The sequence below is a fragment of the Pseudomonas sp. GW821-FHT07B01 genome (assembly GCF_059419065.1).
The window spans coordinates 56,203-168,067 of sequence record NZ_JBWKRA010000004.1 but is presented as its reverse complement, the minus strand read 5'-3'; the positions used below and the strand labels follow the sequence as shown (position 1 = coordinate 168,067).

108 protein-coding genes (2 of these 108 running past the window's edge) are annotated in these 111,865 nt (G+C 61.0%); 62 read left to right on the top strand and 46 right to left on the bottom strand.

Features of this window, described 5'->3' with window-relative positions:
* The 5 genes from AC07S6_RS06565 to gcvH all read left to right on the top strand — a co-directional run.
* A protein-coding gene (locus AC07S6_RS06565; RefSeq protein ID WP_259284794.1) for a 2-octaprenyl-3-methyl-6-methoxy-1,4-benzoquinol hydroxylase crosses the window boundary here: on the top strand, positions 1-231 show its end. The gene continues 987 nt to the left of window position 1, outside the view; only the last 231 of its 1,218 coding nucleotides appear in the window; its start codon lies off the left edge, out of view; its stop codon occupies positions 229-231.
* Between the two features lie 162 nt (positions 232-393).
* Entirely contained in the window at positions 394-1,398 is a 1,005-nt protein-coding gene (locus AC07S6_RS06560) for an extracellular solute-binding protein (RefSeq protein ID WP_014720404.1), read from the top strand.
* A 150-nt stretch (positions 1,399-1,548) separates the two neighbouring features.
* Positions 1,549-3,165, top strand: a complete 1,617-nt coding sequence (locus AC07S6_RS06555; protein ID WP_020301817.1) for an ABC transporter permease — start codon at positions 1,549-1,551, stop codon at positions 3,163-3,165.
* 156 nt (positions 3,166-3,321) lie between these two features.
* Positions 3,322-4,404, top strand: coding sequence for a glycine cleavage system aminomethyltransferase GcvT (gene gcvT, locus AC07S6_RS06550; RefSeq protein ID WP_003195295.1), 1,083 nt, complete (start codon positions 3,322-3,324; stop codon positions 4,402-4,404).
* A gap of 52 nt (positions 4,405-4,456) precedes the next feature.
* Positions 4,457-4,840: a glycine cleavage system protein GcvH gene (gene gcvH / locus AC07S6_RS06545; RefSeq protein WP_020301818.1), complete on the top strand. Its 384-nt coding sequence runs from the start codon at positions 4,457-4,459 to the stop codon at positions 4,838-4,840.
* 130 nt (positions 4,841-4,970) lie between these two features.
* Here gcvH and AC07S6_RS06540 read toward each other — a convergent pair whose 3' ends face one another.
* From AC07S6_RS06540 to AC07S6_RS06515, 6 genes are all read right to left on the bottom strand, one after another.
* A complete protein-coding gene (locus tag AC07S6_RS06540; RefSeq protein ID WP_014720401.1) occupies positions 4,971-6,113 on the bottom strand; it encodes a DegT/DnrJ/EryC1/StrS family aminotransferase in 1,143 nt (380 codons plus the stop codon).
* Between the two features lie 164 nt (positions 6,114-6,277).
* Positions 6,278-6,592, bottom strand: coding sequence for a DUF2388 domain-containing protein (locus AC07S6_RS06535; RefSeq protein WP_003176799.1), 315 nt, complete (start codon positions 6,590-6,592; stop codon positions 6,278-6,280).
* A 68-nt stretch (positions 6,593-6,660) separates the two neighbouring features.
* The gene (locus AC07S6_RS06530; protein WP_014720400.1) at positions 6,661-7,107 is read right to left on the bottom strand and encodes an NfeD family protein; all 447 of its coding nucleotides are present in this window, start codon (positions 7,105-7,107) and stop codon (positions 6,661-6,663) included.
* 10 nt (positions 7,108-7,117) lie between these two features.
* A complete protein-coding gene (locus AC07S6_RS06525) occupies positions 7,118-8,038 on the bottom strand; it encodes an SPFH domain-containing protein (RefSeq protein ID WP_003195285.1) in 921 nt (306 codons plus the stop codon).
* Between the two features lie 76 nt (positions 8,039-8,114).
* On the bottom strand, positions 8,115-9,809 hold the full coding sequence (locus AC07S6_RS06520; RefSeq protein ID WP_495111948.1) for a GspE/PulE family protein: 1,695 nt from the start codon (positions 9,807-9,809) through the stop codon (positions 8,115-8,117).
* A 79-nt stretch (positions 9,810-9,888) separates the two neighbouring features.
* Positions 9,889-10,227 (bottom strand): ACT-like domain-containing protein, encoded by a 339-nt coding sequence (locus AC07S6_RS06515; RefSeq protein WP_014720398.1) that lies wholly within the window; start codon positions 10,225-10,227, stop codon positions 9,889-9,891.
* A gap of 127 nt (positions 10,228-10,354) precedes the next feature.
* Here AC07S6_RS06515 and AC07S6_RS06510 point away from each other — a divergent pair, with 127 nt between their 5' ends.
* The gene (locus AC07S6_RS06510; RefSeq protein ID WP_003195279.1) at positions 10,355-10,825 is read left to right on the top strand and encodes an Lrp/AsnC family transcriptional regulator; all 471 of its coding nucleotides are present in this window, start codon (positions 10,355-10,357) and stop codon (positions 10,823-10,825) included.
* A 73-nt stretch (positions 10,826-10,898) separates the two neighbouring features.
* On the opposite strand, the gene AC07S6_RS06505 is transcribed toward AC07S6_RS06510, so the two are convergent.
* A complete protein-coding gene (locus AC07S6_RS06505) occupies positions 10,899-12,266 on the bottom strand; it encodes a CYTH domain-containing protein (RefSeq protein WP_020301821.1) in 1,368 nt (455 codons plus the stop codon).
* Between the two features lie 158 nt (positions 12,267-12,424).
* Between AC07S6_RS06505 and argE the strand changes: the two genes are divergently transcribed.
* A complete protein-coding gene (gene argE / locus AC07S6_RS06500; RefSeq protein WP_089041502.1) occupies positions 12,425-13,573 on the top strand; it encodes an acetylornithine deacetylase in 1,149 nt (382 codons plus the stop codon).
* A 133-nt stretch (positions 13,574-13,706) separates the two neighbouring features.
* On the top strand, positions 13,707-15,005 hold the full coding sequence (gene argA / locus AC07S6_RS06495; RefSeq protein WP_003195273.1) for an amino-acid N-acetyltransferase: 1,299 nt from the start codon (positions 13,707-13,709) through the stop codon (positions 15,003-15,005).
* Positions 15,006-15,118: 113 nt separating this feature from the next.
* Here argA and tauA read toward each other — a convergent pair whose 3' ends face one another.
* Entirely contained in the window at positions 15,119-16,105 is a 987-nt protein-coding gene (gene tauA, locus AC07S6_RS06490) for a taurine ABC transporter substrate-binding protein (protein ID WP_495111947.1), read from the bottom strand.
* A 370-nt stretch (positions 16,106-16,475) separates the two neighbouring features.
* Between tauA and AC07S6_RS06485 the strand changes: the two genes are divergently transcribed.
* The 8 genes from AC07S6_RS06485 to AC07S6_RS06450 all read left to right on the top strand — a co-directional run bounded on the left by AC07S6_RS06485 (position 16,476) and on the right by AC07S6_RS06450 (position 23,718).
* Entirely contained in the window at positions 16,476-17,819 is a 1,344-nt protein-coding gene (locus AC07S6_RS06485; RefSeq protein ID WP_034128998.1) for an OprD family porin, read from the top strand.
* 274 nt (positions 17,820-18,093) lie between these two features.
* On the top strand, positions 18,094-18,732 hold the full coding sequence (locus AC07S6_RS06480) for a peroxiredoxin (protein WP_098950086.1): 639 nt from the start codon (positions 18,094-18,096) through the stop codon (positions 18,730-18,732).
* A 318-nt stretch (positions 18,733-19,050) separates the two neighbouring features.
* Positions 19,051-19,644, top strand: a complete 594-nt coding sequence (gene ssuE, locus AC07S6_RS06475) for an NADPH-dependent FMN reductase (protein WP_014720392.1) — start codon at positions 19,051-19,053, stop codon at positions 19,642-19,644.
* Positions 19,645-19,741: 97 nt separating this feature from the next.
* The gene (locus AC07S6_RS06470; RefSeq protein ID WP_060766859.1) at positions 19,742-20,710 is read left to right on the top strand and encodes a sulfonate ABC transporter substrate-binding protein; all 969 of its coding nucleotides are present in this window, start codon (positions 19,742-19,744) and stop codon (positions 20,708-20,710) included.
* 26 nt (positions 20,711-20,736) lie between these two features.
* Complete coding sequence (ssuD, locus tag AC07S6_RS06465; RefSeq protein WP_003195260.1) at positions 20,737-21,885, top strand: FMNH2-dependent alkanesulfonate monooxygenase; 1,149 nt, start codon at positions 20,737-20,739, stop codon at positions 21,883-21,885.
* 9 nt (positions 21,886-21,894) lie between these two features.
* Positions 21,895-22,680, top strand: a complete 786-nt coding sequence (gene ssuC / locus AC07S6_RS06460) for an aliphatic sulfonate ABC transporter permease SsuC (RefSeq protein ID WP_003195258.1) — start codon at positions 21,895-21,897, stop codon at positions 22,678-22,680.
* Positions 22,677-23,483 carry an aliphatic sulfonates ABC transporter ATP-binding protein gene (gene ssuB / locus AC07S6_RS06455; protein WP_032902254.1) on the top strand — a complete coding sequence of 269 codons (807 nt, stop codon included), beginning with the start codon at positions 22,677-22,679 and terminating at the stop codon, positions 23,481-23,483. The genes ssuC and ssuB overlap by 4 nt, the downstream gene beginning before the upstream one ends.
* Positions 23,484-23,502: 19 nt before the next feature.
* Positions 23,503-23,718 (top strand): TOBE domain-containing protein, encoded by a 216-nt coding sequence (locus AC07S6_RS06450; protein WP_003176783.1) that lies wholly within the window; start codon positions 23,503-23,505, stop codon positions 23,716-23,718.
* A gap of 122 nt (positions 23,719-23,840) precedes the next feature.
* Here AC07S6_RS06450 and AC07S6_RS06445 read toward each other — a convergent pair whose 3' ends face one another.
* Both AC07S6_RS06445 and AC07S6_RS06440 read right to left on the bottom strand, forming a co-directional pair.
* Entirely contained in the window at positions 23,841-24,470 is a 630-nt protein-coding gene (locus tag AC07S6_RS06445) for a TetR/AcrR family transcriptional regulator (protein WP_490613502.1), read from the bottom strand.
* 245 nt (positions 24,471-24,715) lie between these two features.
* A complete protein-coding gene (locus AC07S6_RS06440) occupies positions 24,716-26,092 on the bottom strand; it encodes a glutamine synthetase family protein (protein ID WP_003195252.1) in 1,377 nt (458 codons plus the stop codon).
* A gap of 597 nt (positions 26,093-26,689) precedes the next feature.
* Between AC07S6_RS06440 and AC07S6_RS06435 the strand changes: the two genes are divergently transcribed.
* From AC07S6_RS06435 to AC07S6_RS06405, 7 genes are all read left to right on the top strand, one after another.
* The gene (locus AC07S6_RS06435; RefSeq protein ID WP_003195249.1) at positions 26,690-28,048 is read left to right on the top strand and encodes a glutamine synthetase family protein; all 1,359 of its coding nucleotides are present in this window, start codon (positions 26,690-26,692) and stop codon (positions 28,046-28,048) included.
* Positions 28,049-28,105: 57 nt separating this feature from the next.
* On the top strand, positions 28,106-29,470 hold the full coding sequence (locus AC07S6_RS06430) for an aspartate aminotransferase family protein (RefSeq protein ID WP_014720386.1): 1,365 nt from the start codon (positions 28,106-28,108) through the stop codon (positions 29,468-29,470).
* Positions 29,471-29,653: 183 nt separating this feature from the next.
* On the top strand, positions 29,654-30,748 hold the full coding sequence (locus AC07S6_RS06425; RefSeq protein ID WP_019817783.1) for a polyamine ABC transporter substrate-binding protein: 1,095 nt from the start codon (positions 29,654-29,656) through the stop codon (positions 30,746-30,748).
* 212 nt (positions 30,749-30,960) lie between these two features.
* On the top strand, positions 30,961-32,055 hold the full coding sequence (locus AC07S6_RS06420; RefSeq protein WP_014720384.1) for a polyamine ABC transporter substrate-binding protein: 1,095 nt from the start codon (positions 30,961-30,963) through the stop codon (positions 32,053-32,055).
* 66 nt (positions 32,056-32,121) lie between these two features.
* A complete protein-coding gene (locus AC07S6_RS06415; RefSeq protein ID WP_003195240.1) occupies positions 32,122-33,264 on the top strand; it encodes an ABC transporter ATP-binding protein in 1,143 nt (380 codons plus the stop codon).
* The gene (locus tag AC07S6_RS06410; RefSeq protein WP_057976417.1) at positions 33,261-34,181 is read left to right on the top strand and encodes an ABC transporter permease subunit; all 921 of its coding nucleotides are present in this window, start codon (positions 33,261-33,263) and stop codon (positions 34,179-34,181) included. Before AC07S6_RS06415 ends, AC07S6_RS06410 begins: the two co-directional genes overlap by 4 nt.
* Positions 34,178-35,062 carry an ABC transporter permease subunit gene (locus tag AC07S6_RS06405; protein ID WP_003195236.1) on the top strand — a complete coding sequence of 295 codons (885 nt, stop codon included), beginning with the start codon at positions 34,178-34,180 and terminating at the stop codon, positions 35,060-35,062. The genes AC07S6_RS06410 and AC07S6_RS06405 overlap by 4 nt, the downstream gene beginning before the upstream one ends.
* A 129-nt stretch (positions 35,063-35,191) precedes the next feature.
* On the opposite strand, the gene AC07S6_RS06400 is transcribed toward AC07S6_RS06405, so the two are convergent.
* Positions 35,192-35,833 carry an HD domain-containing protein gene (locus tag AC07S6_RS06400; RefSeq protein WP_236452484.1) on the bottom strand — a complete coding sequence of 214 codons (642 nt, stop codon included), beginning with the start codon at positions 35,831-35,833 and terminating at the stop codon, positions 35,192-35,194.
* Between the two features lie 248 nt (positions 35,834-36,081).
* Here AC07S6_RS06400 and AC07S6_RS06395 point away from each other — a divergent pair, with 248 nt between their 5' ends.
* Complete coding sequence (locus AC07S6_RS06395) at positions 36,082-37,047, top strand: GlxA family transcriptional regulator (protein ID WP_073451841.1); 966 nt, start codon at positions 36,082-36,084, stop codon at positions 37,045-37,047.
* A 119-nt stretch (positions 37,048-37,166) separates the two neighbouring features.
* Here the strand turns inward: AC07S6_RS06395 and AC07S6_RS06390 are convergent, their stop codons facing one another.
* A complete protein-coding gene (locus AC07S6_RS06390; protein WP_197882815.1) occupies positions 37,167-39,521 on the bottom strand; it encodes a penicillin acylase family protein in 2,355 nt (784 codons plus the stop codon).
* A 26-nt stretch (positions 39,522-39,547) separates the two neighbouring features.
* Positions 39,548-40,123, bottom strand: a complete 576-nt coding sequence (locus AC07S6_RS06385) for a DUF6436 domain-containing protein (RefSeq protein ID WP_495111946.1) — start codon at positions 40,121-40,123, stop codon at positions 39,548-39,550.
* 98 nt (positions 40,124-40,221) lie between these two features.
* Here AC07S6_RS06385 and bipL point away from each other — a divergent pair, with 98 nt between their 5' ends.
* Positions 40,222-41,163, top strand: coding sequence for a phospholipase BipL (gene bipL, locus AC07S6_RS06380; RefSeq protein ID WP_495111945.1), 942 nt, complete (start codon positions 40,222-40,224; stop codon positions 41,161-41,163).
* Between the two features lie 86 nt (positions 41,164-41,249).
* Here the strand turns inward: bipL and AC07S6_RS06375 are convergent, their stop codons facing one another.
* Positions 41,250-42,002, bottom strand: a complete 753-nt coding sequence (locus tag AC07S6_RS06375) for a DUF2059 domain-containing protein (protein ID WP_003195224.1) — start codon at positions 42,000-42,002, stop codon at positions 41,250-41,252.
* Between the two features lie 131 nt (positions 42,003-42,133).
* On the opposite strand from AC07S6_RS06375, the gene AC07S6_RS06370 reads away from it, so the two are divergent.
* Together AC07S6_RS06370 and AC07S6_RS06365 are read left to right on the top strand one after the other, a co-directional pair.
* Entirely contained in the window at positions 42,134-42,766 is a 633-nt protein-coding gene (locus AC07S6_RS06370; protein ID WP_003195222.1) for a 2OG-Fe(II) oxygenase, read from the top strand.
* A gap of 2 nt (positions 42,767-42,768) precedes the next feature.
* Positions 42,769-43,251 (top strand): 2-thiouracil desulfurase family protein, encoded by a 483-nt coding sequence (locus tag AC07S6_RS06365; protein ID WP_127880382.1) that lies wholly within the window; start codon positions 42,769-42,771, stop codon positions 43,249-43,251.
* Positions 43,252-43,299: 48 nt separating this feature from the next.
* Here AC07S6_RS06365 and AC07S6_RS06360 read toward each other — a convergent pair whose 3' ends face one another.
* Complete coding sequence (locus tag AC07S6_RS06360; RefSeq protein ID WP_495111944.1) at positions 43,300-43,773, bottom strand: transporter substrate-binding domain-containing protein; 474 nt, start codon at positions 43,771-43,773, stop codon at positions 43,300-43,302.
* Between the two features lie 134 nt (positions 43,774-43,907).
* Here AC07S6_RS06360 and AC07S6_RS06355 point away from each other — a divergent pair, with 134 nt between their 5' ends.
* Positions 43,908-44,348 (top strand): DUF4399 domain-containing protein, encoded by a 441-nt coding sequence (locus AC07S6_RS06355; protein WP_034128985.1) that lies wholly within the window; start codon positions 43,908-43,910, stop codon positions 44,346-44,348.
* A gap of 67 nt (positions 44,349-44,415) precedes the next feature.
* On the opposite strand, the gene serA is transcribed toward AC07S6_RS06355, so the two are convergent.
* Positions 44,416-45,645: a phosphoglycerate dehydrogenase gene (gene serA / locus AC07S6_RS06350; protein WP_003195214.1), complete on the bottom strand. Its 1,230-nt coding sequence runs from the start codon at positions 45,643-45,645 to the stop codon at positions 44,416-44,418.
* 205 nt (positions 45,646-45,850) lie between these two features.
* Between serA and AC07S6_RS06345 the strand changes: the two genes are divergently transcribed.
* The 4 genes from AC07S6_RS06345 (at position 45,851) to AC07S6_RS06330 (ending at position 50,134) form a co-directional block, all read left to right on the top strand.
* On the top strand, positions 45,851-47,245 hold the full coding sequence (locus AC07S6_RS06345) for an FAD-binding oxidoreductase (protein ID WP_005792341.1): 1,395 nt from the start codon (positions 45,851-45,853) through the stop codon (positions 47,243-47,245).
* A gap of 22 nt (positions 47,246-47,267) precedes the next feature.
* Positions 47,268-47,933 (top strand): fumarylacetoacetate hydrolase family protein, encoded by a 666-nt coding sequence (locus tag AC07S6_RS06340; protein ID WP_034128983.1) that lies wholly within the window; start codon positions 47,268-47,270, stop codon positions 47,931-47,933.
* A gap of 247 nt (positions 47,934-48,180) precedes the next feature.
* A complete protein-coding gene (locus tag AC07S6_RS06335; protein ID WP_034128982.1) occupies positions 48,181-49,104 on the top strand; it encodes an SdiA-regulated domain-containing protein in 924 nt (307 codons plus the stop codon).
* Positions 49,105-49,225: 121 nt separating this feature from the next.
* Entirely contained in the window at positions 49,226-50,134 is a 909-nt protein-coding gene (locus tag AC07S6_RS06330) for an SdiA-regulated domain-containing protein (RefSeq protein ID WP_495111943.1), read from the top strand.
* Here AC07S6_RS06330 and AC07S6_RS06325 read toward each other — a convergent pair whose 3' ends face one another.
* Together AC07S6_RS06325 and rpiA are read right to left on the bottom strand one after the other, a co-directional pair.
* On the bottom strand, positions 50,135-52,081 hold the full coding sequence (locus tag AC07S6_RS06325; protein ID WP_495111942.1) for an autotransporter domain-containing protein: 1,947 nt from the start codon (positions 52,079-52,081) through the stop codon (positions 50,135-50,137).
* Positions 52,082-52,414: 333 nt separating this feature from the next.
* A complete protein-coding gene (gene rpiA / locus AC07S6_RS06320; protein ID WP_003195201.1) occupies positions 52,415-53,086 on the bottom strand; it encodes a ribose-5-phosphate isomerase RpiA in 672 nt (223 codons plus the stop codon).
* A gap of 138 nt (positions 53,087-53,224) precedes the next feature.
* On the opposite strand from rpiA, the gene ilvA reads away from it, so the two are divergent.
* Together ilvA and AC07S6_RS06310 are read left to right on the top strand one after the other, a co-directional pair.
* Positions 53,225-54,739, top strand: coding sequence for a threonine ammonia-lyase, biosynthetic (gene ilvA, locus AC07S6_RS06315; protein ID WP_020301835.1), 1,515 nt, complete (start codon positions 53,225-53,227; stop codon positions 54,737-54,739).
* A 40-nt stretch (positions 54,740-54,779) separates the two neighbouring features.
* A complete protein-coding gene (locus AC07S6_RS06310) occupies positions 54,780-55,193 on the top strand; it encodes a DUF2269 family protein (protein WP_014720366.1) in 414 nt (137 codons plus the stop codon).
* A gap of 141 nt (positions 55,194-55,334) precedes the next feature.
* Here the strand turns inward: AC07S6_RS06310 and AC07S6_RS06305 are convergent, their stop codons facing one another.
* The gene (locus AC07S6_RS06305; RefSeq protein ID WP_054917040.1) at positions 55,335-55,991 is read right to left on the bottom strand and encodes a histidinol-phosphatase; all 657 of its coding nucleotides are present in this window, start codon (positions 55,989-55,991) and stop codon (positions 55,335-55,337) included.
* 143 nt (positions 55,992-56,134) lie between these two features.
* Between AC07S6_RS06305 and AC07S6_RS06300 the strand changes: the two genes are divergently transcribed.
* A complete protein-coding gene (locus AC07S6_RS06300; protein WP_003176750.1) occupies positions 56,135-56,614 on the top strand; it encodes an RNA pyrophosphohydrolase in 480 nt (159 codons plus the stop codon).
* 22 nt (positions 56,615-56,636) lie between these two features.
* On the top strand, positions 56,637-58,916 hold the full coding sequence (gene ptsP, locus AC07S6_RS06295; RefSeq protein WP_014720364.1) for a phosphoenolpyruvate--protein phosphotransferase: 2,280 nt from the start codon (positions 56,637-56,639) through the stop codon (positions 58,914-58,916).
* A 230-nt stretch (positions 58,917-59,146) separates the two neighbouring features.
* On the opposite strand, the gene AC07S6_RS06290 is transcribed toward ptsP, so the two are convergent.
* Positions 59,147-59,893 (bottom strand): NRDE family protein, encoded by a 747-nt coding sequence (locus AC07S6_RS06290; protein WP_495111941.1) that lies wholly within the window; start codon positions 59,891-59,893, stop codon positions 59,147-59,149.
* Between the two features lie 216 nt (positions 59,894-60,109).
* On the opposite strand from AC07S6_RS06290, the gene lgt reads away from it, so the two are divergent.
* Together lgt and AC07S6_RS06280 are read left to right on the top strand one after the other, a co-directional pair.
* The gene (gene lgt / locus AC07S6_RS06285) at positions 60,110-60,922 is read left to right on the top strand and encodes a prolipoprotein diacylglyceryl transferase (protein ID WP_495111940.1); all 813 of its coding nucleotides are present in this window, start codon (positions 60,110-60,112) and stop codon (positions 60,920-60,922) included.
* A 51-nt stretch (positions 60,923-60,973) separates the two neighbouring features.
* Positions 60,974-61,807 (top strand): thymidylate synthase, encoded by an 834-nt coding sequence (locus tag AC07S6_RS06280; protein WP_014720362.1) that lies wholly within the window; start codon positions 60,974-60,976, stop codon positions 61,805-61,807.
* 131 nt (positions 61,808-61,938) lie between these two features.
* Here the strand turns inward: AC07S6_RS06280 and cadR are convergent, their stop codons facing one another.
* Positions 61,939-62,379: a Cd(II)/Pb(II)-responsive transcriptional regulator gene (gene cadR, locus AC07S6_RS06275; RefSeq protein ID WP_003195185.1), complete on the bottom strand. Its 441-nt coding sequence runs from the start codon at positions 62,377-62,379 to the stop codon at positions 61,939-61,941.
* Positions 62,380-62,464: 85 nt separating this feature from the next.
* Here cadR and AC07S6_RS06270 point away from each other — a divergent pair, with 85 nt between their 5' ends.
* From AC07S6_RS06270 to AC07S6_RS06240, 7 genes are all read left to right on the top strand, one after another.
* The gene (locus tag AC07S6_RS06270; RefSeq protein WP_495111939.1) at positions 62,465-64,771 is read left to right on the top strand and encodes a heavy metal translocating P-type ATPase; all 2,307 of its coding nucleotides are present in this window, start codon (positions 62,465-62,467) and stop codon (positions 64,769-64,771) included.
* A 16-nt stretch (positions 64,772-64,787) separates the two neighbouring features.
* Positions 64,788-65,651 (top strand): LysR family transcriptional regulator, encoded by an 864-nt coding sequence (locus AC07S6_RS06265; protein ID WP_038451885.1) that lies wholly within the window; start codon positions 64,788-64,790, stop codon positions 65,649-65,651.
* A 212-nt stretch (positions 65,652-65,863) separates the two neighbouring features.
* On the top strand, positions 65,864-66,928 hold the full coding sequence (locus tag AC07S6_RS06260) for a putative 2-aminoethylphosphonate ABC transporter ATP-binding protein (protein WP_495111938.1): 1,065 nt from the start codon (positions 65,864-65,866) through the stop codon (positions 66,926-66,928).
* Position 66,929: 1 nt separating this feature from the next.
* Entirely contained in the window at positions 66,930-68,642 is a 1,713-nt protein-coding gene (locus AC07S6_RS06255) for a putative 2-aminoethylphosphonate ABC transporter permease subunit (protein WP_054917034.1), read from the top strand.
* 22 nt (positions 68,643-68,664) lie between these two features.
* Positions 68,665-69,687: a putative 2-aminoethylphosphonate ABC transporter substrate-binding protein gene (locus tag AC07S6_RS06250; protein ID WP_495111937.1), complete on the top strand. Its 1,023-nt coding sequence runs from the start codon at positions 68,665-68,667 to the stop codon at positions 69,685-69,687.
* Between the two features lie 126 nt (positions 69,688-69,813).
* Positions 69,814-70,950 carry a TIGR03364 family FAD-dependent oxidoreductase gene (locus AC07S6_RS06245; protein ID WP_495111936.1) on the top strand — a complete coding sequence of 379 codons (1,137 nt, stop codon included), beginning with the start codon at positions 69,814-69,816 and terminating at the stop codon, positions 70,948-70,950.
* Positions 70,947-71,504 carry a phosphonate degradation HD-domain oxygenase gene (locus AC07S6_RS06240; protein ID WP_038451874.1) on the top strand — a complete coding sequence of 186 codons (558 nt, stop codon included), beginning with the start codon at positions 70,947-70,949 and terminating at the stop codon, positions 71,502-71,504. The genes AC07S6_RS06245 and AC07S6_RS06240 overlap by 4 nt, the downstream gene beginning before the upstream one ends.
* Here AC07S6_RS06240 and AC07S6_RS06235 read toward each other — a convergent pair.
* Positions 71,501-72,868, bottom strand: coding sequence for a DUF3482 domain-containing protein (locus tag AC07S6_RS06235; RefSeq protein ID WP_073451818.1), 1,368 nt, complete (start codon positions 72,866-72,868; stop codon positions 71,501-71,503). The genes AC07S6_RS06240 and AC07S6_RS06235 overlap by 4 nt on opposite strands.
* Positions 72,861-74,240, bottom strand: a complete 1,380-nt coding sequence (locus AC07S6_RS06230; RefSeq protein ID WP_495111935.1) for a DUF2868 domain-containing protein — start codon at positions 74,238-74,240, stop codon at positions 72,861-72,863. Before AC07S6_RS06230 ends, AC07S6_RS06235 begins: the two co-directional genes overlap by 8 nt.
* A 69-nt stretch (positions 74,241-74,309) precedes the next feature.
* Between AC07S6_RS06230 and AC07S6_RS06225 the strand changes: the two genes are divergently transcribed.
* Positions 74,310-74,822, top strand: coding sequence for a dihydrofolate reductase (locus tag AC07S6_RS06225; RefSeq protein WP_019817767.1), 513 nt, complete (start codon positions 74,310-74,312; stop codon positions 74,820-74,822).
* Between the two features lie 85 nt (positions 74,823-74,907).
* Here the strand turns inward: AC07S6_RS06225 and AC07S6_RS06220 are convergent, their stop codons facing one another.
* A complete protein-coding gene (locus AC07S6_RS06220) occupies positions 74,908-76,299 on the bottom strand; it encodes an L-cystine transporter (protein WP_014720352.1) in 1,392 nt (463 codons plus the stop codon).
* A 242-nt stretch (positions 76,300-76,541) separates the two neighbouring features.
* Here AC07S6_RS06220 and AC07S6_RS06215 point away from each other — a divergent pair, with 242 nt between their 5' ends.
* Positions 76,542-77,603, top strand: coding sequence for an HAD family hydrolase (locus AC07S6_RS06215; RefSeq protein WP_495111934.1), 1,062 nt, complete (start codon positions 76,542-76,544; stop codon positions 77,601-77,603).
* A gap of 191 nt (positions 77,604-77,794) precedes the next feature.
* On the opposite strand, the gene ilvD is transcribed toward AC07S6_RS06215, so the two are convergent.
* Positions 77,795-79,636 (bottom strand): dihydroxy-acid dehydratase, encoded by a 1,842-nt coding sequence (gene ilvD / locus AC07S6_RS06210; RefSeq protein WP_003195159.1) that lies wholly within the window; start codon positions 79,634-79,636, stop codon positions 77,795-77,797.
* 386 nt (positions 79,637-80,022) lie between these two features.
* On the opposite strand from ilvD, the gene AC07S6_RS06205 reads away from it, so the two are divergent.
* Positions 80,023-80,481, top strand: coding sequence for an REP-associated tyrosine transposase (locus AC07S6_RS06205; RefSeq protein WP_495111933.1), 459 nt, complete (start codon positions 80,023-80,025; stop codon positions 80,479-80,481).
* Positions 80,482-80,610: 129 nt separating this feature from the next.
* Here AC07S6_RS06205 and AC07S6_RS06200 read toward each other — a convergent pair whose 3' ends face one another.
* Entirely contained in the window at positions 80,611-81,807 is a 1,197-nt protein-coding gene (locus tag AC07S6_RS06200) for a class I SAM-dependent rRNA methyltransferase (RefSeq protein WP_003195152.1), read from the bottom strand.
* Positions 81,808-82,084: 277 nt separating this feature from the next.
* On the opposite strand from AC07S6_RS06200, the gene AC07S6_RS06195 reads away from it, so the two are divergent.
* Positions 82,085-82,897, top strand: a complete 813-nt coding sequence (locus AC07S6_RS06195) for an HDOD domain-containing protein (RefSeq protein WP_172832678.1) — start codon at positions 82,085-82,087, stop codon at positions 82,895-82,897.
* 21 nt (positions 82,898-82,918) lie between these two features.
* On the top strand, positions 82,919-83,731 hold the full coding sequence (gene mutM / locus AC07S6_RS06190) for a bifunctional DNA-formamidopyrimidine glycosylase/DNA-(apurinic or apyrimidinic site) lyase (RefSeq protein WP_014720348.1): 813 nt from the start codon (positions 82,919-82,921) through the stop codon (positions 83,729-83,731).
* A gap of 123 nt (positions 83,732-83,854) precedes the next feature.
* Here the strand turns inward: mutM and AC07S6_RS06185 are convergent, their stop codons facing one another.
* The 5 genes from AC07S6_RS06185 to AC07S6_RS06165 form a co-directional block, all read right to left on the bottom strand.
* Positions 83,855-84,106, bottom strand: coding sequence for a YfhL family 4Fe-4S dicluster ferredoxin (locus AC07S6_RS06185; RefSeq protein ID WP_003195146.1), 252 nt, complete (start codon positions 84,104-84,106; stop codon positions 83,855-83,857).
* Between the two features lie 162 nt (positions 84,107-84,268).
* Positions 84,269-84,748 (bottom strand): pantetheine-phosphate adenylyltransferase, encoded by a 480-nt coding sequence (gene coaD / locus AC07S6_RS06180; RefSeq protein WP_003195136.1) that lies wholly within the window; start codon positions 84,746-84,748, stop codon positions 84,269-84,271.
* Positions 84,749-84,851: 103 nt separating this feature from the next.
* Entirely contained in the window at positions 84,852-86,447 is a 1,596-nt protein-coding gene (locus AC07S6_RS06175) for a GMC family oxidoreductase (protein ID WP_495111932.1), read from the bottom strand.
* Between the two features lie 53 nt (positions 86,448-86,500).
* The gene (locus AC07S6_RS06170) at positions 86,501-87,046 is read right to left on the bottom strand and encodes a hypothetical protein (RefSeq protein WP_020301931.1); all 546 of its coding nucleotides are present in this window, start codon (positions 87,044-87,046) and stop codon (positions 86,501-86,503) included.
* A gap of 29 nt (positions 87,047-87,075) precedes the next feature.
* Complete coding sequence (locus tag AC07S6_RS06165) at positions 87,076-88,503, bottom strand: coniferyl aldehyde dehydrogenase (protein ID WP_495111931.1); 1,428 nt, start codon at positions 88,501-88,503, stop codon at positions 87,076-87,078.
* Positions 88,504-88,648: 145 nt separating this feature from the next.
* Between AC07S6_RS06165 and AC07S6_RS06160 the strand changes: the two genes are divergently transcribed.
* On the top strand, positions 88,649-89,320 hold the full coding sequence (locus tag AC07S6_RS06160) for a TetR/AcrR family transcriptional regulator (RefSeq protein ID WP_005792294.1): 672 nt from the start codon (positions 88,649-88,651) through the stop codon (positions 89,318-89,320).
* A gap of 33 nt (positions 89,321-89,353) precedes the next feature.
* Positions 89,354-90,208: a sulfurtransferase gene (locus tag AC07S6_RS06155; protein WP_197881951.1), complete on the top strand. Its 855-nt coding sequence runs from the start codon at positions 89,354-89,356 to the stop codon at positions 90,206-90,208.
* A gap of 116 nt (positions 90,209-90,324) precedes the next feature.
* Here AC07S6_RS06155 and AC07S6_RS06150 read toward each other — a convergent pair whose 3' ends face one another.
* The 4 genes from AC07S6_RS06150 to AC07S6_RS06135 all read right to left on the bottom strand — a co-directional run bounded on the left by AC07S6_RS06150 (position 90,325) and on the right by AC07S6_RS06135 (position 94,939).
* Positions 90,325-91,323 carry a hydrolase gene (locus tag AC07S6_RS06150; RefSeq protein WP_495111930.1) on the bottom strand — a complete coding sequence of 333 codons (999 nt, stop codon included), beginning with the start codon at positions 91,321-91,323 and terminating at the stop codon, positions 90,325-90,327.
* A 160-nt stretch (positions 91,324-91,483) separates the two neighbouring features.
* The gene (gene rsmD / locus AC07S6_RS06145; RefSeq protein WP_034128953.1) at positions 91,484-92,101 is read right to left on the bottom strand and encodes a 16S rRNA (guanine(966)-N(2))-methyltransferase RsmD; all 618 of its coding nucleotides are present in this window, start codon (positions 92,099-92,101) and stop codon (positions 91,484-91,486) included.
* Complete coding sequence (locus AC07S6_RS06140) at positions 92,101-93,591, bottom strand: M16 family metallopeptidase (protein ID WP_057976460.1); 1,491 nt, start codon at positions 93,589-93,591, stop codon at positions 92,101-92,103. The genes rsmD and AC07S6_RS06140 overlap by 1 nt, the downstream gene beginning before the upstream one ends.
* Positions 93,584-94,939: a M16 family metallopeptidase gene (locus tag AC07S6_RS06135; RefSeq protein WP_003195117.1), complete on the bottom strand. Its 1,356-nt coding sequence runs from the start codon at positions 94,937-94,939 to the stop codon at positions 93,584-93,586. The genes AC07S6_RS06140 and AC07S6_RS06135 overlap by 8 nt, the downstream gene beginning before the upstream one ends.
* 232 nt (positions 94,940-95,171) lie before the next feature.
* Between AC07S6_RS06135 and ftsY the strand changes: the two genes are divergently transcribed.
* The 4 genes from ftsY to rpoH all read left to right on the top strand — a co-directional run bounded on the left by ftsY (position 95,172) and on the right by rpoH (position 99,244).
* Positions 95,172-96,572, top strand: coding sequence for a signal recognition particle-docking protein FtsY (ftsY, locus tag AC07S6_RS06130; RefSeq protein ID WP_495111929.1), 1,401 nt, complete (start codon positions 95,172-95,174; stop codon positions 96,570-96,572).
* Positions 96,569-97,240 carry a cell division ATP-binding protein FtsE gene (gene ftsE / locus AC07S6_RS06125; protein ID WP_003195112.1) on the top strand — a complete coding sequence of 224 codons (672 nt, stop codon included), beginning with the start codon at positions 96,569-96,571 and terminating at the stop codon, positions 97,238-97,240. The genes ftsY and ftsE overlap by 4 nt, the downstream gene beginning before the upstream one ends.
* Complete coding sequence (gene ftsX, locus AC07S6_RS06120) at positions 97,237-98,259, top strand: permease-like cell division protein FtsX (RefSeq protein ID WP_003195111.1); 1,023 nt, start codon at positions 97,237-97,239, stop codon at positions 98,257-98,259. The genes ftsE and ftsX overlap by 4 nt, the downstream gene beginning before the upstream one ends.
* A 130-nt stretch (positions 98,260-98,389) precedes the next feature.
* A complete protein-coding gene (rpoH, locus tag AC07S6_RS06115) occupies positions 98,390-99,244 on the top strand; it encodes an RNA polymerase sigma factor RpoH (protein ID WP_003176698.1) in 855 nt (284 codons plus the stop codon).
* Positions 99,245-99,432: 188 nt separating this feature from the next.
* Here rpoH and mtgA read toward each other — a convergent pair whose 3' ends face one another.
* Positions 99,433-100,155, bottom strand: a complete 723-nt coding sequence (gene mtgA, locus AC07S6_RS06110) for a monofunctional biosynthetic peptidoglycan transglycosylase (protein WP_495111928.1) — start codon at positions 100,153-100,155, stop codon at positions 99,433-99,435.
* Positions 100,156-100,229: 74 nt separating this feature from the next.
* On the opposite strand from mtgA, the gene AC07S6_RS06105 reads away from it, so the two are divergent.
* From AC07S6_RS06105 to trmB, 4 genes are all read left to right on the top strand, one after another.
* Positions 100,230-100,604, top strand: coding sequence for a DUF423 domain-containing protein (locus AC07S6_RS06105; RefSeq protein ID WP_495111927.1), 375 nt, complete (start codon positions 100,230-100,232; stop codon positions 100,602-100,604).
* A gap of 79 nt (positions 100,605-100,683) precedes the next feature.
* A complete protein-coding gene (gene thiS / locus AC07S6_RS06100) occupies positions 100,684-100,884 on the top strand; it encodes a sulfur carrier protein ThiS (RefSeq protein WP_052200005.1) in 201 nt (66 codons plus the stop codon).
* A gap of 54 nt (positions 100,885-100,938) precedes the next feature.
* On the top strand, positions 100,939-101,733 hold the full coding sequence (locus tag AC07S6_RS06095; RefSeq protein ID WP_014720334.1) for a thiazole synthase: 795 nt from the start codon (positions 100,939-100,941) through the stop codon (positions 101,731-101,733).
* 9 nt (positions 101,734-101,742) lie between these two features.
* Positions 101,743-102,468 (top strand): tRNA (guanosine(46)-N7)-methyltransferase TrmB, encoded by a 726-nt coding sequence (gene trmB / locus AC07S6_RS06090; RefSeq protein ID WP_003195101.1) that lies wholly within the window; start codon positions 101,743-101,745, stop codon positions 102,466-102,468.
* A 138-nt stretch (positions 102,469-102,606) separates the two neighbouring features.
* On the opposite strand, the gene AC07S6_RS06085 is transcribed toward trmB, so the two are convergent.
* The 9 genes from AC07S6_RS06085 to AC07S6_RS06045 all read right to left on the bottom strand — a co-directional run bounded on the left by AC07S6_RS06085 (position 102,607) and on the right by AC07S6_RS06045 (position 109,312).
* Positions 102,607-102,930: a DUF3392 domain-containing protein gene (locus AC07S6_RS06085; protein WP_003195099.1), complete on the bottom strand. Its 324-nt coding sequence runs from the start codon at positions 102,928-102,930 to the stop codon at positions 102,607-102,609.
* Positions 102,931-102,949: 19 nt separating this feature from the next.
* Positions 102,950-104,152: a radical SAM family heme chaperone HemW gene (gene hemW, locus AC07S6_RS06080; RefSeq protein ID WP_495111926.1), complete on the bottom strand. Its 1,203-nt coding sequence runs from the start codon at positions 104,150-104,152 to the stop codon at positions 102,950-102,952.
* A complete protein-coding gene (gene rdgB, locus AC07S6_RS06075; protein WP_072445592.1) occupies positions 104,149-104,745 on the bottom strand; it encodes an RdgB/HAM1 family non-canonical purine NTP pyrophosphatase in 597 nt (198 codons plus the stop codon). Before rdgB ends, hemW begins: the two co-directional genes overlap by 4 nt.
* A complete protein-coding gene (locus tag AC07S6_RS06070; protein WP_057014172.1) occupies positions 104,742-105,176 on the bottom strand; it encodes a DUF4426 domain-containing protein in 435 nt (144 codons plus the stop codon). The genes rdgB and AC07S6_RS06070 overlap by 4 nt, the downstream gene beginning before the upstream one ends.
* A 21-nt stretch (positions 105,177-105,197) precedes the next feature.
* A complete protein-coding gene (gene metW / locus AC07S6_RS06065) occupies positions 105,198-105,818 on the bottom strand; it encodes a methionine biosynthesis protein MetW (RefSeq protein WP_003195091.1) in 621 nt (206 codons plus the stop codon).
* Positions 105,815-106,966 carry a homoserine O-succinyltransferase MetX gene (gene metX, locus AC07S6_RS06060; RefSeq protein ID WP_034128945.1) on the bottom strand — a complete coding sequence of 384 codons (1,152 nt, stop codon included), beginning with the start codon at positions 106,964-106,966 and terminating at the stop codon, positions 105,815-105,817. Before metX ends, metW begins: the two co-directional genes overlap by 4 nt.
* Positions 106,967-107,159: 193 nt before the next feature.
* Positions 107,160-107,747, bottom strand: coding sequence for a YggT family protein (locus AC07S6_RS06055; protein ID WP_003195087.1), 588 nt, complete (start codon positions 107,745-107,747; stop codon positions 107,160-107,162).
* A 25-nt stretch (positions 107,748-107,772) separates the two neighbouring features.
* Positions 107,773-108,591 (bottom strand): pyrroline-5-carboxylate reductase, encoded by an 819-nt coding sequence (gene proC / locus AC07S6_RS06050; RefSeq protein ID WP_495111925.1) that lies wholly within the window; start codon positions 108,589-108,591, stop codon positions 107,773-107,775.
* A gap of 34 nt (positions 108,592-108,625) precedes the next feature.
* Positions 108,626-109,312 (bottom strand): YggS family pyridoxal phosphate-dependent enzyme, encoded by a 687-nt coding sequence (locus AC07S6_RS06045; protein WP_490613520.1) that lies wholly within the window; start codon positions 109,310-109,312, stop codon positions 108,626-108,628.
* A gap of 57 nt (positions 109,313-109,369) precedes the next feature.
* On the opposite strand from AC07S6_RS06045, the gene AC07S6_RS06040 reads away from it, so the two are divergent.
* A complete protein-coding gene (locus tag AC07S6_RS06040) occupies positions 109,370-110,404 on the top strand; it encodes a type IV pilus twitching motility protein PilT (protein ID WP_495111924.1) in 1,035 nt (344 codons plus the stop codon).
* Between the two features lie 148 nt (positions 110,405-110,552).
* Here AC07S6_RS06040 and AC07S6_RS06035 read toward each other — a convergent pair whose 3' ends face one another.
* A complete protein-coding gene (locus AC07S6_RS06035) occupies positions 110,553-111,191 on the bottom strand; it encodes a C40 family peptidase (RefSeq protein WP_060763954.1) in 639 nt (212 codons plus the stop codon).
* Between the two features lie 249 nt (positions 111,192-111,440).
* On the opposite strand from AC07S6_RS06035, the gene AC07S6_RS06030 reads away from it, so the two are divergent.
* Positions 111,441-111,865, top strand: partial view of an NINE protein gene (locus AC07S6_RS06030; protein ID WP_054897575.1) — the 5' portion only. The gene runs 4 nt beyond the window's last position; 425 of the gene's 429 nt are visible here — the first part of the coding sequence; its start codon is at positions 111,441-111,443; its stop codon lies off the right edge, out of view.

The following is a 111,865-nucleotide window of genomic DNA, read 5'->3' as shown; positions in this document are numbered from 1 at the left end:
GCCGATGTGAAAGTGCTGAGCCGTTACGAGCGGCGCCGCATGCCCCATAACCTGGCGCTGATGGCGGCGATGGAAGGCTTTGAGCGCTTGTTCCAGGCCGATCAACTGCCGCTGCGCTGGTTGCGCAACGCGGGTTTGAAAATCGTCGACCAGATGCCCGAAGCCAAAGCCGTGTTTGTGCGCCAGGCACTGGGATTGACTGGCGATCTTCCCGAACTCGCCAAACCCTGAACTGACAATACAACCCTCTGTGGGAGCCGGGCTTGCCCGCGATGAGGCCGTCAGCTCCGGCGCATATTCTGGCTGTGCAACATCTGGTAACGCCTCCACCAAGCGTTACCAAATGTGAGTCCTTATCATTTGCCCTCCATTTGCAAATGAGAGACCGCACCCATGTTGGCACCCAAGCGCCTCCTGACTGCCCTGGCACTCACCCTGATCGGCAGCACCACCGTGCAGGCGGCCGACGAAGTCGTGGTCTACTCCTCGCGTATCGACGAACTGATCAAGCCCGTCTTCGACGCCTACACCAAAAAGACCGGCGTACAGGTCAAGTTCATTACCGACAAAGAAGCCCCGTTGATGCAGCGCATCAAGGCCGAGGGCGAGAACGCCACCGCCGACCTGCTGCTCACCGTTGACGCCGGCAACCTCTGGCAGGCCGAGCAGATGGGCATCCTGCAACCGTTCACCTCTCCTGTGATCGACAAAAATATTCCTCTGCAATATCGCTCATCGGCCCACGCCTGGACCGGTTTGAGCCTGCGTGCGCGAACGATCGCCTATTCCACCGACCGGGTAAAACCGGGCGACCTGACCACCTACGAAGCCCTGGCCGACAAGCAGTGGGAAGGCCGCCTGTGCCTGCGCACGGCGAAAAAAGTCTATAACCAGTCGCTGACCGCCACGTTGATCGAGACCCATGGCGCGGCCAAGACCGAAGAAATCATCAAGGGTTGGGTGAATAACCTCTCCACCGACGTGTTCTCCGATGACATCGCCGTGCTGGAGGCGATCAACGCCGGGCAGTGCGACGTGGGTATCGTCAACACCTATTACTACGGTCGCCTGCACAAGCAGAAGCCAGACCTGGCAGTGAAGTTGTTCTGGCCGAACCAGGGCGACCGCGGCGTGCATGTGAACCTCTCTGGCATCGGCCTGACCCAGCACGCACCGCACCCGGAAGCGGCCAAGGCGCTGGTGGAGTGGATGACCACGCCTGAGGCGCAGAAGATCTTCGCCGACGTCAACCAGGAATTCCCGGCCAACCCGGCGGTACCGCCATCGGCGGAAGTGGCGACCTGGGGCAAGTTCGTGGCCGATACCTTGCCGGTGGAAGTGGCTGGCAAGCGCCAGGCCGAAGCGATTCGCCTGATGGATCGCGCTGGCTGGAACTGAAGCTGCGCCGCTCGACTGTGGGAGCTGGCTTGCCCGCGATTGCATCACTTCGGTATCACTGATACACCGAGGTGCTTGTATCGCAGGCAAGCCAGCTCCCACATTGGTTAGTGGCCGCTTCAACATCTTTATTTTTCTGAGAGCTTTTCCTTGGCCCACCCCGCCCAACGTCGCTGGTATCTGCCGGTTTTCAGCGTCGCCGCCCTGGTGCTGTTGCCGCTGAGCGTGCTGCTGCTGTCCTGGCAAAGCATCGACCCGCAGATCTGGTCGCACCTCTGGGACACTCAGATGCCCCGCTTGCTGGGCAACACCTTGACCCTGGTGCTCGGTGTCGGCCTGGGCGTGACGCTGCTCGGCGTCAGCCTGGCCTGGCTGACCAGCCTGTGCGAGTTCCCCGGGCGGCGCTGGCTCGATTGGGCACTGATGTTGCCCTTTGCAATCCCTGCCTATGTGTTGGCCTTTGTGTTCGTGGGCCTGCTGGATTTCGCCGGTCCGGTGCAAACCCTGCTGCGCGAGTGGTTCGGCACCGGGCTGCGTTTGCCGCGGGTACGCTCTACCAGCGGCGTGGTCATTGTGTTGGTGCTGGTGTTCTACCCCTATGTCTACCTGCTGGCGCGCAGCGCGTTCCTGGCCCAGGGCAAAGGCTTGATGGAAGCGGCGCGGGTGCTGGGGCAATCGCCATGGCAAGCGTTCTGGCGCGTGGCATTGCCAATGGCGCGGCCAGCGATTGGTGCCGGTGTGGCCTTGGCGCTGATGGAGACGCTCGCGGATTTTGGTGCGGTCTCGGTGTTCAATTTCGACACCTTTACCACCGCAATCTATAAAACCTGGTACGGCTTTTTCAGCCTGTCCAGTGCCGCGCAACTGGCCAGCCTGCTGCTGCTGGTAGTGATGCTGGTGCTGTATGGCGAGCGACGTGCGCGCGGGGCCAGCCGACCGAGCAATGAGCGCCCACGGGGCAAGGCGTTGTACCACCTGCGCGGGTTCAAAGCCGTGGCGGCCAGCGCGTGGTGCAGCTTGGTCTTCGCCTGTGCGTTCGTGATTCCGATGCTGCAACTGGTGGCGTGGTTCTGGCAGCGTGGCCGCTTCGACCTGGATGAACGTTACACCGGGCTGATCGTGCATACCCTTTACCTGGGCGGTATCGCAGCGCTGATCACGGTCAGCGTGGCGCTGATACTGGCCTTTGCCAACCGTCTGGCGCCCACTCGCGCGATTCGCTCCGGTATCAGCCTGGCCAATGTCGGCTATGCCTTGCCAGGCTCGGTGCTGGCGGTGTCGATCATGCTGGCGTTCAGTTACCTGGACCGCGAGTTGGTGGTGCCGCTCTCCGGATGGCTGGGCGGGGCGGGCAAGCCTTTGCTGCTGGGCAGCCTTTCGGCACTGGTGCTGGCGTACCTGGTGCGGTTCCTGGCGGTGGCCTACGGGCCGCTGGAAAACAGCCTGGCGCGAATCCGTCCGTCACTGCCCGAAGCGGCACGCAGCCTTGGCGTGAGCGGCCCACGACTGTTTTGCAAAGTGTATCTGCCGTTATTGCTGCCGGGCACGTTGAGCGCAGCGCTGCTGGTGTTTGTGGATGTGCTCAAGGAAATGCCCGCCACCTTGCTGATGCGCCCGTTTGGTTGGGACACCCTGGCGGTCCGCATCTTTGAAATGACCAGTGAAGGCGAATGGGCGCGGGCGTCTTTGCCGGCGCTGACCCTTGTGCTGGTTGGCTTGTTGCCGGTCATCGGGCTGATTCGTCGCTCGGCTCGGCAAATCGGTTAGGTGCCAGTCCTACGGCTTGAGGCTACAATGCGCGGCATTCGGTGCGCTCCGTCTTTCGGATCGACCTGCTGTATGTGGCTGCGGGCCTTGTAGTACAAGGTGTTCGGCGCACGTGGCAGCTCTGCGCGCCTTCGCCAAGCCCGGAAGGAGAAACCCATGGGACAGCGTACGCCTCTGTATGACCTGCATCTCGCCCTCGGCGCGAAAATGGTCGATTTTGGCGGTTGGGATATGCCTTTGCATTACGGCTCGCAAGTTGAAGAACACCACCAGGTGCGGCGCGACTGCGGGGTCTTCGATGTATCTCATATGACCGTAATCGATGTCACCGGCCCCCAGGCCAAGGAATGGCTCCAGTACCTGCTGGCCAATGATGTCGACCGACTGCACGGCTGTGGCCGTGCGTTATACAGCGCCATGCTCAACGAGCAGGGCGGGGTGGTGGACGACATGATCGTCTACCGCACCGAAACCGGTTACCGCCTGGTGGTCAACGCCGCCACGCGCGATCAGGACATGGCCTGGATGCAGGCGCAACTGGGCAGCTACTCAGTGCAACTGCATGAGCGCTCCGAGTTGGCCATGCTCGCCATCCAAGGCCCCCACGCCCGGCAGAAAATCGCCGAACTGGTGACCCAGTCCCGTGGCATCCTGATCCATCAGCTCAAACCGTTCGAAGGCCGGGCCGACGGCGACTGGTATATCGCCCGCACCGGCTATACCGGCGAAGACGGCCTCGAAATCGTGCTGCCGGCCGATCAGGCACCGGGCTTTTTCAACGACCTGGTGGGCGCGGGCATTTCCCCCATCGGCCTCGGTGCGCGCGATACCTTGCGCCTGGAGGCCGGCATGAACCTGTATGGCCAGGATATTCACCAGGCCGTCTCACCCCTGGCGGCCAACATGGCCTGGAGCATCGCCTGGGAACCTGTCGAGCGTAACTTCATTGGCCGCGCTGCGCTGGAAGCAGAAAAAGCAGCCGGCGTGCAGTTCAAACTGGTCGGGCTCGTCCTTGAAGAGCGTGGTGTGCTGCGTGCTCACCAAGTGGTTCGTATCGCCAATGTTGGCGAAGGAGAGATCACCAGTGGTAGTTTCTCGCCTACGCTAAGCAAATCCATTGCGCTGGCGCGTGTGCCGACGGCGACTGCCGACCGGGCCGAAGTGGAAATCCGCGGCAAGTGGTATCCGGTTCGAGTGGTCAAGCCGACCTTCGTGCGTCATGGCAAAACCCTGATCTAACCAATTCCGGCAGGCCAATGGCCGCTGACATTTCATCTTGAGGACACAGACTATGAGCAATATCCCTGCCGACCTGCGTTTTGCCGAAAGTCACGAATGGGCTCGTCTGGAAGCTGACGGCACCGTGACCGTCGGGATCTCCGACCATGCACAGGAAGCTTTGGGTGATGTGGTGTTTGTTGAACTGACCGAAGTGGGCAAGGTGTTTGCCGCTCAAGACCAGGCGGGCGTGGTGGAGTCGGTCAAGGCCGCTTCGGATATCTACTCGCCGATTGCGGGCGAAGTGCTTGCCGTCAACGAAGAATTGGGTGGCAGTCCTGAGCTGTTGAACTCTGACCCGTACGGCGCCTGGATCTTCAAGCTCAAGCCAAGCGACAAGGCCGAGCTGGACAAACTGCTGGATGCCGCCGGCTACAAAGCCGCCATCGGCGAATAAACACAACAGCTGCAACAGCACACCTCAATGTGGGAGCTGGCTTGCCTGCGATTGGATCACCCGGGTATCACCGATACACCGAGGTGCCAGCATCGCAGGCAAGCCAGCTCCCACAGTTGATTTGTTGTGATCAGTCTTTTTTCAGTACGGCTTTAACCGCCGCTACAGCCCGCTCCACATCCGCCTCTGTCATCGCCGTGAACATCGGCAACGACACGATCAAACGCCCAACACGTTCGGCCACCGGGAACATGCCTTCCTTGAAACCCTGTGCCCGATAGAGGCTCAGCAGGTGGATCGGCGGGTAGTGATAGCCGATACCCACGCCGTGGGCCTGCATCTGCTCCATGAACGTCGCACGGGCTGGCAGGCCATCCTGGCGCTCCGGCAATACCAGTTGGAACAGGTGCCAGTTGCTGTTTTCGAAGTCGGCCGGCGGCAGTTGCGCGCCGTATTGGGCTTCGAAATTGCTGCCGAAGCATTTGAAGTAGTGCCGTGCCAGGTTCTGACGATGGGCGGTGATTTTCTCGATGTGCGCAAATTGCCCCAGGCCGATGGCAGCGGCAATGTCGGTCATGTTGAACTTGCCACCCAGCACATCCACATCCAGGCCATCGAAGCCGCTGCGGGTGACGCCTTGCAGGCGGTACTTCTCTGCCAGACGGGCCTCCTCGGCATTGTTCAACACCAGGCAGCCGCCTTCGGACGACGTAATGTTCTTGTTCGCCTGGAAGCTGAAGGACACGAAGTCGCCAGTTGCGCCGATGCGTTCTCCATCCCAGCTGGACCCCAGGGCCTGGGCAGCATCTTCGACAATGCGCAGGTTGTACTTGTTGGCCAGCGCGTAGAGCATCGGCATATCCAGGGGCAAGCCGGCCAGGTAGACCGGGATGATCGCCTTGGTGCGCGGAGTAATGGCGGCTTCCACCTGGGCCAGGTCGATATTGCGCGTCACCGGGTCGATGTCGGCAAAGACCGGAGTGGCACCGACTTCGAGAATCACGTTGGCCGTGGCAACCCAGGAGATTGGCGTGGTGATGACTTCATCCCCAGGCCCGATCCCGGCGATGCGCAAGGCGATCTCCATGGTGCAGGTGCCCGAGTTGAAGGTGCGCACCGGACGTCCGCCAAAATAGTCTGACAACTGTGCTTCGAACGCCTGCACCTTTGGCCCGCTGGTGATCCAGCCGGAACGCAGAACATCGCCGACCGCCGCGATGGTGGCTTCATCAATGGTCGGTTTGGAAAACGGCAGGAAGGGCTGTTGGCTCATGACGAAGAAGGCATCCGTTTCAGGTAGGCAATGAAAAATAGACGTGTCAGTAGGGCATGGTTGCACGCTGAGACTGAATATAGCCTGTCATCCATGAACGATTCGTCATGCAGCAGGCAAAAAAATGCCGCTTGAGAAAGCGGCATTTTTTATGAGGGCAGTTGTTACTCGGTTACAGCATTCTTCGCCAGGATGGCGTTAGCCAGTTCCATGTCGGTGGCTTGGAGGCCAGGGTTGTCGGCGCGGACCTTCTGCATGGCCGCTTCCAGGTACGGGCCGCGAATGCCGCCGTCGCTGGCGACGAAGCTGCCTGCGTCGTCCTGGGCGGCGACCACCAGCTTGTGGTCCTTGAACGTCAGGTAAGTCGAGCCAGTGGTGGCGCCCGACGAGATGACATTACGCCAGAAGCTATCGGCCATGGCTGAGCCGACAGGTAGGGAAAGCACAGCGAGGGTTGCGACAGCATATTTGAGACGCATGATGGGTGACTCCGGTGGGTTATCTGTACGTTTTGATTGTAGTTAACCCGATCCAGTTCCATCACTGACTAAACAGTTTCAACCTTCAAAATCACCCCATCCTGGCCAACCACGCGGACTTGAGCGCCCACGGGGGCGTCGGCACCGGTGACCATCCACACGCCATCGCCGACTTTGACCTTGCCGCGGCCATCCACAATGGCTTGATGCACCACGAAAGTGCGCCCGACCAACTCTGAACCGCGCTCGTTCAACCCCGGTTGATCGCTGGCCTTGGCACTGCTGCGTTGGCGTTTCCACCAGTACACGGCGGTCAGTATCGACAACACCGCAAACAGCAGCAGTTGCCATTCCAGCCCCAGCGGCGGGAACAGGAACTTGATCACGCCCACGGCTGCGGCGGCGATGCCCATCCAGAGCAGGTAGCCTCCGGCACCGAACACCTCGAGAATCAACAGCACGGTGCCCAGGGCTAACCAGTCCCAAAACGACAAATGCAGCAAAAAGTCCCACATGGTGTTGGCCTCAGCCTTTCTGGTTGCCGAAGGTTGCCTTGACGATTTCGCCGATACCGCCCACGGCGCCAATCACCTGGCTGGCTTCCAGCGGCATCAGGATGACCTTGCTGTTGTTGGCCGAGGCGAGTTTGCCCAGGGCGTCGATGTATTTTTGCGCGACGAAGTAGTTCACCGCCTGCACATTGCCCGACGCAATAGCTTCGGACACCACTTGTGTCGCCCGCGCTTCGGCTTCGGCCTGGCGCTCGCGGGCCTCGGACTCCAGGAACGCTGCCTGGCGGCTGCCTTCGGCTTCAAGGATTTGCGCCTGCTTTTTGCCTTCCGCTGTCAGGATCGCCGACGCCCGCAGGCCTTCGGCTTCGAGGATCTGTGCGCGCTTGATCCGTTCGGCTTTCATTTGGCCGGACATGGCGGCCATCAGGTCGGCAGGCGGGCTGATATCCTTGATCTCGATACGGGTGATCTTGATGCCCCATGGCGCAGTGGCTTCATCCACGGTGCGCAGGAGTTTTTCGTTGATGCCGTCGCGCTGGCTCAGCATGGCGTCCAGTTCCATGGAGCCGAGTACGGTACGGATATTGGTCTGCAGCAGGTTGCGGATAGCATGTTCGAGGTTGTTGACCTCATAGGCGGCCTGGGCGGTGTTGACCACCTGGAAGAAGCACACGGCATCGATCTGCACGGTGGCATTGTCGGCGGTGATGACTTCTTGAGGCGGGATATCCAGCACGCTTTCCATCACGTTGATCTTGCGACCGATGCGGTCCATGACCGGGATGATGATATTCAGGCCGGGCTTGAGGGTGTTGGTGTAGCGGCCGAAACGCTCGACAGTCCATTGGTAGCCCTGGGGCACCACTTTGAACCCCATGAACAGAATGGCGATGGCCAAGCCCACGAAAAGAAGCAGTACGGTTCCGATCTGCATAGCGATTCCCTATCTGAAGGTGTCAGTGAATGACATTAGGCCGATTGTAACGGTCTGGTCACGGATAAGGACGGTTTCATGGCCCAACAAACAAAGGATTTGTTTCTGAATCCCCTGGCGTGACCCGCAACACCTCCGTCATCGTGGTCAGCCCGGCCTTCACTTTCTCGATGCCGGCCATGCGCAGGCTGCTCATGCCCTGCGCCAGTGCCCCACGGCGCAGGGTTTGTACGTCCGCGCCTGGAGTGACCAGCGCCTGGAGTGCCGGGTCCATGAGCATGATTTCATACAGTCCGGCCCGGCCTCGATAACCGCTGTCACGGCAGTGTGCACAGCCGACAGCTTCGTAGCCGCCATCGTCCTCCAGGCCCGCGGGGTGCTTGCAGTGGCTGCACAGAAGCCGCACCAGGCGCTGCGCCATCACACCTATGAGCGTGGCTTTGATCAAATAGTGAGCAACGCCCAGTTCCTGCAGGCGGCTGATGGCGCTGGGTGCATCGTTGGTGTGCAAGGTCGAGAAAACCAGGTGCCCGGTCAGCGCGGCCTGGATAGCCATCTCTGCGGTTTCCTGGTCGCGGATTTCGCCGATCATGATGATGTCCGGGTCCTGGCGCAGCAGGGCGCGGATGCCGCTGGCGAACGTGAGGTCGATGTTGTGCTGGACCTGCATCTGGTTGAAGGCCGGCTCGACCATTTCAATCGGGTCTTCCACCGTGCACAGGTTGACCTCGCGGGTCGCCAGTTGCCTGAGGGTGGTGTAGAGGGTGCTGGTCTTGCCTGAGCCGGTCGGGCCTGTGACGAGGATGATGCCGTGGGTGCGTCGCGTCATGGCGTGCCAGCGTTGCTGGTCGGCGCTGGACAAACCCAACTGGTCGAAATCCTTGAGCAGCACCTGTGGGTCGAAAATTCGCATCACCAGTTTTTCGCCGAATGCCGTGGGCAGGGTCGAAAGCCGCAATTCCACTTCGACACCCGCAGGGTTCCGGGTCTTGACGCGGCCATCCTGGGGTTTGCGTTTTTCGGCCACGTTCATTCGCCCCAGGCTTTTCAGGCGGCTGACCACGGCCATGGTGACCTGCGGGGGAAATTGATAGACGTCATGCAGCAGCCCATCAATGCGAAAGCGCACCCGACCCTGGTCGCGGCAGGGCTCGATATGGATGTCGCTGGCTCGTTGGCCAAAGGCGTATTGCAGCAGCCAGTCGACGATGTTGACGATATGCGCGTCGTTGGCGTCCGGCTCCTTGTCGCTGGCGCCGAGGCTGAGCAAGTCGACATTGCCAGGCGCCGTCATTTTTTGATCCGCACCGCTGACGGACTTGGCTAAACGATAAAACTCGTTGATACCGCGCTGGATATCGCTGGGGTTGGCAACCACGCGCTTGATCGTGCGTCTGAGCACCTGGGACAGTCCGGCTTCCCAGGTGGTGACATGGGGTTGGGCACTGGCGATCGTCACGCTGTGGGTATCGACGGCGACTGCAAGAATGCCGTGGCGCTGGGCAAAGGCGTGGGACATCAACGGCACCACGGCTGCCACATCAATCTTCAACGGGTCGATGCGCAGGTAAGGTTGGCCTACCTGCCGGGCCAGCCATTGGGTCAAGGCCTCCAGGCAAGGGCCCTGGGCTGCGATGCATTCCAAGGGATGCTGGCTGCCGGACGCTGGCGCCACCTTTTGCGCCGCCTGCGCCGTGATCAGCCCTTGCTCGACCAACGCCGGCAATAATTGCTGCAGTTCCAAGGGGTGATCGTGAGTGGCGCCGGGCATGCAGGTTTTCCTGGGGCGTGGGGGTAATCCCAGGCTAGCCAGCCGCTGAAGATCCTGCTGGCGCTTGTATTGCCGGTTTTTACTGCGCCATCGCCGCCAGCGCTTGAGGCCGCTCGGAATCAGCGGACCACAGTTCCAGGGTGCAGACGCTGATCAGGTTTCGAATCTTTTCACCGATCACCTGGGCGCGGTGCCAGCTCAGGCCGGTCATCACGATATCGATGCTCAGCAGGTCGGCTTCCCGGTTCATGCTGACCTGGGTGGGCGTGAGCAATTGCAGCGCGAAGTAGTTCAGCACCCGGCACAGCACGTCCGGTTCAGCCTCGGCGACGATGCGATAGTGCGCCTGGCAGTGGCTGCTATTGGCGGCCCACGCATCGACGCGGGTGGCGGGGTAGGCGGTTTCGACGGCATGCATGCTGACTCTCCAGTTTAGACTGGAGAAATTTTTACATTCGCCTGGGGAGATTTCTTATCTAAAATAAGCCTGTTTGGCGATAAATCGACCAGAACAATTCAAAATAAGCCTATTCATAGGTACTTTTATGCACAGTGAGTTGGACGCCTACGACCGCCGCATCCTGGCCTTGCTGCAAGAGGATGCCTCGCTCTCCAGTGCACAGATTGCCGAGCAGGTCGGCCTGTCGCAGTCGCCATGCTGGCGGCGTATTCAGCGGCTCAAGGAGGAGGGCGTGATCCGCGGCCAGGTCACCCTGCTGGACCGCAAGAAAATCGGGCTCAACACGCAGATTTTCGCCGAGGTCAAACTCAACGCCCACGGTCGCTCCAATTTCACCGAGTTCACCGAGGCGATTCGCGGGTTTCCGGAAGTGTTGGAGTGCTATGTGCTGATGGGGGCGGTGGATTTTCTGCTGCGTATCGTCACCTCGGATATCGAGGCGTACGAGCGGTTTTTCTTCGAGAAGTTGTCGATGGTGCCGGGGATTCAGGAGGTCAACTCGATTGTGGCGCTGTCGGAGATCAAGTCCACCACCAGCCTGCCAGTCTTGCGCTGACAGGGAGGGCCTCATCGCGGGCAAGCCCGCTCCCACAGCAAATGTGGGAGCGGGCTTGCCCGCGATAGCGATATTACAGGCGCAGAAGGGTCTTCCAGGCACGATTCTGATAAACCGCAATCGCCTGGTGCATACGCGCATCCAGCGATTCATCGGTAATCGGCTGGTTGGCCAGGTGCGCCAGCTTGTTCAGCTCGCCGTACAAGCGGTCCAGCTCAGGAATGTCCACCACATGGCGCGCATGGTGCAGCCAGGCCTGGATGCGTTCGATACGCGGCAGTTGCTCGGCCAGGTCTTCCGGCTGTTGCTGGTAGCGCTGCAGTTGCAGGGCGACGGCGTCGTCGGCCAACAGGCGTGGCAGCCAGTTGGTGATTTGCGCAGCGCCCTGGCGGTTGCCGCGCACGTTACGCTCGGCCGTCCAGGTACGGGCCAGCAGCCAGCGCGAGAGATTGAGTGAGAACAGGCCCCAGCGCACGTCTTGCAGCTCTTCGATGAACTGTTCCGGCGCGGCTTTGCGAATGTCTTCATCGTCGTCACCGGCCTGGACCAGCGGGCGCCAGTCTTCCAGCAACGCATCCAGGGCGCTGCGCAGTTCGCTGGTGGATTGGCGCGGCGCGGCCTGACCGAGGCTGCCGATCAGGGCGCGCAACTCGCCGAGGTTCTCGACCCAGTCCTGCAGCAGGCGCCAGTGGCCATTGAAGCGGTATTGCTCAGCCAGGCGCTGGCTGCTGCCCAGCAGGTGCCACAGGATCGCGGCGAAGGCGTCGTCCAATGGCATTTCGGCGTGGATCTGTGGCGCCGGCAGGCTCAGGGAGTAGCTGCTGGCGTCATACAGGCGATAGCCGCGTTCGGCCTTGCTGATGTCGCACGGCATCAGGGCCAGGGTTGCGGCCAGCTCGGCGGCCAGTTCCAGCAGGGCCGCCGGTTCGCCTTCGCGCAGTTCCAGTTCCAGCTCGCAGATTTCTTCTTTCTGCTTGCCGACCACCACATGGCCCAGGTCCAGGGCGGCTTCGATCACCACCTTGGCCTTGCCACGGCCCCAGGCGATCTCGGCGCGTTCACGCACGAAGTCGGTGGTGAAGATCGGCTTGAGGGTCTTTTTGTCCAGCTCGGCCAGTTGCTCGGGCCAGCACTCGCCATCGAGTTTCTTCACGTCGAGCTTGGCTTTGGGCAGGTCCCAGTTGTATTCGTTGCGTTCCGACAAGCCGGCGACGCTTTGGCCGCGGGTCTTGAGGGTCTGGATGATGTCGTCACCGTCCTTGCGCAGGCGCAGGGCAACCTTGGCCTGGGCCAGGTCACGCTCGGGGGTGTCGAAGTACTGGTTCATCAACTCACGGCGTTCCCAGCCACTTTTGTTGCGTTTTTTCAGTAACGGGTGCTCACGCAGCGCGGCGAGTGTTTCGCGGCTGACGCGTAGCTTGATTTCGGTTTCTTTCTGCATGGCCGGAAAATCCAGGATCGGGAGCGCAGCCGGGGAAAAGTGTGGCTGCCAAGGTCGTGCAGTGTACAGGACTGAGCCCGGCAACGTGCCGCAACGGTTTATTGTGTTGCGCAGATGCCTCTATAGTGAGGTTCATCCGGGAAGTTGGGAGACCGCGCATGCCGTTACCGTCCATGAAAGAGCAGTTCGCCGCCTTGATCGCCGCGCCGTCGGTGAGCTGCACCCAGGCGTCTCTCGACCAGAGCAATCGCCCGGTGATCGACCTGCTCGCCGCTTGGCTGGGCGACCTGGGCTTTGCCATCGATATCCAACCAGTCAGCCCCGGCAAGTTCAACCTGTTGGCCAGTTTCGGCAGCGGCCCCGGTGGCTTGGTGTTGGCGGGGCATAGCGATACCGTGCCGTATGACGCGGCGCTGTGGAACACCGACCCGCTCAAGCTGACGGAAGTCGATGGTCGCTGGGTAGGGCTGGGCAGTTGTGACATGAAGGGGTTCTTCGCACTGGTTATCGACGCGGTGTTGCCGCTACTGGACCAACCCTTCAAGCAACCGCTGTTGATCCTGGCCACCTGTGATGAGGAAAGCTCTATGTCCGGTGCCCGTGCGCTGGCCGAGGCGGGGCGCCCATTAGGTCGTGCAGCTGTGATCGGCGAGCCGACCGGGCTCAAGCCGATCCGCCTGCACAAGGGCGTGATGATGGAACGCATCGAGATCCTCGGGCGCAGTGGCCACTCGTCGGACCCCAGCCTGGGCCATAGCGCCCTGGAAGCCATGCATGACGCCATCGGCGAACTGCGCGGCCTGCGCCTGGCCTGGCAGCGCGAGTACCGCAACGCGCAATTCAGCGTGCCGCAGCCGACGATGAACTTCGGCTGCATTCACGGCGGCGACAACCCCAACCGCATCTGCGGCCAGTGCTCCCTGGAGTTCGACCTGCGACCCCTGCCGGGCATGGACCCCGAGGTGCTGCGCGCCGCGATCCGCCAGAAGCTCGAACCCCTGGCCGAGCGGCATAAGGTCAAGATCGACTACGCGCCGTTGTTCCCCGAAGTGCCACCCTTTGAGCAGCCCGAAGACGCCGAGTTGGTGCGGGTGGCGGAGCGTTTGACCGGTCATCGTGCCGAAGCAGTAGCGTTCGGCACCGAAGCGCCTTATCTTCAGCGCCTTGGTTGCGAAACCCTGGTGCTCGGCCCTGGCGACATTGCCTGCGCCCACCAGCCTGGCGAGTACCTTGAAATGTCACGCTTGACGCCTACAGTGCGTCTATTGCGGGAACTGATCGAACACTACTGCCTGAAACCTGCATAAATTAACCCCTGCCCATTCGTACATAAGGAGAGTGAGCGTGTCGCCAAGCCTGTTCCGACGATAACCATCAGCCGCTGTGCGCTTTCACGATCGATCCTTTATTTGGCTGCTTTTTATTACAGGCCCAGGTGTTATGCCCGAATACGTCAACTGGCTTCGTCACGCTTCGCCCTACATCAACGCCCACCGCGACTGCACCTTTGTGGTCATGCTGCCCGGCGATGGTGTGGACCACCCCAACTTCGGCAATATCGTCCACGACCTGGTGCTGCTTCATAGCCTGGGTGTGCGCTTGGTGCTGGTGCATGGCTCGCGCCCGCAAATCGAAACCCGCCTTGAAGCACGCGGCCTTACCCCGGCTTACCACGAAGGCTTGCGCATCACCGATGCCGCGACGCTGGAGTGTGTGATCGACGCGGTGGGCCATCTGCGTATTGCCATCGAGGCGCGCTTGTCCATGGACATGGCGTCCTCGCCGATGCAGGGCTCGCGCCTGCGTGTGGCCAGCGGCAACCTGGTCACCGCACGGCCAATCGGCGTGCTTGAAGGCGTGGACTACCACCACACCGGCGAAGTGCGCCGGGTCGACCGCAAGGGCATCAACCGCCTGTTGGATGAGCGCTCTATCGTGCTGCTGTCGCCGTTGGGGTATTCGCCCACCGGCGAGATCTTCAACCTGGCCTGCGAAGACGTCGCCACCCGCGCCGCCATCGACCTGGGCGCCGACAAGTTGCTGCTGTTTGGCGCCGATCCCGGTCTGATCGATGAGAACGGCCGCCTGGTGCGTGAATTGCGCCCACAGCAAGTACCCGCGCACCTGCAGCGCCTGGGCAGCAACTATCAAGCCGAACTGCTCGATGCCGCTGCCGAAGCCTGCCGGGGTGGAGTAGGGCGCAGCCATATCGTCAGCTACGCCGAAGATGGCGCCTTGCTCACCGAGCTGTTTACCCGCGACGGCGGCGGTACGCTGGTGGCCCAGGAGCAATTCGAACTGGTGCGCGAAGCGGCGATCGAAGACGTCGGCGGTTTGCTGGACCTGATCAGCCCGCTGGAAGAGCAGGGCATTCTGGTGCGCCGTTCGCGGGAAGTGCTGGAGCGTGAGATCGAACAGTTCAGCGTGGTCGAGCGCGAAGGCATGATCATCGCCTGCGCGGCGCTCTATCAGATCGCGGATTCGGATGCGGGGGAGTTGGCGTGCCTGGCAGTGAACCCGGAGTACCGCCACGGCGCGCGAGGCGATGTATTGCTCGAACGCATCCAGACCCGGGCACGCGCCCAGGGCTTGAAAACCCTCTTTGTACTCACCACCCGTACGGCCCACTGGTTCCGCGAACGCGGCTTTGTACCCAGCAGCGTGGACCGCCTGCCGTCGGCGCGGGCGTCGCTGTACAACTATCAGCGCAACTCCAAGATCTTTGAAAAGGCCCTGTAAAAGAGTACGGCTCTGTGTGGGAGCTGGCTTGCCTGCGATAGCGGCGCCTCGGTTTAACTGCAGGACCGAGTTGCTGGCATCGCAGGCAAGCCAGCTCCCACCAAAGACTGTATTTATTGTGTGACGAATTTGTCGGTCACATAGGCCGAATAATCCGGCAGCACCGTCTCCACCTTCCCCTGTTCCTTCAGGAACTTCGCCGTTTCCTCAATCGCCTTCGCCGTGCCGCCCTTGAGCAGCGCAGCGGTTTGCTGTGCCTGCGCATCCGGAAACGTCGTACCGGCCAACAGTTCCGGAATGTCGTCGGCATTTGAACCTGTCAATTTGGCGATTTTCTGCACTGGCTCGGAATCCACCGTCCAGCTGTCTTTGTGGGCGGCATAGTCGGCAAAGGCATCTAGGGTAACTTTGGCGAACTTGGCCACTACGTCAGGATGTTTTTGCGCAAAATCCTTGCGCGCCACCCACACCTCAAACGTCGGTGCGCCCCATTGGCCCACCTGCGCCGCGTCTGTCAGGGTTTTTCCGGTCTTGCGGATTTCGCCCAGGGCCGGTGACCACACAAAAGCTCCATCAATATCGCCACGCTTCCAGGCGGCGGCGATTTCGGCCGGTTGCAGGTTCACCACTTTGACTTGTTTGGTGTCCAGCCCCCAGTGTTTCAGCGCGCCGAGCAGGCTGTAATGGGAGGTGGAGACGAAGGGCGTGGCGATGGTTTTGCCGATCAGGTCCTGGGGTTTATCGATGCCACTGCCGTTGCGCACCACCAGGGCTTCAGAAGCGTTGATCTGTGCCGATACGATAAACGCCACAATTGGCAGGTTGCGCGAGGCCGCCGCCGCGAGCGGGCTGGAGCCGAGGTTGCCGATTTGTACATCACCCGAAGCGATGGCCGTGACCACCTCTGGCCCGCTGTTGAAGCGGCGCCAGGCGATTTTTTCGCCGATGGCTTTTTCGTACAGGCCGTCGGCCTGGGGAACCTTGCTGGGATCGATGCCGGTCTGGTAGCCCACCGTCAGGTCGGCGGCGTTGACACCAAAAGAAAGTAATAGCGATACAAAAACTGTAACAAATTGACGGGAGGATGTGCGTTTGGCCATGATGGCGTCGCCTTTTTGATCGTGAGTGACGTATGCAACCGTACGGCAACACTAATCGATCTAAAAAAGCACCAGTAAATACCCTTTAGGAATTAGCTTATGAAGCGGCGCGTCTATCCTGACCGACCAGCTTCACGGAAAGTCTTATTCCTGGATCGTATGAAAAAGAATGAAATAATTCTTTTTGGGTGTATGAAAAACTCATTACCCTGCAGGGACCAAATCAACTGCGATTAGACGAAGGTAGTAGACACACAAGGTTACGATTGACTTGGTGGTCACTATCTGGCGCTAATCGCGCATCTGTGGATCGAGGGCGTCAGACCCGAGACCAAAGAAATACAAAAATTAGAAATGAGAGGAGCGGTACATGAAGAAGTCCACCTTGGCTGTGGCTGTAACGTTGGGCGCAATCGCCCAGCAAGCAGGCGCTGCCGGTTTCATCGAAGACAGCAAGGCCACACTGGGCCTGCGTAACTTCTACATCAACACCGATAACCGCGAAGGCACGGCCAACCCGAGCCGCAACGAAGAATGGGGCCAAGGCTTCGATCTGCGTTTCATCTCCGGTTACACCCAAGGCACCGTCGGCTTCGGTCTGGACGCTATCGGCCTGCTGGGTGTTCGCCTGGATTCCGGCGGTGGCACCAACGGCGCGACTGCCAGCTCCTACGGCGGCACGATCTTCCCGAGCAAGTCCAATGGCGAAGCCGTTGATAACTACTCCAGCCTGGGCCTGACTGCCAAAGCCAAGATCTCTCAAACCGAACTGAAGCTGGGTACCTTGCAGCCCAAGCTGCCGGTCATCGTCACCAACGATGGTCGTATGCTGCCGCAAACCTTCCAGGGTGGCCAGATCACCTCCAGCGATATCAAGGACCTGACCCTGGTTGCTGGCCAGATCGAAAAGGCCAAGGGCCGTAACTCCAGCAACAACGAAAGCCTGTCCATCTCCGGCGCCAACAGCCGTGGTGTGAACTGGCGTTCGAGCAACAAGTTCTACTACGCCGGTGGCGACTACAAGATCACCAAGGATCTGACCGCCCAGTACTACTACGGCAACCTGGAAGATTTCTACAAGCAACACTTCCTGGGCCTGACCCACAACTGGGCCATTGGTCCTGGCGTGCTGAAGTCTGACCTGCGCTACTTCAACAGCTCCGACGATGGTAACAACGGCAACCAGTCCGCTTACTTCTCGACGGGCAACTACAGCGGCGTGAACTCCGGCCGTGGCAAAGTCGACAACAACCTGTACAGCGGCCTGTTCCTGTACTCGGTTGCCGGCCACACCTTCGGTGGCGGTTACCAGGTCAGCAACGGCAGCAGCGACTTCCCTTGGCTGAACCAGGGTGACGGCTCGTCGGCTTACATCACCACCGACATGCAGATCCAGAAGTTCGCCCGTGCCGGCGAGCGCACCTGGCAAGCTCGCTACTCCTACGACTTCGCCAAAGTCGGCGTGCCTGGCCTGACCGCCGGTGTGGTTTACCTGAAAGGTGATCATATCGACACCGTCGCCAGCAACCGTACCGAGTTCACCGGCCAGTCCGAGTGGGAACGTGACATCACTGTTGCCTACGTCGTACCGGAAGGTCCGCTGAAAAACGTCGGCGTGGCGTGGAAAAACGCTATGTGGCGCAGCGACATCGCCAACGCGCGTAACCAGGACGAAAACCGCTTGATCGTCAGCTACTCGATCCCGCTGTTGTAAGACTGTAAAACCTTGCCCGGCGCAATGCCGGGCAAGGTGTCTTGCTGTTCAAGTCGGGCTCAACCCCCGCAAGCCCTTCCTGAGTTCCTCTTTTTTGCAGCGTCTCAAGGCCTTCTCGAACCTTGTAAGCGATGTTGGCCTCAGGCCGTTCCCAAGTCCAATGAACTGATTTTTAATATTCCTTTATCGTCTAGATAAATCGATATTTATTCTTTTTAAATCAGCAAAAATCCATGCACAGTGGGCTCCATAAGCACTCACCAGGAGCCATACCATGAGCCTAAGACTGGGCGATATCGCCCCCGACTTCGAGCAGGATTCCAGCGCCGGCAAGATTCGTTTCCACGAATGGCTGGGCGACAGCTGGGGTGTGTTGTTTTCCCACCCTGCGGACTTTACGCCGGTGTGCACCACCGAACTGGGTTTCACCGCCAAGCTCAAGGATGAATTCGCCAAGCGTGGCGTCAAGGCCATCGCCCTGTCGGTAGACCCGGTGGACTCGCATCACAAATGGATCGACGACATCAACGAGACCCAGAACACCGTGGTCAACTTCCCGATCCTGGCCGATGCAGACCGCAAGGTCTCGGACCTCTACGACCTGATCCACCCGAATGCCAGCGATACCCTTACCGTGCGCTCCTTGTTCGTGATCGACCCGAACAAGAAGATTCGCCTGACCATCACCTACCCGGCCAGCACCGGGCGTAATTTCCATGAAATCCTGCGGGTGATCGACTCCCTGCAACTGACCGACAACCACAAAGTGGCGACGCCGGCCAACTGGCAGGATGGGGATGAGGTGGTGATCGTGCCGTCACTCAAGGACGAGGAAGAGATCAAGAAACGCTTTCCCAAGGGCTATCGCGCGGTGAAGCCGTACCTGCGTCTTACCCCACAACCCAATCGTTAAGGCTGATATCGCCAGCGCGGGCAAGCCCGGCTCCCACAGTTGACCGCATTCCCCTGTGGGAGCGGGGCTTGCCCGCGATGGCGGCCTCATGAACAGCACAGGCTTCAAGTTGCAAACCGTCTCACACAGCAGGGGTTTTCAGGCCGTTTCGACGGCCTTTTTTTTCGCCTGGCGATTGGTTAAACGCTTATGTATTTATGGAATAAACAAATGAATAAATAAGATTTATAGATATATAAATCTGCTGATAAGGTCTATCCCATCTTGGCGCCATCGCCGTACAGCGAACCGCCGACACTTGCTCAAGGAATCTCCTGCATGCTGGTCGTAACACTTGGAGGCAGTCCCAGCCAGCGTTCCCGCTCCGGGGTCTTGCTGGATAAAACCCGTCAGTGGCTGCAACAGCAGGGCGTGGAAGTGGTGAGTTACCAGGTACGGGACTTCCCGGCTGAAGACTTGCTGCACGCACGCTTCGACAGCCCCAAGGTCATTGACCTGCTGCAACAAGTCGCCAATGCCGACGGCCTGGTGATCGCCACGCCGGTGTACAAGGCGTCGTTTTCCGGGGCGTTGAAAACCGTACTGGACCTGCTGCCGGAGCGTGCGCTGGCCCATAAGGTGGTGTTGCCGATGGCGACCGGCGGCAGCATTGCCCACATGCTGGCGGTGGACTACGCCCTGAAGCCGGTGCTGTCGGCCCTCAAGGCCCAGGAATTGCTCCACGGTATTTTTGCCGAAGACAGCCAGATCGCCTATGGCGAGGGCAGTGTCCAGGCGCAGTTGGTGCCGGTACTCGAACAGCGTCTGCACGAAGCCCTGGAGCAGCTCTACAGCGCCATGGCGCGCCGGCCAAAACCGCTGGACCCTGACGTATTGAATGAACGTTTGTTGAGTGCTCGCTGGAGCATTTGAGCCTCACCCCAGAAACCTGGAAACACTCACCTTACTCAGCCGACAACGGCCAAGCAGGTGCAGCCAAAACCTTAATCGCACAGTTGGAGAGAGCGCCATGCGCACTGTCATCTTGCGTCGTGGTCTGGTCGCACTCTTTGCTGCGGCTGTGTCCTTCGGCGCCATCGTTCAAGCCCAAGCCGCCGAGACCTTGCGGATCGGTTATCAGAAGTACGGCACCCTGGTGCTGCTCAAGGCCAAGGGCACCCTGGAAAAGCGCTTGGCCGACCAAGGCGTGCAGGTGCAGTGGACCGAGTTTCCCGGTGGCCCGCAATTGCTCGAGGGCCTGAACGTCGGCTCCATCGACTTCGGCGTTACTGGCGAAACCCCACCGGTGTTTGCCCAGGCGGCTGGCGCCGATCTGCTCTACGTCGCCTACGAACCACCCGCGCCTACCAGCGAAGCGATCCTGGTGCCCAATGACTCGCCGATCAAATCGGTGGCCGAGCTCAAGGGTAAAAAGGTCGTGCTCAACAAAGGCTCCAACGTGCACTACCTGCTAGTGCGTGCCCTGGAAGATGCCGGCCTCAACTACACCGACGTAAAGACCGTGTTCCTGCCCCCCGCCGATGCCCGTGCTGCGTTCGAGCGTGGCAGCGTGGACGCCTGGGTGATCTGGGACCCGTACCAGGCCGCCGCCGAGAAGCAACTACAAGCGCGCACCCTGCGAGACGGCACCGGGATTGCCGACAACCATCAGTTTTACCTGGCCACCAAACCCTACGCCGAACAGCACCCGCAAGTGATCAAGGCGTTGGTGGAAGAGGTGCGTGCGGTAGGCGAATGGTCCAAGGCCAACCCGCAGGAAGTGACTGAGCAGGTCGCCCCACTGCTCGGCCTGCCGGCAGATATCACCCTCACATCGGTGAAACGCCAGGGCTACGGCGCGCTGTTCCTGACCCCGGAAGTGGTCGCCGCCCAGCAGAAAATCGCAGACACCTTCTACCAACTCAAATTGATCCCCAAGCCCTTGAGCATCAAGGACGTGATCTGGACGCCACCCGCCGCGGTTGCCAAAGCGCCGTAATCCGACTTCATTCAGGAGACAACTCCATGAGCCTCAATATTTTCTGGTTCCTGCCCACCCACGGCGACGGTCATTACCTTGGCACCGCCGAAGGCGCCCGCGCTGTCGACCACGGTTACTTGCAACAAGTGGCTCAGGCTGCTGACCGCCTGGGTTTCGGCGGGGTGTTGATCCCTACGGGTCGCTCTTGCGAAGACTCGTGGTTGGTGGCCGCCTCGCTGATCCCCGTGACCCAGCGCTTGAAATTCCTGGTTGCCCTGCGCCCTGGGATCATCTCCCCGACCGTGGCCGCGCGTCAGGCCGCGACCCTGGATCGCCTGTCTGGTGGCCGTGCGCTGTTCAACCTGGTCACCGGTGGCGATCCGGAAGAACTGGCTGGCGACGGATTGTTCTTGAGCCATGAAGAACGCTACCAGGCGTCGGTGGAATTCACCCGCATCTGGCGCCGTGTGCTGGAAGGCGAGACCGTGGACTACGACGGCGAGCACATCAGCGTCAAAGGCGCAAAATTGCTCTACCCACCGATTCAACAACCACGCCCGCCGCTGTATTTCGGAGGTTCCTCCGAAGCCGCCCAGGACCTTGCGGCCGAACAGGTCGAGATGGTGCTGACCTGGGGCGAGCCGCCGGCAGCCGTTGCGGAAAAGATCGCGCAGGTACGCGCCAAGGCTGCAAAACTGGGACGCACGGTGCGCTTTGGCATTCGCTTGCATGTAATCGTGCGCGAAACCAACGACGAAGCCTGGAAAGCCGCCGACAAACTGATCTCCCACCTGGACGACGAGACCATCGCCCGCGCCCAGGCGTCCTTGGCGCGCTTCGATTCGGTGGGCCAGCAACGCATGGCAGCCTTGCATGGTGGTAGCCGTGACAACCTGGAAGTCAGCCCCAACCTGTGGGCCGGCGTCGGCCTGGTACGTGGCGGCGCAGGGACGGCGCTGGTGGGCGATGGCCCCACGGTTGCGGCACGGGTCAAGGAGTATGCGGACCTGGGTATCGATACCTTTATCTTCTCCGGTTATCCACACCTGGAAGAGTCGTATCGGGTCGCCGAGCTGTTGTTCCCGCACCTGGATATCGAACGTCCCGAGCTGCCCAAAAGCGCCGGCTACGTCAGCCCGTTTGGCGAGATGGTTGCCAACGACATCCTTCCCAAAGCTGCGTCACAGAGCTGAGGCGCCGTTATGGACTTGGAAAAAATCAGCCATCGCGTGGCGCCCTGGGTGCTGCCGATCTTATTGCTGGCGGTGTGGCAGTTGTCGGTGTCGGCGGGTTGGTTGTCGACGCGCATTCTGCCAGCGCCGAGTGCAGTGATCGAAGCCGGGGTGAACCTGGTGGTCAGCGGCGAAATCTGGACGCACCTGGCCATCAGCGGCTGGCGCGCCGGCCTGGGCTTTGTGATCGGAGGCAGCATCGGTCTGGCCCTGGGCTTTATCACCGGCTTGTCGAAGTGGGGCGAGCGCTTGCTCGACAGCTCCGTGCAGATGATCCGCAACGTGCCGCACCTGGCGCTGATTCCGCTGGTGATCCTGTGGTTCGGCATTGATGAGACCGCGAAAATTTTCCTGGTGGCCCTGGGGACCTTGTTCCCGATCTACCTGAACACTTACCACGGCATTCGCAATGTCGACCCGGCATTGGTGGAGATGTCGCGCAGCTATGGCTTGTCCGGTTTCAGCCTGTTCTGGCAAGTGATTCTGCCGGGCGCGCTGCCGTCGATCCTGGTGGGGGTGCGCTTCGCCCTGGGCTTCATGTGGCTGACGCTGATCGTGGCGGAAACCATTTCGGCAAGTTCCGGCATCGGTTACCTGGCGATGAATGCCCGTGAATTCCTGCAAACCGACGTGGTGGTACTGGCCATCGTCATGTACGCCATCCTCGGCAAACTGGCCGACCTGGCAGCCCGTGGGCTGGAACGTGTGTGGCTGCGCTGGCACCCGGCGTATCAAGTCAAAGGAGGTGCAGCATGACGGCCCAACAACCTCCGCGTCTGTTGAAGGGTATCCCACTGGCGGTGCGCAAATTGCGCAAGGCCTTTGGTACCCGCGAAGTGCTCAAAGAGATTGACCTGCATATTCCCGCGGGGCAGTTCGTGGCTGTGGTCGGCCGCAGCGGTTGCGGCAAAAGTACCTTGCTGCGCCTGTTGGCGGGGCTGGACAAAGCCAGTGGCGGCGAGCTGCTGGCCGGCTCCGCGCCACTGCACGAAGCGATTGAAGATACACGGTTGATGTTCCAGGAAGCGCGTTTGCTGCCCTGGAAAAAGATCATCGATAACGTCGGCCTCGGCCTCAAGGGCGACTGGCGGCCCAAAGCGCTGGATGCGCTGGAAGCGGTTGGCCTGGCCGAGCGCGCCAATGAATGGCCGGCGGCGTTGTCCGGTGGCCAGAAACAGCGCGTGGCACTCGCACGGGCGTTGATCCATCAGCCGCGCCTGTTGCTGCTCGATGAGCCGCTGGGCGCACTGGATGCCCTGACCCGCATCGAGATGCAGCAACTGATCGAAAACCTGTGGCGCAAGCACGGTTTCACGGTGTTGCTGGTGACCCACGACGTCAGCGAAGCCGTGGCGATTGCCGACCGCGTGATTCTGATTGAAAACGGGGAAATCGGCCTCGACCTGAACATCGACCTGCCACGCCCACGGGCCCGTGGCTCACACCGCCTGGCCGCGCTGGAAGCCGAAGTGCTCAACCGCGTGCTGTCGCTACCCGGTTCCCCACCGGAACCCGAACCTGTTTCACCGCTGCCGACGCAATTGCGTTGGGCTCAATAACTCACACAGGAAAAACACCATGACTATTAAAGCCATCAACGTGCGTAACCAGTTCAAAGGCACCATCAAGGAAATCGTGGTTGGCGACGTGCTGTCGGAAATTGACGTGCAGACCGCGTCCGGCATTGTCACCTCGGTGATCACCACGCGTTCGGTCAAGGAGTTGGAGCTGGTGATCGGCAGTGAAGTGATTGCCTTTGTGAAATCCACTGAGGTGTCGATTGCCAAGTTGTGATAACGCCACTGATCGTTCCCACGCTCTGCGTGGGAATGCCGCCTGGGGCGCTCCGCGTCCCGCTGTGCCAAAGGTGACGCAGAGCGCCACGGGATGTATTCCCACGCAGAGCGTGGGAACGATCAGCGCTTGGGCAGATAGGCCGGCAAATAAAGCCCCACATACGCGTCAAACACCCGCATCCCTTCCTCCGCCATGCGCGGCGTAATCAGCCCATGCTGATGCACCGAGCGCGCGTACACGCGGTCGCTCAACTCCAATGCCAGGGCAAACACGTCCACATCGCTCGGTAGCATTGGCACTTCAAAGTGGCGATTGAACACCGCCAGCATCAAGTCGCCCAATTCCAGATCATGCTGGCGATCGGCCTGGGTCACTTCGGTCAACCCGTGCTGAGCCAGGATCAACTGGCGCGCCGCGGCATCGTTGCTGTAGATGCTGAGCATGCGTTGTTCAACGATGTAGGACAGGTCCCGCCAATGCTTGAGCGATTCATGCTCGATGGGTGCCTGGATGGCGGCGCGAAAGGCTGCGTGAACGTCAGCGGTCAACGCCTCCAGCAACGCCGGCACACTGGCGAAAAAGTGGTACACCGATGACGGTGGTATCTGTGCTCGTTCGGCCACGCTGTAGATCGACAAACTGGCCACACCTTCGGCGGCCAGCAAGGTGCGGGCGGCGTCGAGGATCGCATCGATCCGGGCCTGGCTGCGGGCGCGGGGTTTGCGAGGGGCGGCGGGGCGGGTGGTCATGGATGTCTCCTACAAGGCAGCGGGCATTGTATGAGCAGGAAGGTGTGTTGTCTGCCAGGCCGCTATCGCAGCGATGCGGCGACCCGACAAGCCAGCTCCCACAATGGAACGCATTTCAAGGTTGGAACGCGATCAAATGTGGGAGCTGGCTTGCCTGCGATGAGGCCAACCCGGTTTCCCAAAATAAACCCATAAAAAAACGCCACTGACCAAAATCAGCGGCGTTCTTTTATTGCAGCAACCGCTTACACGGTATGCAGGTACCAGTTGTACTCAAGGTCGGAGATGGAGTGTTCAAACTCCTCCAGCTCACTTTCCTTACAGGCGACGAAGATATCGATGTATTTAGGATCGATGTACTTGGCCATCACCTCGCTGTCGTCCAACTCACGCAGGGCATCGCGCAGGTTGTTCGGCAGGCTCTGCTCGTTCTGCTCGTAGCTGTTGCCTTCCACCGGAGCGTTCGGCTCGATCTTGTTGGTCAGGCCGTGGTGTACGCCCGCCAATACCGAGGCCATCAGCAGGTAAGGGTTGGCATCGGCGCCAGCCACACGGTGTTCGATACGCACGGCATCGGACGAGCCGGTGGGTACGCGAATCGCCACGGTGCGGTTATCCAGGCCCCAGCACGGCGAGTTCGGCACGTAGAACTGTGCGCCGAAACGACGGTAGGAGTTGACGTTGGGGCACAGGAACGCCATTTGGGCGGGCAGGGTCTCCAGCACACCGCCGATCGCGTGACGCAATGCGGCGTTCTGCTCGGGATCCTCGCTGGCAAAGATGTTCTTGCCGTCCTTGTCCAGAATGGAGATGTGCACGTGCAAACCGTTGCCTGCCTGGCCTGGGTAAGGCTTGGCCATGAAGGTGGTGTCCATCTCATGGTCGTAGGCGATGTTCTTGATCAGGCGCTTGAGCAGTACCGCGTAATCGCAGGCCTTGATCGGGTCGGCAACGTGGTGCAGGTTCACTTCGAACTGCGCCGGGGCACTTTCCTTGACGATGGCGTCCGCCGGGATGCCTTGCTCCTTGGCACCTTCCAGAATGTCCTGGAGGCAGTCGACGTATTCGTCGAGGTCGTCGATCAGGTAGACCTGTGTCGAGTGCGGGCGTTTGCCGGAGATCGGCGAGCGGGGCGGTTGTGGGCGGCCGTTCACGTTCTCCTGGTCGATCAGGTAGAACTCAAGCTCGAAGGCGGCGCAGATGGTCAGACCGAGGTCGTCAAACTTGGTAACAACTTGGCGGAGCACTTCGCGCGGATCGGCGAAGAAAGGTTCACCTTCAAGTTCGTGCATGGTCATCAGCAGTTGCGCGGTAGGGCGCTTTTGCCAGGGTTCATTGCACAGGGTGTCGGGGATTGGATAACAGATTCGGTCAGCATCACCGATGTCCAGGCCCAGGCCGGTGCTTTCCACCGTAGAGCCGTTGATATCCAGGGCAAATAAAGAGGCAGGCAGGTTAATGCCCTTCTCGTAAACCTTGTGGAGGCTGGTGCGTTCGATGCGCTTACCGCGCACCACACCATTCATATCCGCAATTAGAAGGTCTACGTACAGAACCTCAGGATGATCCTTAAGGAACGCGTTCGCTTCGTTAAGCTGAACGGCACGCGGGGGTACCGACATGATGCAACACCTTTGTTGTTAAAAATATCAATCATTGATCTTTTCTGGTTTCAGTCAACCCGAACGGCCTGCCGAAGTCAAGCGAGGCATTTTTTGCCCTAAAAAAGCGCCGTGGAGCCTTTTTTGCGGGGTTTTGGGGCGGTTTTTTGGGTTTTAGGGGCTTGGGACCTGCAGGCTTGAGCGGGCCGTGTAGGATTTTTTACGGGGGTGTTGTGTAAAAAAATGAACAAGGCTAAGCTCGATTCAAACCCATAACAGCAATAATACCGGGGTGCTTCATGTTTCACCTGCCGCCAATCGGCGTCTGCGCCTGCTCCAGCCAGGCTTTGTCCGCAGCTCGTTCGCCCCGTGTGAATGCCCAGGCACCGGCCAATATTCTTGACGGCCCGGCCGATCTCCTTTTTGCCATCTCCGACGCCACTGAGCGACCCTCATCCGCCGTGCCGATCATAATTGCGCACAACTTTGGCCTGAGGAATGCAACCCATGGGCAAATGGCAGGTAAGCTCCTACCCTGAATGAAAAAACGACGCGGATGCTGCGTCAACCAACGCCTGGCCTTTAATGGATGCCAGGAAACCCAGCCCAGAGGCATTTATGAGTAACAACCTCGACCAGCTCACCGATTGGTTGAAAGACCACAAGATCACAGAAGTCGAATGCATGATTGGCGACCTCACCGGTATTACCCGAGGCAAGATCTCGCCGACCAACAAGTTCATTGCCGAAAAAGGCATGCGCCTGCCCGAGAGTGTTCTGTTGCAGACCGTGACCGGCGACTATGTCGAAGACGACATCTATTACGAATTGCTCGACCCGGCCGACATCGACATGATCTGCCGCCCCGACCAGAACGCGGTATTCCTGGTGCCCTGGGCCATCGAGCCGACTGCCCAGGTGATCCACGACACCTACGACAAGCAAGGCAACCCGATCGAGCTGTCGCCGCGCAACGTGCTCAAGAAAGTCCTCAAGCTCTACTCCGACCGCGGCTGGCAGCCCATCGTGGCGCCGGAGATGGAGTTCTACCTGACCAAGCGCTGCGAAGACCCGGACTTCCCGCTGCAACCGCCGATTGGCCGCTCCGGCCGCCCGGAAACCGGTCGCCAGTCCTTCTCTATAGAAGCAGCCAACGAATTCGACCCGCTGTTCGAAGACGTCTACGACTGGTGCGAACTGCAGGAACTGGACCTCGACACCCTGATCCACGAGGACGGCACCGCGCAGATGGAAATCAACTTCCGTCACGGCGATGCCCTGTCTCTGGCCGACCAGATCCTGGTGTTCAAGCGCACCATGCGCGAAGCCGCGCTCAAGCACGACGTGGCCGCCACCTTCATGGCCAAGCCCATGACCGGCGAGCCCGGCAGCGCGATGCACCTGCACCAGAGCATCATCGACATTGCCACCGGCAAGAACGTCTTCTCCAATGAAGACGGGACCATGAGCCAACTGTTCCTCAACCATATTGGCGGCCTGCAGAAGTTCATCCCTGAATTGCTGCCTTTATTCGCCCCCAACGTGAACTCGTTCCGCCGCTTCCTGCCCGATACCTCGGCGCCGGTGAACGTGGAATGGGGCGAAGAAAACCGCACCGTCGGCCTGCGCGTACCGGATGCCGGCCCGCAGAACCGCCGCGTGGAAAACCGCCTGCCGGGCGCCGACGCCAACCCGTACCTGGCGATTGCCGCCAGCCTGTTGTGCGGCTACATCGGCATGGTCGAAGGCCATAACCCGAGCGCGCCGGTGGTGGGCCGTGGTTACGAGCGACGCAACCTGCGCCTGCCGTTGACCATCGAAGACGCCCTGGAACGCATGGAAAACAGCAAGACCATCGAGAAATACCTGGGGCAAAAATTCATCACGGGCTACGTCGCGGTCAAGCGGGCCGAGCATGAAAACTTCAAGCGCGTGATCAGTTCGTGGGAGCGGGAATTCCTGCTCTTCGCCGTCTGATGCGCCGGGCGCGCCTTTTAAATGGCGCGCCTTCACTGAAAAGTCTAGGAGATTGGTATGTCCAGCAACAACCCGCAAACCCGTGAATGGCAAGCCTTGAGCAATGATCACCACCTGGCGCCGTTCAGCGACTTCAAGCAATTGAAAGAGAAAGGCCCAAGGATCATCACCAAAGCCCACGGTGTTTACCTGTGGGACAGCGAAGGCAACAAGATCCTCGACGGCATGGCCGGCCTGTGGTGCGTGGCGATCGGTTACGGTCGCGATGAACTGGCCGATGCCGCCGCCAAGCAGATGAAAGAACTGCCGTACTACAACCTGTTCTTCCAGACCGCACACCCACCGGTATTGGAGTTGGCCAAGGTCATTTCCGATGTCGCGCCGGCTGGCATGAACCACGTGTTCTTCACCGGCTCTGGCTCCGAAGGCAACGACACCATGTTGCGCATGGTCCGCCACTACTGGGCGATCAAGGGCCAGCCCAACAAGAAAACCATCATTGCCCGCAAGAATGGCTACCACGGCTCTACCGTGGCCGGCGCCAGCCTGGGCGGCATGACCTATATGCACGAGCAGGGCGACTTGCCGATCCCGGGCATTACCCACATCGCTCAGCCGTACTGGTTTGGCGAAGGCGGCGACATGAGCCCCGAGGAATTCGGTGTGTGGGCCGCCAACCAGTTGGAAGAGAAAATCCTGGAGCTGGGCGTGGACAACGTCGGCGCCTTTATTGCCGAGCCGATCCAGGGTGCCGGTGGCGTGATCGTGCCGCCTGCCACGTACTGGCCGCGCATCAAGGAAATCCTCGCCAAGTACGACATCCTGTTTGTCGCCGACGAAGTAATCTGCGGCTTCGGCCGTACCGGTGAGTGGTTCGGTAGCGATTTCTACGACCTCAAGCCGCACATGATGACCATCGCCAAGGGCCTGACCTCGGGCTACGTGCCCATGGGCGGCCTGATCGTGCGTGACGAAGTGGTGGCGGTGCTCAACGAAGGGGGCGATTTCAACCACGGCTTTACCTACTCCGGCCACCCGGTGGCCGCGGCCGTGGCGCTGGAAAACATCCGCATCCTGCGCGATGAAAAAATCGTTAACCGTGTGCACGACGAAACGGCACCGTATTTGCAGAAACGTCTGAGGGAACTGGGCGATCATCCGCTGGTGGGTGAAGTACGCGGCGTCGGTATGCTCGGTGCGATCGAGCTGGTGCAGGACAAGGCGACGCGCAAGCGTCACGAAGGCAAAGGCGCCGGCATGATCTGCCGAACCTTCTGCTTTGAAAATGGCCTGATCATGCGCGCCGTGGGCGACACCATGATCATTTCGCCGCCACTGGTCATCAGCAAGGCTGAAATCGACGAGCTGGTCACCAAGGCCCGCCATTGCCTGGACCTGACTTTGGCTGCCTTGCAGGGCTAAGTGCTAGGCTCAGTGCGCGGTGCACTGGGCAGTTAAAAATGCAGGGGCTTTGGTTGAAAGCCGGCCCCTGAACTTGCCAGACTGTCGCCCTGTTTTGTTGCCCTTCGGTTGGGCCGTAAAACATACAACGCTTGTGGCCCAAAAAAGAAAAAATTGGAGCATCACCAAATGAAGGCATTAGGTTTGAAGAACGCTGGCAAGACTCTCCTCGCCTTGTCCCTGATGGGCGCAATGGCGGGCGCGGCCCAGGCAGACAATAAAGTGCTGCACGTTTACAACTGGTCCGACTACATTGCACCGGACACCATCGCCAACTTTGAAAAAGAGTCGGGCATCAAAGTGGTGTACGACGTTTTTGACAGCAACGAAACCCTGGAAGCCAAGTTGTTGGCAGGCAAGTCCGGCTACGACATCGTCGTGCCGTCGAACAGCTTCCTCGCCAAGCAGATCAAGGCCGGTGTCTACCAGGAGCTGGACAAGTCCAAGCTGTCCAACTACGGCAACCTGAACAAATCCCTGCTCAAGGCCGTATCGGTCAGCGACCCGGACAACAAGCACGCCTTCCCGTACATGTGGGGCTCGATGGGCATCGGCTACAACCCGGAGAAGGTCAAGGCCGCACTGGGCGTGGACAAGATCGACTCGTGGGACGTACTGATGAAGCCGGAAAACATCGCCAAGCTGAAAAGCTGCGGCGTGAGCTTCCTCGATTCGCCAACCGAAATGCTGCCGGTAGCGCTGCATTACCTGGGCCTGCCGACCGACACTACGAAGAAGGCTGATCTGAAACAGGCCGAAGACCTGTTCATGAAAATCCGTCCTTCGATCGGCTACTTCCACTCCTCCAAGTACATCTCCGACCTGGCCAACGGCAACATCTGCGTGGCTGTGGGCTACTCGGGTGACATCGAACAGGCCAAAACCCGCGCGGCTGAAGCCGGTGGCAAGGTCAAGATCGCCTACGACATTCCCAAGGAAGGTGCTGGCAGCTTCTTCGACATGGTCGCCATTCCCAAGGATGCCGAAAACGTCGAGGCTGCCTACGCATTCATGAACTACCTGCTCAAGCCAGACGTCATGGCCGCGATCACCAACAGTGTGCGTTTCCCGAACGGTAACGAGAAAGCCACTGCCCTGGTCGATAAAGACATCACCAGCGACCCGGGTATTTATCCGTCGGCCGAAGTGCAATCCAAGCTCTACGCCATTGCCGACATGCCAGCGGCAACTCAGCGTGAAATGACCCGTAGCTGGACCAAGATCAAATCGGGCAAGTAAGCCTCAAAACCTGTGGGAGGGGGCTTGCCCCCGATGACGGAGTGTCAGTCGGCGATTCTCTCGGATGGTGCATCGCCATCGGGGGCAAGCCCCCTCCCACAAATTAGATCAAAGAAAGTTTTGCCGGATCGGTTTATCGACGGTAAGTTGCGCGCCGGTTTTGTTGCCGGGCAACAACTTCAAGGCCCCCAACTATTCAAGAGGACCTCCACTTGCCAATTTCTTTATTTCGCAAAGCCATGCTGGTGGGTGCAGGTATCACGCTGGCTGCCAGCGTACAGGCCGCACCGACGGTGCATATTTATAACTGGTCGGACTACATCGGCCCCGACACCCTGGCCAACTTCGAAAAGGCCAGCGGTATCAAGCCTGTGTATGACGTGTTTGACTCCAACGAAACCCTGGAAGGCAAGTTGCTCGCCGGGCGCACCGGCTACGACGTGGTGGTGCCGTCCAACCATTTCCTGGGCAAGCAGATCAAGGCCGGGGCATTCCAGAAGCTCGACAAGTCACTGCTGACAAACTACGCCAACCTCGACCCGGTGCTGCTCAAGCGCCTGGAAAAGAACGACCCGGGCAACCAGTACGCGGTGCCGTACCTGTGGGGCACCAATGGCATTGGCTACAACGTCGACAAGGTCAAGGAAGTGCTGGGGGTCGACAAGATCGACTCCTGGGCCGTGTTGTTCGAACCGGAAAACATGAAGAAGTTGGCCACTTGCGGCGTGTCGTTCATGGACTCGGCCGATGAAATGCTGCCCGCAGTACTCAACTACATGGGCCTGGACCCCAACAGCACCAACCCGGCCGACTACAAGAAGGCCGAGGAAAAACTGCTGAAAGTGCGGCCCTACGTGACCTACTTCCATTCCTCCAAATACATTTCGGACCTGGCCAACGGCAACATCTGCGTGGCGGCCGGTTTCTCCGGCGATGTGTTCCAGGCCAAGGCCCGTGCGGCGGAGGCGGGCAAAGGCGTGAACATCGCCTACACGATTCCCAAAGAAGGCGGCAACCTGTGGTTCGACGTGCTGGCGATTCCCAAGGATGCCAGCAACGTCAAGGAAGCCCATGCCTTCATCAACTATTTGCTGCAGCCTGAGGTGATCGCTCAGGTCAGCGATCAAGTCGGTTACGCCAACCCTAACCCAGGGGCGGACAAACTGATGGAGCAATCGATACGCACCGACGCAGCGGTTTACCCACCGCAGGCGGTTCTCGAGCGGACATTCGTCAACTTTGAGCTACCCCCGAAAGTGCAGCGTTTAATGACCCGTAGCTGGACCAAGGTCAAGACGGGCAAGTAAGGCTCAAACTATCCAAGGCTGGCCCGCATTGGGCCGGCTGCACAGTTTTTTTTGGGAGTTTCGTAAATGGCAGTTGCCTCCGGCGCCTATAAGAAAGCCCTCGAGGGCGACCAGACACCGAAAAAGGTGTTGGTCAAAATCGACCGGGTCACGAAGAAGTTCGACGAGACGATTGCCGTGGACGATGTGTCCCTGGAAATCAAGAAAGGCGAGATCTTCGCCTTGCTCGGCGGTTCGGGTTCGGGCAAATCCACCTTGCTGCGCATGCTTGCAGGTTTCGAGCGCCCAACCGAAGGTCGCATCTACCTCGACGGTGTGGACATCACCGACATGCCGCCCTACGAGCGGCCGATCAACATGATGTTCCAGTCCTACGCCTTGTTCCCGCACATGACCGTGGCGCAGAACATCGCCTTCGGCCTGCAACAGGACAAGATCCCCAAGGCTGAAGTCGACGCACGCGTGGCCGAGATGCTCAAGCTGGTACAGATGAGCCAATATGCCAAGCGCAAGCCGCACCAACTGTCCGGCGGTCAACGCCAGCGCGTGGCACTGGCCCGCTCCCTGGCCAAGCGCCCGAAACTGCTGCTGCTCGATGAGCCGATGGGCGCCCTGGACAAGAAGCTGCGCTCGCAGATGCAACTGGAGTTGGTGGAAATCATCGAGCGCGTCGGCGTGACCTGCGTGATGGTGACCCACGACCAGGAAGAGGCCATGACCATGGCCGAACGCATCGCGATCATGCACCTGGGCTGGATCGCCCAGATCGGCAGCCCCATCGATATCTACGAAACGCCCACCAGCCGCCTGGTGTGCGAGTTCATTGGCAACGTCAACATTTTCGACACCCAAGTGGTGGACGACGCTGAAGGCCACGCGGTGCTCAAGTGCCCGGACCTGGACCGCGACATCTACGTGGGCTACGGCATCGCCACCTCGGTGGAAGACAAGTCGGTGACCTACGCGATTCGCCCGGAAAAGCTGCTGGTGACCACTGAAATGCCAACCTGCGAGCACAACTGGTCCAGCGGCAAGGTGCACGACATCGCCTACCTGGGCGGCCACTCGGTGTTCTACGTGGAGCTGCCGAGCGGCAAGCTGGTGCAGTCTTTCGTCGCCAACGCCGAACGCCGTGGCCAGCGCCCAACCTGGGGTGACCAGGTGTACGTGTGGTGGGAAGACGACAGCGGCGTGGTACTTCGCTCATGAACATGAAGAAATTCAAGCGGCGCTTGGATCGCATCGTGCCCAATGGCAAGCAGGTGGTCATCGGGATTCCCTTCCTCTGGCTGTTCCTGTTTTTCGCACTGCCGTTTTTCATCGTGCTGAAAATCAGCTTTGCCGAAGCCGATGTGGCGATCCCGCCCTATACCGAGATCTATACCTACGTTGAGCAAAAGCTGGAGGTGGTGCTGAACCTGGCCAACTACAGCTTGCTGGCGGGCGACGAGTTGTACATCGCCGCCTACCTGGGCTCGCTGAAGATGGCGTTTTTCAGCACGCTGCTGTGCCTGCTGATCGGCTACCCGATGGCCTACGCCATTGCCACCGCGCGCAAAGAGATGCAGACCGTGCTGGTGCTGCTGATCATGATGCCCACCTGGACCGCGATCCTGATCCGGGTGTATGCGTGGATGGGCATCCTCAGCAACAACGGCCTGCTCAATGGCTTCCTGCTGTCCATGGGCTTGATCAACGAGCCGCTGCAGATCCTCAACACCAACATCGCGGTGTACATCGGCGTGGTCTATTCGTACCTGCCGTTCATGATCCTGCCCCTGTACGCCAACCTGGTGAAGCACGACCAGAGCCTGCTGGAAGCCGCTTCGGACCTCGGTTCGAGCACCTTCAACAGCTTCTGGAAAATCACCGTGCCGCTGTCCAAGAACGGCATCATCGCCGGTTGCATGCTGGTGTTTATCCCGGTGGTGGGCGAGTTCGTGATTCCTGAACTGCTCGGCGGCCCGGAAACCCTGATGATCGGTAAGGTGTTGTGGCAAGAGTTCTTCAACAACCGTGACTGGCCGGTGGCGTCTGCCCTGGCGGTGGTGATGCTGGCGATCCTGATCGTGCCGATCATCCTGTTCAACCGCAGCCAAGCCAAAGAGCTGGAGGGCAAGATATGAAGCGCTTTCGTTTCTCCAGCTTCATGCTGGTCGCAGGCTTGTTGTTCATCTACCTGCCGATGTTGATCCTGGTGATCTACTCGTTCAACGAATCCAAGCTGGTGACAGTGTGGGGCGGTTGGTCGATCAAGTGGTACGTGGGCCTGTTGGACAACACCCAGTTGATGGGCTCGGTGGCCCGCTCCCTGGAAATCGCCTGCTACACGGCGGTGGCGGCGGTGGCGTTGGGTACCCTGGCCGCCTTCGTGCTGACGCGCATCAGCCAGTTCAAGGGCCGCACGCTGTTCGGTGGCCTGGTGACGGCACCGTTGGTGATGCCCGAAGTGATCACCGGTCTGTCGTTGTTGCTGCTGTTCGTGGCCATGGCACAGATGATCGGCTGGCCCCAGGAACGTGGCATCGTCACCATCTGGATCGCCCACACCACCTTCTGTGCGGCGTATGTGGCGGTGGTGGTGTCGGCGCGCTTGCGTGAGCTGGACCTGTCGATCGAAGAAGCGGCGATGGACTTGGGCGCACGGCCATGGAAGGTGTTCTTCCTGATCACCATCCCAATGATCGCGCCATCGCTGGCAGCGGGCGGCATGATGTCGTTCGCGCTATCGCTGGACGACCTGGTACTGGCCAGCTTCGTGTCGGGCCCTGGTTCCACCACCTTGCCAATGGAAGTGTTCTCGGCGGTGCGTCTGGGGGTTAAACCCGAGATCAACGCCGTGGCGAGCCTGATTCTGTTGGCGGTGTCGCTGGTGACCTTCCTGGTGTGGTTCTTCAGCCGTCGGGCCGAAGAGCATCGCAAGAAGGCTATTCAGCAAGCGATTGAAGAAGCCGCAGCGGATGGCTGGCAGCAGCCGGACAAGCGCCGGGCGCCAGCGCCGGTCTAACTGCTGGAACAGGGTAAAAGTGTGGGAGCTGGCTTGCCTGCGATGGCGGTGTATCAGTCACTTATAAGGTGCTGACTCACCGTCATCGCAGGCAAGCCAGCTCCCACATTTGATTGCATTTCAGGTTGATTACATCGCCCACGGCGACGTGCGGATCACCTGCACAAAATTCATCGGCTTGAACCCCGGCTCCTGGTCCACCAGCACGTCGGTCTTAACATTGCCAAACGTGGTCTGCGGGCGATGGCGCAAGCCGTCTGCGAACGCGCAGATGATGCACTCCTTGAACCCTTCACCCCGTGGATGTGCATGCACCACCGCTTCGCGCTGCGCGCTGCTGAACGCGGCGTAGTCCATGCCCAGCACATCCATCTCCACACCAGCGGTCACCAGCGCTACGGTGGGGCGCAGGTGTTTCGGCACGCCCGGCGTGGTGTGCAGGGCGATGGACAACCACACTTGTTCGATATCGTCATCGCTCAACCCATAGGGCTTGAGAAATGCGGCGGCGGCGTTGGCGCCGTCCACTTCGAAGCGCTCGTCGTCACTGCGGTGGCCCTCCACCAGGCCCAGGTCATGGAACATCGCGCCGACGTAGAGCAACTCCGGGTCGTAGGCCAATTGCTTGCGCTCACCGCTCAAGGCGCCGAACAGGAAGACCCGGCGCGAATGGTGGTAGAGCAGGTCCGATTCGACGTCGCGGATGTATTCGCTGGTGGCCCTGGCCAAGGTGCTGTCAGGGATCTGGATACCGGCTATGGTGGTGCTCATGGTGGATCTCCTCTGGAAAGATTCCAGTCTGGTCCCATGACCCTGAAGCGGCTATCGCCACAGGGAGGCGATCCCGGCCAATGTGCCGCCACATCGTGCCAAGCATGTAGGCGATCCCCTGTGGGAGCTGGCTTGCCTGCGATAGCATCACCTCGGTGTACCTGAGGTACCGAGTCGTCTGCATCGCAGGCAAGCCAGCTCCCACAGGGGGGTCGCGTTTATCCAGTTGGAAAAAGGTGTTTGTGACCATGGGCAAAACCGTCGCCATCCTGATCTTCCCCGGTGTCCAGTCGCTGGACGTGACCGGGCCGATGGATGTGTTCTGCGAGGCCAACCGCTTCCTGGCGCCCGAGGATCACTATCGGCTGGAAGTACTCGGCTTTGGCCACGGCGCCATGGCGGCCTCCAACGGTTTGTCACTGCAGGCGCACAAGCACTACAGCGAAGCCCGGCAACCCTATGACCTGTTGCTGGTCGCCGGTGGCCCGCAGTTACCCTTCGAGGATTTCGGCTTCGAGTTTGACGCTTGGCTGCGCGCGGCCGCCGCGAAGGCGCAGCGCTTCGGCTCGATCTGCAATGGCGCCTTCATGCTGGCCCGCGCAGGTCTGCTGGACGGCAAGACCGTCACTACCCATTGGAACGATGCCGCCAGCCTGGCGCGCCTGTGTCCCTCGGCCCAGGTCGAAGCCGACCGTCTCTATGTGCAGGACGGCAAGCTCTACACCTCCGCCGGGGTCACGGCAGGTATCGACCTGTCGTTGTACTTGCTGGCCCAGGATCACGGCCCGGAAGTGGCCCTGAGCGTGGCCAAGCGCCTGGTGGTGTTCACCCAGCGCTCGGGCGGGCAATCGCAGTTCAGCCCGTTCCTCACGCCCCATGCCGAAACCACCTCGGCGGTGGCGCTGGTGCAGCTGTACGTGCTGGCCAACCTGACGGGAGACTTGACCATTGCCGACCTGGCCAAGGCGGCCAATATGAGTGCGCGCAATTTCTCCCGGGTGTTTGCCCGTGAAGCGCGGATTACGCCGGCGGAATTTGTCGAGAGGGCGCGCGTGGATGCGGCGCGCGTGATGCTTGAAAGCAGCCACGCACCGCTTAAGACCGTGGCCTTTCAATGCGGCTTTCGCGACGCCCAGCACATGCGCAGTGTGTTCAACCGCCGGCTGGGCGTCACGCCGCAACAGTTCAGGCTTAACTTTGCGGCGCCGGTTTGAGCGTGCGTGATCGTTCCCACGCTCTGCGTGGTAACGCCTCTTGGGACGCTCTGCGTCCCGTTTCTAAGGGCCGACGCGGAGCGTCCATGGCTGCATTCCCACGCGGAGCGTGGGAACGATCATCGGGCGGGCAGCAGTTTCAAGGTGCCGCGGGTATTGGCTGTCACTTCCTCCTCACTGAAGTGCGCCTGCTCATACCTGCCCTCGATATAGCTCTGCGCCTGGTCGCCATAGTGCGTATCAAAGGGCACACCGCTTTGCCCCACCGGGTTGATGGTGAGGGCGTGGGCCGGGTCGGCGAAGTCGATCAGGCGCCGTGTCGACGGGCCGTAGGTCACAGGCCACGGCGCCGGGCCAATCGGGGCGGTCTGGTTGTTCGGCACTTCGTGGCTGCCCGGTGCCGGGAAGGGGCCGACGTTGAAGATTTTATCCAGCGGTTTTTGCAGGCCCAGCGGGTGGCCGTGGGTCAGGGTGTGCGCCTTGCCCCACTGCCACTGTGCCGGGTCATCGCCGAACGCAGCCTTGAGATGGGCCAGGCTGTTGTCCCAGGCGAGCTTGACGGTATCGGCCCGATTGCCGTTCCACCAGGGTGAGTCTGCCGACGCGGCCAGGCGTGGCAAGGCGGCGTCGATCACGCGGGTGCCGAGCAGGGTCTTGAACAAGGCATCGCCGAGTTTGGGGTGAAAGGTTGCGTCGCTGAGGTTGAAGAGCAACTGGTTGAACAGCGTGGCATTGGTGGAGTCCAGTGGGTAGTCACCCTTCCAGTTGGCAAGCTGTTCCACCAGTTTGAGTTGCGCCGGGTCCTTGACCACCTCGCGCAGCACCGGCAACAGCGGCGCCAGCAGGCGTGGGCCGTAGGCGGTGGTGGTGCCCAGTTGCAGGGCCTGGCTGTTGGTCACATCCCACTTCACGCTTGTGTCGCTCAACTGCGCGTTCAACTGCTGGCCGCGGTCAGCCAGGTTGTAATAACCGGGGATCGGCATGCCGGTGGGCGATGCCGGCTGGGCATTGGCGGACACCACATAGCCGCGCGGCGGGTTTTCTTCCTGGGGGTTGGCACTGAAGGGGTAGAAACCCAGCTTGTCGGCCTGGGCAGTGCTGCCGTCGAGGATGAACGCCGGGTTGGCGCCGGCCGGGCGGATCGGCAACTGCGCCGCTGCCCACCAACCGATATCGCCCTTGGCATTGGCCCACACGATGTTCAGGCCTGGCGCCGAAACCTTGGCGGCTGCGGCACGTGCCTTGGGCAGGGTGTCGGCACGGTTGAGCTGATAGAAACCATCGAGGATCGGGTTTTCACTGTCCAGGAACGCCCACCACATGGCAATCGGTGTGCTGCCGGCGTTATCACCGAGCACGTCGTTGATGATCGGGCCGTGGGGCGAGCGGCGCAGGGTGAGGGTCACCGGCGCCTGGCCCTTTACCTGGATCTGCTGCTCGCTGCTGCTCATGTCCACCCATTGGTCGTGGTACCAGACCTGGTTGGGGTTGTCCGGATTGACCTTTTCGGCGATCAGGTCGAGATCGTCATTCTGGAACATGGTCAGGCTCCAGCCGAAGTCCAGGTTGTGCCCCAGGAACGCCACCGGTACCAGCGCGTTGTGGTAGCCGTACAACTCGAAGCCTGGCGCCGACAGCTGCGCCTCGTACCAGACCGAAGGCACCGAGAAACGGATATGAGGGTCACCCGCCAGCAACGGTTTGCCGCTTTGGGTATGGCTGCCGCTGACGGCCCAGGCATTGCTGCCTTCGAACTGCGGCAGGCCGTTGTCGGCCAGGGCCTGTTCGCTCAGGGCGGCGATGGCGCCAAGGGTCTGCCAATCGCTGGCCGCCAGGTTGAGAGCGCCCTTGGGTTGCCAGTCGAGATCGAAGACGTTCAAGTAGGCGCTGCCCAGTCGGTCGCGCACATAGGTCAGTACCGGCTCGGTGCGAAAGGCTGCGGCAAAGCTGTAGGCCATGTACCCGGCGACGCTGATGCTGTCTTCGGCGGTAAACGGGCGCTTGGCGATGCCCAGCACATCGAATTCCATGGGGCTGGCGTGGCTGTCCTGATACTGGTTGATCCCGTCCAGGTAGGCTTGCAGGGCCTTGGACGAGGCTGAGCCAGGGTCCATGTGCTCCACATAGCTCAAGGCGCGCTCGCGAATGCGCAGGCTGCGAAACAGTTTGTCGGTCTCCAGCAGCTTGGGCCCCAGCACCTCGGCCAGTTCGCCACGGGCCAGGCGCCGCATGATCTCCATCTGGAACAGGCGGTCCTGGGCATGCACATAGCCCAGGGCGCGGTACAGGTCGGCTTCGTTTTCGGCGCGTATATGCGGTACGCCACGGTCGTCGTAGCGCACCGTGACCGAGCCTTGCAGGTGCGCCAGCGTCACCGTGCCCTGGCGCGTGGGTTGTTTGCTGTAGACGTACCAACCGACGCCCAGGGCGACCAGCACAATCAGCACCGCAAAAACCTGCAAGACGCGCTTCATGAACATTCCTTACCAAAGTGGACGGACTACAGATCCTTAGGCCACGAACAATAGCAGCCTACCGCGAGGGTGTGAGTGGCATTCACTTCGCGTCCGGCTCCGAGGGCCTTGAGAATTGGCTCGATAAAACTGTTGCTGGCGTTGCACGTCAGGCCTTCGCTGTAGGGGCCGAAATACGCCAGCTTGCCGGTGCGGTCCCAAATGCCCACGGCCGGGCTGGCGGGTATTTTGTCGGCGCCGGGCAGGGCATCGAGGACTTTCAGATGGCGCAGGTTCTCGGGCAACTGGCCGTGGCTGCCGGGTTTTTGCAGGGCATAGAACTCCACCCCTTGGGGCGCGTACTGCTCGATCAACTCGCCCAGGTGTTGCTGGTTACCGACATTGCACGGGCACGCCGGGTCCCAGAAGTGCACCAGGCGAATCGGGCCAGGGCCGCTGAGAGCTGCGGGTAGTTGCAGCGCATCGCCGGAAAATACCGCGGTGTGTTCGCTGAAGGCGCGCAGGTAGCGGCCCTGGAACCAGTCATAGGCCACCCACAGCACCCCGGCGCAGATAACCAGGATCAGGCTGGCGAACAGGGCGTTACGGTAGGGCGGTCGCATTGGATGTATCCTCGCAGGTCGCGTAGCTTGCCATGCTTGTCCTGACAGATGAATATCGCAGCTCGATATTCATCTTCACCGCAAGTCTGGAAACCTTTATGCCCGTCACCTTTGACCCTGATCATCTGCGCGAAAGCTTGCGCCCCCTGGTGGATGCGCAACCGCTGTCAGCCGAGGCGAGGGTTTACCAGCGTTTCTACGGGCTCGACCTGGCCGCACGCCAGGTGCCGGCGGTGAGCCGCCTGGGGCGCTTGGAGGTGGATGGGTTCGAGGTGGTGGCCCAGGTCTGGTGGCCGCCAGCGCCAGTGGCGACGATGTTCCTGTTCCACGGTTTCTACGATCACATGGGGCTGTATCGCCATGTGGTGGATTGGGCGTTGGACCAGGGCTTCGTGGTGATCGCCTGCGACCTGCCTGGCCATGGCTTGTCCAGCGGCGCACGCGCCAGCATTGATGACTTTGCGGTGTACCAGAGCGTAGTGCAGGCGTTATTCGTCGAGGCCAAGGCGCTGCAATTGCCGCAACCCTGGCACCTGTTCGGGCAAAGCACCGGCGGCGCCATCGTGGTGGACCACCTGCTCAACCACGGCGCCCAGAGTCCGGCCCAGGGCAAGACTTTCCTGCTGTCGCCTTTGGTGCGGCCGCGTGCCTGGGGTTGGTCGCAGGTCAGCTATTACCTGCTGCGCCCGTTCGTCAAAGGCATCGCCCGGCGTTTCAGCGATAACTCCAACGACCCTGCGTTCAAGCCGTTCCTGGAAGCCGACCCGCTACAGCCTCGCCAGCTGCCTACCGCCTGGGTGGGGTCGCTGGCGCGCTGGATCAAACGCATCGAAGCCGCACCACGCAGCCCCCGGCGCCCGGTGATCGTGCAGGGTGAGGAAGATATGACGGTGGACTGGCAGCACAATTTGCAGGTGTTGCGGGGTAAGTTCGACCGGCCTGAGGTGTTGATGCTCAAGCGGGGTCGGCATCACTTGGCCAATGAAATTCCGCAGATTCGCGAAGCATATTTTAACTTCCTCACGGATCACCTGAAATAACGCAGTCCAAATGTGGGAGCTGGCTTGCCTGCGATAGCGGTGTCACTGACACAGCGCAATCGCAGGCAAGCCAGCTCCGACAGGGTTTACTGCGTCAGGCTTGAGGTGCTTTGACCAACGGCAAGCCCTGCGCGAATGGCTGCAAGGGCGGCCTGATAATACGCCTTGCCCTCCGGCGACTCGGCAAAGGTGGCGAACTCTTCCAGCTCCGGGTCGGACAAATCCCGATAGACATACAGCAAGGTATTGTTCAAATCCTTGTCGATCTGCTGCATCAACCGCTCGCGCTGGCCATTCAACATTCCTTGCGCCTGGCCACCGCCGAGCAGGCCGGGGATCATCTGGCTCAAGCTGTCGGCCGCCACGCCTGCAATCGCCAGGCTGACCTCGGCACCGGCCTCGCGGGCGGGCAGGGCCTGGGCCAGGTGGCCGATGATCAGGCTGCGGGTGGCATCGGCTTCGAGTTTGGGCAGGCCCTGTGCGTTTTTCGCCAGTTGATCGCGGCGCGTGGCCAGCAACTCAGCGGCGACGATCTTGCGGCCCAGGGGCGACTGGAAAAACGCCAGGGCAGGTTTCGGGTCGGGCAAGTGCTTGCGCAGTTGCGCCTCGGCACGCTGGTCCATGGCCTGGGCGGCAAAGCGTTTATTGCTGTTGTCCACCAGCGCCTGGTACACCACCGGCGGCAGGCTATTGCGGTAGCGCTGCTGGGCGGCACTGAGGGCGTCATTGAAGTGCGCACGTTGTTCGGCCCAGCCGGCGACCTTGTACAACTGGTCATGGCCGTCTGCCCAGGCGGGCAAAACGCAGAACATCAACACAGAAAAAAACAAACGACGCATAAGGACTCCTGTCAGTCGGCCACTATTGTCCGTGTCGGGCGTAGGATTTGTCGAGAAGTCCTATCGGTCACCTGACTAAAGTGCATTCAGACGCTCAACGGCGCTGTCGGATTTTCAGGCGTATGGATACTATGCGCGCCATGCAAATACCCCTCGATCACCCGCTGCTGCAACGCATCGTCGACGACTTGGCCGAAAAAGGCTGGTCGCAGCAAAATGGCTTCCTGCCCCAGGCTCTGACCCTGGAGCTGGCGGCTGAGTGCCGTAAACGTGCGGCGCAGGGTGAACTGGCGCCCGCAGCGGTAGGGCGTGGGCCGGCCCAGGAGATTCGCGAAGGCATTCGCGGCGACCATATCCAGTGGTTGGAGGAGGGGGACGCGCCTATCTGCGACACCTACATGGGCGTGATGGACGGCCTGCGCCTGGCGATGAATCGCAGCCTGTTCCTGGGCCTGGAAGATTTCGAAAGCCACTTCGCGATGTACCCGCCGGGAGCGTTTTACCTCAAGCATGTAGACCGTTTTCGCGACGATGACCGGCGCATGGTCTCGGCGGTGATCTACTTGAACGACGCCTGGCTGCCCGAGCATGGCGGCCAACTGCGCATGTACCTCAAGGGCGGTGTCGAATACGACGTGGTGCCCACCGGGGGCTGCCTGGTGGTATTCCTGTCGGGCGAGGTGCCTCACGAAGTCCTGCCCGCTACGCGCGAACGCCTGTCCTTGACGGGCTGGTTTCGCCGGCGGGGCAACGAGCCGTTTTAAACATGGAAAAGATTCTGGTCAGCCGCTGCCTGCTCGGGCACAAGGTGCGCTACGACGGCGGGGCCAGCGGCCCATTCGACCCACTGGCAGCGTGGCAAGCTGAAGGCCGCGTGGTTGCCATCTGCCCGGAAGTGGCGGGCGGCTTGCCCACACCGCGGCCATCGGCCGAAATCCCAGGCGGGCAGGGCATCGACGTGTGGGAAGGCCGCGCCCAGGTGCTGACGGCCGAGGGCGAAGACTTCACCAGCGCCTTTCTCGACGGTGCCCGCCAAGCCTTGGCGCTGGTGCAACGCCATCACATCCGCATCGCCATTCTCAAGGCCAACAGCCCATCCTGCGGCAATCTGTTGACCTATGACGGCACCTTCAGCGGGGTGAAGGTCAGTGGCGAAGGCGTCACGGCGGCGCTGCTCAAGCGCCATGGTGTGCAGGTGTTCAGTGAGTTGCAGTTGCCTGAGGCGGCGGCGGCCCTCACGCAGCTTTAAGAAGCTTAAACAGATCAAATGTGGGAGCTGGCTTGCCAGCTCCCACATTTATTGCACCTTGAGCCATTTCTGCGCCAGCGCCTTCAACCGGCCATCGTCCTTAACCCGCTTCAACGCGCCGTTCAAACTGGTCTTGAACGCCGGGTTGCCCTTCTGGAACGGGATCGCCAATGCCGGCTTCTGGTGGTAAGGCTCACTGAAATCGAAACGATCCTCAAGCTCGGCAGTCATAGCCATATGGTTAATGGCCACGTCGTACTTGCCGGTTTCCACACCGGACAGCAGGTCCGCGTTATCGGTGGTAATAAACGAGGAGCGCACCTCCATCTCCTTGGCCAGCAGTTCACCCAGCTCCACTTCAAAGCCTGCGAGTTTGTCGCCCTCTTTGAAATTGTACGGCGGGGTGTCGGCTTCCAGGGCGATGCGCAGTTCACCGCGATCGTTTACGTCGTCAATCAGTTCGGCATGAGCCAAGGGGCTCAGAAGAGGAAGCAACAGCAACAGGCCAGGCGAAAAGCGCATGGTCACTCCTAAAGAATTCGTACAGGCGAGGCGCCGTTCAGCAACGTTTTGTTATGGTGTCGGGTGCCTTGGACCGCAATTTATCGCGAAGTTGTCATAACCCTACAGATTTCACCGAAAAACTGGAGAAGCGAATGAAAGCCCTTTTGTCCCGTGCAACGATTGCCAGCCTTTTGCTGGGTACCTCGATGTTGGCCAGTGCCGCAGACCTTCCTCGTACGCCTGCGCCTGAAGGTGCCGAAGTGTTCATCGTCTCGCCGAAAGATGGCGCCACCGTTGATAAAACCTTCACCGTCAAATTCGGCGTCAAGAAGCTGGACCTGGAACCGATCGACAAGCAAGTGCCTAACGCCGGGCACCACCATCTGTTGGTAGACCAGAAGGTGGAGTCGCTCAACGCCAATGAGGCGATCCCGGCCACGCCTACCTCGATTCACTTCGGCAAGGCGCAGACCGAAACCGAGCTGACCCTGACGCCAGGCAAGCACACCCTGCAACTGGTGGCCGGCGACAACGTGCATCGCCAGTTCGAACCCACAGTCGCCTCGAAAGTGATCACCGTTAACGTCAAATAAGCGTTATTCGGGCAAAAAAATGGGAGACCCCTGCGGGTCTCCCATTTTTTATCCAGCGCTTGAAGCCTTAGAACAACACGCGGCTACGAATAGTGCCGTTGATGTGCTGCAGCTTCTCTTGCGCCAGGTCCGAGTACTCGGCGTCGACGTCGATCACCACGTAGCCGACCTTCTCGTTGGTCTGCAGGAACTGACCGGAGATGTTGATGCCGTTTTCCGCGAAGACCTTGTTGATCTCCATCATCACGCCAGGGATGTTCTGGTGGATGTGCAGCAGGCGGTGCTTGCCCGGGTGAGCCGGCAGGGCCACTTCCGGGAAGTTGACCGACGATACCGAGGTACCGTTGTCGCTGTACTTGACCAGTTTTTCCGAGACTTCCAGGCCGATGTTGGCTTGGGCTTCAGCGGTGGAGCCGCCGATGTGCGGGGTCAGGATCACGTTGTCCAGGCCACGCAGCGGGCTTTCGAAGATGTCATCGTTGGAGCGCGGCTCCACCGGGAACACGTCGATGGCAGCGCCGATCAGGTGCTTGTCCTTGATCGCGTCGGCCAGGGCGTCCAGCTCGACCACGGTGCCGCGAGCGGCGTTGATCAGGATCCCGCCTTTCTTGATCGCGCGGATTTCCTTCTCACCGATCATCCACTGGGTCTCGGCCGTTTCCGGAACGTGCAGGGTGACGATGTCGGACATGCCCAGCAGCTCGGTCAGGCTGGCCACTTGGGTGGCGTTGCCCAATGGCAGCTTGGTCAGGGTGTCGTAGAAGAACACCTGCATGCCCAGGCCTTCAGCCAACACCGACAGTTGCGTGCCGATCGAGCCGTAGCCGACGATACCCAGCTTCTTGCCGCGGATTTCGAAGGAGTTGGCCGCGCTCTTGATCCAGCCGCCACGGTGGCAGGAAGCGTTCTTCTCAGGGATACCGCGCAGCAGCAGGATGGCCTCGGCCAGCACCAGCTCCGCTACGGAACGGGTGTTGGAGTACGGTGCATTGAACACCGCGATGCCGCGCTCGCGCGCTGCATTGAGGTCGACCTGGTTGGTGCCGATGCAGAAACAGCCGACAGCCACGAGTTTCTTGGCGTGGTCGAAGATCTCTTCGGTCAGCTGAGTGCGGGAGCGAATGCCGATAAAGTGCGCGTCGGCGATCTTTTCCTTGAGCTGGGCTTCCGGCAGAGAACTGGTGATGTACTCAATGCTGGTGTACCCGGCGGCTTTCAGAACGTCGACAGCCGATGGGTGGACGCCTTCCAGAAGAAGGAACTTGATCTTGCTCTTATCGAGAGAAGTCTTGCTCATCTGCGTAAACCTGTATCCCGGAGAAAATTGGCAGGGAGTCGAGCAGCGCAAGCTGACCCGGACGGCAGGAAAGCCGTCACCGCAGAAACGCCCTTTGGGTCTGTCCTGCGGGGGCGGTATGCTAGCATACGCACCCCGCTAAACACCTATTCCTGCGACGTGAAGCGTTCTCAGGATGACCATGAATTGTTCGAGAGTTCTGTCGATGACCCATCCTGCCCTGATTGATGAGCTAAAGACCCTGGTTGAGCCCGGCAAAGTGCTGACCGACGCCGACTCCCTGGAGGCTTACGGCAAGGATTGGACCAAGCACTTCGCTCCCGCACCTAGCGCCATCGTGTTCCCCAAGACCACCGAGCAGGTGCAGGCCATCGTGCGGTGGGCCAATGAGCACAAGGTGGCGCTGGTGCCATCGGGCGGGCGCACCGGTCTGTCGGCCGCTGCCGTTGCCGCCAATGGCGAAGTGGTGGTGTCTTTCGACTATATGAACCAGATCCTCGACGTGAACCTCACCGACCGCACCGCCGTGTGCCAGCCGGGTGTGGTCACCAAGCAACTGCAGAACGTCGCTGAAGAAAACGGCCTGTATTATCCGGTGGACTTCGCCTCGTCCGGTTCCAGCCAGATTGGCGGCAATATCGGCACCAATGCCGGCGGGATCAAGGTAATTCGCTACGGTATGACCCGCAACTGGGTGGCCGGCATGAAGGTCGTCACCGGCAAAGGCGATGTGCTGGAGCTGAACCGCGACCTGATCAAAAACGCCACCGGCTACGACATGCGCCAGCTGTTTATCGGCGCCGAGGGCACCCTGGGCTTTGTGGTCGAAGCCACCATGCGCCTGGACCGTGCGCCAAAGAACCTCACGGCAATGGTGCTCGGCACGACTGATTTCGACTCGATCATGCCGGTGCTGCACGCTTTCCAGAGCAAGCTGGACCTGACCGCCTTCGAATTCTTCTCCGACAAGGCCCTGGCCAAAGTCCTTGGCCGTGGCGACGTGCCGGCGCCGTTCGAAACCGAGTGCCCGTTCTACGCGTTGCTGGAATTTGAAGCCACCACCGAAGAAGTCGCCAACCACGCTCTGGAAACTTTCGAACATTGCGTGGAGCAGGGCTGGGTGCTGGATGGCGTGATGAGCCAGAGCGAAACCCAACTGCACAACCTGTGGAAACTGCGCGAGTACATCTCCGAAACCATTTCCCACTGGACGCCGTACAAGAACGACATCTCGGTGACCGTGTCGAAAGTGCCAGCGTTCCTGAGCGAAATTGACGCGATCGTCGGTGAACACTACCCGGACTTCGAAATCGTCTGGTTTGGCCATATCGGTGACGGCAACCTGCACCTGAACATCCTCAAGCCGGAAAACCTGAGCAAGGATGAGTTTTTCGCCAAGTGCGCCACCGTTAACAAGTGGGTATTCGAGACCGTCGCCAAGTACAACGGCTCGATCTCCGCCGAGCACGGCGTGGGCATGACCAAGCGCGATTACCTGACCTACAGCCGTTCACCGGTTGAAATCGAATACATGAAGGCCGTCAAAGCCGTGTTCGACCCTAACGGGATCATGAACCCCGGCAAGATCTTCGCTGTTTAATCGCACCTGAAGGAGTCGTTCCATGAGCTACCAGCACAAGTATGTCGACGGCACCAACATCCACTTCCCGGTGGGTAAAGTGGTGTGCATCGGGCGTAACTACGCCGAACACGCCAAAGAACTGGACAACCCGGTGCCTACCGAGCCACTGCTGTTCATCAAGCCGGGCAGCTGCGTGGTGCCGTTGGAAGGCGGTTTTGCCATTCCGACCGAGCGTGGTTCGGTGCACTACGAAGCGGAAATCGCCGTATTGATCGGCAAGCCTTTGTCCGCCAAGCCGAGTCGGGAAGAAGTGCTGGACGCCATCTCCGGCTTCGCTCCGGCCCTGGACCTGACCCTGCGCGACAAGCAGGCCGAGCTCAAAGCCAAGGGCTTGCCGTGGGAAATCGCCAAGTCTTTCGATGGCGCGGCGGTGATTGCCCCCTTCGTGGTCAGCAGTACCTTTGCAGACGTGACCGATATCGGCATTCGCCTGAGCATCAACGGTGAAGTGCGCCAGGACGGCAACAGCGCGCAGATGCTCAACCCGATTGTGCCGATGATTCAGTACATGGCGGGTTGCTTCTCCCTGCAAGCGGGCGACGTGATCCTGACCGGCACCCCGGCGGGCGTTGGCCCGTTGAATGTGGGGGATGAAGTGGTGTTGGAGCTGGCGGGTGTCAATCGCTTCGAAAGCGTTGTGCGCTAAATCACTGCCAAACTGCGATCAAACTGTGGGAGCGGGCTTGCCCGCGATGGCGGTGTGACAGTCACTGAATAGTTGACTGAACGCCCTTAATCGCGGGCAAGCGCGCTCCCACAGTTGTTTGTGTACATCTGCAGGATCCGGCGTTTTGCATTTTTTTCACACGCCATCCGGATAATTCCCTGCTCTTGCGCGCGGGGCCTTGAATCCTGTGCTATCCCCTAAAGCTGACTTTCCGGAAAAGCGCTCAATGGTCGTGCCTCTGCCCACTTCGAAAACCTCGCTCCGCTCTCGCTTGTCCATGCGCTGGTATTCCTGGGTGTTCTTGGCCGGTGCCATTTTGTATGGCGTCGCCTGGGCCATGCACTGGGACGATCGCGGTCTGCTGTGGGTACTGGAGCGTTTCGAGAGTTCGGCCGAACGCCGGGAAAGTGTGTGGCTGCCGGACTATCACGCGGTGATCGACGCCAAGTTGCTGCCCGGTATGGAGAAGGACGAGGCATCAGACCTGTCCTATAACCCGCAGACCAAAACCCTGTTTTCAGTGATGGGCAAGAACCCCTTCTTGGTCGAACTGAGCCTGCAAGGCGATGTGTTGCGCAAAATGCCGCTCAACGGTTGGAACAACCCGGAAGGCGTGGCGGTGATGGAAAACGGCTTGATGGCGGTAGTCGATGAACGCGATCACAGCCTGACCGTGGTCAAGGTCGACGCCGGTACTACGGCGCTGAACAAGGCCGATTTCCCCAGCCATGACCTGGGCCCGTCCAAAGATCAGAACAAAGCCTTTGAAGCCGTCACCTGGGACAAGCGCAACCAGCAGCTGGTGCTGGGCGAAGAGCGTCCGCCGGCCTTGTTCACCTGGAAAAGCGATGGCAATACGCTGACCGGCGACAAGCAAAAACTGGCCAGCACCGAACTGGATGTGCGCAACCTGTCGGCCCTGTCCATCGACCCACGTACCGGGCATTTGCTGGTGCTGTCGGCCGATTCCCACCTGCTGCTGGAACTGGATGAAACGGGCGAGCAAGTCAGCTTCATGACCTTGCTTGGCGGCTTCAATGGCCTGAAAGACACGATCCCCCGTGCCGAAGGCGTGACCATGGACGAGAGCGGCAACCTGTACATGGTCAGTGAGCCAAACCTGTTCTATCGCTTTGAAAAGCAGAAATAACTGACGAATTACGTCAGAGTTTTCTTTATAAACGGCATTCGCCAGGCAGTCCGGTGCGTTTAAGTTTAAATTCAGGTGACCTTGATATCTATTCGCCAGTTTTTTCTCTGAGCCCGCCCCGATGCGTCGACTTGCCCGCCCTAAACCTGCTGTTTTTATCCTGCTATTGCTCGCCCTGGTCGCTGCCGGGCTGGTGGCACAGCAGTTCCGTCTGTTCGAACGCGCCTGGTTCAACTGGCAGGTGTGGTACCAGCCTGCGGATGAGCGCGCCATTGGCCTGGCGGATTATCGCGTCACCCTCGAAGGCCAGGTGATCGAAGGGCTCGACGACGATGTCTCGGCCCTGACCTACGACCCCGTGCGCAAAAGCCTGTTTACTGTCACCAATAAAAACGCCGAACTGGTCGAGTTGTCGCTGGAGGGCAAGATCCTGCGGCGCATTCCGCTGGTGGGCTTTGGCGATGCCGAAGCGGTGGAATTTATCAGCGACAACATCTACGTCATCAGCGATGAGCGCCAGCAGCGCTTGATCAAAGTGCATGTGGACGATGACACCACGTTCCTCGACGCCGCCGATGCCGAGCAAATGACCCTGGGGGTGCACGTTGGCGGCAACAAGGGCTTTGAAGGGTTGGCCTACGACTCGGTGGGCAAGCGCTTGTTCGTGGCCAAGGAACGCGACCCCATGCTGATCTACGAGGTGCACGGGTTTCCCCATTTCAAGCCGGAAAAAACCTATTCGGTACATGTGATCAACAACCCCAAGCGCGATGCCGGGCTGTTTGTGCGCGACCTGTCGAGCCTGCAATACGACGAGCGCAGTGGCCATCTGTTGGCGCTGTCGGATGAGTCGTTCCTGGTCTTGGAGCTGGATATTGATGGTCGCCCTCTAAGCAGTCTGTCGTTGCTTAAAGGGCGCAATGGCCTGAGCAAGCGCGTGCCCCAGGCCGAAGGGATCGCCATGGATGACGACGGCACGCTGTACATGGTCAGCGAGCCCAACCTGTTTTACGTGTTCAAGAAACCCTGATCAGAACATCCATTGCACACCCAGCGAATAACCGGTCTGGCTGCCTTCAGCATGCCCGAGGCGGCCATTGACCTCGGCAAACACGCCCAACTGTGGGGTGATCGCCAGTTGGCTGCCGAGTTGTGCGCGAGCGAAGCTCTTATCCACTGAACCCAGCCTGGCGGTGCGGGCCTGGCCATCGGCGCGTGCGGTGAGTTGCAGGTCGTCCAGGCGGCCGTCGGCCAATTCCTTGACCCAGGCGATGTCGCCGTAGGGCATCAGGTTCAGGCCATAGGGCAGGGCAACAGCGCCGCGCACGCGCCAGCCGAGGCTGGCTTCCAGGGAGTCGAAAGACTGCTCTTCGTACTCCAGGGCCGTGCGCAGGTTCTGCTTTTCGTGGAACTTGTCGATGCGGTAATGGCTGTAGTCCAGGCCGGCGAACGGCCCGCTCTTGATCGCGCCAAAGTCAAAGTCATAGCCACCCAGCACCCGTGCGCCCAACGCCAGGGCATCGGTATCGCCCGTCAGTTGCTGGTTGAGCAGGATCGGCCCGCCATTGGCCTGGATGACCAGGTTGCGCTTGGAGTCGAAGCGCGCGTGGCCCACGCTCAGGTCACCGGCCAGCCAGCGTGGCCCGCCATCGTTGAGCAGTGCATAGACGGCTGCCTGCCAGGTGTCGCTGTCGAGCTTGCCGCGATGCTCCAGTTTGTCGCGCCCATTGAGGTAGCTGAGGCTGGCGCCGATATTCAGGCTTGAAGTCAGTTGGTAGTCGCCGAGGGCATGCAGGCCCACGCGCCGGGCTTCGGGGTTGGGGGTACTGTCGAAGCCGCTGTCCGGGTTGTATTCACCATCCACGCCGATCTCGCCATCGAAGCTTGCGACCTCGCGGCTGGCCGCTTGCAGGGTCAGCCAACGGCGATCATGCAGGCGCACCAGGGCCTGATGCTGGCGCTGCAGGTTGTCTTGCATATTGCGCGCAACGGCACCGCCAGAAGCGGTCGAGGCCATCAGGTCGGCGTTGGTCAGTTCCAGTACCAGGCGGCTGAGCAGGCGTGAATAGTCGCGCAGGCGCTGGTCGATGCGCGCCTGGCCGAACGCATCGGTCAGCACGGCTTTGTTGTCTTCGTTCGGGTCGTGCCAGGTCGAGCCGCCGGGGATTTTCGGGTTGTCGGTCTGGGTGTAGCCGTCCAGGTCGCCCAGTTCCCAGTTGGTGGCCTCTATATAAAGGATCGGGATATTCAGCGGTTCGAACGCTTCACCATCGCTGCAGCAGCCGGTGCCCTTTGGGTACTGCGGGTCCAGGCCGGGGTTGCTGAACAAGGGGATGTTCAATTCCCTGGCGATCTGGAAGGTGTGCTCGCGCAAGGATGCCAAGGCCGGGTTGGCGGTGCTGTTCTGGCCGGCGTGGGCGTACATCATGTCGCCGGTGATCAGGCTGTCGAGGTTGATCATCGCGAGCATGTTGGCGCGCTGGCTGGTGTTGAGTGAGTCGACAAAGGCACGGGAGCCGCGCAGGCCTTCTTCTTCGGCGCCGAAGCCAACGATTTGCAGGCCATTTTCCAGTGACAGGCCGCCGAGGTTCTTCGCCACCTCGGTCAACACGCTGGCGCCGGAGCCGTTGTCATCCAGGCCTTGCAGGGTCGGGCGGCCGAAGTAAGTGTCGAAGTGCGCGCCAATCACCACGTACTGGGCCTTGATACCAGCGGCAGAGGCCACCACGTTTTGCGAAGCCCGGCTGCCGTTGTTCCAGGTGAAGTCCTGGCGGCTGAAGCTATAGGCCGTGCCCATCTGGCTCTGCATCCAGTCGGCTGCCCCGGCAAAATTTGCCGTGCCTCGATATCGGCCAGGGTAGTCGTTGATCAGTTTTTCCAGGGTGGTGTTGGCGTGCTGGCCGTAATCGTAGGCCTGGGTATGCGTGGACAGCAGGGCACCGGCAACGCTGATGGCGAAGGCTAAGGGCTTTATCACAAGGTCTTCCTTGAGGTGAGGGGGACGTTCAAGCCCAGACCCTTTGCACAATGCGCGCCTCATTCCATGGGCGGCTGCGAATTGGCGCATTGTTAAACGCGTGGGTCGCGTGGCTGTAATTTGTAACGGATTGGATACCAGGCGGGGCAGGGGATGCCGTGACAGAGCGCACGGTTTTGGCGAGGAGTGCTGCGAAAAGTAGCGTTTTTGTTACATCGCTCTAGAGTCGAGCGCTAACACATGTGGGAGCCGGCTTGCCTGCGATGGCATCGCCTCGGTATCCATTGATACACCGAGTCGTCTGCATCGCGGGCAAGCCCGGCTCCCACAGGGTCAGGCCTTGAGGGTTTTCACGCCTTCCGGGGTGCCCAGCAGCAATACATCCGCCGGGCGCGCCGCGAACAGGCCGTTGGTGACCACGCCCACAATTGCGTTGATCTGCGTCTCAAGCTCCACCGGGTTGGTGATCTGCATATTGAACACGTCGAGGATGATGTTGCCGTTGTCGGTCAACACACCTTCGCGGTACACCGGGTCGCCGCCCAGTTTTACTAGCTCGCGGGCCACGTGGCTGCGGGCCATTGGGATGACTTCCACCGGCAGTGGGAACGTGCCCAGCACGGGTACCAGCTTGCTCGCGTCGGCGATGCAAATGAAGGTCTTGGCCACGGCCGCGACAATCTTCTCGCGGGTCAGGGCCGCGCCGCCGCCTTTGATCAGGTTCAGGTGCTCGTCGCTTTCATCGGCGCCGTCGACGTAGAACTCCAGGTCGCTCACGGTGTTGAGCTCGTACACCGGAATGCCATGGCCCTTGAGGCGGGCAGCGGTGGCTTCGGAACTGGCCACGGCGCCGTCGAACGCGCCCTTGTGCTGGGCCAGTGCGTCGATGAAGCAGTTGGCGGTGGAACCGGTGCCGACACCGACGATGCTCTTGTCGTCGAGCTTAGGAAGGATTAAATCGACAGCGGCCTGGGCCACTGCCTGTTTGAGTTGATCCTGGGTCATGCGGGCTCCGGAACGGGCGGGGAATTAACGAGGGCGGCGAGTATAACCCAACAAAACCTCGGGATTCGTGTGGTCGCCCGGCCAAACGCTGGGTTAGACTCCTTGGCCCTGCCCAACCCGTGAAGTAGATGCCTGCCGATGCTTGAACACTACGTCAAAAAAATCCTCACCTCGCGTGTTTACGACATCGCCGTGGAAACCCCCTTGCAGACTGCCCGCCAGCTCTCCGAGCGGCTGGGTAACAAGATTTGGCTCAAGCGCGAAGACTTGCAGCCGGTGTTCTCGTTCAAGATTCGCGGCGCCTACAACAAGCTGACCCAGCTCAGTGCCGAAGAACGTGCGCGCGGCGTCGTCACCGCGTCGGCCGGCAACCATGCCCAGGGCCTGGCCCTGGCGGCCAAGGTGCTGGGGGTCAAGGCCACCATCGTGATGCCCAAGACCACCCCGGAGATCAAGGTCGAAGGCGTGCGCTCCCGTGGCGGCAAAGTGGTGCTGCACGGTGATTCCTTCCCGGAAGCCCTGGCCTACTCGCTCAAGCTGGTCGACGAAAAAGGCTACGTGTACATCCACCCCTACGATGATCCGCACACCATTGCCGGGCAGGGCACCGTGGCGATGGAAATCCTGCGCCAGCACCCAGGGCCTCTGGACGCGATTTTCGTACCGGTGGGCGGCGGCGGTCTGATCGCCGGGATTGCGGCGTACGTGAAATACCTGCGCCCGGAGATCAAGATCATCGGCGTGGAGCCGGACGATTCCAACTGCCTGCAAGCCGCCATGGCGGCGGGCGAGCGCGTGGTATTGCCGACCGTCGGCCTCTTTGCCGACGGCGTGGCAGTGGCGCAGATCGGCCAGCACACCTTCGACATCTGCAAGGACTATGTGGATGAAGTGATCACCGTCAGCACCGATGAAATCTGTGCGGCGATCAAGGACATCTACGACGACACTCGCTCCATCACCGAGCCGGCCGGCGCGCTGGGCGTGGCCGGGATCAAAAAATACGTCGAGACCCGCGGTGTCAGCGGCCAGACCTTTGTCGCCATCGACTCGGGCGCCAACGTCAACTTCGACCGTTTGCGCCATGTGGCCGAGCGCGCCGAACTGGGTGAAGGCCGTGAAGCCATTATCGCGGTGACCATCCCCGAGCGGCCGGGCAGCTTCAAGGCCTTCTGCGAAGCGGTGGGCAAGCGCCAGATCACCGAATTCAATTACCGCTACCACTCCGGCAGCGAAGCGCACATTTTCGTCGGCGTGCAGACCCACCCGGAAAACGACCCGCGCAGCGCGTTGGTGGCCAGCCTGACCAGCCAGGGTTTCCCGGTGCTGGACCTCACCGAGAACGAACTGGCCAAGTTGCACATTCGCCATATGGTCGGTGGGCATGCGGCCAAAGTCAGCGACGAGTTGGTGTTTCGCTTCGAATTCCCGGAGCGGCCGGGGGCGTTGTTCAACTTCCTCAACAAACTCGGCGGGCGCTGGAATATCTCGATGTTCCACTACCGCAACCACGGCGCGGCTGACGGCCGAGTGGTGGCGGGCTTGCAGGTACCGGCGGACGAGCGTCACCTGGTTCCCGCGGCCTTGGCGCAAATCGGTTACCCGTACTGGGATGAAAGCGAAAACCCGGCTTACCAGCTGTTCCTCGGTTGAGCGACTACGCTGACTGAGCGGCCTATAAGGAATAGAGACCATGGAAACGCTGACCACCCTCAAGGTGATCCACATCACCGCCACCGTATTGCTGCTGCTCAGCGGCCTCGGCCTGGCCGTATTGGCGTGGCGTAAACGCAGCGCCGGCCCGGCCGCGACCGTGCAGCGCCCCTGGGCATTTGTATGGCTGCTGATGGGGATTTGCCTGGTGAGCATGCCATTTACCGGGTGGTGGCTGGTGCACCTGCTCGGCTGGCCATTGGGGCAAACCTGGATCTTGGGCTCCAGCATCCTCTACACCGTGGCGGCGCTGGCCTGGTTCTGGCTGGTGGCGCGGCTCAATCGGCTGCGCAAGGGCGAGGGCGGGAGCCTGAATTTCACCCTGGTGCTGGCGGTGGTCAGCCTGGTGGGGTTTGTGGCGATTGCAGGGCTTATGGGCGCCAAGCCGGTATAAGGGTGATCGTTCCCACGCTCTGCGTGGTAACGCCGCCACCGCGTTGGCTTCATCGCAGGCAAGCCAGCTCCCACACTTGACCGGATTCCCACATGAAAACAGGGTCAAAATGTGGGAGCTGGCTTGCCTGCGATAGCGTTGTCAGCTGCGCAGCGTAATCACCGGCCAACCCCGTTTCTGGGCCTCAGCACGAAGATTCGGATCCGGATCCACTGCCACCGGGTGCGTTACCTGCTCCAGCAACGGCAAATCATTCATCGAATCGCTGTAGAAGTAGCTGTCTTCCAGGCTATGCCCGGTTTCTTCCAACCAGCGGTTCAAACGCGTCACCTTGCCCTCGCGAAAGCACGGCACATCGGTACTGCGCCCGGTATAGCGGCCATCCACCATTTCGCATTCGGTGGCGATCAGGGTCTCGACGCCCAGGCGGGCGGCAATCGGCGCGGTGACGAAGCGGTTGGTGGCGGTGATGATCACCAGCTTGTCACCGGCGGCGCGGTGCCTGGCCAGCAGTTCAACGGCCTTCGGGAGCATGATGGGCTCGATGCAGTCGCGCATGTAGTCGTTGTGCCACGCGTCCAGCTGGGCCATCTCGGTGCGGCCGAGGATTTCCAGGCAGAAGTTCAAGTAGGCGGCGTTATCCAGCCGGCCGGCCAGGTAGTCCTGGTAGAACTCGTCGTTGCGGGCCTTGTAGGCTACCGCGTCGAGAATTCCGCGTTCACACAGGTAATCGCCCCAGGCGTGATCGCTGTCACCGCCCAGAAGGGTATTGTCCAAGTCGAATAAAGCCAGGCGCATTGCAGTTACTCGCTGAAAAGTCTGTAAAAAGGCGTCCAGAATACGGTCTTTTCACAAGAGTGCACATAAGGTAAGAAGCCTCGTTGCCGCTGGAACAACCTTTGTGGAACAATGCGGCGACATGCGTTTGCGAGGTTGTTGCCGTGATCGACCCCGATGGTTTCCGTCCTAATGTCGGCATTATTCTGACGAATGATGCCGGACAGGTGCTATGGGCTCGCCGAATCAACCAAGATGCCTGGCAGTTTCCTCAAGGTGGAATCAACCCCGACGAAACCCCTGAAGACGCCTTGTACCGTGAGTTGAACGAAGAAGTCGGCCTTGAGCGCGAAGATGTACAAATTCTGGCCTGTACCCGTGGCTGGTTGCGCTATCGTTTGCCGCAACGCCTGGTGCGTACCCACAGCCAACCGCTGTGCATCGGCCAGAAGCAGAAATGGTTTCTTTTGCGCCTGATCTCCAACGAGCAGCGGGTGCGGATGGATTTGACCGGTAAACCGGAGTTCGATGGCTGGCGCTGGGTCAGCTATTGGTATCCGTTGGGCCAGGTGGTGACATTCAAGCGCGAGGTTTATCGTCGCGCTCTCAAAGAGCTTGCCCCGCGCCTTTTAGCGCGCGACTGACGACGGAGTTCGACCCCGAGCCATGCTCAATACGCTGCGCAAGATCGTCCAGGAAGTTAACTCCGCCAAGGATCTCAAGGCGGCGTTGGGGATTATTGTGTTGCGCGTCAAGGAAGCCATGGGCAGCCAGGTCTGCTCGGTTTACCTGCTGGACCCCGAGACCAACCGTTTTGTGCTGATGGCCACGGAGGGCTTGAACAAGCGCTCCATCGGCAAGGTCAGCATGGCGCCCAATGAAGGTCTGGTGGGCCTGGTGGGGACGCGTGAAGAACCCCTGAACCTCGAGAACGCGGCCGATCACCCGCGTTATCGCTACTTTGCCGAAACCGGCGAAGAGCGCTACGCCTCGTTCCTTGGTGCGCCGATCATTCACCACCGCCGCGTTGTCGGCGTGTTGGTTATCCAGCAAAAAGAGCGTCGCCAGTTCGACGAAGGCGAAGAAGCCTTCCTGGTGACCATGAGCGCGCAACTGGCCGGGGTTATCGCCCACGCCGAAGCGACCGGCTCGATTCGCGGCCTGGGGCGCCAGGGCAAGGGTATCCAGGAAGCCAAGTTCGTCGGCGTACCGGGTTCGCCAGGCGCTGCGGTGGGTACCGCGGTGGTCATGCTGCCGCCCGCCGACCTCGATGTGGTGCCGGACAAGACCGTCAGTGACATCGACGCCGAAATCAAATTGTTCAAGACCGCCCTCGAAGGCGTGCGCGCCGACATGCGCAACCTGTCGACCAAGCTGGCCACCCAGCTGCGCCCCGAAGAGCGTGCGCTGTTTGACGTGTACCAGATGATGCTCGACGACGCGTCCCTGGGTAACGAAGTCAAGACCGTGATCAAGACCGGCCAGTGGGCCCAGGGCGCGTTACGCCAGGTGGTCACCGATCACGTCAACCGTTTCGAAATGATGGACGACGCCTACCTGCGCGAGCGCGCATCGGATGTGCGCGACCTGGGGCGACGTCTGTTGGCGTACCTGCAGGAAGACCGCAGCACCAACATGGTCTTCCCCGATAACACCATCCTGGTCAGTGAAGAGTTGACCGCCACCCAGCTTGGCGAAGTGCCTGAAGGCAAGCTGGTGGGCTTGGTTTCGGTATTGGGTTCGGGTAACTCCCACGTGGCGATCCTGGCCCGGGCCATGGGTATCCCGACGGTGATGGGCCTGGTGGACCTGCCGTACTCCAAGGTCGATGGCATCGACATGATCGTCGATGGGCATCGCGGCGAGGTGTTCACCAACCCCAGCGACGTGCTGCGCAAGCAATACGCCGAGGTGGTGGAAGAAGAGAAGCAACTGGCCCAGGGCCTGGATTCGCTGCGCGAGCTGCCGTGTGTCACCCCCGATGGCCACCGCGTACCGCTGCTGGTCAACACCGGCCTGCTTGCGGATGTAGCCCGTGCGCAACAGCGCGGCGCCGAAGGGGTGGGTCTGTACCGCACCGAAGTGCCGTTCATGATCAACCAGCGTTTCCCGAGCGAGAAGGAGCAGCTGGCGATTTATCGCGAGCAATTGCAAGCCTTCCACCCGTTACCGGTGACGATGCGCAGCCTGGATATTGGCGGCGATAAGTCACTGTCCTATTTCCCCATCAAGGAAGACAACCCCTTCCTTGGCTGGCGCGGTATTCGCGTTACCCTCGACCATCCCGAAATCTTCCTCGTCCAGACCCGCGCCATGCTCAAGGCCAGCGAGGGCTTGAACAACCTGCGCATCCTGCTGCCGATGATCTCCGGCACCCATGAACTGGAAGAAGCCCTGCACCTGATCCACCGTGCCTGGGGCGAAGTGCGCGACGAAGGCGCCGATGTGCCGATGCCGCCGATTGGCGTGATGATCGAAATCCCGGCGGCGGTGTACCAGGCCAAGGAACTGGCGCGGCAGGTGGACTTCCTGTCGGTAGGCTCCAACGACCTGACCCAGTACCTGCTGGCCGTGGACCGTAACAACCCACGGGTGGCCGACCTCTACGACTACCTGCACCCGGCGGTGCTGCAAGCGCTGCAACACGTGGTGCGCGACGCCCATGCCGAAGGCAAGCCGGTGAGTATCTGCGGCGAAATGGCCGGTGACCCGGCGGCGGCGGTGCTGTTGATGGCGATGGGCTTTGACAGCCTGTCGATGAACGCCACCAACTTGCCGAAAGTGAAGTGGATGCTGCGCCAGGTGGAATTGAGCAGGGCCAAGGATTTGCTCGCCGAGTTGATGACCATCGACAACCCGCAAGTTATCCACAGCTCGCTGCAATTGGCGTTGAAAAACCTGGGGTTGACCCGGATGATCAACCCGGCCTCGGCCAAAACCCTGTAGGAGCGAGCTTCTAGCAGATCGTTCCCGCGCTCTGCGTGGGAATGCAGCCCTGGACGCTCCGCGTCGGCTTTTAGAGCGTGACGCAGAGCGTCACAAGAGGCGTTCCCACGCAGAGCGTGGGAACGATCAAAGACCGAGGCGCCTTCATCGCAGGCAAGCCAGCTCCCACCTGTGGAATGCATTCCCCTGTGGGAGCTGGCTTGCCTGCGATAGCGGTGGTCCAAGCAGCGCTAAAACATCAGGTCCACCTCACCCAGCCGCCCCCCGTGCGGGCCAAAGCTGCGCTCCAGCATCCGCCGCGTCCCATCGGCATTCACGATCAGCGCTGTGCTCGCCCGTGTCCCATAACTGGGGCTGGCGATAAACACGCTCGACAGCAGGCTTTCGGTCGCCAGGCCTACGCCGGTGTCCGGCAGCTCAGCAAACGGCGCGGTCTGCGGGTCGCTGAGAATTCCCAGCAGTGCCTCAGGCTCGGGGTTTTCCAGCACGGCGCTGAACGCTGCTTTGGCCTTCACCAGCTTCGGCCATGGCGTATTCAGGCCGGCATTGGATAACCCGTACACCCCCGCCTTCAACCGCGTCGGCTCGGTATCATTGGCGTTGTAGTGCCACAGCTCATCCCGCGTGCCCACCAGCAGGTTGAACCCGGCATATTCAATCGAGCGGCCATTTACATCGGCCAAATAATCGTCGATCGGCAGCGAACCGCTGAGAAACCGCGCAACAAGTTCGCCGCGAGACTTGCGTGCCGGTGGCTGGTGCGGGTCGCGGATGTTGGTCAAGGCGGCAAAGCGCCCATCCGCGTTCACCCCCAGCCAGGTGCCCCCGGCCTCCTGATCGCGACCGGCATAGACCTGGGGCGCATCCGCCCACTGGGCCAGCGGCAGGCTGGGGCGGGCGTAGAACTCATCGCGGTTGGCCGCAACGATCAGCGGTTGGGCATGGCCCGGTCGCCAGGCGAAAACAATCAGGCACATCGGGTGACCCCTTTTGTGTTTTTGCCACTCTACCCACAGACGCGCCGGTGTTCCATCGTCTCGAAGTTGGGCCGCGCACCTCTGATCCGTTAACATGCCGGGCTGTTTGGTGTGTATGTGAACTTCTTAATTTGATCTCGCAGCTGTAACGCAGGCTTAATCGCACATCGGCATGGTCCGGTGCGTCATGACTAAATGTTTTAACGAGGAGTCGCAATGCTGCCTTACCCGCAGATCGACCCGGTGGCCCTGGCCATCGGTCCGCTGAAAATCCATTGGTACGGGTTGATGTACCTGATCGGCATCGGCGGTGCCTGGCTGCTGGCTTCCCGGCGCCTGAACCGTTTCGACCCGACCTGGACCAAGGAGAAGCTCTCCGACATGGTGTTCTGGATGTCGATGGGGGTGATCGTCGGCGGGCGCCTGGGGTATGTGCTGTTCTACGACCTGTCTGCGTATCTCGCCAACCCGACCCTGATCTTCGAAGTGTGGAAGGGCGGCATGGCGTTCCACGGCGGGTTTATCGGCGTGATGATCGCCGCCTGGTGGTTTGGCCGGCGCAATGGCAAGTCGTTCTTCCAGCTGATGGACTTCGTCGCCCCCTTCGTGCCGATCGGCCTGGGGGCCGGGCGCATTGGTAACTTTATCAACGCCGAGCTGTGGGGCAAGCCGACCGACGTGCCGTGGGCGATGGTGTTCCCGCCGTTCAGCGACCCGGCGCAACTGCCGCGCCACCCGTCGCAGCTGTACCAGTTCGCATTGGAAGGTGTGGCGCTGTTCCTTATTCTCTATATCTTCTCGCGCAAGCCACGCCCAACCGTGGCCGTGTCGGGCATGTTCGCGCTGTTCTACGGGATTTTCCGCTTTATCGTCGAATTCGTACGGGTACCGGATGCGCAGTTGGGCTACCTGGCGTGGGGCTGGCTGACCATGGGTCAGGTGCTTAGCCTGCCGATGATCCTGGCGGGCCTGGGCATGCTGTGGTGGGCGTACAATCGCCCGCAGCCGCTGAAGAACGCCGCGCTTTAAATTCGAATGCCAAGACCAGGAGGTCTTGGCTTCAACGATACGGGTAAAAACATGAAGCAATATCTCGAACTGCTGCAGGACGTCGTGACCAATGGCCTGACCAAGGGCGACCGCACGGGCACCGGTACCAAGGCTGTGTTTGCGCGTCAGTATCGGCATAACCTGGCCGACGGCTTCCCGCTGCTGACCACCAAGAAGTTGCACTTCAAAAGCATCGCCAACGAACTGATCTGGATGTTGAGCGGCAACACCAACATCAAGTGGCTCAACGAAAATGGCGTGAAGATTTGGGATGAGTGGGCCACCGAAGACGGCGACCTGGGCCCCGTGTACGGCGAGCAGTGGACGGCCTGGCCGACCAAGGACGGCGGCACGATCAACCAGATCGACTACATGGTGCACACGCTCAAGACCAACCCCAACAGCCGTCGCATCCTGTTCCACGGCTGGAACGTCGAATACCTGCCGGACGAAACCCAGAGCCCGCAGGAAAACGCGCGTAACGGCAAGCAAGCCCTGCCGCCGTGCCATTTGCTGTACCAGGCGTTCGTGCATGACGGCCATCTGTCGATGCAGCTGTATATCCGCAGCTCCGACGTATTCCTGGGGCTGCCGTACAACACTGCCGCGCTGGCGTTGCTGACCCACATGCTGGCCCAGCAGTGCGACCTGATCCCCCACGAGATCATCGTCACCACGGGCGACACCCACGCCTACAGCAACCACATGGAACAGATCCAGACCCAGTTGGCGCGTACGCCGAAAAAACTGCCGGAACTGGTGATCAAGCGTAAGCCTGCGTCGATCTACGACTACAAGTTCGAAGATTTTGAGATTGTGGGCTACGACGCCGACCCAAGCATCAAGGCCGACGTGGCTATCTAAAGCCTTACTCGGTGAAAAACTGTGGGAGCTGGTTTGAACTGCGATAGCGGAGTGTCAGGCGACATCAATGTCGCTGGTCCACCGCCATCGCAGGCAAGCCAGCTCCCACATGGGTTTGGTGTTCGCTTGAGTTAATGGCCGTGGCTTCTGCCCACATGCGAAGGCTCGGCCTCGCTGGCCGCAATCCCGCCGCTGACTTCCAACTGCTGCAAGATCCCGCACTGGTTCCCACCGCCGCAACGTTGGCGCAGGTCCAGCAGTTGTTCCTGCAAGGCCAACAACCCGTCGATCCGCGCTTTCACATGGTGGATATGCTCGTCGATCAAGGCATTCACGCTTTCGCATTGGTCCTGGGGGCTGTCGCGCAGCCCCAGCAGGCTGCGGATTTCTTCGAGGGTCATGTCCAGGCTGCGGCAGTTGCGGATAAAGGTCAGCCGTTCGGTATGCGCCTGGGTGTATACGCGGTAGTTGCCGTCGGTGCGTGCCGGGGGCGGCAGCAGGTTTTCCTTCTCGTAATAACGGATGGTTTCCACCGGGCAATCGGTGAGTTTGGCCAGTTCGCCGATCTTCATCGCAGCAATCTCCAAATGGGCGCTTGACCCTATAGTGGCTACAGGGTCTTTACTTGGCAACAGGCACCTTTACGGACGCGACCTGATGAGCCACTCCATTCATACCCCGCATAAGCACGACCACAAGCATGATCACGATCACGATCACGATCACGGTCATGACCACGGCCATGATCACAAACATGACCATGGGCCCGCCGAACTCACGCCTGTGGATAACCACGGCCATTCCGGCTCCTGCTGCTCCGGCGCTGCCGGGCCTGCCATCGTGACCCTGAGTGAGGCGCCCACCGCCGGCTCGCGCCTGAGCACCTTCCGCATCGAAGCCATGGACTGCCCTACCGAGCAGACGCTGATCCAGAACAAGCTGGGCAAGCTCGCTGGCGTGCAGCAACTGGAATTCAACCTGATCAACCGCATCCTCGGCGTCACCCATGACCTGCCGAACACCGCGCCGATCATTGAGGCAATCAAGTCCATCGGCATGCAGGCCGACCCTATCGAAGAAGGCAGCCCCGCTGCCGCGCCGCCCGCCAAGAAACATTGGTGGCCGCTGGCGGTGTCGGGCGTGGGTGCCCTGGGGGCCGAGGTGTTGCACTTCACTGGTGTGGCGCCCACCTGGGTAATCGCGCTGGTGGCGTTGGTGTCGATTCTCAGCGGTGGCCTTACCACCTACAAGAAGGGCTGGATTGCCCTGAAGAACTTCAACCTCAATATCAATGCCTTGATGAGCATCGCGGTGACGGGCGCGATCCTGATTGGCCAGTGGCCCGAAGCGGCGATGGTGATGTTCCTGTTCACCGTGGCCGAGTTGATTGAGGCCAAGTCCCTGGACCGTGCGCGCAACGCCATCAGCGGCCTGATGCAGATGACTCCGGAACAGGCCACGGTGCGCCAGGCCGATGGTTCCTGGCTGGAACAAGAGGTCAAGAGCATTGATCTTGGCGCGATTGTCCGAGTAAAACCCGGCGAGCGCATCGGGCTCGACGGGGAAGTCACGGCCGGCCAGTCCACCATCGACCAGGCACCGATCACCGGGGAAAGCCTGCCGATAGAAAAAACCGTGGGCGATAAAGTGTTTGCCGGCACCATCAACCAGGCCGGCGCCCTGGAGTACAAGGTCACCGCCGCGGCCAACAACTCCACGCTGGCGCGGATCATTCACGCCGTGGAACAGGCTCAAGGGGCACGGGCGCCAACCCAGCGCTTTGTTGACAGTTTCTCCAAGGTCTACACCCCGGCTGTCTTCCTGTTTGCCCTCGGTGTGGCGGTGATTCCGCCGCTGTTCATGGCGGGCGTGTGGTTTGACTGGATCTACCGCGCCCTCGTGCTGCTGGTGGTGGCCTGCCCTTGTGCCTTGGTGATCTCCACCCCGGTGACCATTGTCAGCGGCCTGGCGGCAGCGGCGCGCAAAGGCATCCTGATCAAGGGCGGCGTGTACCTGGAGGGCGGCTACAAGCTCGACTACCTGGCCCTCGACAAGACCGGCACCATCACCCACGGCAAACCGGTGCAAACCGACTACCTGCCGCTGTTCCCGAACATCGAAGACAGCGCGCCGGCCCTGGCGGCCAGCTTGGCATCGCGCTCCGATCACCCGGTGTCCCTGGCGATTGCCAACGCAGCTGTGGATAAAAACCTGTCGACTCACGCTGTGGATAACTTCGAAGCCCTGGCCGGGCGCGGTGTGCGGGGTGATATCAACGGCCAGACCTATCACCTGGGTAACCACCGCCTGGTGGAAGACCTCGGTCTGTGTTCCGAGGCCTTGGAAGAGAAACTCTTTGCTTTGGAAAAACAAGGCAAGTCCGTGGTGTTGCTGTTGGACAAGTCTGGCCCGCTGGCGCTGTTTGCCGTGGCCGACACAGTCAAGGAGAGCAGCCGCGAAGCCATTCAGCAGTTGCACGACCTGGGCATCAAGACTCTGATGCTCACTGGCGACAACACCCACACTGCCAAGGCCATTGCGGCCCAGGTGGGTATCGACCAGGCCCAGGGCGACCTGTTGCCCACCGACAAGCTGCAAGCCATCGAAACCCTCTACGGCCAGGGCCATCGGGTGGGCATGGTCGGTGACGGTATCAACGACGCCCCGGCCCTGGCTCGTGCCGAGATCGGCTTTGCCATGGCCGCAGCGGGCACCGATACCGCTATCGAGACCGCCGACGTGGCGCTGATGGACGATGATTTGCGCAAGATTCCGGCTTTCATTCGGTTGTCGCGGCAAACGTCGAGTATCCTCAAGCAGAACATCGCCCTGGCGCTGGTGATCAAGGCGATCTTCCTGGCCGTCACGTTCATGGGCATGGCGACCATGTGGATGGCGGTCTTCGCCGACATGGGCGTGAGCCTGCTGGTGGTGTTCAATGGCCTGCGCCTGGTGCGCAAATAGTGGATGAGAGGGTGGTGTGCTGAGTGCTGAGTTAAAGGCGTTTTTCATGGTCGCCCGCCTGGGCAGCATTACCCAGGCGGCGAAGAAACTCGGCTTGAGCCAGCCCACGGTGACCACCCAGATTCGCAACCTCGAAGGCCACTACGGCGTCGAGTTGTTCTACCGTGGCGGCCGCCGCCTCACCGTCAGCGACGAGGGCGCGCGGCTGTTGCCGATGGTCAAGGCGCTGTTGCAGCAGGAAGCGGATATCGAGTTTTTCCTGCGCAACAACGGCCAGGTCCAGGGTGCGCTGAGGATTGCAGCAACGGCGCCGTATTACATCCTCGATCTGGTCAAAGCTTTTCGTGAGCGACTGCCCCAGGTGGAAGTCTCGGTGGAAATCGGCAACTCCCAGCAGGTGCTTGAGGCGTTGGACGATTACCGCGTCGATGTCGCGGCCTCATCGCAATTGCTGGAAGATGCCCGTCTGATCCGCCGCGTGCTGGGCACGGACCCGCTGGTGCTGGCGGTGCACCGCAATCACCCGTTGGCCAAGCTCGATCACGTACCGTTGAGCGCGCTTATCGGGCACACCTTGCTGATGCGTGAAGCGGGCTCCACCACCCGCCGGCTGACGGAAGAGATGTTGAAGAACGCCGGCGTGGGGTACGGGCCGTTGCTGGAGATTGGCAGCCGTGAGTCGATTCGCGAGGCGGTGCTGCGCAACATCGGCATCAGCATCATCGCCCGCCAGGAAGTGCCCCATGACCCGCAGTTGCGCGTGCTGACCATCGAGAATGCACCGCAGATTCCGGAGTATCTGTATTGCCTCAAGGAGCGCAAAGGTGCGCGCCTGCCGGCGGCTTTCCTTGGCCTGGCCCAGGAAATGTCACCCCTCTGATCGTTCCCACGCTCCGCGTGGGAACGCCGCCCAGGACGCTCCGCGTCCGTGACGCGGAGCGTCACTAGAGACATTCCCACGCATAGCGTGGGAACGATCATGAGTCCTACACAAATCCACCAATACCACTATCACCTCTTTTTGCCTTTCTGCCACACCCGCTACGCATTGCCCTCCTAGCATGGCCTTCATCCGTCCGATGAGGTGCCACCATGCACACAGCCCTGACCCAACCCGACGCACCGATGAAAGTGCGCGCAATCCAGAAACGCTTTGGCGCCTTCACCGCGCTGGACAACGTCTCCCTGGACGTCGCCGCCGGCGAGCTGGTGTGTCTGCTGGGCCCTTCCGGCTGCGGCAAGACCACACTGCTGCGCTGCATTGCCGGCCTGGAGCGCCAGGACAGCGGTGAGCTTTACCTGGGCGAGCGGGACGTGTCCCTGCTGCCACCCCAGGCGCGGGACTACGGCATCCTGTTCCAGTCCTATGCGTTGTTTCCCAACCTCAGCGTTGAAGCGAACATCGGCTACGGCCTCACCGGCAGCGGCCGCGATGAAGTGCGCAAGCGGGTCGCGCAGATGCTTGAGCTGGTGGGCCTGGTGGGCAGCGAAAAGAAGTACCCCGGCCAACTCTCCGGCGGCCAGCAACAGCGCGTCGCCCTGGCCCGCGCACTGGCGCCGGCGCCGTCGTTATTGCTGTTGGATGAGCCGATGTCGGCCCTCGATGCCCGGGTGCGCGAGCACCTGTGCACCGAGCTGCGTCAACTGCAGCGGCGCTTGGGTATCACCACCTTGATGGTGACCCACAACCAGGACGAAGCCATGTTGATGGCCGACCGTATCGCCGTGATGAACAACGGCAAGGTCGAGCAGTACGCCACGCCCCAGGAAATCTACGACCGCCCGGCCACGCCGTTCGTGGCGGAGTTTGTCGGCCAGGGCAACTGGTTGCCGTTCAGCCGTAACAGCGCCAGCCATGCCCAGGTGGGTGGGTTGAACATGCGCCTGGCTGAGGACGCGGGTGTCGCCCAGTCCGGCCGCTTGTTCTGCCGCCCGGAAGCCATTTGCGTCAACCCGCTGGTGCATGAAGAAAACCTTTTCCCGGCCAAGGTTCGCGAGATCACCTTTCTCGGTAACCGCTGCCGCATGAGCTTTGAGCTGGAACAATTGCCGGGCCATGCGTTGCTGGCTGAACTGGCGCCGGAAGCGATGCCGCGCCTGGGCGCCCAGGACATCTGGGTGGCGTTGCCGCCGCGCAGCCTGCAGGTGTTTGCCTGAGATGGGGGCTGTGATGACATTGCCGGTACCGCGCCAGGTGTCCCGCGCCGAGTGGGGCGACCGCCTCTTCGTGGTCGGCGGCAAGTGGCTCTGGCTGGGGCTGTTAGTGGTGGCGGTGCTGTCGCCGCTGTTGGCGATCTTCTGGCGCGGCTTCAGCAGCGAAGCCGGGCAGGGCGGTGGCCTGGTAGCCGCTCGCGAACTGCTGAGCAGCGCCAACTTTCATTGGTTGCTGGGCAATAGCCTGAAAGTTTCCCTCAGCGTGGCGGCCATCGTCGTGCCGCTGGCCTACTTGTTTGCCTATGCCCTGCAACGCACGCTGATCCCCGGCAAGTCCATCTGGCGCGGCCTGTCCTTGCTGCCGTTGATGGCGCCGTCGATGCTGCCGGGCATTGCCCTGGTTTATCTGTTCGGCAACCAGGGCCTGCTGCGCGGCTTGTTCTCGGAAAATATCTATGGGTTCTGGGGCATTGTGCTCGGTGAGGTGATTTACACCTTTCCCCATGCCTTGATGATTTTGCTGTCGGCGTTGTCCCTGGCGGATGCGCGTTTGTTCGACGCCGCTTCGAGCATGGGCGCCAGCCCGGCCCGGGCGTTTCGCAGCATTACCTGGCCGGCCACGCGCCAGGCGGTGTTCGCCGCTTTCTGCCTGGTGTTCACCTTGACCATCACCGACTTCGGAGTACCGGTGGTGGTGGGCGGCGATTATCAGGTGCTGGCGCTGGAAGCCTACAAGGCGGTGGTGGGCCAGCAACAGTTCGGTCGCGGCGCGTTGATCGGCATGGTGTTGCTGCTGCCGGCGCTGTTCAGCTTTGGCGTGGATGCGTGGTTGCGCCGTCGGCATGGCGACGCGATGAGCGGCCGCGCCCAGGTGTTCCAGCCAGCGCCATCGCGGCTGCGCGACGGGTGCTACCTGGCCGTCGTGCTGCTGATTTGCGCGGCGTTGCTGCTGGTGTTCGGCATGGCGGTGTACTCCTCGCTGGTGAAATTCTGGCCGTACAACCTGTCGCTGTCGCTCAACCACTACCAATTCGAAGACACCGCCGGCGGTGGCTGGCTGGCCTATCGCAACAGCCTGACCATGGCGCTGTGCACGGCGTTGATCGGCAGCGTGCTGATTTTCACCGGTGCCTACCTGATGGAAAAGACCAAGGGCCAGAAGAACCTCAACCTGGCGCTGCGCATGCTCAGCTTCGTGCCGATGGCCGTGCCGGGCCTGGTCCTGGGGCTGGGCTACGTGTTCTTCTTCAACCTCAACGGCAACCCGTTGCATGTGTTGTACGGCAGCATGGCGTTGCTGGTGGTGTGCACCATTGCGCACTACCTGACCACCGCGCAGATGACTGCAACCACCGCCTTGCGCCAGTTGGACGCCGAGTTCGAAGCCGCCGCGTTGTCCCTCAAGGCACCGTTGTACCGCCATTATCTGCGCGTCACGGTGCCGATCTGTCTGCCGGCGCTGCTGGACATCCTGCGCTACCTGTTTGTCTCGGCGATGACCACCGTCTCCGCCGCGATCTTCCTCTACAGCCCCGACACCATCCTCGCCGCGGTCGCGGTGCTGAACATGGACGACGCCGGCAATGTGGGCGGCGCGGCGGCCATGTCGACCCTGATCCTGTTCACCTCGGCCAGCGTCTCGCTGCTGCTGGCGTGGGCTTCACGTGGCGCGCTGCGCCGCTCCCAAGCCTGGCGCCAGCGCGCACCTGGCCAATAAACATCCCTGAAGGAGGTGCTCCATGTTCAAGCCCCTGGCGCTGGTCGCTGCAGTCCTCACGGCATTCAGTCTGAATGCCTTCGCCAAGACCGAGTTGACCGTGTACACGGCCCTTGAAGCCGAGCAATTGAAGACCTACAAAAAAGCTTTCGAACAGGCCAATCCCGACGTCGAGATCAAGTGGGTGCGCGACTCCACCGGCATCATCACCGCCAAACTGCTGGCGGAGAAAGACCGCCCCCAGGCTGACGTGGTGTGGGGCCTGGCCGCCTCCAGCCTGGCGATCCTCGATCAGCAAGGCATGCTCGACAACTACGCGCCCAAGGACTTGGACAAGATCGGTAAAAACTACCGCGACGCCGCCAACCCTCCGGCCTGGGTGGGCATGGACGTGTGGGCCGCCACCCTCTGCTTCAACACCGTCGAAGCCGAGAAGCAGGGCCTCACCAAACCGGTGAGCTGGCAGGACCTGACCAAGCCCGAATACAAGGGCAAGATCGTGATGCCTAACCCGGCGTCTTCAGGCACCGGCTTCCTGGATGTCAGCGCCTGGCTCCAGACCTTCGGCGAGAAGCAAGGCTGGCTGTACATGGACGACCTGCACCGGAACATCGGCCAGTACGTTCACTCCGGCTCCAAGCCGTGCAAGCTGGCGGCGTCCGGTGAGTTCCCGATAGGCATTTCCTTCGAATACCCGGCGGTTCAGCTCAAACGCCAGGGCGCGCCGCTGGAGATCATCCTGCCCAAAGAGGGCCTGGGCTGGGAGATCGAAGCCACCGCTGTGATCAAGGGCACTGCCCATGCCGACGCGGCGAAAAAACTCGCCGACTTCTCTGCCAGCACCGCGGCGATGGACCTGTACAAGGAAAATTTCGCCGTGCTCGCGCAACCGGGTATCGCCAAGCCGCAGACCGAATTGCCGGCGGACTATGAGCAACGGTTGATCAAGAACGACTTTATCTGGGCTTCCAAGAACCGTGACAGCATCTTGGCCGAATGGCGTAAGCGTTATGACGGTAAGTCGGAGAAGGTAGCCGGTCAGTAGGGCTTTCGTTAGGGCTGATGGCCTCATCGCAGGCAAGCCAGCTCCCACATTTTGATGTGTGAACCCGTTCAAGTGTGGGAGCTGGCTTGCCTGCGATTGCGGCCTCAAGGACAGGAAAATCATGTCATGACACAACACAGCGATTTACTGATCGTCGGCGCCGGCATCCTCGGCCTCTCCCACGCCTATGCCGCCGCCAGGCGCGGCCTCAAGGTCAAGGTGTTCGAGCGCAGCGCCATGCCATTGGGCGCCTCAGTGCGCAACTTCGGCCAGGCACTGGTCACCGGTCAACCACCAGGGCCAATGCTCGACCTGGCGCGGGAAAGCCGCGAAATCTGGGGCCAGTGGGCGCAAGCGGCGGGCCTGGCGCTCAAGCGCAATGGCTCCTACCTGTTCGCCCGCACCGAAGCCGAAGAGCATCTGCTCGAAGCCTTCTGCGCCGGGCGCGCGCGGGAGCACGGCTACAACGTCCAGCTGCTGCAAGGCGCTGCAATGAACGACCTGTACGCCGGCCAGTTCCGCCATCACCGCGCCGCCCTGCATGGCAAGGATGACCAGCAGTTGTACTCCCGCGAGGCGATCCCGGCGCTGATCCATTACCTGAGCCAGGCGCTTAACGTGGAGTTTCACTTCTCTACCTTGGTGCGCGAGGTTGAACCGGGCCAGTTGCACAGCACGGCAGGCCGCTTTCGCGGCGAGCAGATCATTGTTTGCTCCGGCCATGACTATCAAACCCTGCTGGCCGACGCCATCGCCGCGCTCAACCCGCAAACCTGTCGCCTGCAAATGCTGCGCGCCCGGCCGGTGCTCAACCTGAACCTGCAACATGCCTTACTCACCGGCTTAAGCTGCGTGCACTACGGCGCCTTTGCCGACCTGCCGGAAGCGGCCGCGGTGCAGGCGCAGATCTTGCGCGAAACGCCGTACCTGCACGAGCACGGCATTCACCTGTTGATCAGCCCTACGCCCCATGGCGAGTTGATCATCGGTGACTCCCACCATTACGACAGCGATCCGTCGCCCTTCAACGCCGAGCAGGTGGATGACTGGCTGATCGAACTGGCGCAACAGACCCTGGGTTGCAAGGTCCAGGTGGTGGAGCGCTGGCAGGGCGTCTACGGTTCGCGCGGGCCTGGGCCTTTTTCGTTTGTTCAGGCGGCACCTGGCGTCAGCGCTGCCTTGATGCACACCGGCGTAGGGATGAGCGTGGGGCCGGCGATGGCCGAGCGTAATATCAGCACACTGTGGGGCGCGACGCGATGAGCCCGGAACAGGCGATTGACCAGGTGTTTGGCTTGTACGAGCAACATGGCACGGCTGACTACATCGGGGAGCCGGTGTCGCAAATCGAGCACATGTCCCAGGCCGCGCAATTGGCCATGGCCGAAGGTTTTGACGACGAGGTGGTGCTGGCGGCGTTTTTCCACGACATCGGCCATCTCTGCGGCCAGGGCGGCGCGAACATGGGCGGTTATGGCGTGGTCAGCCACGAGCGGCTGGGCGCCGATTACCTGCGCCGAGCAGGCTTCAGCGAACGCCTGGCCAGGCTGGTGGAATACCACGTCCAAGCCAAGCGTTACCTGACCTTCAGCCAACCGGACTATTTCGCCCGCTTGAGCGAAGCCAGCCGTCGCACTCTGGCTTACCAAGGCGGCGTCATGAGCGCAGAAGAGGCTCGGACCTTTGAGCAAGACCCGTTGTATGCCGTGAGCTTGCGTATGCGCCACTGGGACGAGCAGGCCAAGCAAATGCAGGTGCCGGTGCTGGACCTTGAGGTGCTTAAGGCCAAGGCCCGGCAGGTGCTGATGACTGCTTAGGTCTCGTCGAGGCGCATGGCAAGGGCTTCGACCTGTTCTTGACGCTCGGCCTGGCTTAGTTTGGCGTGGGGATTGAGGGACGACCATTGCGGATAGGCGCGGGCCTTGTTCAAGGCGTCGGGCAGTTTGCCCTCGCGCCAGGTTTTGTCCTGGGGCGTGTCGACCTTGATGCTGTGCATTGCCGCATGGCCGCGCAGGTTCAGGGCCTTGAGCAACTGGCGCTGGCGCAGGGCGAGCAGGCGCAGCACGCTGTCATCGACGGTGAGTTCGCGTTGGCCCTTGATCTTGCCCATCAGGCGGCTGCCGTAGCTGCGCGCGGTTTGCAGCGCACCGCCGGCAATCGCGCCCGCCAGGGCAGCAGCGCCCAGCGTCAGGCCGCCGACCAGGAGGTCCACGCCCGCACCGGCGGCTGCGCCGGCGGCGATCCCGCCACCCACCCGCACGCCCAGTTGCTTGAGGGTTTCGGGGTTGAACAGGTCGTCGCCCCAGCGCCCATCCAGTAGCGGCAGGTCGCTGGCCGCCGCGTCCTGTGGGCGAAAGCCGTACAGCTTGAGCAGGGCATCAACACACTTTTGTTCCCGTTGGCGCACCGCTTTGCGCAAATCGCCGATGGCTTGCTGTTCATCTTCGGTGACGACATTGCGACGGCAGGCCGCGCAGTCGATCAACAGTTCGGCGATCAAGCGGGCGGCGCTTTGCTGGCGGGCCTGGCGCTGGGCTTCTTGATCGAGGATCAGGCGTTCCAACTGCGGCCGTGAGTTTTCCAGCAGCAGGGCCAGGCTTTCATACAGCCGGCGTTCGCCGTCTTCGGGCGGTGCCACGCTGTCGAAACGCACCAGCGCATGCAGGCCGAGGCGGGCCAGGGCTTCGCGCCAGTCCGGTTCACGGTGGTCGCTGCTGCTGACAAAGTTGAGCACCGGCAACAACGGCTTGCCGCAACTGGCCAGCACTTGCAGTTCGTCGCGGTACTTGGCCAGCACCGGCTCGCGAGCGTCGATCACGTACAGGCCGGCATCGGAGGCCAGCAACTGGCGCAGCACCTTGGCTTCCTGTTCGAAACGCTGGCGCGCCTCGCTGCCTTCCAGGAAACGCGCCAGCCGCGCAGGGCCATCCAGGCGTTCGCCGGGGCGGTCGAGGCGTTCCAGGTAATCGAGCAGGGCGATGGCGTCTTCCAGGCCGGGAGTGTCGTACAGCTCCAGCAAAGCTTCGCCATCTACCGATAGGCGTGCACCTTCCACGTGCCGCGTGGTGCTGGGGCGATGGGACACTTCGCCAAAGCCGACATCGCGGGTGAGGGTGCGCAACAATGAGGTTTTGCCCACGTTGGTATGGCCGACCACGGCGAGTTTCAGCGGTTTAGTCATGACCTGTCTCCAGCCAAGTGAGCGGCGCGCAATCGGCAAACGACACTTCAAGCTGTTGCAACGCGGCATGCCAGTCGCCCAGGCGCTCGGCGTCCAGCGCCTGGCCCGGTGGTGCCTGCAGCAGCCATACGCGGGTGTCGGTGGCGCTGCGTGCCAGCTCGGCGATCAGCGCCAGGCTGCCACGGTCGGGCGAGCGGCGCGGGTCACAGGCGATGGCCAGGCGCGCGGGAGGGAAACGGCTGAGTTGCTCCAGCAGTTTGTTGCGTGATTCGCGGCTGTCGAGGATGCCGGCGTTCTTGACGTTGGCAGGCAGTTTGGGGGGCCAAGGGTGTTGGTCGTCGAGTTCGATGGCGACCAGCAAGGCGCCATCACTCTCCAGCTCACTTGCGCCGCCGCTGATCGGGTGCAGGTGTTCGGGCGCCACATCGTTGACCCCCAGGCGCTCGCTGCTGGGCATCAGGCGTTCGCGCAGTTGGGCGTAACCGGGCAGGTTGAGGTCCAGGTGCAACGCTGCGCGCCCGCGTTTCCATCGCCACAGGCACAGCAAGGCAAGGATCAACCGCGGCAGCAGACCGTAGACCAGCAACACGCCCACCAGCCAGGCCGCCCAGGCCTGGCGGGCGCTTTCGATATTCAGCGCGGAGTCGCCGCTGGCGCGGATCATCTCCACGGTGGGCACATTGAAACCGAGCAGAGCCGGGAGTGTGCCGAGGGCCTGGGTCACGGCGACAAAGGTATCGGCGCCGAGAATGGTGGTTTCCCACACAAACCCGTAGCGGCGGGTGGCGAGCAGAGTCAGCAGGATCACCAGGGCGCTGAGCAAGGCCAGCAACCACAAGCTGTTGACCAGCGCACCCACCGCCCAGCGATTGAGTTTTTGCCGTTGCAGCAACAGCAACAACGCCGGGGCCAGTTGCGCGGCCTTGGCGTCACGGGCCAGTTTCTCGCTGAGCCACAACCACAGCCGGCCAAGGCTGGCGCTGTGTTCGCCGGCAAACAGCAGGCCCAGGGCCCAACTGATCAGCAAGATCAGGTTCAGGCCGAGCAGGCTGCCCAAGGCCCAGAACACATTCACCGGGGCCAGGCCATTACCCAGCGCGGCGAACGCCAAACCGGCGCCGCTGACGACGGCGACCGCCGCCAGTAACAACAGCGCCAGGCGTGCGCCTTGCAGCCAGCGGCTGAGCGCGGCGGCCAAACCATCGCGCTCGGCCAAGTGCAGCGCACGCTGCTGGATGCGCGTGGCCAGGTCGCCCCCGGCGGTGCGGGCCAAGCGGTTGGCTTCCAGGTCTTCCAGGGGGCCGGCGTGTTCTTCCCGCAGGCGCACGGTTTCTGTCAGCCAAAGTCTGTGCAGCGGGTTCAGTGCAGTCACGCGCCGTCCTGTCGTGTTGATGAGGTTGGAGCATAACCGCTGGCTCGCCGCTCTGGTATTCTCGTCGCCATGAAAAAAACTCTCCCCTTAAGCCTGATCGCAGCCCTCGGTGAAAACCGTGTGATCGGCGTCGACAACAGCATGCCCTGGCATTTGCCGGGGGATTTCAAATATTTCAAAGCCACCACCCTTGGCAAGCCGATCATCATGGGGCGCAAGACCTGGGATTCCCTGGGCCGACCGCTGCCGGGGCGCTTGAACCTGGTGGTCAGCCGTCAGACCGATCTTGTGCTGGAAGGTGCGCAAGTGTTTCCGTCACTGGACGCGGCGGTAGAGCGGGCTGAGGAATGGGCCAAGGCGCAAGGCGTGGACGAGCTGATGCTGATCGGCGGCGCGCAGTTGTATGCACAGGGGCTGGAACAGGCCGATCGCTTGTACCTGACCCGCGTGGCGCTGAGCCCGGAAGGGGATGCGTGGTTTCCAGAGTTTGATATGAACCAGTGGAAGCTGGTGTCGAATGTCGAGAATCCGGCTGAAGGTGATAAGCCGGCCTACAACTTCGAAGTGTGGGAAAAAGCCTAAAAGCATCGCAGGCAAGCCAGCGCCCACAGTTTGATGTGTGAATACATTCAAATGTGGGAGCTGGCTTGCCTGCGATAGCGGTCTATCAGACCTGCGCTAACTCGGCATGCTCATCGGCATCCAGCAAGGCCTTATCCGTCTGCCCCATGATCTGGCTGGTAATCGCACCCGCCGTCATCGAACCATTGACGTTCAACGCCGTGCGGCCCATGTCGATCAGCGGTTCCACGGAAATCAACAGCGCCACCAGTGACACCGGCAAGCCCATGGCCGGCAGCACGATCAGCGCGGCAAAGGTCGCACCGCCGCCTACGCCGGCAACGCCCGCCGAACTCAAGGTCACTATCGCCACCAGGGTCGCGATCCACAGCGGGTCCAAGGGGTTGATGCCCACAGTCGGCGCGACCATCACCGCCAACATCGCAGGGTAAAGACCGGCACAACCGTTCTGGCCGATGGTCGCGCCAAACGAGGCGGCGAAGCCGGCGATGGATTGCGGGATGCCCAGGCGACGGGTCTGCGCTTCAATGCTCAGCGGGATGCTTGCAGCGCTGGAACGGCTGGTAAAGGCAAAGGTCAGTACCGGCCACACCTTGCGGAAGAAGCGCAGCGGGTTGATCCCGGCCAGGGAAAGCAGCAGGCCGTGCACCACGAACATCAGGCCCAGGGCCAGGTACGACACCACCACGAAACTGCCCAGCTTGATGATGTCTTGCAGGTTGGAACCGGCGACCACTTTGGTCATCAGCGCCAGCACACCGTAGGGGGTCAGCTTCATCACCAGGCGCACCAGGCGCATCACCCAGGCTTGCAGGGTGTCGATGGCGTTAAGGACTTTCTGGCCTTTTTCCACGTCGTCCTTGAGCAGTTGCAGCGCGGCAACCCCAAGGAACGCGGCGAAAATCACCACGCTGATGATCGACGTCGGCTTGGCCCGGGCCAGGTCGGCGAACGGGTTGGCCGGTACGAACGACAGCAGCAACTGCGGGATATTCAGGTCGGCAACCTTGCCTGCGTAATCACTCTGGATCACTTGCAGGCGCGCCATTTCCTGGGTGCCGGCCACCAGGCCTTCGGCAGTGAGGCCGAACAGGTTGGTCAGGCCAATGCCGATCAGGGCCGCGATGGCCGTGGTGAACAGCAGCGTGCCGATGGTCAGGAAGCTGATCTTGCCCAGGGACGAGGCGTTGTGCAGGCGCGCCACGGCACTGAGGATTGAGGCGAATACCAGCGGGATCACGATCATTTGCAGCAGCTGCACATAGCCGTTGCCGACCAGGTCAAACCAGCCGATCGAAGCTTTGAGCACCGGGTTGCCGTCGCCGTAGATCGTATGCAACGCCGCACCGAACAGCACGCCAAGCACCAGGGCGAACAGCACCTTCTTGGCCAGGCTCCAGTTAGTACGGCGGGTTTGTGCCAGGCCCAGCAACAGGGCCACGAACACCAATAAATTGAGAATCAGGGGCAGATTCATTGAAGCTCCGTTGAGAAGGCAGCCAATCGCGTGAGCCTGCGATTGCGAACCGGGAAGCCTAACAGCTTGAAATATATTGATTTAATACCAATATGGAATGGCGACTGTCGTTTTTGGAATAAGCGTTTGACGCTCAGGCGTATGCCCTTGGCGCAATCGCGACGTCCGCGGTCGCGCTCGGGCGATAACTGTCATACGGATTTGTTAGCGTCGATGTCTTTCACTTGAGGGAGACAACGCCTATGAAGCTCGCGCCGAAACTACTGTTATCCGCCGCCTTTTGCCTCGGGCTCGCCAGCCAGGCGTTTGCCGCCACCGAGTTGAAACACTGGCCGGCACCTGCCGCCAAACAACTCAACGAAATGATCGCCGCCAATGCCAACAAGGGTAACTACGCGGTGTTCGACATGGACAACACCAGCTACCGCTATGACCTTGAAGAGTCGCTGCTGCCGTTCATGGAAAACAAGGGCCTGATCACCCGCGAAACCATGGACCCTTCGCTCAAGCTTATCCCCTTCAAAGACACCGCCGACCATAAGGAAAGTCTGTTCAGCTACTACTATCGCCTGTGCGAAGTCGACGACATGGTCTGCTACCCCTGGGTTGCGCAGATTTTTTCCGGCTTCACCCTCAAGGAACTCAAAGTGCAGGTCGACGAGCTGATGGCCTCCGGCAAGCCCGTGCCGGTCAGCTATTTCGAAGGCGACGTGGTGAAAAAAACCGAGGTACAGCCGCCGAAAGTTTTCACCGGCCAGGCCGAGCTGTACAACAAACTGATGGAAAACGGCATCGAGGTCTATGTGATGACCGCCGCGTCCGAGGAGCTGGTGCGCATGGTCGCGGCTGATCCGAAGTACGGCTACAACGTCAAACCCGAGAACGTCATCGGCGTGACCACCTTGCTCAAGGATCGCAAGACCGGCGAGCTGACCACCGCACGCAAACAGATCACTGCTGGCAAGTATGACGAGAATAGCAACCTCGGCCTGGAACTGACCCCCTACCTGTGGACCCCGGCGACCTGGATGGCCGGCAAGCACGCGGCGATCCTAACCTACATCGACGAATGGAAAAAACCAGTGATTGTCGGCGGTGACACACCGACCAGCGACGGCTACATGCTGTTCCACGATGTGGACGTGGCCAAGGGCGGCGTCCACCTGTGGATCAACCGCAAAGACAAGTACATGACCCAACTCAACGGCATGATCGCCAAGCACGCGGCGGCGCAAGCCAAGGAAGGGCTACCGGTGACGGCGGACAAGAACTGGGTGATCGTGAAACCGGAGGAGATTCAGTAAAGAGCCTTAAGTCGAAGTGCAGTCACTGTGGGAGCTGGCTTGCCTGCGATGCACACACCTCGGTACTTCATATACTCCGAGGTGATGCAATCGCAGGCAAGCCAGCTTCCACATTTGATCTCCAATGTCTTGGGGATTTTCTGCAGACAAAAAAAGCCCCGCACCTGGCGGGGCTTTTTTATGCGCGGGGCTTACAGGCCGTCGAGCATGGCTTTGTTGCGTACCGCACCTTTGTCGGCGCTGGTGGCCAACAACGCGTAGGCCTTCAACGCGGTGGTGACTTTACGCGGACGCTTCTCCACCGGCTTCCAGCCTTTCTTGTCCTGCTCAACCCGGCGTGCCGCCAGTTCTTCATCGCTGATCAACAGGTTGATCGAGCGGTTTGGAATGTCGATCAGCACCTTGTCGCCATCCTGCACCAGGCCAATCGCGCCGCCGGCAGCAGCTTCCGGGGAAGCGTGGCCGATGGACAGGCCCGACGTGCCGCCGGAGAAACGGCCGTCGGTCAGCAGGGCGCAGGCTTTGCCCAGGCCTTTGGATTTCAGATAGGACGTGGGGTAAAGCATCTCCTGCATACCCGGGCCGCCTTTAGGGCCTTCGTAGCGGATGATCACGATATCGCCTTCCTTGACTTCGTCCGCGAGGATGCCGCGTACCGAGCTGTCCTGGCTTTCGTAGATCTTGGCGCGGCCTTCGAAGACGTGGATGGACTCATCCACGCCCGCCGTTTTCACCACGCAGCCATCCAGAGCGATGTTGCCGTACAGCACGGCCAGGCCGCCTTCTTGCGAGTAGGCGTGCTCGACACTGCGGATGCAGCCGTTTTCACGGTCGTCGTCCAGGGTGTCCCAGCGGGTCGACTGGCTGAACGCGGTCTGGGTGGGGATACCGGCCGGGCCGGCCTTGAAGAAGGTGTGCACGGCTTCGTCGTCGGTCTGGGTGATGTCCCATTTGGCGATGCCTTCGGCGATGGACTTGCTGTGCACGGTTGGCAGGTCGGTATGCAGCAGGCCGCCACGAGCCAGGGAGCCGAGGATCGAGAAGATCCCGCCGGCGCGGTGCACGTCTTCCATGTGGTACTTCTGGATGTTCGGCGCGACCTTGCACAGTTGCGGCACGTGACGGGACAGGCGGTCGATGTCGCGCAGGTCGAAATCGATCTCGGCTTCCTGGGCGGCGGCCAGCAGGTGCAGGATGGTGTTGGTGGAACCGCCCATGGCGATGTCCAGGGTCATGGCGTTTTCGAACGCCTTGAAGTTGGCGATATTGCGCGGCAACACCGACTCATCGTTCTCGCCGTAGTAACGCTTGCACAGCTCGACGATGGTACGGCCGGCCTGCAGGAACAACTGCTCACGGTCGCTGTGAGTGGCCAGTGTGGAACCGTTGCCCGGCAAGGCGAGCCCCAGGGCTTCCACCAGGCAGTTCATCGAGTTGGCGGTGAACATGCCGGAGCACGAACCGCAGGTCGGGCAGGCGCTGCGCTCGTATTCGGCGACCTTCTCGTCAGAAGCGCTGGAATCGGCGGCGATCACCATGGCGTCGACGAGGTCGAGGCCGTGGGAGGCGAGTTTGGTCTTGCCGGCTTCCATCGGCCCGCCGGAGACGAAGATCACCGGGATGTTCAGGCGCAAGGCAGCCATCAACATGCCGGGGGTGATCTTGTCGCAGTTGGAGATGCACACAATGGCGTCGGCGCAGTGGGCGTTGACCATGTACTCCACGGAGTCAGCGATGATCTCGCGGCTCGGCAGGGAATACAGCATGCCGTCATGGCCCATGGCGATGCCGTCGTCCACGGCGATGGTGTTGAATTCTTTAGCCACGCCACCGGCGCGTTCGATCTCGCGGGCGACCAGTTGGCCCAGGTCCTTGAGGTGGACATGGCCCGGCACGAACTGGGTGAAAGAGTTGGCAATCGCGATGATCGGCTTCTTGAAGTCGTCATCTTTCATCCCCGTGGCACGCCACAGTGCGCGCGCACCGGCCATGTTGCGGCCGTGGGTGGATGTTTTCGAGCGGTAATCAGGCATTGGAGCACTCCGGGCGGCTAATCAAGTACTAAAGGGGAGTGAGCTTCTAATTGACGACTGGAACACTCAGAAAATGGCCGTGTGTCCGGAAGTTGCCACTCGCGTCGCGGGATCGCCGCTTGCTTGGGCCTCGAGCTCATAAACCCGCCGGGGGATGACTGGCGATGAATAGGGCCGATTCTACACCGACTTCTTGTAGGAGCGAGCTTGCTCGCGAAAATCGTCAACGATGACGCAGTGCTATCAGGTGGACCGGGGTGACTATTCGTTTTTCGCGAGCAAGCTCGCTCCTACAACGGCAAGACATATCTGGAACCACTGTTTAAGGCCTCGCTGGCGCGCTGGCTCCTACCGTTTATCTTCCAATCACAGAAGAGGACGAAGGAATGTCCACCCAGCAAAATGCTCATCGACTGCGTAAAGGGCGCTATTCAGAATCGGGCCGTATCTACTTGCTAACGGCTGTCACCCATCAACGGCAACACATTTTTCAAGACTGGCTTATCGGTCGCTTGCTGGTCCGCGAATTCAGAAAGGCTCAGGAAGAAGGAGATGCAACATCATTAGCCTGGGTGGTCATGCCCGATCATTTCCACTGGCTGGTGGAATTGCACAACGGCGATTTGCCCAGGCTCATGCAGCGAACCAAATCGCGAAGTGCCCGTGCAGTCAATAAGGCAAGACAGTCCTTCGGAGTGCTTTGGCAAAAAGGCTATTTCGACCGAGCGCTGCACCGTGGGGAAGACTTGAAGGCAATGGCTCGCTACATCGTCGCAAACCCCTTGCGCGCAGGCTTGGTCGAGCACATTGGCCAATACCCACTATGGGACGCCATCTGGCTATAAGGCTCCCTTCCCTGTAGGAGCGAGCTTGCTCGCGAAGATCGACAACGATAACGCAGCGCTATCAGGTAGCCCGTGGGGTCTATTCGTTCTTCGCGAGCAAGCTCGCTCCTACGAAGGGGTCGGTTTTAATCAGCTATTGGGCAACAACCGGCACGTAATGCTCTTGATATAGCGCGTTTCGGCAATCGCCGGGTGCACCGGGTGGTCCGGGCCCTGGCCGCCGCGTTCGAGCATCTGGATATTGCGGTCCAGGTGGCGGGCGCTGGTCAGCAGGATGTTCTGCAGATCGTCTTCCGGCAGGTGCATCGAGCACGACGCGCTGACCAGGATGCCGTCCTTGCTGAGCAGGCGCATGGCTTGCTCGTTGAGGCGGCGGTAGGCGCCTTCGCCGTTTTTCATGTCTTTTTTGCGTTTGATGAAGGCCGGTGGGTCGGCGACGATCACGTCGAAGCGTTCTTCGCTGGCTTTCAGTTCTTTAAGCGCTTCAAAGACGTCGCCTTCGATACAGGTCATCTTCTCGGCAAAGCCGTTCAGCGCGGCGTTGCGCTCTACGCCGTCGAGGGCGAAGGCCGAAGCGTCGACGCAGAACACTTCACTGGCTCCGAAGGCTGCAGCCTGCACGCCCCAGCCGCCGATGTAGCTGTACAGGTCCAGTACTCGCTTGCCCTTGGCATACGGGGCCAGGCGGGCGCGGTTCATGCGGTGGTCGTAGAACCAGCCGGTTTTCTGGCCCTGGATCACCGGGGCTTCGAACTTGACGCCGTTCTCTTCCAGCGCCACCCACTCCGGCACCAGGCCGAATACGGTTTCGACGTAGCGGTTGAGGCCTTCGGCGTCGCGTGCGGCGGAGTCGTTCTTGAACAGGATGCCGCTGGGCTTGAGCACCTGGGTCAGCGCGGCGATCACATCTTCTTTATGCGCTTCCATGGTCGCCGAGGCGATCTGTACCACCAGGATGTCGCCGAAACGGTCGACCACCAGGCCCGGCAGCAGGTCGGAATCACCGTAGACCAGGCGGTAGAACGGCTTGTCGAACAGGCGGTCACGCAGGGACAGCGCGACGTTGAGGCGGTGCACCAGCAGCGACTTGTCCAGCGGCAACTTGATGTCGCGCGACAGCAGGCGGGCGCAGATCAGGTTGTTCGGGCTCATGGCCACGATGCCCAGGGTCTTGCCGCCGGCCGCTTCCAGGATAGCCTGGTCGCCTGCCTGGAAGCCGTGGAGTGGGGTGGCGGCCACGTCGATTTCGTTGCTGTAGACCCACAGGTGGCCGTTGCGCAAACGACGATCGGCGTTGGCTTTGAGACGCAGGCTTGGCAGGGACATGACGTCGCTCCGGAAAAAAGAGCGGGAGTATACCCTTTGCGCACTCTTTCATGTGGGAGCTGGCTTGCCTGCGATGCGGGCGGCGCGGTGTATCAGACGTACGGTGGTGAGGCTATCGCAGGCAAGCCAGCTCCCACATTCGATCGGGTTTCACTTGGGTTTTTGGGTGTCGGCCACATCGGCATAAGGGGTAGAATTCGCGCCTAGCCCAGAGTGTGTACTTATGTCCCAAGAGCTTTCCCCCGAGCAGATCCAACAGGCCCTGCAAGGCATCAGCGTGCCGCCTCAACCGCAAATCATGGTGGATTTGCAGATGGAGCAGTATATGCCCGACCCGGACCTGGAAGTGATTGCAAGGTTGATCTCCCAGGACCCGGGCTTGTCCGGTGCACTGCTGAAGATCGTCAATTCGCCGTATTACGGCCTGAGCAATAAGATCGCTTCGATCCAGCGTGCGGTGAACCTGCTGGGCAGCCGTTCGATCATCAATTTGATCAACGCGCAGTCGATCAAGGGTGAGATGTGCGACGACACCATCGTCACCCTCAACCGCTTCTGGGACACCGCCCAGGATGTGGCCATGACCTGCCTCACCCTGGCCAAGCGCACCGGTTCCCAGGCCGTGGACGAAGCCTATGCCTTGGGCCTGTTCCATGATTGTGGCGTGCCGCTGATGCTCAAGCGCTTTCCCAATTACATGGCGGTGCTGGAAGAGGCCTACGCCAATGCCGCCCCGGATTGCCGCGTGGTCGACACCGAAAACAAAGCGTTCCACACCAACCATGCGGTAGTCGGCTACTACACCGCCAAGTCCTGGCGCCTGCCGGAGCATGTCACCGACGCCATCGCCAATCACCATAACGCCCTGGCGATTTTCAGCGATGAGACGTCGCGCAACCCACAGCTCAAGAACCTGCTGGCCATTTTGAAGATGGCCGAGCATATCTGTTCGTCCTATCGCGTACTGGGCAATCAGCCAGTGGATCACGAGTGGAATGCCATCGGCCATCTGGTGCTGGATTACGTGGGCCTGTCGGACTACGACTTCGAGAGCCTGAAGTTGTCGATCCGCGAACTGGGCGCGCACTGACCCGTCATTCAAGAGGTACATATGCCCGAGTTACCAGAAGTCGAAACCACCCGACGCGGCATTGCCCCGCACCTGGAAGGCCAGCGCGTCAGCCGCGTGGTAGTGCGTGAGCGGCGCCTGCGCTGGCCGATTCCGGAAGATCTGGATGTGCGCCTGTCAGGGCAGCGCATCGTGCTGGTGGAGCGCCGGGCCAAATACCTGTTGATCAATGCCGAAGTGGGCACCTTGATCAGCCACCTGGGCATGTCGGGCAACTTGCGCCTGGTGGAAGTCGGCATGCCCGCGGCCAAGCATGAGCACGTGGATATCGAGCTGGAATCGGGCATGGCCCTGCGCTACACCGACCCGCGGCGCTTCGGTGCGATGCTCTGGAGCCACGACCCGCACAACCATGAGCTGCTGATGCGGCTGGGGCCGGAGCCGTTGACCGACCTGTTTGATGGCGAGCGCTTGTTCCAGCTGTCTCGCGGTAAGTCCATGGCGGTGAAGCCGTTCATCATGGACAACGCGGTGGTGGTGGGCGTGGGCAATATCTATGCGACCGAGGCGCTGTTTGCAGCGGGGATTGACCCACGCCGCGCCGCTGGCGGGATTTCACGCGGGCGATATTTGAAGCTGGCGATTGAAATCAAGCGGGTGCTGGCTGCTGCCATCGAGCGGGGCGGCACCACGTTGCGGGACTTTATCGGCGGCGATGGGCAGCCGGGGTATTTCCAGCAGGAACTGTTCGTGTATGGCCGGGGCGGCGAGGCATGCAAGGTCTGCGGCACTGAGCTGCGCAATGTGGTGCTGGGGCAGCGGGCGAGTGTGTTTTGCCCCAGGTGTCAGAGCTGATTGCTGGGTGAAGGCTGATATTGCTATCGCAGGCAAGCCAGCTCCCACATTTGAATGTATTCATATATCCAGGTGTGGGAGCTGGCTTGCCTGCGATGAGGCCCTTACGGGCAATGAAGAGGCTTAGGCCTTACCGGTAATCTTGCGGTACTTCTCCATCAACTGCTCTTCAGTCTCAGGGTGTGCCTCGTCCAGCGGAATGCAATCCACCGGGCATACCTGCTGGCACTGCGGTTCGTCGTAGTGACCGACGCACTGGGTGCACAGGTTAGGGTCGATCACGTAGATCTCTTCGCCCTGGGAAATGGCGGCGTTCGGGCACTCGGGTTCGCAGACGTCGCAATTGATGCAATCGTCGGTGATGATCAGGGACATGGAAACTCCTGCCAGGGCACTCTGCCAAGGCATCTGAAAACTAATGCGCGCAATTGTGCCGCATTGACGCCCGCAGTGCGAGCCTGTCTCTGTGGTGAGGGATGAAAGGATTGGGACTGCTGCGCAGTCCAGCGGGAGCAAGCTCCCTCGCCACAATGAGCCTTACTTCTTGAAGCGCAATGTCAGTGCGTCTGCTACAGCTGGATGCACGAACTTGGTGATATCTCCGCCCAAAGCAGCGATTTCACGAACCAACGTCGAGGAAATGAACGAATAACGCTCCGACGGCGTGAGGAACAGGCTTTCCACGTCCGGCGCCAATTGGCGGTTCATGTTGGCCAGCTGGAATTCGTATTCGAAGTCCGACACCGCACGCAGGCCACGCAGGAACACATTGGCGTTCTGCTCCTTGGCGAAATGCGCCAGCAATGTCGAAAAGCCCACTACTTCCACATTCGGCAGGTGCTTGGTGACCTCTTGCGCCAGCTCCACACGTTGTTCCAGGGGAAACAGCGGGTTTTTCTTGGGGCTGGCCGCGACCGCGATGATCACATGGTCGAACAGGCGAGAGGCGCGTTCGACCAGATCGCCATGGCCTTTGGTAATCGGGTCGAAGGTACCTGGGTACAACACTCGGTTCATCGCGTCGTCCTGGCGGAGTCCGTTGGGGAACCGGATGGTATCGCAGCATTACCGGTGGGCCAAGTCGACTTATGTAGATAGATACCGTGAATACCCTGTCTTTTCATGCCGTTTTCAGACGTTCGGCCAATGCGCTCGCCAGTTGCGCGGTCAGTCCGTACACCGACAATTGCGGGTTGGCGCCAATGCTGGTGGGGAACAGCGAGCCATCGTGGATCGACAGGTTGCGCAACTGATGATGGCGACCCAGGCTGTCGGCAACGGCATTTTTTGGGTCTTCACCCATGGCGCAACCGCCCATCACGTGGGCGCTGCCCAGGGTGGTGCGATGCAGTTCCAGGTTCAGACCGTCGATCACGCTGCGCGCTTCGGCCAAGTTGTTCACAAAGCGCGCGTCGTGATGCAGGGGCTTGACCGATTTGGCCCCCGCCGCGAACTGAATCTCGGCCATGCTGTGGAAGGCCCGGCGCAGGCCGTCCCAGGCGTAGGGCGAGACCTGATAGTCGAGCACTGGCGTGCCGTCACCGCGTAACTCCACCGTGCCGCCTGGGCTGTCGGGGTGAAAGCCGTCGCGCAGCAGGGCGAGCATGGCGTGGGTGTGGGGTAATTGGTTCATGTCCAAGGCGTTCTGGTTGCCATAGCCACCAAACAGGGTGCTTGCCAGGCCTGGATGCAGGGGCGGTGCTTCCAGTTTGTAGGACATTTTGCCGGTAGTGCCGTCCTGCCATTGGAAGTGGTCGGAGTAGATGGATTGCGGCGCACCGTAGAAGGGGTTGATCACCTCGTCGAACAGCCCGGCGGAGAAATTGACCAGGTGCAGGAAGGTGCGCTTGCCCAGCCGCGAGTGTGGGTCGGGCGCGTCGGAGCGCATCAGCAGGGCCGGGCTGTTGATGCCGCCGCCCGCCAGCACATAGTGCTTGGCTTTCACCCTGATCTTGCGCCCTGTTGGCGCTACGCAGCGTTCGTCCATGGCCACGCATTCGAGGCTGCTGATGGTGTCGCCGCTGTATGTGAGCCGTTCGGCGCGGGCCAGGTAAAGCAGTTCGCCGCCCTTTTCCAGGGTGGACGGGATGGTCGTCACCAGCATTGACTGCTTGGCGTTGACCGGGCAGCCCATGCCGCAATACCCCAGGTTGAAGCAGCCGCGCACATTGCGCGGGATCACATGCCAGCTGTAGCCGAGCTTTTCACAGCCTTTGCGGATCACATCGTTGTTGGCATTCGGCGGCAGCGCCCAGGGCGCGATGCCCAGGCGCTGTTCCATTTTTTCGAACCAGGGCGCCATTTCGGCGCTGCTGTGGCCTTTGACCGCATATTCGCTGGCCCAATGCGAGAGGGTAGCGTCAGGGGTGCGAAAGCTGGAGGTCCAGTTGATCAAGGTGGTACCGCCCACCGCCCGGCCCTGCAGGATGGTGATAGCGCCGTCCTTGCTCATGCGGCCGATGCCTTCCTGGTAAAGGCTGGCGTAGGCTTCGTCTTCCAGCAGCTTGAAATCACTACTGGTCTTGAGCGGGCCTTCTTCGATCAGCAACACTTTGTAGCCGGCGGCGCTGAGGATTTCGGCGGTGGTACCGCCCCCGGCGCCGCTGCCGATGATGGCGACATCCGCTTCCAGGGTCAGGTCGTGATCCAGGGCGGCGCCATTGTGGGTTTTCCAGCCACGGGCCAGGCCGTCGCGGAACAGATCGGGTACGGGCATAGGTGTGCTCTCTTATTCTTGTCGGAAGATGCAATCTTGGGGGATTGCCCAGGCTAGATCTTGGGCGGGCCGGGGTAGCCGCAATGGGCCCAGGACTCGGGCCGGAAGTACCAGGCCATGATCACCAGTTTGAGCAGCGAGCCCTGGCCCATGCGCAAAAGGTTCAGGTAACTGTTTTCCCAGCGGTGCAGGAAATTGCGGATCTGTTCGCTGCTGGCATTTTCCCAACTGCCCCAGATACCGGTCAGCGGGCCACGGGTGATGCCCATGCCCAGTACGTCGAATAATTGCTGGGTGAGCTTGAACATCTCGGGCGACAAGTGCTGCAGGCTGTAATCGAGCTTTTTCAGGGTGCCCTCAATACCTGCAAGCACTTGTTCGGCACTGGCCGCGCCTTCTAGCAGCACCGGGATCACCGCCCGCAAGAACGGCAAGTCGCTGGTGCGCAACATCGCAAAGCCGCTGGCCGGCGTACTGCTGGAGCAACCACTGAGGCTGGCGCCCAACCCGGCGGTGGCGAGGAAGGCGCTGGCACACAGGCCGATTTTCAAGACGCCGCGCCGTGACAGCGCGGGTGAATCAGTCAGGCTGGGGTTCATTGTTTTTATAGTCCCGAAGGTAGCGGTTATCAGCGGATAAACAGCTTCTGGATCAGCTTCTGGATCGACTTTCCATAGGGCGGGTAGATCAACTTCGCTGCGTTCAGGCGCTGTTTGACCAGCACACCCTTGGCCTTGCTGAACGTCAGGAAACCTTCGTGACCGTGGTAATGGCCCATGCCTGACGGGCCGATGCCACCGAACGGCATATCGTCCTGGGCGACGTGCAGCAAGGTGTCGTTCAGGCACACACCGCCGGAATGGGTTTCGTGGAGCACCCGCGCTTGTTCGCCTTTGTTGTAGCCGAAGTAATACAAGGCCAGTGGGCGAGGGCGCTGGTTGATGTAGGCAAAGGCTTGGTCAAGGCCGCGATACGGCACGATGGGCAGGAGCGGGCCGAAGATTTCGTCCTGCATCACGGTCATGTCGTCGCTGACATTCAACAGCAGGCTGTGGGCCATCCGCCGCGCCTGGCCTTGCTCGTACAGCGGGATCAAGGTGGCGCCTTTGTCGGTGGCGTCCTTGGCGTAGGCATTGAGCCGGGCCAGTTGGCGCTCGTTGATGATGGCGGTGTAGTCCGGGTTGTCGGCCAGCGTCGGATAAAACCCGCGCACGGCTTTGGAATAGGCCTCGACAAAGCCCTCCACGCGATCTTCCGGTACCAGCACATAATCCGGCGCCACGCAGGTTTGTCCGGCGTTCAAGGCTTTGCCGAAGGCGATGCGTTCGGCAGCATCCTTGAGCGGCACGTCGGCCGAGACAATGGCTGGCGATTTGCCGCCCAGCTCCAGGGTCACCGGCGTGAGGTTTTCGGCCGCCGCACGCATCACGTGCTTGCCTATGCTGGTAGCGCCGGTGAACAGCAGGTGATCGAAGCGCAACTTGGAAAACGCCATGCCCACGTCAGCTTCGCCCAGCACGACGCACACCAGGTCCTCGGGGAAGATCTTGGCCAGCAACGCCTTGAGCAGCTCACCGGTGGCCGGCGTGGACTCGCTGAGCTTGAGCATCACCCGGTTACCGGCAGCCAATGCCCCAACCAGCGGGCCGATGGCCAGGTAAAGCGGGTAGTTCCACGGCACGATGACGCCGACGACGCCCAGTGGCTGGTAAATGACTTTGGCTGAGGCGGGCTGGAAGGCAATGCCTACAGCGCGGCGGGAAGGTTTCATCCAGCCCTTGAGGTGTTTGCTCGCGTAGTGAATGCCATGCAGGCTAGGCATCAATTCGGCAAACAGGGTTTCGTCGGCGCTGCGATGGCTGAAATCCTGGCTGATCGCATTGATCAGCGCCTGGCGTTCGTCGCTCAGCAGATCCCGCAGAGCCTTGAGCCATTGCTGGCGCTGCCCGGCCGGCGGCATCGGGTTGGCGGCATAGGCGCGGCATTGGGCGTCGAACAGGTCCTGGAGTTGATCCAGCGCCTGGGAATCTTGCAGGTAGGCAACGTTGGCAGACATGGCGCGGCACCGATTGTTATTGGTCTGCCTGGATTTTTAGAGTCATTGCTCTAAATTGTCAAATAACATTGCAGTAACATCCAGATTTATCCTGGCCGGGTTAGGCCGTAAGATGCCCCATCCCGTGTATAGAAGCTGATCCCCTATGGCACCACGAGTAAAGACCAGCGAGCGCATTGTGCAAACCAGCCTGGAGCTTTTTAACCAGCAGGGCGAGCGCAGTGTCAGTACTAACCACATTGCCGCCCACATGGAAATTTCCCCGGGCAACCTGTACTACCACTTCCCTAACAAGCAGGCGATCATCGCCGTGCTGTTCCGCGAATATGAAGCGTTGGTAGACAGTTTCCTGCGCCCACCCCAGGGACGCACGATGGTGGTGGAGGATAAACGCTTTTACCTGCAAGCCGTATTGGCTGGCATGTGGCGTTATCGCTTCCTGCATCGCGACCTCGAACACCTGCTGGAGAGCGACCCGGAACTGGCGACCGGCTACCGGCGTTTTTCCCAGCGTTGCCTGATCCAGGGCGGCGCGATCTACCAGGGCTTTGTCGATGCCGGCATTCTCAATATGGACCCGGTGCAAACAGAAGCCCTGACCCTGAATGCGTGGATCATCCTCACCTCGTGGGTGCGCTTTTTGTGTACCACCAATGAAAAATCCACCCACCTGAGCGCCGAGGCGATCAAGCGTGGGGTCTATCAGGTGCTGGTGCTGGAGGCGGGGTTTGTCACGCCACAGGCCAAAGAGGCGGTGGACGCCTTGTTCAAAGAGTTTTACGTGCCGTTGAATCAGGCACTGGAAGAAGTGAAGTAAGACCTTTCCCCTTTGTATTCACAGGAGTCAGTCATGCCGCTTGCCCAACTGATCAGCCCCCAGCAATTGGCCGAGCGCCAACAGTCGAGCGGGTGGGTGATCCTGGATTGCCGCTTTGCCCTGGAAGACCCCGACTATGGCTTGTGCAGTTACGCCGAAGGGCATATCGAGGGCGCGCAATACGCCGACCTGGAGCGCCACCTGAGCGGCCCGGTGACCAAGGGCGTGACCGGTCGTCATCCTTTGCCGGCGGCGGACACGTTCGCCAGGCAACTGCGGGCCTGGGGTATCAGTGCCGACACCGATGTGGTGCTGTATGACGACGGCCCCGGAGCCTACGCCGCCCGTGCCTGGTGGTTGCTGGCCTGGCTGGGCAAGCGTGATGGCGTGTTCATTCTGGATGGTGGCCTCAAGGCCTGGCATGCCGCCGGTTTCCCCCTGAGCCTGGACGCGCCCGTGGTTGAGCCAGGTACCTTCGCCGGTACGCCGGATCATCGTCTGTTGCTGGATGCCGAACACCTGCAAAAACGCCTGGGCCAACCCGGCCTGACCTTGATCGACGCCCGCGCCCAGCCGCGCTTTCGTGGCGAAGTAGAACCCATCGACCCGATTGCCGGGCATATCCCTGGCGCGCAATGCGCGGCGTTCAGTGAAAACCTGGGCAGTGATGGTCGTTTCTTGCCGGCTGATCAGCTCAAGCAACGCTTTGCCGCGCAGTTGCAAGGGCGCCCGGCTCAGGAGCTGGTGGCGTATTGCGGGTCTGGGGTGACGGCGTGCCATAACCTGTTTGCGTTGAGCCTGGCGGGGTACCCGTTGGGCAAGTTGTATGCGGGGTCGTGGAGTGAGTGGATTACCGATCCAGCCCGGGAAATTGCGAAGGGCGACTAAACGATAGGTGTGAGCACTTCATGAAAGTGTGGGAGCTGGCTTGCCTGCGATAGCAGAGTGTCAGCCACCTCAACGTTGGCTGGCCCACCGCTATCGCAGGCAAGCCAGCTCCCACACTATTGACCGTATTGGGTCTGGAGCCATTGCGGGATCCGGCGCTCCAGATAGTAACCAGGACGCTTCAGCGAACCCTCCACAAACCCCACATGCCCGCCCTTGGCCAGCAACTCGAACTCGGTGCAGGCCGACAGCTCACTGGCGTCAGGCAAGCTGTGCGCAAACACAAACGGATCATCAGCCGCCTGGATAATCAGCGTCGGCGTGCGGATACCGCCCAGGTAATAGCGACTGGAGGCGCGGCGATAGTAATCCTCGGCACTCAAGAAACCGTGCAGCGGCGCGGTTACCCGCCCGTCGAAGTCCCAGAACGTGCGCATCTTTTCCAGAGAGCCAAGGGCCTCCAGGGTTTTGAGCCCATCCTCACGACCGTCCTGCAGGAATTGGCGTTGCTTGACGCGGATATACGCCAGCATCTCGCGCATGAAGTGCTTCTGATACACCCGCGAGAACCCCAGCCCAATGCGATCTGCGCATTGATCCAGGCGAAACGGCACCGACACCGCCGCCGCGCCCTGCAGCCCTGAAGCCTCGCCGGTTTCCCCCAAATGCTTGAGCAACACATTGCCGCCCAGGGAGTAACCCACCGCGTACAAGGGCGCCAAAGGCCGCTTGGCGCGCAGATGAGCAATCGCGGCTACCAAGTCTTCGCTGGCGCCGGAGTGATAGCTGCGAGCCAGCAGGTTGGGCTCGCCCGAGCAGCCGCGCCAGTTCAACGCAGCACTGGCCCAGCCTTGGGTGGCGAGGACTTTTTGCAGGCCGGCCACATAGGGCGAATTGGACGAACCGGTCAGCCCATGCAACACCAGCACCAAAGGCGCTTGCACGTCATGAGGCCCGTGCCAGTCGAGATCGAGGAAGTCGCCATCCTCCAGCCACAGGCGCTCACGCTGACGCTCGAGGTGGGTGGTCGGCCGCCACAGCGGCCCCCACAGTGTCTGCAAGTGAGGGTTGCCGAGGCCGAAGGCGGGTTTGAACAGGTCGCAAGAAGGGGTCATGACGCTCTCGGTGGCAAGTGAACTCACTGTGGCGAGCGAGCTTGCTCGCGCTGGGCCGCGTAGCGGCCCCATCAAGAACACTGCGTTTATTCAGTCGGAACACCTTGGCAGGTTTCAGGGCCGCTTCGCAGCCCAGCGGGAGCAATCTCTAGCCACACGATCAGGCGGCGTTTTCGACCAAACGATGCCACAACGCGTAATACACCCGCCCGGACTTCTGCTCCCGGTGCAGGCGCCAGCCACTTGGCAGGCCGAGCGTGGAGGGCGCGGTCTCGCTCTCAGTGTAGATCCAGGCATCCGGTGCCAGCCACTGGCGTTCTTCCAGCAGTGTGCAGACGGTCGGCAGCAGGTTCTGGTTGAACGGTGGATCGAGGAACACTACGTCGTATTCAGTGGCCGCCTGGGTTTCCAGGTAGCGCAGCGCGTCGGCCGTCTGCACCTGGCCGGTGGTGCAACGCAGCGTGCCCAGGTGCTCCTTGAGGCTGGACACCGCCACATTGCTGGCGTCCAGCGCCTGGCCCTGGGCCGCGCCACGGGACAGCGCCTCCAGGAACAGCGCGCCGCTGCCGGCGAACGGGTCCAGCACTTTGGCCCCGCCTATGTACGGCGCGAGCCAGTTGAACAGGGTTTCACGCACGCGATCGGGCGTCGGGCGCAGGCCCACGACGTCGGGGAAGCTCAGCTTGCGGCTGCCCCATTCACCGCCAATGATGCGCAGTTGGCCCACACCGTTATGCACGTTGTGGACAGGTTTTTTCGGGCGAGATGAACTGGCCATTAATGCTCCGGAACCCCGAGCGGCTGCTCGGCAGGTTTATCAGTGGGGGGCGGTAGTGGCTTTTGCGCAATCGTCGGGCCGGCGGTCACGATGACCATCTTGTCGGCGCTCAAGTGTTTGTTCATTGCAGCCTTGACCTGATCGACGGTCAGGGCCTGGGATTGTTTCATGAAATCTTCCAGATAGCTCAGCGGCAGGTTGTAGAAACCCATGGCGCCCAACTGCCCGACGATATCGGCGTTGCTGGCGGTGGACAGCGGGAAGCTGCCGGCCAGTTCGCGCTTGGCGTCGTCCAGTTCTTTTTGTGTTGGGCCGTTCTTGAGGTAATCAGCCAGTACATCCTCAACCAGGCGCAGGGTGCCGCCGCTCATTTCGGCGCGGGTCTGCAGGTTGATCATGAACGGGCCGCGCACCTGCATCGGTGAGAAACCGGAGTACACGCCGTAGGTCAGGCCGCGTTTTTCACGCACCTCGCTCATCAAACGGGTACCGAAGCCGCCGCCGCCAAGGATCTGGTTGCCCAGGGACAAGGCTGCGTAGTCCGGGTCGGCGCGGTCGATGCCCAATTGCGCAAACAGCAGGTGGGTTTGCTTGGACGGAAACTCGATACGGCTCAGGCCGGCTTTTGGCTCGGTCGGTTGAGCGATCTTGACCATGGCCGGGCCTTTGGGCAGCGATGCCGACACTTTGGCCGTCATGGCCTCGGCTTCTGCACGGGTCAGGTCGCCGACGACCGCAATCACCGCATTACCCGCCGCATAGGCTTTGGCATGGAACGCCTGCAACTGCGCCAGGGTAATCTTCGGCACGCTCTCGGGGGTGCCTTCGCTCGGATGCGCGTAAGGATGGTCGCCGTACAGACGCTTGAACAGCTCGATGCTCGCCAGTTTGCCGGGGTTCTGCTTCTGATACTCGAAGCCGGCCAGGATCTGGTTCTTGATGCGTGCCAGAGAGTCTGCCGGGAACGTCGGCTGGCCAATCACCTGGTCGAACAGGGCCAGGGCGGCGGTGCGCTTATCGTTGTCGCTCAGGCTGCGCAGGGTCACCAGCGCCATGTCACGGTAGGCGCCGTTGCCAAAGTCGGCTCCCAAGCCTTCGAACCCGCTGGCGATCTGGCTGACATCCTTACCCGGCACGCCTTCGTTGAGCATGGCGTTGGTCATCAGCGCCAGGCCTGGCACGTCGCCATCTTGGCTGCTGCCGGCGGCGAACAGCAGGCGCATGTCGAACATCGGCAGTTCATGGGCTTCGACGAACAGCACCTTGGCGCCTTCGGCGGTGGTCCAGGTTTGTACGTCGAGCTTGCGGTTGGTCGGTGCCTTGCCATCCAGTTCCGCCAGGGACTGCAGGGTGCTGGCCGTTTGAGCCTTGTCCAGGGCCTGGCTGGCGACCGACTCGCTGGGGCGCAAGAAGTAAACGGCGCTGGCCGCCATCAGGGTGACGGCGATCAGGCCGGGCAGGATCAGGCGGCTGTTTTTGCGATCACTCATGAGCGGTCTCCTCTGGCAAAACATGGGCGACGCTCAGACGTTCGCGGGTGAAATAAGTGCGTGCGGCCTTCTGGATGTCTTCTGGGGTCACGCTTTGCAGGTCGGCAAGCTCGGTGTCCATGAGTTTCCAGGACAGGCCGACGGTTTCCAGGGAGCCGATGGCCGTGGCCTGGCTGGTGATGGAATCACGTTGGTACACCAGGCCGGCAATCACCTGGGCACGGATGCGCTCCAGTTCTTCGGCGGTCGGCGGCTTGGCCTTCAACTCATCGAGCAGGCGCCACAGGCCGGCTTCGGCCTGGGCGACGGTTTTCTTCTTCTGCTGGTTCGGCGTGGCCGAGAGCGTAAACAGGCTGTCGCCACGGGTGTAGGCGTCGTAGTTGGTGGAAGCCGCGGACACCAGCTCTTCACCGCGTTCCAGCTGCTCGGAGATCCGTGCACTGTAGCCGCCGTCCAGCAGGGCCGAGATCAGGCGCAGGGCTTGCACCGAACGTTTGTCTTCAGCGGTGGCCAGGCCGGGCACGTTGAAGCCCAGGAACACGCTCGGCAGTTGGGTCTGCACGTGCAGGGTTAGCAGGCGCTCGCCGGGCTCGGCCAGTTCCATCGGGATTTTTGCCGGCGGCACGTCACGCTTGGGGATCGGGCCGAAGTAACGTTGGGCGAGGTTTTTCACCTCGTCCGGGGTCACGTCGCCGACCACCACCAGGGTGGCGTTGTTCGGCACGTACCAGGATTGGTACCAGTGGCGCAGTTCCTCGACCTTCATGCGGTCCAGGTCGGCCATCCAGCCAATGGTCGGCGTGTGGTAGCCACTGGCCGGGAACGCCATGGCCTTGAAGCGCTCGAACGCCTTGGACATGGGGTTATCGTCGGTGCGCAGGCGGCGTTCTTCTTTGATTACCTCGATTTCACGGCTGAACTCGTCGGCCGGCAGGCGCAGGCTGGCCATGCGGTCGGCTTCCAGCTCAAAGGCCACGCCCAGGCGATCACGGGCCAATACCTGGTAATACGCGGTGTAGTCGTCGCTGGTGAACGCGTTTTCTTCGGCGCCCAGGTCGCGCAGGATCAGCGAGGCTTCGCCGGGGCCAACCTTGGCGCTGCCCTTGAACATCATGTGTTCCAGAGCGTGGGACAAACCGGTCTGGCCCGGGGTTTCGTAGCTTGAGCCAACCTTGTACCAAACCTGGGAAACCACCACCGGCGCGCGATGATCTTCGCGCACGACCACCTTGAGGCCGTTATCGAGGGTGAATTCATGGGTGGGTTGTGGATCGGCAGCCAAAGCTGAGAGAGGCAGACAAACTGTGCTGAACAGCAGGCCTGCGGCGCGGCGGGCTAGAGCATTCATTCGTTTTTAAACCTGTTGGGCTGCCCGCTTGGTCTTAGCGTCGGCGGGCGAGGAGGTGCTAGGATACTGGTCCGACTTAAGGACGGCCACTGCGGCTGTCTTGTGAAGGCCCTATTTAGGCCTTACAAAATGTTGCGCATGAACGAGCTGGCTAAAAAACAGTCTGTTACGCATCGAATTTTATTTACCGGCGCGCCCTGTGGCGCGTCGCTACCTTGAGATAGCCGTCTCCATGTTTGGTTCCAACGACGACAAGAAGACCCCAGCTGCGGCTGGCGAGAAGAAAGGCCTGTTCGGATGGCTGCGCAAAAAGCCGCAGGAAACCGTCGTCGAACAGCCGCAGGTTCAAGCTGAACCGACCCCCGAACCCGTAATAGAAGCCGAACCGGTTGCCGAGACGCCAGTTCCGGTGGTGTTACCGATGGCTGAGCCGGTGTTGCAGCCGGTCGTCGAGGCCGAGCCGGAACCTGAGCCTGAGCCTGAGCACAAGCCCTGGTTAGAGCTGCCCGTGGCCGAAGAACCCGTGGCATTGGTTGAGGATGTTCAGGCCGAGCACGTCGTGCCGCCGATTCCTGCAGTGGTTGAGCCGGCGCCGGTAGAGGTTGTGGCTGAAATACCGCCCGTCGTTGAAGTGCCTGCACCGGTTGTCGCTGCACCTGCCGCTATCGAGCCAGAGCCTGCCGTCGTCACCACCGAAACCAGCAAAACCGGATTCTTTGCACGCCTCAAGCAGGGCCTGAGCAAGACCAGCGCCAGTATTGGCGAAGGCATGGCCAGCCTGTTCCTGGGCAAGAAAGTCATTGATGACGAGCTGCTCGAAGACATCGAGACCCGCCTGCTCACCGCCGACGTGGGCGTCGAAGCCACCGCCGTGATCATTCAGAGCCTGACGCAGAAGGTCGCGCGCAAGCAGTTGACCGACGCCGATGCGCTGTACAAATCCCTGCAGGCTGAGCTGGCCGCCATGCTCAAACCGGTTGAAGCGCCGCTGGTGATCACCCCGAAAAAGCCGTTCGTCATCCTCGTTGTAGGGGTTAATGGCGCTGGCAAGACCACCACCATCGGCAAGCTGGCCAAGAAGCTGCAAGGTGAAGGCAAGAAAGTCATGCTCGCCGCCGGTGACACCTTCCGTGCCGCCGCCGTCGAGCAGTTGCAGGTGTGGGGCGAGCGCAACAAGATCCCGGTGATCGCCCAGCACACCGGCGCCGACTCGGCTTCGGTGATCTTCGATGCCGTGCAGGCCGCCAAGGCCCGTAACATTGACGTGCTGATCGCCGACACCGCCGGTCGCCTGCACACCAAAGACAACTTGATGGAAGAGCTGAAGAAAGTGCGCCGCGTGATCGGCAAGCTCGACGCCGATGCACCCCATGAAGTCCTGCTGGTGCTCGACGCCGGTACTGGCCAGAACGCCATCAGCCAGGCCAAGCAATTCAACCAGACGGTGCAGCTGACCGGCTTGGCATTGACTAAGCTCGACGGCACGGCCAAGGGCGGTGTGATTTTCGCCCTGGCCAAACAGTTCGGGTTACCGATTCGCTATATCGGCGTCGGTGAAGGCATTGACGACCTGCGCACCTTTGAAGCCGAACCCTTTGTACAGGCACTGTTTGCCAAGCGGGAGCGTTCATGATTCGATTCGAACAGGTCGGTAAACGCTATGCCAACGGGCATGTGGGCTTGCATGAGCTGAGCTTTCGAGTGCGTCGCGGCGAATTCTTGTTTGTCACCGGCCATTCGGGCGCGGGCAAAAGTACGCTGTTGCGCCTGCTGCTGGCCATGGAACGCCCGACGACCGGCAAGTTGCTGCTGGCGGGCCAGGACCTGGCCACTATCAGCAATGCGCAAATTCCATTCCTGCGCCGCCAGATCGGCGTGGTGTTCCAGAACCACCAGTTGCTGTTCGACCGTACGGTGTTCAACAACGTGGCCCTGCCGTTGCAGATCCTCGGGTTGTCCAAGGCCGAGATCGTCAAGCGCGTGGACTCGGCCCTGGAGCGCGTGGCGTTGTCGGACAAGACCGACCTCTTCCCCGGCGACCTGTCCACTGGTCAGCAACAGCGTGTCGGTATCGCCCGCGCCATCGTCCATCGCCCGGCTTTGCTGCTGGCGGACGAACCCACCGGTAACCTCGACCCGCGCCTGGCGGCCGAGATCATGGGGGTGTTCGAAGACATCAACCGCCTGGGCACCAGCGTCTTGATCGCCAGCCACGACCTGGCCCTGATTGCCCGTATGCGCCATCGCATGCTCACCCTGCAACGCGGCCGCCTGATCGGCGATGGGGAGGCGGGCGTATGAGTGCTACACGCAGCCCTAAAGTATCCGAACGGGTGGCTCCGAAGCCGGCCGACCCGCAACCGAAAAAGAAAAAACACGACGAAGACGACGGCCCGGACTTCGGCACCCTGGTGCACGCCTGGATCGAAAGCCACCGCGCCAGCCTGCTGGACAGCCTGCGGCGCCTGGGCAAGCAGCCGATCGGCAGCTTTTTCACCTGCCTGGTCATGGCCGTGGCCTTGAGCCTGCCGATGGGCTTGTCGCTGTTGCTTAATAACGTGGAGCGCCTGGGCGGTTCCTGGCAGCGGGCGGCGCAGATTTCGCTGTACCTGAACCTGGACACCAGCAGCAAGGAAGGCGAAGCGCTGCGTGACGATATCAAGAACATCCCGGGGGTAGCCGAGGCCGAGTACATCAGCCGCGACCAGGCTCTCGAAGAGTTCCAGCAGCAATCGGGCCTGGGCGAGGCGCTCAAGGAGCTGCCGCAGAACCCGCTGCCGGGCGTGGTGCTGGTAACCCCGAACGAGGTCGACAAACCGGCGCTGGAAGCCCTGCGACAAAAACTCGCAGAGATGCCGAAGGTGCAACAGGCCCAACTTGATCTAGTCTGGGTAGAGCGCCTGGCCGCGATCCTCAAGCTGGGCGACCGCTTTGTGTTCGGCCTGACGGTGTTATTAGTGTCTGCATTACTTTTGGTGATAGGTAATACCATTCGTCTTCATATTGAAAACCGTCGCACCGAGATAGAAGTGATTAAACTGGTGGGCGGCACAGACAGCTATGTGCGTCGGCCTTTCCTGTACATGGGCGCGCTGTATGGCCTGGGTGCGGGGATCTTGTCCTGGGGCGTACTGGCGTTTGGCCTGGATTGGTTGAACGACGCGGTTGTCGGCCTGGCGGGGCTCTACGGCAGTGATTTCGCGTTGGCCGGTGTGCCGGTAGCCGATGGTCTGAGTCTCTTGCTTGGCGCGGTGTTGTTGGGGTATATCGGTGCGTGGATTGCGGTGGCACGGCATTTACGTGAGCTGGCGCCGAAGTAGTTAATGCCAGATTAATGTGGTTTCGTTTGTATTGACCGTATCAGCGGTTTAGGGAACTTGTCCTACGGTTCCCAGGTCAATTTTCGCAGTGCTGAACTGCACGAGTTATGTGAGTCGGAGGTTTTTTCGTATGACCACTTCTTTGCAACCTGCTTATGCCTTGGTCCCGGGTGCGAACCTGGAAGCCTATGTGCACACGGTCAACAGCATTCCATTGCTGACGCCCGAGCAGGAGCGTGAACTGGCCGAGAGTCTCTACTATGAGCAGGATTTGGGGGCGGCTCGGCAGATGGTGCTCGCCCACCTGCGTTTTGTCGTACATATCGCCCGTAGCTATAGCGGCTACGGTCTGGCCCAGGCCGACCTGATTCAGGAAGGCAACGTAGGCCTGATGAAGGCTGTAAAGCGCTTCAACCCTGAAATGGGCGTGCGCCTGGTGTCGTTTGCCGTGCACTGGATCAAGGCGGAAATCCACGAGTTCATCCTGCGCAACTGGCGCATCGTGAAAGTGGCCACCACCAAGGCCCAGCGCAAGCTGTTCTTCAACCTGCGCAGCCAGAAAAAACGCCTGGCGTGGCTGAACAACGAAGAAGTCCACCGCGTGGCCGAAAGCCTCGGTGTGGAGCCGCGTGAAGTGCGCGAGATGGAAAGCCGCCTGACCGGCCATGACATGGCCTTCGATCCAGCCGCCGAAGCGGATGACGACAGCGCCTTCCAATCGCCGGCCAACTACCTGGAAGACCACCGGTACGACCCGGCGCGTCAACTGGAAGACGCCGACTGGAGCGACAACTCCAACCACAACCTGCACGAAGCGCTGGAAGTGCTGGACGACCGCAGCCGTGACATCCTCTACCAGCGTTGGCTGGCAGAAGAAAAAGCCACGCTGCACGACCTGGCGCAGAAGTACAACGTGTCGGCAGAGCGGATTCGTCAGCTTGAGAAAAGCGCGATGAACAAGCTGAAGTTGTCGATCGCCGCCTAAAACGCAGCGAACAAAAAATGCCCCGGTCGAAAGATCGGGGCATTTTTGTATGTGCTCGAAAAGTCTCAAGTACAACTCGGTTTAATGTGGGAGCTGGCTTGCCTGCGATGAGGCCGTGTCAGATGAAGCATGGGTTACTGACCCACCGCTATCGCAGGCAAGCCAGCTCCCACAGGTCCCATATTGTGTCAGTCGGACCAGGGTGCCTTTCGAGAGTTGTTCAGCTCCACCAGGTAACCATCCCCGCCCAATTGGCTCATCTGCTGGCGAATCCACGCCGCCCGCCGTGCCACATAGGCCGTCGGATGGCTGGCACTCCACACCCGTGGATTTGGCAACACCGCCGCCAGGTAACTGGCCTGCTGCCGCGAAAGCCCTTTGGCACTCACGCCAAAATGGTGCCGCGCCGCCGCTTCTGCGCCAAACACACCTTCATCCCATTCCACGCTGTTGAGGTACACCTCAAGAATCCGCTGCTTGGGCCATAACACTTCGATCAAACCGGTAAACCACGCCTCCAGGCCTTTGCGCAAATAGCTGCGGCCGGCCCACAGGAACAGGTTTTTCGACACCTGCTGGCTCAGGGTGCTGGCGCCGCGAATCGAGCCGCCACGCTCGTTGTGCAGGATCGCCGCCTGGATCGCGCCGAAATCAAAACCCCAATGTTGCGGGAAACGCTGGTCTTCACCGGCCATCACCGCGACTTTGAGATCATCGGAGATTTCGTCCCACGGTACCCAGCTGCGTTGCAGGTCAATGGGTTCGCCGTCGACCCAGGACTCGACCTTGCGCTCCACCATCAGCGCAGTGAACGGTGGCGGTACCACACGAAACAGCAGCACCAGCAACACACTGCTGATGGCAAACCATTTCACGACGTTGAGAAAGCGTTTGAAGAGGACACGCAGCATAGAGATGGCTTGGCCGAACCCGTTGAGCGGGCCATTATACAGACCCTGCCCGATGAGTCTGACTGGAGTTCCCCATGCTGCGTAGCTTTCTGATGCTGGCTGCCTTTTTCGGCTTTACCGGCGTTGCGCTGGGCGCTTTCGCCGCCCACGGCCTGAAAAACCGCCTGAGCGCCGACTACCTGGCTATCTTCCATACCGGCGTGACCTACCAGTTGGTGCATGCCCTGGCACTGTTCGGCGTGGCCTTGCTGGCGGCGCATATTCCGGGCCGGTTGGTCACCTGGGCGGGTATTTTGTTTACCGTCGGTATCCTGCTGTTCTCGGGCAGCCTGTATGTGCTGACGATGACCGGCATCAGTAAACTGGGGATCATCACGCCGTTTGGCGGGCTGGCGTTCCTGCTCGGCTGGTTCTTCCTGGGCCTGGCGGCGTGGCGTTTGCAGCTTTGACCGCTTGACGCTTGGAGCTGACCTTCAGGTTCCAATCGCGCTAGAATGCGGGCCCCTAAAAACGATGGCGGCCCGTGGCATGCGCATTCAGTTGAACGGCGAACCCTTTGAACTGCCCGACGGCGAAACCGTTGCGGCCCTGCTGACCCGCCTGGACCTGACCGGGCGTCGCGTCGCAGTGGAGCTCAACCTGGATATCGTCCCGCGTAGCCAGCACGCCGAGACCTTGTTGAAAGACAACGACCAGGTCGAAGTGGTCCACGCCATCGGCGGCGGCTAGCCCGCCACGGCCGCAACGCATTCTGCAGAACCTCATCCAATCAGAGGATTTCCCATGAGCATCGTTCGTAGCGACAAGCCTTTCGTCCTGGCCGGTCGTACCTACCAGTCCCGTCTGCTGGTCGGCACCGGCAAGTACCGCGACATGGAAGAAACCCGCCTGGCCATCGAAGCCTCGGGTGCCGAGATCGTCACCTTCGCCGTACGCCGCACCAACCTCGGCCAGATCGAGGGCGAGCCGAACCTGCTCGAAGTGCTGTCGCCGGAGCGCTACACCTTTTTGCCAAACACTGCTGGCTGCTACGACGCCATCGAAGCCGTGCGCACCTGCCGCCTGGCTCGTGAGCTGCTCGACGGCCACAACCTGGTGAAGCTGGAAGTGCTGGCCGACCAGAAAACCCTGTTCCCCAATGTGATCGAAACCCTCAAGGCCGCCGAGACCTTGGTCAAGGAAGGCTTCGACGTGATGGTCTACACCAGCGATGACCCGATCATCGCCCGTCAGTTGGCAGAAATCGGCTGCATCGCGGTGATGCCGCTGGCCGGTCTGATCGGTTCCGGCCTGGGGATCTGCAATCCGTATAACCTGCAGATCATCCTCGAAGAAGCCAAGATCCCGGTATTGGTGGATGCGGGCGTGGGCACTGCCTCCGACGCGACCATCGCCATGGAACTGGGCTGCGACGCGGTGCTGATGAACTCGGCCATTGCCCATGCCCAGCAACCAATCATGATGGCCCAAGCCATGAACCACGCCATCGTCGCGGGCCGCCTGGCCTACCTCGCCGGGCGCATGCCGAAAAAACTCTATGCCAGCGCCTCTTCGCCGCTGGATGGTCTGATCAAGTAAGAGCTATTGATGACTGAATCAAACGAAACGCCGAACACCGTGGAAGAGGGCGACGAGTCCAAGCACCGCCGCATCAAGAGTTTTGTGATGCGCGCCGGCCGCATGACCGAAGGCCAGCAAAAGGGCCTGGAGCAGGGCACGCCGCTGTTCGTGTTGCCCCTGGCCGATGCGCCGGTGGATTACGACCAAGTGTTCGGCCGTTCAGCCCCACGCTCCCTGGAAATCGGTTTCGGCATGGGCCATTCTCTGCTGGAAATGGCCGCAGCCGCGCCGGAGCAGGATTTCATCGGTGTGGAAGTGCACCGCCCAGGCGTCGGCGCATTGCTCAACGGTGTGTTGACCCAAGGCCTGAAAAACCTGCGGGTCTACGACTGCGATGCGATTGAAGTGCTCAACCGCTGCATCGCCGACAACAGCCTCGACCGCCTGATGCTGTTCTTCCCCGACCCATGGCACAAGGCCCGTCACCACAAGCGCCGCATCGTCCAGGCGTCCTTCGCGGAACTGGTGCGCAGCAAGCTGAAAGTGGGCGGCATCCTGCACATGGCCACCGACTGGGAACCGTACGCGGAATACATGCTGGAAGTGATGAACGTCGCCCCCGGCTACCGCAACCTGGCCGAAGACGGCAAATGCGTGCCACGCCCGGCCGAGCGGCCGATCACCAAGTTCGAACGCCGTGGCGAGCGATTGGGGCATGGGGTGTGGGATTTGAAATTCGAGAAGCTGGCTTAAACAGTCATCAGCTTGAAACGCAATCAAATGTGGGAGCTGGCTTGCCTGCGATAACATCACCTCGGTATCACTGATACACCGAGGTGTCTGTATCGCAGGCAAGCCAGCTCCCACATGTGTTTTGTAGTGCCTGCTGGGTCAGCGGCGGTCTGCTACCACGCCAATCAACACCAGCACCACGATCAACACCGGCGCCAGGCTGTAGTTATTGAACTGGCTCAACCCCCGCACAATCCACGGCGTGGCATAGATCAACGCCGCACCGCTGCCGATCAGGCACAGCAGGGCCATCAAGGGTACGCGCAAGGCGCCGGCGATGCTGCCCAGGCGCGCTTCGACCCAGCCCTTGATGTCGGCGCCGAACAGCACCAGCAAACAGCCCACAAGGGCCAACGAGATTTCCGACAGGTTGCTACGGCTCCAGCGGGATACGGTGGCGAGCAGGTCGAGTACCAGATCCATTCGATTTCCTTAAGAGCTATCAGCTCAAAAACTTCTGCAACAGGTCATTGAGAAAGAGTTGCCCGCGGTCGGTGGCCGCCAGGCGTGACGGTTCGACCTGCATTAATCCACTTTGTTCTGCGTCGCGGCGGCCTTCATCGAGGCTCGCCAGATCGAGGCCGGTGCGCTCGGCGTAGAGCTTGGCATCAACCCCTTCGGTGAGGCGCAGCGCGTTCATCAGAAACTCGAACGGCAGTTCATCGTTGGTCAGTTCTTTCGCGCCGGCCTGGAAGCTTTTGGCCGGGTTGAGGTAGTCCTTTGGTGCACGGGTTTTCCAGGTGCGGATAATGCGCCCGTCCGGGTGGCTGAGCTTGCCGTGGGCCCCGGCGCCGATGCCGATAAAGTCGCCAAAGCTCCAGTAATTGAGGTTATGCCGCGCCGGCCGTCCCGGTTGGGCGTAGGCCGAGACTTCATATTGTGCGTAACCGTGTTCGGCGAGCAGTGCCTGGCCGGCTTCCTGGATATCCCACAGCGTGTCGTCTTCCGGCAGCGCGGGTGGCTGGTTCCAGAACACGGTGTTGGGTTCCAGGGTCAGTTGGTACCAGGACAGGTGCGTGGGCTTGAGTGCAATGGCCTGGCGCAGGTCGCCCAAGGCGTCCTCCAGGGACTGGTTGGGCAGGCCGTGCATCAAGTCCAGGTTGAAGTTGTCGAACCCGGCCTGGCGCGCCATGCCGGCTGCGCGCACGGCTTCATCGCCATTGTGGATACGGCCCAGGGCTTCAAGCTTCTCTTGCTGGAAGCTCTGGATGCCGATGGACAGGCGATTGATCCCCAGTTTGCGGTACGCCACGAACTTCTCTTGTTCGAACGTCCCGGGGTTGGCTTCCAGGGTGATCTCGATATCGTCGGTAAACGGGATACGCGTTTGAACGCCCTTGAGCAGGCGGCCCAGTGCAGCCGCGCTGAACAGGCTGGGCGTGCCGCCGCCAAAGAAGATCGAACTCAGTTTACGGCCATACACGGCGTGCAGGTCTTGGTCCAGGTCGGCCAGCAGGGCGTCCACGTACTCTTCTTCCGGCAGCACTTTGCTGGCGGTGTGGGAGTTGAAGTCGCAATACGGGCATTTGCGCACGCACCACGGGATATGGATGTACAGCGCCAGGGGCGGCAGATGGGGCAGGACCGCCCGTGGTGTTTGCGCGCCACCGTGGATCAGCGGCTGCGCAGAGGTGTTCTGGGTCATTTCAAACCCAGGCGCTGGCGCAGCAACGCCATGGCGCGGGCGCGGTGGCTGATCTGGTTCTTGTCGGCCGGGCTCAGTTCGGCGCTGGAGACATTGCGCTCCGGCACCCAGAACAGCGGGTCATAGCCAAACCCATGCTCACCGCTGGCCGCGTGCAGGATGCGCCCGTGCCACAAGCCTTCACACAGGATCGGCAGCGGGTCGTCGGCATGCCGCACCAGGGCCAACACGCAGACGAACTGCGCACCACGCTCGGCCTCCGGCACGTCCTTGAGGGCGTCGAGCAGCTTGGCGTTGTTGGCTGCGTCGCCCCGGCCTTCGGCGTAACGTGCCGAGTAGATTCCAGGGGCGCCGCCGAGGAAATCCACGGCCAGGCCCGAATCATCCGCCAGGGCCGGCAGGCCAGAGATACGCGCAGCATTGCGGGCCTTGAGGATGGCATTCTCGACGAAAGACAGGCCGGTCTCTTCCGGTTCGACCTGGCTGAACTCGCCGATCGAACGCAGTTGCACAGACTCACCGAGCATGGCCTGCAGTTCTTTGAGTTTGCCGGCGTTATGGCTGGCGAGTACGAGTTGGGTAAGGTTCATCATTGGGCGGGGAACAGTTCTTGGTTGAATTGGAAGCCGTGGGCCTTGCCGCCGGTTTCAACGTTGATGGTGAAGGTCTTGTATTCCCGTTGCGTCACGGTGTAGGGCGCGAGGTAGCTGATGCCGCCTTTTTCTTCGATCTGCTTGAACGTCAGGATCTCGCTTTTGCCGCCGAGGTCCTTGATAGTGCCGGTGACTTGCGCGGCCACTGGGCTTACGCCCTTGATCACGGTGACGTTGATCAACCCCTTCTCCTTGCTGCGCACCACGCCGACTTTCTGGGCGGTCTCGGGTGGCAGGAAGCTTGAAGTGAAGGTGTTGTAATGAACGGTGATATCGCCGAAGTCTTTTTTGCGATTAGCGTCGATAGCGTCGGCGGCCATGGCGCTGGCGCCCAGGCATGCGGTCAATAGAAAAATAGCCAAACGACTCATGAACGTCCCTCTTGAAGATGATTAGACGGCAACTTTGTGGTCGGTCAGGCCAGGGCTGCTGACCCGGTAGATACCAATTTCGCCCAACAGGTTGGGCCATAGCTTACTCGCCCAGCCGTGGCGGTGCTGTTGATCGACGGCAAGGCGGTTGATCACCTTGGCTTCACGCTCGCCACACAGGGCTTCGAAGTCTTCGAAGGTGCAGAAGTGGATGTTCGGCGTGTTGTACCAGGTGTACGGCAGGAAGTCGGAGACCGGCATGCGCCCCTTGGTGGCCAGGTACCAGCGGCAGCGCCAGTGGCCAAAGTTGGGGAAGGTGATGATGCATTGGCGGCCCACGCGCAGCATTTCGTCAAGGATGCGGTCCGGGTAGTGCACCGCTTGCAGGGCCTGGGTCATCACCACGATATCGAAGCTGTTGCTGGCAAAGTTGCCCAGGCCCTTGTCCAGGTCCTGCTCGATCACGTTGATGCCCTTGGCCACGCATTGGGCGATGTTGTCCGGGTCGTTTTCCAGGCCGTAGCCGGTGACTTGCTTGTGGTCGCGCAGCCAGCTCAGCAGTTCGCCGTCGCCGCAGCCCAGGTCGAGCACGCGGCTGCCGGCGGGGATCCAGTCTTGGATGATTTCCAGGTCGGCTCTCATGGCGTTCTCACAAGCGAAATACGGTTCATGTAGTTACTGAACGCCTGCAGGTAGCGTGGGATCGGAATCAGGAAGGCGTCGTGGCCTTGCGGTGCATCGATCTCCAGGTAGCAGACGTCTTTCTTGGCGGCCATCAGGGCATCCACCAGCTCACGGGAGCGCGCTGGCGAAAAGCGCCAGTCGGTGGTGAACGACATCACGCAGAACTTGGCCGTGGCGTGCTCGAAGGTTTTTGCCAGGTCGTCATCGTGGTTGGCGGCCGGGTCGAAGTAGTCCAGAGCCTTGGTCATCAGTAGGTAGGTGTTGGCGTCAAAGCGCCCTGAGAATTCCTCGCCCTGATAACGCAGGTAGCTTTCCACCTGGAACTCGACGCTGTGGAAGTCGTAGTTGAGCTTCTCGCTCTTGAGGCCTCGGCCGAATTTCTCGCCCATGGAATCGTCGGACAGGTAGGTAATGTGGCCGACCATCCGCGCCAGCATCAGGCCGCGCTTGGGGATCACGCCCGCTTCCTGGAACGAACCGCCGTGGAACTCGGGGTCGGTGAGGATCGCCTGGCGCGCCACTTCGTTGAAGGCGATGTTCTGCGCCGACAACTTGGGCGCCGAGGCGATGGCCAGGCAATGACGCACGCGGTCCGGGTAGGTGATGGTCCATTGCAGGGCCTGCATGCCGCCCAGGCTGCCGCCAATCACGGCGGCCCACTGGCTGATGCCCAGCAGGTCGGCCAGGCGCGCCTGGCTGTGCACCCAGTCCTCTACCGTCAGCACCGGGAAGTCGGCGCCGAACGGCTTGCCGGTTTCCGGGTTGAGGCTGCTGGGGCCGGTGGAACCGTTGCAGCCGCCAAGGTTGTTCAGGCTGACCACAAAGAACTTGTTGGTGTCGATGGGCTTGCCGGGGCCGATGCAACTGTCCCACCAGCCGGGCTTGCGGTCGTCAACGCTATGGAAGCCGGCGGCGTGATGATGGCCGGATAAGGCATGGCAGATCAGCACGGCGTTGCTCGCCGTGGCGTTCAGTTGGCCATAGGTTTCGTAGATCAGGTCGTAGGCTGGCAACGAACGGCCGCAGGCCAGGGCCAGGGGTTCGCTGAAATGCGCCACTTGTGGCACGACCAGTCCAACAGAATCGGGGGGGAAGGCAGCTGGCATCGACCCTGCTCTCGTTTAAATGAGGCGTAAGTCTAAAGAGCGGGGACCCTAGCGGCAAGCAATGGTCGGGGGTTAGCGTGATCGTTCCCACGCTCCGCGTGGGAATGCCTCTTGGGACGCTCTGCGTCCTGCCCTGGTGACGCGGAGCGTCACGGGCTGCATTCCCACGCAGAGCGTGGGAACGATCTATCGGTCAGATCAGGCCAAACAACTCTTTTGGCATGTAGGCAAAGTACGCCAGGCGCGGAATCACCCAGCTCTGCAGCAACTGAATCACGATAAACGCAAAGATCGGCGAGATATCCAGGCCACCCAGGTTCGGGATCAGGCGACGGAAGGGTGCCAGCACCGGTTCGGTGATCTGAGCCACCAATTCGGCGCCCGGGCTACGGCTGCCTGGTGCGACCCACGAAAGAATCACGCTGATGATCATCGACCAGAAAATGATCTTCAGGAACAGCGAGAAAATACCGATCAGGCCCCATGGCAACAGCAGCACGGTGAACGCCTGGTAGCCGTTGAGCATCAGGATCACCACGAACAGCAGGATTTGCAGCAGCAACGCCAGCACCAGCGACGACATGTCCAGGCCGAACAGGCTCGGGATCACCCGGCGCAGCGGCTTGAGCAGTGGTTGGGTGGCCTTCACCACGAACTGGCACAGCGGGTTGTAGAAGTTTGCACGCACCAGTTGCAGGATAAAGCGCATCAGCACGATCAGCAGGTACAAGCTGCCCAGGGTCTGGATGATGAAAATGGCAGCGTCATTGATTCCGAGCATGTTTGATTACCTTGGTAAGGGACGACTATTTGCCCAGTTGCTCAGCCATCTCGGCTGAACGATGTGCGGCGGCACCCAGTGCTGTTTCCACCAGGGCTTCAAAGCCCCCGGCCTGGAACGACTCGATAGCCGCTTGTGTGGTGCCACCTGGCGAGGTGACGCGACGGCGCAGTTCGGCGGCATCCACCTCGCTGCCGACCGCCATTTTCGCGGCGCCCAGGGCGGTTTGCTCCGCCAGTTGCTCGGCCACGTCGTGGGGCAGGCCCAGCTTGACGCCGGCGGCCGTCATGGCCTCGATCAACAGGAAGAAATAGGCCGGGCCGCTGCCGGAGACGGCGGTGACCGCGTCCAGTTGCTGTTCCTGCTCCAGCCATACGGCGAGGCCCACCGCAGACAGCAGTTCCTGGGCCTGGTCACGTTGCTGCGCGGTGACTTCGCCAGTGGCATACAAACCGCTGACGCCCTGGCGCAGCAGCGCCGGGGTGTTGGGCATGCAGCGCACGATGGGCTGGGCGCCGAGCCAGTTGGTCATGCTGGCGCAGGTGATGCCAGCGGCAATCGACACCACCAGTTGGTGAGGTTGCAGGCTCGGGTGCAGGCTCTCGCACACGGCCTTCATGGCCTGGGGCTTGACCGCCAGCACGATCACATCGACGCCGTGGATGGCCTCGGCATTATCGGCGAAGGTCTGGATGCCGTGTTCGGCGCTGACGCGCTCGCGGGTCTCGGCGCCCGGGTCGCTGGCGCGGATCTGCTCGGCGTCCAGGCCCTTGGCCCGCAGGCCACCGATCAGGCTGGCCGCCATGTTACCGGCGCCGATAAAGGCAATACGCGTGTTGCTCATGACAGGTCCTTATTTTCGAGGGATGTCAGCCATTTCACGGCTGGCCATAGTCGCGGGCGCCAAACAGGGCGGTACCGATCCGCACCCAGGTGGCGCCTTGGGCAATGGCCGACTCAAGGTCATGGCTCATGCCCATGGAAAGTGTGTCCAGCGGCAGGTTCAGGCTGGCTTGCAGGTCGCGCACCGTGGCAAACGCCGCATCCTGCTCCGCCCGGTCTTCAGTCGGCTCGGGAATTGCCATCAAACCCCGCAGCTTCAAGCGCGGCAGGGCGCTGATCGCCGTGGCCAGGGCCGGCAGGTCGGCGGGTGTGCAGCCGGACTTGCTGGCTTCGCCACTGACATTGACCTGAATGCAGATATTGAGCGGCGGCAGGTCGGCCGGGCGTTGTTCGGACAGGCGTTGTGCGATTTTCAGGCGGTCCACGGAATGCACCCAAGCGAAGTGCTCGGCGATAGCGCGAGTCTTGTTCGATTGAATGGGGCCGATGAAGTGCCAACTCAAGGGCAGGTCGGTCAATTGCGCCTGTTTGCCCAAGGCTTCCTGCAGGTAGTTTTCCCCAAAGTCGTGCAGCCCGGCGGCATAGGCGTCGCGTACCGCCTGCGCGGGTTTGGTCTTGCTCACGGCCAGCAGGTGGACGCTGCTTGCGTCACGTTGCACGGCGTCGGCTGCGGCGCGGATACGCTGGCTAACCAGGCCGATGTTGTCTGCTATCGTCGACATTCAAGATGCGCCCGTGGATATGGAGTCCGCGGCATTCTACTGGAAATGGAAAGCCCTATGGATATCACGCAATTGCTGACGGCCAGCGTAAGCCGAGGCGCCTCAGACCTGCATCTGTCAGCCGGCCTGGCACCGATGCTGCGCATTGATGGCGAGGTTTGGCCGCTGGATGGGCCAGCGCTGGACGCTACCCAAGTGGTCGACTTATTGAGCCCTTTGCTGAATAAACATCAACAAAAGGATTTCGAAACATCTCTTGAAACGGATTTTTCCTTCGAATTGCCAGGCGTCGCCCGGTTCCGGGCGAACGTGTTCCGCCAGGATCGCGGCGTGGGTGCGGTGTTCCGGGCTATTGCGACTGAGGTCCAGAGCCTGGAGGACCTGGGACTGGGCGAGGTGTTCCAGCGTATCGCCCGCCTTCCTCGCGGCCTGGTGCTGGTGACCGGGCCCACCGGCTCGGGCAAGTCTACGACCCTGGCGGCGATGATCGACGACCTCAACCGGCATCGACGCCAGCATATCCTTACGCTGGAAGACCCCATCGAGTTTATCCACAGGCCGAAACTGGCGCTGGTCAACCAGCGCCAGGTGCATCGCGACACCCACAGTTTCTCGGTGGCCCTGCGTTCAGCCCTGCGAGAAGACCCGGATGTGATCCTGGTGGGTGAATTGCGCGATCTGGAAACCATCCGCCTTGCGCTGACGGCGGCAGAGACCGGGCACCTGGTGTTCGGCACCCTGCACACCTCGTCGGCGGCAAAGACAGTGGACCGGCTGGTAGATGTCTTCCCGGCCGGGGAGAAGGCCATGGTCCGCTCGATGCTGTCGGAGTCGTTGCAAGCGGTGGTGTCTCAGGTGCTGGTGAAGAAGGTGGGCGGTGGGCGCGTGGCCGCTCATGAAATCATGCTGGGCACCCCGGCGATTCGTAACTTGATTCGCGAAGACAAGGTGGCGCAGATGGTTTCGGCTATTCAGACCGGTGGTGCGTTGGGGATGAAGACCCTGGATATGAGTTTGAAGGCGTTGGTGGGCGTAGGAGTGATTAGCCGGGAAGAAGCGCGGGAGAAGGCGAGGGTGCCGGCAGATATCTAAAGCGCACAGATACACAATGTGGGAGCTGGCTTGCCTGCGATAGCGGACTGTCAGGCACTCTCTCTGCCAACTGACACACCGTCATCGCAGGCAAGCCAGCTCCCACATTTGATTGCATTTCAAAGGGGGAGCTTCAGTGGCGCCAGGCTTAGCGCTGCACGATCCGCAGGTTGCTGTTCTGCTCTTTAGGCAGTACCCGCTTGGCAATCACGTAGTTCTTGTCCCAGAACGGCTTTTTCAGCGTGTCGATGCTCACCGACTTGCCACGGCGCGGTGCGTGAATAAAGCGGTCATTGCCCAGGTAGATGGCAACGTGGTTCACCTGGCGGCTCTTCAACTTGAAGAACAACAGATCGCCCGGCTTCAGGTCTTTGCGATCAACCTTCAACCCATGGCCGGCCGCCATGGCGTTGGAGGTGCGTGGCAGGTCCACCGCTTTTACATCGTTAAATGCATATTTCACCAGGCCGCTGCAGTCGAACCCTTTACTTGGGCTGCTGCCGCCCCAACGATAAGGTGTACCGAGCACGTTGACGGCACGGCTCAAGACGTTGCTGCTTTGCTTGGTGTTCACGGCCAGCTGGGTGGAAAGCGCTTTGCCGTGGGCCTTGCTCAGTTGAGTCGGGCGGCTGACGGTCGGCTTTGCCGATTTGGCAGTGCTGGGCGTGCTATGGACTTTAGGGGTGAAACCGTTAACGTTCGGAAGTCGTTGCTCACGATTGGTGGCGTGGGCGGCCAGTGGCATTAATAGGCAAATGGTTAGCCATGTCTTGAAAAATGGTCGCATTAGGCGTGGCTCTTATGGGTTTGCGCGCAACTTTATAACAGCTTTTTGTGCTGTTCTCAGCCCGTTTGTCGACTGAACCTTGGGGTCAAATTCAGGAAAAACGCGACGATTCGCCGCAATTGTCCTACACAAGTCAGGCGCTACAAGGCTTTGAGGGCAGGACGATACCATTTGCCGTACGTCGGGCGCCCGTAAAAAAGTCACAAAGAAAATGAAAAAATTTATCTATCGAAGCAAAAGAGGTCCTTCATGAACACCTATCAACAGGTTGCTCAGCAGCAAGACACCCACAGCAAGGCGATTGGTTACCTGCTGTGGATTTTCGGTTTTACCGGGGCTCATCGTTTTTATTACGGCAAGCCTGTGACGGGCACGATCTGGTTTTTTACCTTCGGCTTGTTCGGCATTGGCTGGTTGATCGACTTGTTCCTGATCCCGGCCATGGACCGTGAAGCCGACCTGCGGTTTACCGCAGGGCCGATTGAATACAGCGTGGCGTGGATTCTGTTGGCGTTCCTGGGGGTGTTTGGTGTGCACCGTATGTATCAGGGCAAATGGATCACTGGCCTGATCTACCTGCTGACCGGCGGTTTGTTCCTGATCGGGGTGCTGTATGACTTCTGGACGCTGAACACGCAGATCTCGATCCGCAATGCCGAGCGCAACAGCGGGCG

What these genes read in the sequence shown, in the direction of transcription:
- ptsP (WP_014720364.1), top strand. Translation starts at nt 56,637, where the DNA reads ATGCTCAATACGCTGCGCAAGATCGTCCAGGAAGTTAACTCCGCCAAG.
- AC07S6_RS06055 (WP_003195087.1), bottom strand. Translation starts at nt 107,747, where the DNA reads ATGCTCGGAATCAATGACGCTGCCATTTTCATCATCCAGACCCTGGGC.
- mutM (WP_014720348.1), top strand. Translation starts at nt 82,919, where the DNA reads ATGCCCGAGTTACCAGAAGTCGAAACCACCCGACGCGGCATTGCCCCG.
- AC07S6_RS06070 (WP_057014172.1), bottom strand. Translation starts at nt 105,176, where the DNA reads ATGAGTCGTTTGGCTATTTTTCTATTGACCGCATGCCTGGGCGCCAGC.
- AC07S6_RS06430 (WP_014720386.1), top strand. Translation starts at nt 28,106, where the DNA reads ATGTCCAGCAACAACCCGCAAACCCGTGAATGGCAAGCCTTGAGCAAT.
- AC07S6_RS06540 (WP_014720401.1), bottom strand. Translation starts at nt 6,113, where the DNA reads ATGAGCCAACAGCCCTTCCTGCCGTTTTCCAAACCGACCATTGATGAA.
- tauA (WP_495111947.1), bottom strand. Translation starts at nt 16,105, where the DNA reads ATGGCCAAACGCACATCCTCCCGTCAATTTGTTACAGTTTTTGTATCG.
- AC07S6_RS06520 (WP_495111948.1), bottom strand. Translation starts at nt 9,809, where the DNA reads ATGCCCGGCGCCACTCACGATCACCCCTTGGAACTGCAGCAATTATTG.
- bipL (WP_495111945.1), top strand. Translation starts at nt 40,222, where the DNA reads ATGCCCGTCACCTTTGACCCTGATCATCTGCGCGAAAGCTTGCGCCCC.
- AC07S6_RS06410 (WP_057976417.1), top strand. Translation starts at nt 33,261, where the DNA reads ATGAACATGAAGAAATTCAAGCGGCGCTTGGATCGCATCGTGCCCAAT.
- AC07S6_RS06440 (WP_003195252.1), bottom strand. Translation starts at nt 26,092, where the DNA reads ATGTCGGTACCCCCGCGTGCCGTTCAGCTTAACGAAGCGAACGCGTTC.
- AC07S6_RS06310 (WP_014720366.1), top strand. Translation starts at nt 54,780, where the DNA reads ATGGAAACGCTGACCACCCTCAAGGTGATCCACATCACCGCCACCGTA.
- AC07S6_RS06240 (WP_038451874.1), top strand. Translation starts at nt 70,947, where the DNA reads ATGAGCCCGGAACAGGCGATTGACCAGGTGTTTGGCTTGTACGAGCAA.
- ftsY (WP_495111929.1), top strand. Translation starts at nt 95,172, where the DNA reads ATGTTTGGTTCCAACGACGACAAGAAGACCCCAGCTGCGGCTGGCGAG.
- AC07S6_RS06560 (WP_014720404.1), top strand. Translation starts at nt 394, where the DNA reads ATGTTGGCACCCAAGCGCCTCCTGACTGCCCTGGCACTCACCCTGATC.
- AC07S6_RS06365 (WP_127880382.1), top strand. Translation starts at nt 42,769, where the DNA reads ATGGAAAAGATTCTGGTCAGCCGCTGCCTGCTCGGGCACAAGGTGCGC.
- AC07S6_RS06355 (WP_034128985.1), top strand. Translation starts at nt 43,908, where the DNA reads ATGAAAGCCCTTTTGTCCCGTGCAACGATTGCCAGCCTTTTGCTGGGT.
- ssuB (WP_032902254.1), top strand. Translation starts at nt 22,677, where the DNA reads ATGACGGCCCAACAACCTCCGCGTCTGTTGAAGGGTATCCCACTGGCG.
- AC07S6_RS06485 (WP_034128998.1), top strand. Translation starts at nt 16,476, where the DNA reads ATGAAGAAGTCCACCTTGGCTGTGGCTGTAACGTTGGGCGCAATCGCC.
- proC (WP_495111925.1), bottom strand. Translation starts at nt 108,591, where the DNA reads ATGAGCAACACGCGTATTGCCTTTATCGGCGCCGGTAACATGGCGGCC.
- thiS (WP_052200005.1), top strand. Translation starts at nt 100,684, where the DNA reads ATGCGCATTCAGTTGAACGGCGAACCCTTTGAACTGCCCGACGGCGAA.
- AC07S6_RS06270 (WP_495111939.1), top strand. Translation starts at nt 62,465, where the DNA reads ATGAGCCACTCCATTCATACCCCGCATAAGCACGACCACAAGCATGAT.
- AC07S6_RS06215 (WP_495111934.1), top strand. Translation starts at nt 76,542, where the DNA reads ATGAAGCTCGCGCCGAAACTACTGTTATCCGCCGCCTTTTGCCTCGGG.
- AC07S6_RS06405 (WP_003195236.1), top strand. Translation starts at nt 34,178, where the DNA reads ATGAAGCGCTTTCGTTTCTCCAGCTTCATGCTGGTCGCAGGCTTGTTG.
- AC07S6_RS06535 (WP_003176799.1), bottom strand. Translation starts at nt 6,592, where the DNA reads ATGCGTCTCAAATATGCTGTCGCAACCCTCGCTGTGCTTTCCCTACCT.
- AC07S6_RS06165 (WP_495111931.1), bottom strand. Translation starts at nt 88,503, where the DNA reads ATGTCTGCCAACGTTGCCTACCTGCAAGATTCCCAGGCGCTGGATCAA.
- AC07S6_RS06505 (WP_020301821.1), bottom strand. Translation starts at nt 12,266, where the DNA reads ATGCAGAAAGAAACCGAAATCAAGCTACGCGTCAGCCGCGAAACACTC.
- AC07S6_RS06160 (WP_005792294.1), top strand. Translation starts at nt 88,649, where the DNA reads ATGGCACCACGAGTAAAGACCAGCGAGCGCATTGTGCAAACCAGCCTG.
- AC07S6_RS06435 (WP_003195249.1), top strand. Translation starts at nt 26,690, where the DNA reads ATGAGTAACAACCTCGACCAGCTCACCGATTGGTTGAAAGACCACAAG.
- AC07S6_RS06140 (WP_057976460.1), bottom strand. Translation starts at nt 93,591, where the DNA reads ATGAGTGATCGCAAAAACAGCCGCCTGATCCTGCCCGGCCTGATCGCC.
- AC07S6_RS06330 (WP_495111943.1), top strand. Translation starts at nt 49,226, where the DNA reads ATGCGTCGACTTGCCCGCCCTAAACCTGCTGTTTTTATCCTGCTATTG.
- AC07S6_RS06035 (WP_060763954.1), bottom strand. Translation starts at nt 111,191, where the DNA reads ATGCGACCATTTTTCAAGACATGGCTAACCATTTGCCTATTAATGCCA.
- rsmD (WP_034128953.1), bottom strand. Translation starts at nt 92,101, where the DNA reads ATGGCCAGTTCATCTCGCCCGAAAAAACCTGTCCACAACGTGCATAAC.
- argE (WP_089041502.1), top strand. Translation starts at nt 12,425, where the DNA reads ATGCCGTTACCGTCCATGAAAGAGCAGTTCGCCGCCTTGATCGCCGCG.
- ftsX (WP_003195111.1), top strand. Translation starts at nt 97,237, where the DNA reads ATGAGTGCTACACGCAGCCCTAAAGTATCCGAACGGGTGGCTCCGAAG.
- AC07S6_RS06235 (WP_073451818.1), bottom strand. Translation starts at nt 72,868, where the DNA reads ATGACTAAACCGCTGAAACTCGCCGTGGTCGGCCATACCAACGTGGGC.
- trmB (WP_003195101.1), top strand. Translation starts at nt 101,743, where the DNA reads ATGACTGAATCAAACGAAACGCCGAACACCGTGGAAGAGGGCGACGAG.
- ilvA (WP_020301835.1), top strand. Translation starts at nt 53,225, where the DNA reads ATGCTTGAACACTACGTCAAAAAAATCCTCACCTCGCGTGTTTACGAC.
- AC07S6_RS06155 (WP_197881951.1), top strand. Translation starts at nt 89,354, where the DNA reads ATGCCGCTTGCCCAACTGATCAGCCCCCAGCAATTGGCCGAGCGCCAA.
- gcvH (WP_020301818.1), top strand. Translation starts at nt 4,457, where the DNA reads ATGAGCAATATCCCTGCCGACCTGCGTTTTGCCGAAAGTCACGAATGG.
- ssuC (WP_003195258.1), top strand. Translation starts at nt 21,895, where the DNA reads ATGGACTTGGAAAAAATCAGCCATCGCGTGGCGCCCTGGGTGCTGCCG.
- mtgA (WP_495111928.1), bottom strand. Translation starts at nt 100,155, where the DNA reads ATGCTGCGTGTCCTCTTCAAACGCTTTCTCAACGTCGTGAAATGGTTT.
- lgt (WP_495111940.1), top strand. Translation starts at nt 60,110, where the DNA reads ATGCTGCCTTACCCGCAGATCGACCCGGTGGCCCTGGCCATCGGTCCG.
- AC07S6_RS06095 (WP_014720334.1), top strand. Translation starts at nt 100,939, where the DNA reads ATGAGCATCGTTCGTAGCGACAAGCCTTTCGTCCTGGCCGGTCGTACC.
- metW (WP_003195091.1), bottom strand. Translation starts at nt 105,818, where the DNA reads ATGAGAGCCGACCTGGAAATCATCCAAGACTGGATCCCCGCCGGCAGC.
- ssuE (WP_014720392.1), top strand. Translation starts at nt 19,051, where the DNA reads ATGCTGGTCGTAACACTTGGAGGCAGTCCCAGCCAGCGTTCCCGCTCC.
- AC07S6_RS06105 (WP_495111927.1), top strand. Translation starts at nt 100,230, where the DNA reads ATGCTGCGTAGCTTTCTGATGCTGGCTGCCTTTTTCGGCTTTACCGGC.
- rdgB (WP_072445592.1), bottom strand. Translation starts at nt 104,745, where the DNA reads ATGATGAACCTTACCCAACTCGTACTCGCCAGCCATAACGCCGGCAAA.
- metX (WP_034128945.1), bottom strand. Translation starts at nt 106,966, where the DNA reads ATGCCAGCTGCCTTCCCCCCCGATTCTGTTGGACTGGTCGTGCCACAA.
- AC07S6_RS06400 (WP_236452484.1), bottom strand. Translation starts at nt 35,833, where the DNA reads ATGAGCACCACCATAGCCGGTATCCAGATCCCTGACAGCACCTTGGCC.
- AC07S6_RS06250 (WP_495111937.1), top strand. Translation starts at nt 68,665, where the DNA reads ATGTTCAAGCCCCTGGCGCTGGTCGCTGCAGTCCTCACGGCATTCAGT.
- AC07S6_RS06510 (WP_003195279.1), top strand. Translation starts at nt 10,355, where the DNA reads ATGCACAGTGAGTTGGACGCCTACGACCGCCGCATCCTGGCCTTGCTG.
- AC07S6_RS06345 (WP_005792341.1), top strand. Translation starts at nt 45,851, where the DNA reads ATGACCCATCCTGCCCTGATTGATGAGCTAAAGACCCTGGTTGAGCCC.
- AC07S6_RS06245 (WP_495111936.1), top strand. Translation starts at nt 69,814, where the DNA reads ATGACACAACACAGCGATTTACTGATCGTCGGCGCCGGCATCCTCGGC.
- cadR (WP_003195185.1), bottom strand. Translation starts at nt 62,379, where the DNA reads ATGAAGATCGGCGAACTGGCCAAACTCACCGATTGCCCGGTGGAAACC.
- AC07S6_RS06220 (WP_014720352.1), bottom strand. Translation starts at nt 76,299, where the DNA reads ATGAATCTGCCCCTGATTCTCAATTTATTGGTGTTCGTGGCCCTGTTG.
- AC07S6_RS06530 (WP_014720400.1), bottom strand. Translation starts at nt 7,107, where the DNA reads ATGTGGGACTTTTTGCTGCATTTGTCGTTTTGGGACTGGTTAGCCCTG.
- AC07S6_RS06185 (WP_003195146.1), bottom strand. Translation starts at nt 84,106, where the DNA reads ATGTCCCTGATCATCACCGACGATTGCATCAATTGCGACGTCTGCGAA.
- AC07S6_RS06085 (WP_003195099.1), bottom strand. Translation starts at nt 102,930, where the DNA reads ATGGATCTGGTACTCGACCTGCTCGCCACCGTATCCCGCTGGAGCCGT.
- AC07S6_RS06280 (WP_014720362.1), top strand. Translation starts at nt 60,974, where the DNA reads ATGAAGCAATATCTCGAACTGCTGCAGGACGTCGTGACCAATGGCCTG.
- AC07S6_RS06135 (WP_003195117.1), bottom strand. Translation starts at nt 94,939, where the DNA reads ATGAATGCTCTAGCCCGCCGCGCCGCAGGCCTGCTGTTCAGCACAGTT.
- AC07S6_RS06150 (WP_495111930.1), bottom strand. Translation starts at nt 91,323, where the DNA reads ATGACCCCTTCTTGCGACCTGTTCAAACCCGCCTTCGGCCTCGGCAAC.
- AC07S6_RS06040 (WP_495111924.1), top strand. Translation starts at nt 109,370, where the DNA reads ATGGATATCACGCAATTGCTGACGGCCAGCGTAAGCCGAGGCGCCTCA.
- AC07S6_RS06205 (WP_495111933.1), top strand. Translation starts at nt 80,023, where the DNA reads ATGTCCACCCAGCAAAATGCTCATCGACTGCGTAAAGGGCGCTATTCA.
- gcvT (WP_003195295.1), top strand. Translation starts at nt 3,322, where the DNA reads ATGGGACAGCGTACGCCTCTGTATGACCTGCATCTCGCCCTCGGCGCG.
- argA (WP_003195273.1), top strand. Translation starts at nt 13,707, where the DNA reads ATGCCCGAATACGTCAACTGGCTTCGTCACGCTTCGCCCTACATCAAC.
- hemW (WP_495111926.1), bottom strand. Translation starts at nt 104,152, where the DNA reads ATGACCCAGAACACCTCTGCGCAGCCGCTGATCCACGGTGGCGCGCAA.
- AC07S6_RS06470 (WP_060766859.1), top strand. Translation starts at nt 19,742, where the DNA reads ATGCGCACTGTCATCTTGCGTCGTGGTCTGGTCGCACTCTTTGCTGCG.
- ftsE (WP_003195112.1), top strand. Translation starts at nt 96,569, where the DNA reads ATGATTCGATTCGAACAGGTCGGTAAACGCTATGCCAACGGGCATGTG.
- AC07S6_RS06290 (WP_495111941.1), bottom strand. Translation starts at nt 59,893, where the DNA reads ATGTGCCTGATTGTTTTCGCCTGGCGACCGGGCCATGCCCAACCGCTG.
- AC07S6_RS06225 (WP_019817767.1), top strand. Translation starts at nt 74,310, where the DNA reads ATGAAAAAAACTCTCCCCTTAAGCCTGATCGCAGCCCTCGGTGAAAAC.
- ilvD (WP_003195159.1), bottom strand. Translation starts at nt 79,636, where the DNA reads ATGCCTGATTACCGCTCGAAAACATCCACCCACGGCCGCAACATGGCC.
- AC07S6_RS06415 (WP_003195240.1), top strand. Translation starts at nt 32,122, where the DNA reads ATGGCAGTTGCCTCCGGCGCCTATAAGAAAGCCCTCGAGGGCGACCAG.
- AC07S6_RS06260 (WP_495111938.1), top strand. Translation starts at nt 65,864, where the DNA reads ATGCACACAGCCCTGACCCAACCCGACGCACCGATGAAAGTGCGCGCA.
- rpiA (WP_003195201.1), bottom strand. Translation starts at nt 53,086, where the DNA reads ATGACCCAGGATCAACTCAAACAGGCAGTGGCCCAGGCCGCTGTCGAT.
- AC07S6_RS06335 (WP_034128982.1), top strand. Translation starts at nt 48,181, where the DNA reads ATGGTCGTGCCTCTGCCCACTTCGAAAACCTCGCTCCGCTCTCGCTTG.
- AC07S6_RS06525 (WP_003195285.1), bottom strand. Translation starts at nt 8,038, where the DNA reads ATGCAGATCGGAACCGTACTGCTTCTTTTCGTGGGCTTGGCCATCGCC.
- AC07S6_RS06305 (WP_054917040.1), bottom strand. Translation starts at nt 55,991, where the DNA reads ATGCGCCTGGCTTTATTCGACTTGGACAATACCCTTCTGGGCGGTGAC.
- rpoH (WP_003176698.1), top strand. Translation starts at nt 98,390, where the DNA reads ATGACCACTTCTTTGCAACCTGCTTATGCCTTGGTCCCGGGTGCGAAC.
- AC07S6_RS06375 (WP_003195224.1), bottom strand. Translation starts at nt 42,002, where the DNA reads ATGCGTCGTTTGTTTTTTTCTGTGTTGATGTTCTGCGTTTTGCCCGCC.
- AC07S6_RS06515 (WP_014720398.1), bottom strand. Translation starts at nt 10,227, where the DNA reads ATGCATGCCGTCGAAACCGCCTACCCCGCCACCCGCGTCGATGCGTGG.
- AC07S6_RS06255 (WP_054917034.1), top strand. Translation starts at nt 66,930, where the DNA reads ATGGGGGCTGTGATGACATTGCCGGTACCGCGCCAGGTGTCCCGCGCC.
- AC07S6_RS06395 (WP_073451841.1), top strand. Translation starts at nt 36,082, where the DNA reads ATGGGCAAAACCGTCGCCATCCTGATCTTCCCCGGTGTCCAGTCGCTG.
- serA (WP_003195214.1), bottom strand. Translation starts at nt 45,645, where the DNA reads ATGAGCAAGACTTCTCTCGATAAGAGCAAGATCAAGTTCCTTCTTCTG.
- ssuD (WP_003195260.1), top strand. Translation starts at nt 20,737, where the DNA reads ATGAGCCTCAATATTTTCTGGTTCCTGCCCACCCACGGCGACGGTCAT.
- AC07S6_RS06385 (WP_495111946.1), bottom strand. Translation starts at nt 40,123, where the DNA reads ATGCGACCGCCCTACCGTAACGCCCTGTTCGCCAGCCTGATCCTGGTT.
- AC07S6_RS06360 (WP_495111944.1), bottom strand. Translation starts at nt 43,773, where the DNA reads ATGCGCTTTTCGCCTGGCCTGTTGCTGTTGCTTCCTCTTCTGAGCCCC.
- AC07S6_RS06445 (WP_490613502.1), bottom strand. Translation starts at nt 24,470, where the DNA reads ATGACCACCCGCCCCGCCGCCCCTCGCAAACCCCGCGCCCGCAGCCAG.
- AC07S6_RS06480 (WP_098950086.1), top strand. Translation starts at nt 18,094, where the DNA reads ATGAGCCTAAGACTGGGCGATATCGCCCCCGACTTCGAGCAGGATTCC.
- AC07S6_RS06370 (WP_003195222.1), top strand. Translation starts at nt 42,134, where the DNA reads ATGCGCGCCATGCAAATACCCCTCGATCACCCGCTGCTGCAACGCATC.
- coaD (WP_003195136.1), bottom strand. Translation starts at nt 84,748, where the DNA reads ATGAACCGAGTGTTGTACCCAGGTACCTTCGACCCGATTACCAAAGGC.
- AC07S6_RS06170 (WP_020301931.1), bottom strand. Translation starts at nt 87,046, where the DNA reads ATGAACCCCAGCCTGACTGATTCACCCGCGCTGTCACGGCGCGGCGTC.
- AC07S6_RS06175 (WP_495111932.1), bottom strand. Translation starts at nt 86,447, where the DNA reads ATGCCCGTACCCGATCTGTTCCGCGACGGCCTGGCCCGTGGCTGGAAA.
- AC07S6_RS06200 (WP_003195152.1), bottom strand. Translation starts at nt 81,807, where the DNA reads ATGTCCCTGCCAAGCCTGCGTCTCAAAGCCAACGCCGATCGTCGTTTG.
- AC07S6_RS06045 (WP_490613520.1), bottom strand. Translation starts at nt 109,312, where the DNA reads ATGTCGACGATAGCAGACAACATCGGCCTGGTTAGCCAGCGTATCCGC.
- AC07S6_RS06340 (WP_034128983.1), top strand. Translation starts at nt 47,268, where the DNA reads ATGAGCTACCAGCACAAGTATGTCGACGGCACCAACATCCACTTCCCG.
- AC07S6_RS06390 (WP_197882815.1), bottom strand. Translation starts at nt 39,521, where the DNA reads ATGAAGCGCGTCTTGCAGGTTTTTGCGGTGCTGATTGTGCTGGTCGCC.
- AC07S6_RS06450 (WP_003176783.1), top strand. Translation starts at nt 23,503, where the DNA reads ATGACTATTAAAGCCATCAACGTGCGTAACCAGTTCAAAGGCACCATC.